At 66.3% G+C, this 111103-nt stretch carries 110 protein-coding genes (2 of these 110 cut by a window edge); 62 read left to right on the top strand and 48 right to left on the bottom strand.

The features are described 5' to 3' along the window. On the bottom strand, positions 1–430 hold the start of the coding sequence (locus ACP15H_RS18740; protein WP_425067669.1) for a 3-hydroxyacyl-CoA dehydrogenase family protein. Its footprint begins 500 nt before the window's first position; the window shows 430 of its 930 coding nt (coding positions 1–430); it begins with the start codon at positions 428–430; the stop codon falls past the left edge of the window. Positions 431–516: 86 nt separating this feature from the next. Here ACP15H_RS18740 and ACP15H_RS18735 point away from each other — a divergent pair, with 86 nt between their 5' ends. The 3 genes from ACP15H_RS18735 (at position 517) to ACP15H_RS18725 (ending at position 2631) form a co-directional block, all read left to right on the top strand. Then, the gene (locus ACP15H_RS18735; RefSeq protein ID WP_425067668.1) at positions 517–1290 is read left to right on the top strand and encodes an enoyl-CoA hydratase/isomerase family protein; all 774 of its coding nucleotides are present in this window, start codon (positions 517–519) and stop codon (positions 1288–1290) included. Positions 1291–1421: 131 nt separating this feature from the next. Continuing rightward, positions 1422–2228, top strand: a complete 807-nt coding sequence (locus ACP15H_RS18730) for an SDR family NAD(P)-dependent oxidoreductase (protein ID WP_425067667.1) — start codon at positions 1422–1424, stop codon at positions 2226–2228. 4 nt (positions 2229–2232) lie between these two features. Next, positions 2233–2631 (top strand): DUF423 domain-containing protein, encoded by a 399-nt coding sequence (locus ACP15H_RS18725; RefSeq protein ID WP_425067666.1) that lies wholly within the window; start codon positions 2233–2235, stop codon positions 2629–2631. Between the two features lie 2 nt (positions 2632–2633). Here the strand turns inward: ACP15H_RS18725 and ACP15H_RS18720 are convergent, their stop codons facing one another. Continuing rightward, the gene (locus ACP15H_RS18720; protein ID WP_425067665.1) at positions 2634–3116 is read right to left on the bottom strand and encodes a CinA family protein; all 483 of its coding nucleotides are present in this window, start codon (positions 3114–3116) and stop codon (positions 2634–2636) included. Between the two features lie 4 nt (positions 3117–3120). After that, entirely contained in the window at positions 3121–3465 is a 345-nt protein-coding gene (locus tag ACP15H_RS18715) for a DOPA 4,5-dioxygenase family protein (RefSeq protein WP_425067664.1), read from the bottom strand. A gap of 87 nt (positions 3466–3552) precedes the next feature. Between ACP15H_RS18715 and ACP15H_RS18710 the strand changes: the two genes are divergently transcribed. Both ACP15H_RS18710 and ACP15H_RS18705 read left to right on the top strand, forming a co-directional pair. Continuing rightward, positions 3553–4677, top strand: coding sequence for an acyl-CoA dehydrogenase family protein (locus ACP15H_RS18710; protein ID WP_425067663.1), 1125 nt, complete (start codon positions 3553–3555; stop codon positions 4675–4677). A gap of 9 nt (positions 4678–4686) precedes the next feature. Continuing rightward, on the top strand, positions 4687–5910 hold the full coding sequence (locus ACP15H_RS18705) for an acyl-CoA dehydrogenase family protein (protein ID WP_425067662.1): 1224 nt from the start codon (positions 4687–4689) through the stop codon (positions 5908–5910). A 158-nt stretch (positions 5911–6068) separates the two neighbouring features. Here ACP15H_RS18705 and ACP15H_RS18700 read toward each other — a convergent pair whose 3' ends face one another. Genes ACP15H_RS18700 through ACP15H_RS18690 form a run of 3 tightly spaced genes read right to left on the bottom strand, consistent with a single transcriptional unit; the run spans position 6069 to position 9018 of the window. Continuing rightward, entirely contained in the window at positions 6069–7034 is a 966-nt protein-coding gene (locus tag ACP15H_RS18700; RefSeq protein WP_425067661.1) for a tripartite tricarboxylate transporter substrate binding protein, read from the bottom strand. A gap of 14 nt (positions 7035–7048) precedes the next feature. Then, positions 7049–8548 (bottom strand): tripartite tricarboxylate transporter permease, encoded by a 1500-nt coding sequence (locus tag ACP15H_RS18695; protein WP_425067660.1) that lies wholly within the window; start codon positions 8546–8548, stop codon positions 7049–7051. Beyond that, entirely contained in the window at positions 8548–9018 is a 471-nt protein-coding gene (locus tag ACP15H_RS18690) for a tripartite tricarboxylate transporter TctB family protein (RefSeq protein WP_425067659.1), read from the bottom strand. The genes ACP15H_RS18695 and ACP15H_RS18690 overlap by 1 nt, the downstream gene beginning before the upstream one ends. Positions 9019–9120: 102 nt before the next feature. On the opposite strand from ACP15H_RS18690, the gene ACP15H_RS18685 reads away from it, so the two are divergent. Then, a complete protein-coding gene (locus ACP15H_RS18685; RefSeq protein WP_425067658.1) occupies positions 9121–9924 on the top strand; it encodes an SDR family NAD(P)-dependent oxidoreductase in 804 nt (267 codons plus the stop codon). Positions 9925–9939: 15 nt separating this feature from the next. Here ACP15H_RS18685 and ACP15H_RS18680 read toward each other — a convergent pair whose 3' ends face one another. Then, entirely contained in the window at positions 9940–10398 is a 459-nt protein-coding gene (locus tag ACP15H_RS18680; RefSeq protein WP_425067657.1) for a flavodoxin family protein, read from the bottom strand. Positions 10399–10423: 25 nt separating this feature from the next. On the opposite strand from ACP15H_RS18680, the gene ACP15H_RS18675 reads away from it, so the two are divergent. Then, the gene (locus ACP15H_RS18675) at positions 10424–13792 is read left to right on the top strand and encodes a carboxyl transferase domain-containing protein (protein ID WP_425067656.1); all 3369 of its coding nucleotides are present in this window, start codon (positions 10424–10426) and stop codon (positions 13790–13792) included. Positions 13793–14046: 254 nt separating this feature from the next. Here the strand turns inward: ACP15H_RS18675 and ACP15H_RS18670 are convergent, their stop codons facing one another. Then, positions 14047–15951: an ABC transporter substrate-binding protein gene (locus tag ACP15H_RS18670; RefSeq protein WP_425067655.1), complete on the bottom strand. Its 1905-nt coding sequence runs from the start codon at positions 15949–15951 to the stop codon at positions 14047–14049. 188 nt (positions 15952–16139) lie between these two features. On the opposite strand from ACP15H_RS18670, the gene ACP15H_RS18665 reads away from it, so the two are divergent. Further along, on the top strand, positions 16140–17234 hold the full coding sequence (locus ACP15H_RS18665) for an alpha-hydroxy acid oxidase (protein WP_425067654.1): 1095 nt from the start codon (positions 16140–16142) through the stop codon (positions 17232–17234). Between the two features lie 97 nt (positions 17235–17331). Here ACP15H_RS18665 and ACP15H_RS18660 read toward each other — a convergent pair whose 3' ends face one another. Further along, on the bottom strand, positions 17332–18084 hold the full coding sequence (locus tag ACP15H_RS18660; protein ID WP_425067653.1) for an SDR family oxidoreductase: 753 nt from the start codon (positions 18082–18084) through the stop codon (positions 17332–17334). 69 nt (positions 18085–18153) lie between these two features. Next, positions 18154–19929 carry an allophanate hydrolase gene (gene atzF, locus ACP15H_RS18655; RefSeq protein WP_425067652.1) on the bottom strand — a complete coding sequence of 592 codons (1776 nt, stop codon included), beginning with the start codon at positions 19927–19929 and terminating at the stop codon, positions 18154–18156. Between the two features lie 267 nt (positions 19930–20196). Between atzF and ACP15H_RS18650 the strand changes: the two genes are divergently transcribed. The 5 genes from ACP15H_RS18650 (at position 20197) to ACP15H_RS18630 (ending at position 23567) form a co-directional block, all read left to right on the top strand. After that, a complete protein-coding gene (locus ACP15H_RS18650) occupies positions 20197–20385 on the top strand; it encodes an AtzG-like protein (RefSeq protein ID WP_425067651.1) in 189 nt (62 codons plus the stop codon). Further along, positions 20382–21764, top strand: a complete 1383-nt coding sequence (locus ACP15H_RS18645; protein WP_425067650.1) for an AtzE family amidohydrolase — start codon at positions 20382–20384, stop codon at positions 21762–21764. Before ACP15H_RS18650 ends, ACP15H_RS18645 begins: the two co-directional genes overlap by 4 nt. Positions 21765–21773: 9 nt before the next feature. Continuing rightward, a complete protein-coding gene (hpxZ, locus tag ACP15H_RS18640; protein WP_425067649.1) occupies positions 21774–22172 on the top strand; it encodes an oxalurate catabolism protein HpxZ in 399 nt (132 codons plus the stop codon). 200 nt (positions 22173–22372) lie between these two features. Beyond that, the gene (locus ACP15H_RS18635) at positions 22373–23353 is read left to right on the top strand and encodes an NAD(P)-dependent oxidoreductase (protein WP_425067648.1); all 981 of its coding nucleotides are present in this window, start codon (positions 22373–22375) and stop codon (positions 23351–23353) included. 31 nt (positions 23354–23384) lie between these two features. Then, the gene (locus ACP15H_RS18630) at positions 23385–23567 is read left to right on the top strand and encodes a hypothetical protein (RefSeq protein ID WP_425067647.1); all 183 of its coding nucleotides are present in this window, start codon (positions 23385–23387) and stop codon (positions 23565–23567) included. Between the two features lie 24 nt (positions 23568–23591). On the opposite strand, the gene ACP15H_RS18625 is transcribed toward ACP15H_RS18630, so the two are convergent. Next, on the bottom strand, positions 23592–24623 hold the full coding sequence (locus ACP15H_RS18625; protein WP_425067646.1) for a C-terminal binding protein: 1032 nt from the start codon (positions 24621–24623) through the stop codon (positions 23592–23594). A gap of 71 nt (positions 24624–24694) precedes the next feature. On the opposite strand from ACP15H_RS18625, the gene pehA reads away from it, so the two are divergent. From pehA to ACP15H_RS18600, 5 genes are all read left to right on the top strand, one after another. After that, complete coding sequence (pehA, locus tag ACP15H_RS18620; protein WP_425067645.1) at positions 24695–26227, top strand: phosphoric/sulfuric ester hydrolase PehA; 1533 nt, start codon at positions 24695–24697, stop codon at positions 26225–26227. A 21-nt stretch (positions 26228–26248) separates the two neighbouring features. Next, positions 26249–26950: a protocatechuate 3,4-dioxygenase subunit beta gene (gene pcaH, locus ACP15H_RS18615; protein WP_425067644.1), complete on the top strand. Its 702-nt coding sequence runs from the start codon at positions 26249–26251 to the stop codon at positions 26948–26950. After that, a complete protein-coding gene (pcaG, locus tag ACP15H_RS18610; protein WP_425067643.1) occupies positions 26947–27510 on the top strand; it encodes a protocatechuate 3,4-dioxygenase subunit alpha in 564 nt (187 codons plus the stop codon). The genes pcaH and pcaG overlap by 4 nt, the downstream gene beginning before the upstream one ends. Before the next feature lie 4 nt (positions 27511–27514). Beyond that, positions 27515–28816 (top strand): 3-carboxy-cis,cis-muconate cycloisomerase, encoded by a 1302-nt coding sequence (gene pcaB, locus ACP15H_RS18605; RefSeq protein WP_425067642.1) that lies wholly within the window; start codon positions 27515–27517, stop codon positions 28814–28816. A gap of 75 nt (positions 28817–28891) precedes the next feature. Beyond that, a complete protein-coding gene (locus ACP15H_RS18600; RefSeq protein ID WP_425067641.1) occupies positions 28892–30475 on the top strand; it encodes an ABC transporter substrate-binding protein in 1584 nt (527 codons plus the stop codon). Positions 30476–30649: 174 nt separating this feature from the next. Here ACP15H_RS18600 and greB read toward each other — a convergent pair whose 3' ends face one another. Then, complete coding sequence (gene greB, locus ACP15H_RS18595; protein WP_425067640.1) at positions 30650–31201, bottom strand: transcription elongation factor GreB; 552 nt, start codon at positions 31199–31201, stop codon at positions 30650–30652. 30 nt (positions 31202–31231) lie between these two features. Here greB and ACP15H_RS18590 point away from each other — a divergent pair, with 30 nt between their 5' ends. From ACP15H_RS18590 to urtE, 13 genes are all read left to right on the top strand, one after another. Continuing rightward, the gene (locus ACP15H_RS18590) at positions 31232–32050 is read left to right on the top strand and encodes an urease accessory protein UreD (protein ID WP_425067639.1); all 819 of its coding nucleotides are present in this window, start codon (positions 31232–31234) and stop codon (positions 32048–32050) included. A 52-nt stretch (positions 32051–32102) separates the two neighbouring features. Beyond that, on the top strand, positions 32103–32405 hold the full coding sequence (locus ACP15H_RS18585) for an urease subunit gamma (RefSeq protein ID WP_425067638.1): 303 nt from the start codon (positions 32103–32105) through the stop codon (positions 32403–32405). Between the two features lie 11 nt (positions 32406–32416). Next, complete coding sequence (ureC, locus tag ACP15H_RS18580; protein WP_425067637.1) at positions 32417–34462, top strand: urease subunit alpha; 2046 nt, start codon at positions 32417–32419, stop codon at positions 34460–34462. Positions 34463–34584: 122 nt separating this feature from the next. Next, positions 34585–35073 carry an urease accessory protein UreE gene (locus tag ACP15H_RS18575; RefSeq protein WP_425067636.1) on the top strand — a complete coding sequence of 163 codons (489 nt, stop codon included), beginning with the start codon at positions 34585–34587 and terminating at the stop codon, positions 35071–35073. Then, positions 35066–35761, top strand: a complete 696-nt coding sequence (locus tag ACP15H_RS18570; protein ID WP_425067635.1) for an urease accessory protein UreF — start codon at positions 35066–35068, stop codon at positions 35759–35761. The genes ACP15H_RS18575 and ACP15H_RS18570 overlap by 8 nt, the downstream gene beginning before the upstream one ends. Before the next feature lie 8 nt (positions 35762–35769). After that, a complete protein-coding gene (locus tag ACP15H_RS18565) occupies positions 35770–36186 on the top strand; it encodes a DUF3995 domain-containing protein (RefSeq protein ID WP_425067634.1) in 417 nt (138 codons plus the stop codon). After that, positions 36183–36806: an urease accessory protein UreG gene (ureG, locus tag ACP15H_RS18560; protein ID WP_425067633.1), complete on the top strand. Its 624-nt coding sequence runs from the start codon at positions 36183–36185 to the stop codon at positions 36804–36806. The genes ACP15H_RS18565 and ureG overlap by 4 nt, the downstream gene beginning before the upstream one ends. A 16-nt stretch (positions 36807–36822) precedes the next feature. After that, positions 36823–37395, top strand: coding sequence for a HupE/UreJ family protein (locus tag ACP15H_RS18555; RefSeq protein ID WP_425067632.1), 573 nt, complete (start codon positions 36823–36825; stop codon positions 37393–37395). 93 nt (positions 37396–37488) lie between these two features. After that, positions 37489–38793, top strand: coding sequence for an urea ABC transporter substrate-binding protein (urtA, locus tag ACP15H_RS18550; protein WP_425067631.1), 1305 nt, complete (start codon positions 37489–37491; stop codon positions 38791–38793). Between the two features lie 78 nt (positions 38794–38871). Beyond that, positions 38872–40485 carry an urea ABC transporter permease subunit UrtB gene (urtB, locus tag ACP15H_RS18545; RefSeq protein ID WP_425067630.1) on the top strand — a complete coding sequence of 538 codons (1614 nt, stop codon included), beginning with the start codon at positions 38872–38874 and terminating at the stop codon, positions 40483–40485. After that, on the top strand, positions 40485–41603 hold the full coding sequence (gene urtC / locus ACP15H_RS18540) for an urea ABC transporter permease subunit UrtC (protein ID WP_425067629.1): 1119 nt from the start codon (positions 40485–40487) through the stop codon (positions 41601–41603). The genes urtB and urtC overlap by 1 nt, the downstream gene beginning before the upstream one ends. Then, entirely contained in the window at positions 41600–42370 is a 771-nt protein-coding gene (urtD, locus tag ACP15H_RS18535) for an urea ABC transporter ATP-binding protein UrtD (RefSeq protein ID WP_425067628.1), read from the top strand. The genes urtC and urtD overlap by 4 nt, the downstream gene beginning before the upstream one ends. A gap of 2 nt (positions 42371–42372) precedes the next feature. Further along, positions 42373–43068: an urea ABC transporter ATP-binding subunit UrtE gene (urtE, locus tag ACP15H_RS18530; protein WP_425069927.1), complete on the top strand. Its 696-nt coding sequence runs from the start codon at positions 42373–42375 to the stop codon at positions 43066–43068. A 670-nt stretch (positions 43069–43738) separates the two neighbouring features. On the opposite strand, the gene ACP15H_RS18525 is transcribed toward urtE, so the two are convergent. After that, a complete protein-coding gene (locus ACP15H_RS18525) occupies positions 43739–45448 on the bottom strand; it encodes an N-acyl-D-amino-acid deacylase family protein (protein ID WP_425067627.1) in 1710 nt (569 codons plus the stop codon). A 79-nt stretch (positions 45449–45527) separates the two neighbouring features. Between ACP15H_RS18525 and ACP15H_RS18520 the strand changes: the two genes are divergently transcribed. The 4 genes from ACP15H_RS18520 to ACP15H_RS18505 are packed head-to-tail and all read left to right on the top strand — an operon-like array spanning position 45528 to position 49608. After that, positions 45528–46649, top strand: a complete 1122-nt coding sequence (locus ACP15H_RS18520) for an NADH:flavin oxidoreductase/NADH oxidase (protein ID WP_425067626.1) — start codon at positions 45528–45530, stop codon at positions 46647–46649. A 30-nt stretch (positions 46650–46679) separates the two neighbouring features. Next, the gene (locus ACP15H_RS18515; protein ID WP_425067625.1) at positions 46680–47894 is read left to right on the top strand and encodes a CoA transferase; all 1215 of its coding nucleotides are present in this window, start codon (positions 46680–46682) and stop codon (positions 47892–47894) included. After that, positions 47881–49059, top strand: coding sequence for a 3-hydroxybenzoate 6-monooxygenase (locus ACP15H_RS18510; protein ID WP_425067624.1), 1179 nt, complete (start codon positions 47881–47883; stop codon positions 49057–49059). Before ACP15H_RS18515 ends, ACP15H_RS18510 begins: the two co-directional genes overlap by 14 nt. A gap of 39 nt (positions 49060–49098) precedes the next feature. After that, positions 49099–49608 carry a DUF1772 domain-containing protein gene (locus tag ACP15H_RS18505; RefSeq protein ID WP_425067623.1) on the top strand — a complete coding sequence of 170 codons (510 nt, stop codon included), beginning with the start codon at positions 49099–49101 and terminating at the stop codon, positions 49606–49608. Between the two features lie 25 nt (positions 49609–49633). Here ACP15H_RS18505 and alsS read toward each other — a convergent pair whose 3' ends face one another. Further along, a complete protein-coding gene (gene alsS / locus ACP15H_RS18500) occupies positions 49634–51292 on the bottom strand; it encodes an acetolactate synthase AlsS (protein ID WP_425067622.1) in 1659 nt (552 codons plus the stop codon). 89 nt (positions 51293–51381) lie between these two features. Here alsS and budA point away from each other — a divergent pair, with 89 nt between their 5' ends. Further along, on the top strand, positions 51382–52218 hold the full coding sequence (budA, locus tag ACP15H_RS18495) for an acetolactate decarboxylase (protein ID WP_425067621.1): 837 nt from the start codon (positions 51382–51384) through the stop codon (positions 52216–52218). Between the two features lie 81 nt (positions 52219–52299). Continuing rightward, the gene (gene panE / locus ACP15H_RS18490; RefSeq protein ID WP_425067620.1) at positions 52300–53232 is read left to right on the top strand and encodes a 2-dehydropantoate 2-reductase; all 933 of its coding nucleotides are present in this window, start codon (positions 52300–52302) and stop codon (positions 53230–53232) included. A 36-nt stretch (positions 53233–53268) separates the two neighbouring features. On the opposite strand, the gene ACP15H_RS18485 is transcribed toward panE, so the two are convergent. Continuing rightward, a complete protein-coding gene (locus ACP15H_RS18485) occupies positions 53269–53631 on the bottom strand; it encodes a hypothetical protein (RefSeq protein ID WP_425067619.1) in 363 nt (120 codons plus the stop codon). Between the two features lie 259 nt (positions 53632–53890). Between ACP15H_RS18485 and ACP15H_RS18480 the strand changes: the two genes are divergently transcribed. Next, the gene (locus ACP15H_RS18480) at positions 53891–54610 is read left to right on the top strand and encodes a retropepsin-like aspartic protease family protein (protein ID WP_425067618.1); all 720 of its coding nucleotides are present in this window, start codon (positions 53891–53893) and stop codon (positions 54608–54610) included. Between the two features lie 19 nt (positions 54611–54629). On the opposite strand, the gene ACP15H_RS18475 is transcribed toward ACP15H_RS18480, so the two are convergent. From ACP15H_RS18475 to ACP15H_RS18455, 5 genes are all read right to left on the bottom strand, one after another. Next, on the bottom strand, positions 54630–55592 hold the full coding sequence (locus ACP15H_RS18475) for a Bug family tripartite tricarboxylate transporter substrate binding protein (protein ID WP_425067617.1): 963 nt from the start codon (positions 55590–55592) through the stop codon (positions 54630–54632). Positions 55593–55708: 116 nt separating this feature from the next. Then, a complete protein-coding gene (locus ACP15H_RS18470) occupies positions 55709–57445 on the bottom strand; it encodes a hydantoinase B/oxoprolinase family protein (protein ID WP_425067616.1) in 1737 nt (578 codons plus the stop codon). Continuing rightward, on the bottom strand, positions 57442–59511 hold the full coding sequence (locus ACP15H_RS18465) for a hydantoinase/oxoprolinase family protein (protein WP_425067615.1): 2070 nt from the start codon (positions 59509–59511) through the stop codon (positions 57442–57444). The genes ACP15H_RS18470 and ACP15H_RS18465 overlap by 4 nt, the downstream gene beginning before the upstream one ends. A gap of 35 nt (positions 59512–59546) precedes the next feature. Further along, on the bottom strand, positions 59547–60686 hold the full coding sequence (locus ACP15H_RS18460) for a CaiB/BaiF CoA transferase family protein (RefSeq protein ID WP_425067614.1): 1140 nt from the start codon (positions 60684–60686) through the stop codon (positions 59547–59549). A gap of 103 nt (positions 60687–60789) precedes the next feature. Further along, on the bottom strand, positions 60790–61560 hold the full coding sequence (locus ACP15H_RS18455; protein WP_425067613.1) for a ferredoxin--NADP reductase: 771 nt from the start codon (positions 61558–61560) through the stop codon (positions 60790–60792). A gap of 252 nt (positions 61561–61812) precedes the next feature. Between ACP15H_RS18455 and ACP15H_RS18450 the strand changes: the two genes are divergently transcribed. Next, a complete protein-coding gene (locus ACP15H_RS18450; protein ID WP_425067612.1) occupies positions 61813–62547 on the top strand; it encodes a DUF1194 domain-containing protein in 735 nt (244 codons plus the stop codon). A gap of 114 nt (positions 62548–62661) precedes the next feature. On the opposite strand, the gene ACP15H_RS18445 is transcribed toward ACP15H_RS18450, so the two are convergent. The 7 genes from ACP15H_RS18445 to psrA all read right to left on the bottom strand — a co-directional run bounded on the left by ACP15H_RS18445 (position 62662) and on the right by psrA (position 70430). Beyond that, on the bottom strand, positions 62662–63612 hold the full coding sequence (locus tag ACP15H_RS18445; RefSeq protein ID WP_425067611.1) for an IS110 family transposase: 951 nt from the start codon (positions 63610–63612) through the stop codon (positions 62662–62664). Positions 63613–63901: 289 nt separating this feature from the next. After that, positions 63902–64903: a Bug family tripartite tricarboxylate transporter substrate binding protein gene (locus tag ACP15H_RS18440; RefSeq protein WP_425067610.1), complete on the bottom strand. Its 1002-nt coding sequence runs from the start codon at positions 64901–64903 to the stop codon at positions 63902–63904. 154 nt (positions 64904–65057) lie between these two features. Beyond that, complete coding sequence (locus tag ACP15H_RS18435) at positions 65058–66650, bottom strand: ABC transporter substrate-binding protein (protein ID WP_425067609.1); 1593 nt, start codon at positions 66648–66650, stop codon at positions 65058–65060. Positions 66651–66737: 87 nt separating this feature from the next. Then, a complete protein-coding gene (gene phnE / locus ACP15H_RS18430; RefSeq protein WP_425067608.1) occupies positions 66738–67532 on the bottom strand; it encodes a phosphonate ABC transporter, permease protein PhnE in 795 nt (264 codons plus the stop codon). Between the two features lie 2 nt (positions 67533–67534). After that, positions 67535–68362 (bottom strand): phosphonate ABC transporter ATP-binding protein, encoded by an 828-nt coding sequence (phnC, locus tag ACP15H_RS18425; protein ID WP_425067607.1) that lies wholly within the window; start codon positions 68360–68362, stop codon positions 67535–67537. A 28-nt stretch (positions 68363–68390) separates the two neighbouring features. Beyond that, on the bottom strand, positions 68391–69281 hold the full coding sequence (gene phnD, locus ACP15H_RS18420; protein WP_425067606.1) for a phosphonate ABC transporter substrate-binding protein: 891 nt from the start codon (positions 69279–69281) through the stop codon (positions 68391–68393). Positions 69282–69317: 36 nt separating this feature from the next. Continuing rightward, positions 69318–70430 (bottom strand): iron-containing alcohol dehydrogenase PsrA, encoded by a 1113-nt coding sequence (gene psrA / locus ACP15H_RS18415; protein WP_425067605.1) that lies wholly within the window; start codon positions 70428–70430, stop codon positions 69318–69320. A gap of 117 nt (positions 70431–70547) precedes the next feature. Here psrA and ACP15H_RS18410 point away from each other — a divergent pair, with 117 nt between their 5' ends. Beyond that, entirely contained in the window at positions 70548–71459 is a 912-nt protein-coding gene (locus ACP15H_RS18410) for a LysR substrate-binding domain-containing protein (protein WP_425067604.1), read from the top strand. Here ACP15H_RS18410 and ACP15H_RS18405 read toward each other — a convergent pair. The 10 genes from ACP15H_RS18405 to ACP15H_RS18360 all read right to left on the bottom strand — a co-directional run bounded on the left by ACP15H_RS18405 (position 71413) and on the right by ACP15H_RS18360 (position 80651). Then, complete coding sequence (locus ACP15H_RS18405; RefSeq protein WP_425067603.1) at positions 71413–72171, bottom strand: SDR family NAD(P)-dependent oxidoreductase; 759 nt, start codon at positions 72169–72171, stop codon at positions 71413–71415. The genes ACP15H_RS18410 and ACP15H_RS18405 overlap by 47 nt on opposite strands. Before the next feature lie 27 nt (positions 72172–72198). Continuing rightward, positions 72199–72999: an SDR family NAD(P)-dependent oxidoreductase gene (locus ACP15H_RS18400; RefSeq protein ID WP_425067602.1), complete on the bottom strand. Its 801-nt coding sequence runs from the start codon at positions 72997–72999 to the stop codon at positions 72199–72201. A 1-nt stretch (position 73000) separates the two neighbouring features. Next, positions 73001–73555 carry a carboxymuconolactone decarboxylase family protein gene (locus ACP15H_RS18395; RefSeq protein ID WP_425067601.1) on the bottom strand — a complete coding sequence of 185 codons (555 nt, stop codon included), beginning with the start codon at positions 73553–73555 and terminating at the stop codon, positions 73001–73003. A gap of 32 nt (positions 73556–73587) precedes the next feature. Further along, positions 73588–74409, bottom strand: coding sequence for an SDR family NAD(P)-dependent oxidoreductase (locus tag ACP15H_RS18390; RefSeq protein WP_425067600.1), 822 nt, complete (start codon positions 74407–74409; stop codon positions 73588–73590). Between the two features lie 9 nt (positions 74410–74418). Next, positions 74419–75258: an SMP-30/gluconolactonase/LRE family protein gene (locus tag ACP15H_RS18385; protein WP_425067599.1), complete on the bottom strand. Its 840-nt coding sequence runs from the start codon at positions 75256–75258 to the stop codon at positions 74419–74421. Between the two features lie 100 nt (positions 75259–75358). Beyond that, entirely contained in the window at positions 75359–76237 is an 879-nt protein-coding gene (locus ACP15H_RS18380; protein WP_425067598.1) for an MBL fold metallo-hydrolase, read from the bottom strand. A 41-nt stretch (positions 76238–76278) separates the two neighbouring features. Beyond that, positions 76279–77391 (bottom strand): S-(hydroxymethyl)glutathione dehydrogenase/class III alcohol dehydrogenase, encoded by a 1113-nt coding sequence (locus tag ACP15H_RS18375; protein ID WP_425067597.1) that lies wholly within the window; start codon positions 77389–77391, stop codon positions 76279–76281. 57 nt (positions 77392–77448) lie between these two features. Further along, positions 77449–78429 (bottom strand): NAD(P)H-dependent flavin oxidoreductase, encoded by a 981-nt coding sequence (locus ACP15H_RS18370; RefSeq protein ID WP_425067596.1) that lies wholly within the window; start codon positions 78427–78429, stop codon positions 77449–77451. A 3-nt stretch (positions 78430–78432) separates the two neighbouring features. Beyond that, a complete protein-coding gene (locus ACP15H_RS18365) occupies positions 78433–79560 on the bottom strand; it encodes a CaiB/BaiF CoA transferase family protein (protein WP_425067595.1) in 1128 nt (375 codons plus the stop codon). Beyond that, entirely contained in the window at positions 79557–80651 is a 1095-nt protein-coding gene (locus ACP15H_RS18360) for a CaiB/BaiF CoA transferase family protein (RefSeq protein ID WP_425067594.1), read from the bottom strand. Before ACP15H_RS18360 ends, ACP15H_RS18365 begins: the two co-directional genes overlap by 4 nt. Before the next feature lie 77 nt (positions 80652–80728). Between ACP15H_RS18360 and ACP15H_RS18355 the strand changes: the two genes are divergently transcribed. Then, on the top strand, positions 80729–81943 hold the full coding sequence (locus tag ACP15H_RS18355; protein ID WP_425067593.1) for an LLM class flavin-dependent oxidoreductase: 1215 nt from the start codon (positions 80729–80731) through the stop codon (positions 81941–81943). Between the two features lie 24 nt (positions 81944–81967). Continuing rightward, positions 81968–82522: a class I SAM-dependent DNA methyltransferase gene (locus ACP15H_RS18350; RefSeq protein WP_425067592.1), complete on the top strand. Its 555-nt coding sequence runs from the start codon at positions 81968–81970 to the stop codon at positions 82520–82522. Here ACP15H_RS18350 and ACP15H_RS18345 read toward each other — a convergent pair. Further along, positions 82519–83331, bottom strand: a complete 813-nt coding sequence (locus ACP15H_RS18345; protein WP_425067591.1) for a metal-dependent hydrolase — start codon at positions 83329–83331, stop codon at positions 82519–82521. The two genes, ACP15H_RS18350 and ACP15H_RS18345, sit on opposite strands and share 4 nt — an antisense overlap. Positions 83332–83460: 129 nt before the next feature. Here ACP15H_RS18345 and ACP15H_RS18340 point away from each other — a divergent pair, with 129 nt between their 5' ends. Together ACP15H_RS18340 and ACP15H_RS18335 are read left to right on the top strand one after the other, a co-directional pair. Then, positions 83461–84633, top strand: a complete 1173-nt coding sequence (locus ACP15H_RS18340) for a thiolase domain-containing protein (protein ID WP_425067590.1) — start codon at positions 83461–83463, stop codon at positions 84631–84633. 3 nt (positions 84634–84636) lie between these two features. Continuing rightward, positions 84637–85032 carry a Zn-ribbon domain-containing OB-fold protein gene (locus ACP15H_RS18335; RefSeq protein ID WP_425067589.1) on the top strand — a complete coding sequence of 132 codons (396 nt, stop codon included), beginning with the start codon at positions 84637–84639 and terminating at the stop codon, positions 85030–85032. A 19-nt stretch (positions 85033–85051) separates the two neighbouring features. Here the strand turns inward: ACP15H_RS18335 and ACP15H_RS18330 are convergent, their stop codons facing one another. Further along, positions 85052–86305 carry an alginate O-acetyltransferase AlgX-related protein gene (locus ACP15H_RS18330; protein WP_425067588.1) on the bottom strand — a complete coding sequence of 418 codons (1254 nt, stop codon included), beginning with the start codon at positions 86303–86305 and terminating at the stop codon, positions 85052–85054. 66 nt (positions 86306–86371) lie between these two features. After that, positions 86372–88708, bottom strand: a complete 2337-nt coding sequence (locus ACP15H_RS18325; protein WP_425067587.1) for a xanthine dehydrogenase family protein molybdopterin-binding subunit — start codon at positions 88706–88708, stop codon at positions 86372–86374. A 79-nt stretch (positions 88709–88787) separates the two neighbouring features. Here ACP15H_RS18325 and ACP15H_RS18320 point away from each other — a divergent pair, with 79 nt between their 5' ends. Genes ACP15H_RS18320 through ACP15H_RS18310 form a run of 3 tightly spaced genes read left to right on the top strand, consistent with a single transcriptional unit; the run spans position 88788 to position 92025 of the window. Next, positions 88788–90485 carry a hydantoinase B/oxoprolinase family protein gene (locus ACP15H_RS18320; RefSeq protein WP_425067586.1) on the top strand — a complete coding sequence of 566 codons (1698 nt, stop codon included), beginning with the start codon at positions 88788–88790 and terminating at the stop codon, positions 90483–90485. After that, positions 90482–91009, top strand: a complete 528-nt coding sequence (locus tag ACP15H_RS18315; RefSeq protein ID WP_425067585.1) for a hypothetical protein — start codon at positions 90482–90484, stop codon at positions 91007–91009. The genes ACP15H_RS18320 and ACP15H_RS18315 overlap by 4 nt, the downstream gene beginning before the upstream one ends. Next, positions 91006–92025, top strand: a complete 1020-nt coding sequence (locus ACP15H_RS18310) for an asparaginase (protein WP_425067584.1) — start codon at positions 91006–91008, stop codon at positions 92023–92025. The genes ACP15H_RS18315 and ACP15H_RS18310 overlap by 4 nt, the downstream gene beginning before the upstream one ends. An 8-nt stretch (positions 92026–92033) precedes the next feature. Here ACP15H_RS18310 and ACP15H_RS18305 read toward each other — a convergent pair whose 3' ends face one another. Further along, entirely contained in the window at positions 92034–92420 is a 387-nt protein-coding gene (locus ACP15H_RS18305) for a DUF983 domain-containing protein (RefSeq protein ID WP_425067583.1), read from the bottom strand. Positions 92421–92494: 74 nt separating this feature from the next. Here ACP15H_RS18305 and ACP15H_RS18300 point away from each other — a divergent pair, with 74 nt between their 5' ends. From ACP15H_RS18300 to cydB, 3 genes are read left to right on the top strand one after another with little or no spacing between them, the layout of a single operon-like run. Beyond that, positions 92495–93868 carry a PLP-dependent aminotransferase family protein gene (locus ACP15H_RS18300; RefSeq protein WP_425067582.1) on the top strand — a complete coding sequence of 458 codons (1374 nt, stop codon included), beginning with the start codon at positions 92495–92497 and terminating at the stop codon, positions 93866–93868. Between the two features lie 10 nt (positions 93869–93878). Then, entirely contained in the window at positions 93879–95312 is a 1434-nt protein-coding gene (locus tag ACP15H_RS18295) for a cytochrome ubiquinol oxidase subunit I (RefSeq protein WP_425067581.1), read from the top strand. Beyond that, complete coding sequence (gene cydB, locus ACP15H_RS18290; protein ID WP_425069926.1) at positions 95309–96316, top strand: cytochrome d ubiquinol oxidase subunit II; 1008 nt, start codon at positions 95309–95311, stop codon at positions 96314–96316. Before ACP15H_RS18295 ends, cydB begins: the two co-directional genes overlap by 4 nt. Positions 96317–96437: 121 nt before the next feature. On the opposite strand, the gene ACP15H_RS18285 is transcribed toward cydB, so the two are convergent. Then, positions 96438–96785: an MliC family protein gene (locus ACP15H_RS18285; RefSeq protein WP_425067580.1), complete on the bottom strand. Its 348-nt coding sequence runs from the start codon at positions 96783–96785 to the stop codon at positions 96438–96440. A gap of 49 nt (positions 96786–96834) precedes the next feature. On the opposite strand from ACP15H_RS18285, the gene ACP15H_RS18280 reads away from it, so the two are divergent. The 4 genes from ACP15H_RS18280 to ACP15H_RS18265 are packed head-to-tail and all read left to right on the top strand — an operon-like array spanning position 96835 to position 99945. Then, positions 96835–97629 carry an alpha/beta fold hydrolase gene (locus tag ACP15H_RS18280; RefSeq protein ID WP_425067579.1) on the top strand — a complete coding sequence of 265 codons (795 nt, stop codon included), beginning with the start codon at positions 96835–96837 and terminating at the stop codon, positions 97627–97629. Between the two features lie 5 nt (positions 97630–97634). Continuing rightward, positions 97635–98810: a M20 aminoacylase family protein gene (locus tag ACP15H_RS18275; protein ID WP_425067578.1), complete on the top strand. Its 1176-nt coding sequence runs from the start codon at positions 97635–97637 to the stop codon at positions 98808–98810. After that, on the top strand, positions 98807–99340 hold the full coding sequence (locus tag ACP15H_RS18270) for a hypothetical protein (protein WP_425067577.1): 534 nt from the start codon (positions 98807–98809) through the stop codon (positions 99338–99340). The genes ACP15H_RS18275 and ACP15H_RS18270 overlap by 4 nt, the downstream gene beginning before the upstream one ends. After that, entirely contained in the window at positions 99337–99945 is a 609-nt protein-coding gene (locus tag ACP15H_RS18265; protein WP_425067576.1) for a DsbA family protein, read from the top strand. Before ACP15H_RS18270 ends, ACP15H_RS18265 begins: the two co-directional genes overlap by 4 nt. Positions 99946–99958: 13 nt before the next feature. On the opposite strand, the gene ACP15H_RS18260 is transcribed toward ACP15H_RS18265, so the two are convergent. The 3 genes from ACP15H_RS18260 to ACP15H_RS18250 form a co-directional block, all read right to left on the bottom strand. Next, positions 99959–100342 carry an HPF/RaiA family ribosome-associated protein gene (locus tag ACP15H_RS18260; RefSeq protein ID WP_425067575.1) on the bottom strand — a complete coding sequence of 128 codons (384 nt, stop codon included), beginning with the start codon at positions 100340–100342 and terminating at the stop codon, positions 99959–99961. A gap of 263 nt (positions 100343–100605) precedes the next feature. Continuing rightward, positions 100606–100740 carry a hypothetical protein gene (locus tag ACP15H_RS18255; RefSeq protein WP_425067574.1) on the bottom strand — a complete coding sequence of 45 codons (135 nt, stop codon included), beginning with the start codon at positions 100738–100740 and terminating at the stop codon, positions 100606–100608. A gap of 23 nt (positions 100741–100763) precedes the next feature. Next, entirely contained in the window at positions 100764–101012 is a 249-nt protein-coding gene (locus ACP15H_RS18250; RefSeq protein ID WP_425067573.1) for a DUF6356 family protein, read from the bottom strand. Between the two features lie 109 nt (positions 101013–101121). Between ACP15H_RS18250 and ACP15H_RS18245 the strand changes: the two genes are divergently transcribed. The 3 genes from ACP15H_RS18245 to ACP15H_RS18235 all read left to right on the top strand — a co-directional run bounded on the left by ACP15H_RS18245 (position 101122) and on the right by ACP15H_RS18235 (position 103715). Next, on the top strand, positions 101122–101583 hold the full coding sequence (locus tag ACP15H_RS18245; RefSeq protein WP_304854349.1) for an Lrp/AsnC family transcriptional regulator: 462 nt from the start codon (positions 101122–101124) through the stop codon (positions 101581–101583). Between the two features lie 75 nt (positions 101584–101658). Continuing rightward, positions 101659–102654 (top strand): hydroxyacid dehydrogenase, encoded by a 996-nt coding sequence (locus tag ACP15H_RS18240; RefSeq protein WP_425067572.1) that lies wholly within the window; start codon positions 101659–101661, stop codon positions 102652–102654. Positions 102655–102734: 80 nt separating this feature from the next. Further along, positions 102735–103715, top strand: coding sequence for an aldo/keto reductase (locus ACP15H_RS18235; protein WP_425067571.1), 981 nt, complete (start codon positions 102735–102737; stop codon positions 103713–103715). Here ACP15H_RS18235 and ACP15H_RS18230 read toward each other — a convergent pair. Then, on the bottom strand, positions 103688–104926 hold the full coding sequence (locus ACP15H_RS18230; protein ID WP_425067570.1) for an MFS transporter: 1239 nt from the start codon (positions 104924–104926) through the stop codon (positions 103688–103690). The genes ACP15H_RS18235 and ACP15H_RS18230 overlap by 28 nt on opposite strands. Before the next feature lie 80 nt (positions 104927–105006). On the opposite strand from ACP15H_RS18230, the gene ACP15H_RS18225 reads away from it, so the two are divergent. The 4 genes from ACP15H_RS18225 to ACP15H_RS18210 are packed head-to-tail and all read left to right on the top strand — an operon-like array spanning position 105007 to position 108319. Next, positions 105007–105765 (top strand): TerC family protein, encoded by a 759-nt coding sequence (locus ACP15H_RS18225; RefSeq protein ID WP_425069925.1) that lies wholly within the window; start codon positions 105007–105009, stop codon positions 105763–105765. A gap of 40 nt (positions 105766–105805) precedes the next feature. Further along, positions 105806–106558, top strand: coding sequence for an SDR family oxidoreductase (locus tag ACP15H_RS18220; protein ID WP_425067569.1), 753 nt, complete (start codon positions 105806–105808; stop codon positions 106556–106558). A gap of 1 nt (position 106559) precedes the next feature. Beyond that, on the top strand, positions 106560–107402 hold the full coding sequence (locus ACP15H_RS18215) for a phytanoyl-CoA dioxygenase family protein (RefSeq protein ID WP_425067568.1): 843 nt from the start codon (positions 106560–106562) through the stop codon (positions 107400–107402). A 2-nt stretch (positions 107403–107404) separates the two neighbouring features. Then, the gene (locus tag ACP15H_RS18210) at positions 107405–108319 is read left to right on the top strand and encodes a polysaccharide deacetylase family protein (protein WP_425067567.1); all 915 of its coding nucleotides are present in this window, start codon (positions 107405–107407) and stop codon (positions 108317–108319) included. 4 nt (positions 108320–108323) lie between these two features. Here ACP15H_RS18210 and ACP15H_RS18205 read toward each other — a convergent pair whose 3' ends face one another. Then, positions 108324–109115 carry a pentapeptide repeat-containing protein gene (locus ACP15H_RS18205; RefSeq protein WP_425067566.1) on the bottom strand — a complete coding sequence of 264 codons (792 nt, stop codon included), beginning with the start codon at positions 109113–109115 and terminating at the stop codon, positions 108324–108326. Positions 109116–109202: 87 nt separating this feature from the next. Here ACP15H_RS18205 and ACP15H_RS18200 point away from each other — a divergent pair, with 87 nt between their 5' ends. Further along, entirely contained in the window at positions 109203–110441 is a 1239-nt protein-coding gene (locus ACP15H_RS18200; protein ID WP_425067565.1) for an adenylate/guanylate cyclase domain-containing protein, read from the top strand. A gap of 88 nt (positions 110442–110529) precedes the next feature. On the opposite strand, the gene ACP15H_RS18195 is transcribed toward ACP15H_RS18200, so the two are convergent. Next, a protein-coding gene (locus tag ACP15H_RS18195; protein WP_425067564.1) for a serine hydrolase domain-containing protein crosses the window boundary here: on the bottom strand, positions 110530–111103 show its end. It continues 590 nt past the right edge of the window; only the last 574 of its 1164 coding nucleotides appear in the window; its start codon lies beyond the right edge, outside the window; the stop codon is at positions 110530–110532.

Raw genomic sequence — 111103 nt, 5'->3', positions numbered from 1 at the left:
GGATCAGGTGCGCAGGCATGAAGAAGTGCAGGCCCATCATGCGGTCCTGACTCGCCAGCCCCTTGCCGATCTCGCTGATCGGGAAGCTCGACGAGTTCGAAGTGAGCGGCACGCCCGGACGCGAAAGCTTCTCCATGTCGGCGAAGATCTTCTGCTTGAGCGCCAGATCCTCGGTCACGGTCTCGACCGCGATGTCGATCTTGGCCCAGGGCGCCTCCTCGAGCGTCGCGTAGGTCGCGAGGCCCGAGACGTCGTCCGGTTTTCCCATGGCCTTGAGCGCGCGGGATGTCGCCGCAGGCAGCCCGTCGCGGGTCGAGGCGGAGCGCGACACGACGTCCACCTTCCAGCCGCCGCCCAGGAACATGGCGATGATTCCCACGCCCATCGTGCCTCCGCCCAGCACCAGGGCGTGTCGTTCGCTTTGCGGCATTCCTCTCCCTCCCGTATCGACGCGTGCCCCCTGCCGGGGCAGTATCCGGCCCAAGTTAACCGGATTTTCAACGCGGGAGAAAACACATGAGCAGCACCTTCAAGGATATCGGGATCAGCACCGACGGCGCGGTCGGAATCGTCGAGATCCAGCGGCCGCCGCACAACTTCTTCGACAATTCGCTGATCAACCAGATCGCCGATGCCTTCGAGGCCTTCGACCGCGACGACAAGATCCGCGCCTACGTCCTGTGCGCCCAGGGCAAGTCGTTCTGCGCCGGTGCCGATTTCGCCAACCGCCCGCAGACCGGCGCGGCCGAGAGCGGCAAGCACCTCTACAAGGAAGCGACCCGCATTTTCCGCGCGAAGAAGCCCAGCGTCGGCGCCGTCCAGGGACCGGCGATCGGCGGTGGACTCGGTCTCGCCCTGGCCACCGATTTCCGTGTGGCCGCCCCGGAAGCGCGCTTCGCCGCGAACTTCACACGGCTGGGCTTCCATCCTGGTTTCTCGCTCACGTTCACGCTGCCGCGCCTGATCGGCCAGCAGAAGGCCAACCTGATGTTCTATACGGGGCGTCGGATTGGCGGCGAGGAGGCGGTGCAATGGGGGCTGGCCGATGTGCTGGCGCCGCTCGCCGACGTGCGCAAGGAGGCGATCAAGCTGGCTCAGGAAATCGCCGAGTCGGCCCCGCTTGCGTTGATGTCGACCCGCGAGACGATGCGCCGTGGCTTCGCCGATGCGGCGGAAGCGGCCACCGAGCGTGAGCTCACCGAGCAGGACTGGACGCGCAAGACCGAGGACTTCAAGGAAGGCGTCAAGTCGTACGCCGAGAAGCGCCCCGGCAACTGGAAGAACCGCTAACACTACGTCTCTGGCTCTCCTCCTCCGCCGCGGCGCCTTTCACAGGCGCCTGAGGGCACCTCCCCCGTCAGACGGGGGAGGCTGGGTGGGGGAGAGCTACAGTGACGCCGTCAGCATCGAGGGAGATTCAGATGGCTCAGGTCTCGGGCAAGGTCGCCATCGTCACGGGCGGTGCTTCCGGCATCGGCGAGGCCTGTGCCGAAACGCTGGCGCGCGAAGGCGCGTCGGTTCTCATCACGGATATCGACGACGCCCTGGGGAAGGGTGTCGTCGAGCGCATCACCAAAGCCGGTGGCAAGGCGCACTATATGCGCCATGACGTGCGCGACGAAGGCGCGTGGCCGGGCATCGTCGCCGACGCCGAGAAGCGCTACGGCCGCCTCGACATCATGGTGGCCAATGCCGGCATCGGCATCATGTCGCCGATCGCGACCATGACGCTGGCCGACTGGCAGCGTCAGCAGGCGATCAACCTCGACGGCGTGTTCCTCTCGATCAAGCATTCGATCCCGGCGATGAAGCGGGTGGGCGGCGGCTCGATCGTGTTGATGTCGTCGGTGGCGGGCCTGCGCGGCGCGCCGGGCCTCGCGGCCTATTCGGCGACCAAGGGCGGCGTGCGCCTGCTGGCCAAGTCGGTGGCGCTCGAACACGCGGCCGACAACATCCGCTGCAATTCGGTGCACCCCGGCATCATCGCCACGCCGATCTGGGAGAAGATCCCGACCGGCGCCGAAGGCAATCGCCGCAATGCGCCGATCGATCCGCGCGAGCGCGCCGCCGCTTCGGTGCCGCTGCCGCGAGTCGGCGAGGCGCAGGACATCGCCAACGGCGTTCTGTTCCTGTGCAGCGACGCGTCGAACTACATCACCGGCCAGGAGCTGGTGATCGACGGCGGCATGACCGCCGGCGGCCGGCCGTCGCGGCCGCAGCAGCAATAATCCGATGGGCGACGCCGCGCGGCTCTGGATCGTCGTTGCCGCGCTGAGCGGCGCGATCTCCGTCATCGTCGGCGCCTTCGCGGCGCATGGTCTGGACCTGCGCACGGAAGCCGGGCTGAAGGCGCGCGACTGGCTGCAGACCGGCAGCCACTATCAGATGTTCCATGCGCTCGCGATGCTGGGCGTATGCGCCCTGGCCGGCACTGAACACCTGAACGTGCGCCTCGCCGTCGTCGCTTTGTGGCTGTTCCTCGCGGGCAGCGTCCTGTTCCCCGGCGCGCTCTATTCCCTGTCGTTCGGTGGCCCGCGATGGTTCGGCGCCGTGGCGCCGATCGGCGGTCTCGCCTTCATCGCGGGCTGGGTATTCCTGGTGATCGCCGCGCTGAAGCGCCCGATCGGCTGATCTCAGGAAAGCTGTTCGTCCAACAGCTTGAGCGCTTCGGCGGCGAAGGCGCGCATGTTGGCGACGCGATCGCCGGAGCCGGTGCGCAGGGTGCGCGCGACGTTCCCATGAGGACCGAAGACGGCCACGCAGGTGTGTCCCGCGGGATCGCCATAGGAATTGCCGGTCGGACCCGAAGCGCCGGTCTCGGCAAGGCCCCACGTCGTCTTCAGGCGAGCGCGGACGTGCTCGGCGGCGAGCAGCGCCCAGGGCTCGGAGGAGGAGCGGACGCCGGCGCGCTTCTCGCGCGGCACGGCGAGGAAGGCATCGCCCGCCGGCCGCGTGTAGACCACGGCGCCACCCATGAAATAGGCCGACGCGCCCGGCACTGCGAGCAGCGCGGCGGAGATCAATCCGCCCGCGGACGATTCGGAAATGCCGACGGTCTCTTTGCGGGCTTTCAGTTTTTCGCCGACGCGCTGGGCGAGCGGGAACAGGGAGTCCATCGGGTCAGTCCTTCCTCGTGAAGATGTCGAGGACCAGCGGCACCTGCTGGCCCATCCAGATCGCGCGGTCGCGATGATCCTCCAGATCGTGCCCGGTGTTGGGATGAATGAACACCGTAAGTTCGCCGCGGTTCAGGGTCAGCCATGACAGGACCGGCTCGAACTGTTCGTTCTTCAGGGCGACCTGATAGCTGAAACGCGGATGCGGCCCGACCGGCTTCTCGTGGAAGCGGCCCATCTCGACGGGGAAGGTCTTCTCGATGCGCTCGCGCAACGCCCACGCCGCATCTCGCGACGCTTCGTCGAAGTAGACGTGTGCGTGCCAGTCCTTGATTTCGTCAGTGTTCATAACGTTCACCATAATGCGCAGCACAACCCGCCTGTCGGAACCCAGAGCCGTTCCCCGAGCGGAGCAGGCTTGCTAGGGTCAGCCATCATGAACTTCGATTTCTCCGACGACCAGAAGCTGCTCAAGGAGCAGGTTCGCAAATTCCTCGCCGACAAGTGCCCCACCAAAGTGGTGCGGCGCGTGCTCGACGGCACCGAAACACATGCGGAAGATGTCTGGAAAGGCCTCGTCGATCTCGGCGTGCCGGCCCTTGGCATTCCCGAAGAGTATGGCGGCATGGGCCTGTCGCCGCTCGAAGTCTGCGTCGTCGCCGAGGAGATCGGCCGCGCCGCGGCGCCGGTGCCGTTCGACAGTTCGGTCGTGCTGGCGACGGAGGCGCTGAAGCTCGCGGGCTCCGACGCGCAGAAGAAGAAGTGGCTGCCCGAACTCGCCTCCGGCAAGGCGATCGGCACGCTGGCGATTGCTGAAGGCGCGCAGCCGCCGAAGCCGCGGAACATCCGCACGACGTTTGGCGGCGGTCGCCTCAACGGCAAGAAGCTGCCGGTGACCGATGGCGAGGCCGCGACCTTCGCCATCGTGCTCGCCAACACGGGCGGCTCCGGAGATCGCGCCGTGTCGCTGGTGCTGGTCGATCTCACGCAAACGGCCGTTGCGAAGAAGCGCATCGAGACGATCGATCCGGCGCGCAAGCACGCCGAACTCACGTTCAACGATGCAAACGCCGAGCTGCTGGGCGGCGAGGGCGAAGGCTGGCGCCTGCTCGAGCGGCTCTACGATGCGGCGGCGGTCTACTTCGCCTTCGTCCAGGTGGGCGGCGCCGAAGCGGCGATGTGGATGGCGCGCGACTATGCGCTGCAGCGCAACGCCTTCGGCCGTGCCATCGGCTCCTACCAGGCGATCAAGCACAAGCTCGCGGACTGTTACGTGAAGCTCGAGCTGGCGCGCTCCAATGCCTACTACGGCGCGATGATGCTGACCGAGGGCGGCGCCGACCTGCCGCTGGCGGCGGCGGCGGCACGCATCGCCGCGACCGACGCCTACGACTTCGCGGCCAAGGAGAACATCCAGACCCATGGCGGCATCGGCTTCACCTGGGAGGCCGACACGCAGTTCCATTATCGCCGCTCGCGTCTGCTGGCCTTGTCGATCGGCGGTCCGATGGCCTGGAAGGACAAGCTGGTGACCCGTCTCGAACAGAAGAACGCGGCCTAGGAGGGAACGATGGATTTCAACGACACACCCCAAGAGGCCGCCTTCCGTCAGGAAGTGCGCGCCTGGCTCGACGCCAACGCCACGCGCAAGAGCGACGACACGCAAAGCAACCGCGCGCGCAACGACGATCCCGAGCTGCTCAAGAAAGCCAAGGAGTGGCAGGACAAGAAGGCCACGGCCGGCTACGCGCGCCTGACCTGGCCCAAGGAATTCGGCGGTCGCGGTGCTTCGCCGATCCTGCAGGTGATCTACCAGCAGGAAGAGGCGAACTACCTGGTGCCGCTGGGCTTCTTCGACATCGGGCTGGGCATGTGCATCCCGACCATGATGGCCTATGCCACGCCCGAGCAGCTCAAGCGCTACGTGAAGCCCGCCCTGCACGGCCAGGAAGTGTGGTGCCAGCTCTTTTCCGAGCCGGCGGCCGGCTCCGACGTGGCGGGTATCCGCACCAAGGCCGAACGCGACGGCGACGACTGGATCATCAACGGCCAGAAGGTCTGGACGTCGGGCGCGCACTATTGCGACTTCGGCATCGTGATCACGCGTACCGACCCGACTGTCCCCAAGCATGCCGGTCTCACCATGTTCTTCCTCGACATGAAGAGCCCCGGCGTCGAGGTCCGTCCGATCAAGCAGATGTCGGGCGGCGCCAACTTCAACGAAGTGTTCTTCACCAACGTCCGCATCCCCGATAGCCAGCGGCTGGGCAAGGTGGGCGAGGGCTGGAAGGCCGCGCTGACCACGCTGATGAACGAGCGTCTCGCCGTCGGCCTGCCGTCGGGCGGCCTCGACATCGACGAGCTGATGGAGCTGGCGCGCGAGACCGAGCTGGAGGATGGCGCGGCGATCCGCAACCAGCAGGTCCGCTCGAAGATCGCCGACTGGTACGTCCAGCAGCAGGGCCTCAAGCTGACGCGCTACCGCACGCTGACGGCGCTCTCCAAGGGCCAGACGCCGGGTCCGGAATCCTCGATCATCAAGATCGTGGCGGCGCCCAAGATGCAGGACATGGGCGCCTTCGCGATGGAGCTGATGGGCCATGCCGGCATCATGAAGGAGGACGTGCCCTTCGCGGCCGGCTTCCAGGCGCAGTGGATCGGCGGGGCGGGCTTCCGCATCGCCGGCGGCACCGACGAGATCCTGCGCAACATCGTAGCCGAGCGCGTGCTGGGACTGCCCGCCGATATTCGTGTCGACAAGGATATCCCGTTCAACAAGCTGACGCGCTCATAGCGCGTTAGCTTGTTGAACGGGGCGAGCGGCAGCGCTTGTCATCAAGCGCGGGAGCTCGCGCGGTTCAGAATGGATAAGAATCTTGATCCTAATCCATTCTGCGCGGTGTGGGCTCTCGCGCCTCAGAAGGCGCTGCCGCCCACCTCACTTAAGCAGAGTTACCTCTGCTTAAGTGCCCATTCCGTATACTTCGTCGCCGCGGCATGTGAGTCGGCGTAGTACTTCGCATACTCCGCACCGACCATCGGCCTGAGGGCGAGGCCCTGCTCGTCCATCTTCCTGATGTGCTCGGGATCGTTGATCGCCTTCAGGAAGGCGGTCTCGAGCACCTTGATCGCGTCGGCGGGCGTGCCCTTCGGCACGGCGATGCCGCGCGTCGAGGAGGAGATCACCGACGGGAATCCCAGCTCCTTGGTGGTCGGCACGTCCGGCAGGAACTTGGAGCGCTGGTCGTCGGTGACGACGAGGGCCCGCAGTTCACCCGACTTCACGCGCTTCACGATGCCGCCGACATTGTCGAAGGCGCAATCGACATGGCCGCCCATGACGCCGGTGAGCTGCTGGGCGGAGCCCTCGAAATGAACGATGCGGAAGTCGACCTTGGCTGCGTCGTCGACCATCAGGATCGCCAGATGGTCGTCGCTCAGGATGCCGGTGGTGCAGGCGCTGATCTTGCCGGGCGCCTTTTTGGCGGCGTCGAGCAGGTCGGCGAAGGTCTTGTAGGGGCTGTCGGCCTTCACCCACACGACGCCGGGGTCGAGCACCTGGTTCACCACGGGCACGAAGCTGTCCATCTTGAACGCCGCCTTGCGCTCGGGATCGAGCACGATGGTGCTGACGCTGGGCAGGTTGATGAAGGTGACGGTGTAGCCGTCCGGCCGGGCGCGGGCGCCCTCGGTGAAGCCGATCTGGCCGCCGGCACCGCCCTTGTTCACGACGGTGATGGGCTGGCCGAGATCCTTCTCCGCGATCGAGGCCAGGATGCGGGCGCCGATGTCGGTGTTCCCGCCGGCCGGGAAGGCGACGATCATCTGCACGGCCTTGCGCGGGAAGTTCTGCGCGAAGGCGGTGGTCGCGAGAGCGGTGGCGCCGGCCGCGGCGATCAGGGTGCGTCTGCGAAGCATGGAAGTCCTCCTTTTCATTCGATGTCTGTTTGTCTCAGGTTGGCGAAGGCGCGGGGGCGCACGACAATGGCGGCCAGCACGATGAGCGGCACGGCGAGCAGCGCGAGCGCGAGCGGCCGGTCGAGGAAGATCGCGAAGCTGCCGCCCGAAATCTCCAGCGTTGTCCGCAGCGACTTCTCCATCATCGGCCCCAGGATCAGCGCCAGGATCGCCGGCGCGATCGGGAAGTCGAGCTTGCGCAGGATGTAGCCCAGCACGCCGAAGCCCAGCATGACCCAGACGTCGAACAGGCTCTGCTTCAGCCCGTAGGCGCCGATGATGCAGAAGATCAGCACGCCGGTGCAGAGATAGGCGAAGGGGATCTTGAGCAGCCGCGCCCACAGCCCGACCAGCGGCAGGTTGAGGATCAGCAGCAGCACGTTGCCGACGAAGAACGAGGCGATGACGGTCCAGACCAGCTCGGGCTTCTCCTGGAACAGGAAGGGTCCCGGCGTCAGCCCATTGACGATGAAGGCGCCCATCAGCACCGCGATGGTGGGCGAACTCGGCACGCCCAGCGCCAGCAGCGGCACCATGGAGCCGTTGGCATAGGCGTTGTTGGCGGTCTCCGCCGAAGCCACGCCCTCGATGGCGCCCTTGCCGAAGCGCTCGGGATTCTTGGAGATGCGCTTCTCCAGCACATAGGCCATGAAGGTCGGGACGATGGCGCCCACGCCCGGAATCAGGCCCAGCACGAAGCCGATCACGGTGCCGCGTCCGATGGCGCCCGACGACCGGCGCCATTCGTCGCGTGTCGGATACCACTTCTTGAGGTCGGCCTGGATCAGGTGGGTCTGGCGCGCTTCCGCCGCCAGCAGCAGCTCGCCGACGCCGAACAGGCCCATCACGACCGGCACGAAGCCGATGCCGTCATAGAGTTCCTCGATGCCGAAGGTGAAACGCGGCGCGCCGCGGACCGGGTCCATGCCGATGAGGGACAGGAGCAGGCCGAGCGCCGTCATGAGCAGCGCCGCCAGGATGTTGCGGCCGGCCAGGCCGACCACGAGGCAGAGGCCCGCGACCATCAGGGCGAAGAACTCGGCCGGTCCGAACTTCAGCGCCAGGCTGGCCAGCGGCGCGGCAACGGCCACCAGCAGGATGGTGGCCACGATGCCGCCGACGAACGAGCCGATGGCGGCGATGGCGAGCGCGGATCCCGCGCGTCCCTGCTTGGCCATCTGGTAGCCGTCGATGCAGGTGACGACCGAGGCGGCTTCACCGGGCACGTTGATCAGCACCGAGGTGATCGTGCCGCCGTACATGGCGCCATAGTAGATGGCGCACAGCATGATGATGGCGCCGGTCGCATCGAGATTGAAGGTCAGCGGGATCAGGATCGCGGTGCCGGCGGCCGGCCCGAGGCCCGGCAGCACCCCGATCAGCGTGCCGAGCACGCAGCCCGCGAAGGCGAACAGGAGGTTGTTGAGCGAGAGGGCCGCGCCGAGGCCCGCCATCAGATATCCGAGCGATTCCATCAGGCAGCCCAGGGTCCGGGCGGCAGCAGCACGTCGAGCCAGCGCGTGAAGACATAGTAGACGCCGAAGCTGCCGGCGATCGCGAACAGGCCGATCGCGTACCAGCGGCGTTCACCCAGCGCGAAGGTGAGCCCGGCGATGAAGGCCAGCATGGCCAGTTCGAAGCCGACCCAGCCCATCAGCAGGGTGGCGCCGGCCACGGTGCCGATGATGATCAGCACGCGGAAGGCGCTTTCGCCACGCGGGAACAGTGTCTCGCCACTCTCGATCACCGGCTTGCGCCACACGTCGAAGATCAGCAGGCCGGCGAACAGGACGCCGAGCAACGAGAGCCAGAAGGAAAAGAAGCCGGGACCGGGGCCGAGCCGGTCGGTCAGCGAGAGAAGCAGCGATTGCCAGATGGCGAAGACGCAGATCGCCATCATCGTCGCCGTCGCGACAAGCCAGCCGCGTCGCGCGTTTCGCGACATGGATAAAGTTCCTCCCGGAGATTGTTGTCGTCGGCGTTGTGCCTTGCGCGGACCATAGCGGCTTTGAGATGGTGGGTAAAACGATCAGGAGGAAGACGTGCAATGAACAGGCTCGATGGCAAGGTGGCGTTCCTGTCCGGTGCCGCGCGCGGCATCGGTGGTGAGGCGGCGAAGCTCATGGCGAGCGTCGGCGCGAAGGTCGCGATCGGCGACGTGCTCGAGGAGCGCGGGCGGCAGACCGTGAAGGAGATCGAGGCTGCGGGCGGCCAGGCGCTGTTCGTGCCGCTCGACGTGACGCAGGAGGCGAGCTGGACCGCCGCCCTCGATGCGACGGTCAAGAAGTTCGGCGGCCTCGACATCCTCGTGAACAATGCCGGCATCTTCGTCGGCAAGGGTGTCGAAGAAGCGTCGATGGACGAGTGGCACAGGCTCGTCGCCGTCAACCTCACGGGCGTGGTGCTGGGCACGAAGATCGCGCTGCCGCACCTCAAGGAACGCGGGGCGAAGAGCGTGCATGGATCGGCGATCGTCAACCTCGCCTCGGTGGCGGGCCTCGTCGGCTCGCAACTCGATCCGCTCTATTCGCTGACCAAGGGCGGCGTGACGCTATTCACCAAGTCGACGGCGCTGGAGTTCGGCCGCAAGGGCTATCGCATCCGCGTGAACTCGATCCATCCCGGCGTCATCGACACCGACATGGGCCAGCAGACCTTCGCGATGCGGGCGCGCGCGCTGGGCACCAACGACACGGAAGCCACGCGCAAGACGTCGCTCACGATGCATCCGATCGGCCGGCTGGGTGTGGCCGAGGACATCGCCAAGGGCATCGTGTTCCTGGCGTCCGACGATGCGGGCTTCATGACCGGCTCGGGCCTCGTCGTCGACGGCGGTTACACGGCCCAGTGACTCAGGGCCAGTAGCTCAGAAGATGCCGGCGGCGAGGCCGGCCGCCATGGCGGCGCCCAGCTCCTCGCACTGGTCGACGAAGGCGGGTTGCCAGGGGCCCTTGCACAGCAGCGGCTCCTGGACGGAACGCCAGCGCAGGCCGGTCAGGATCGTCTCGACACCGCGGCGCGTGCCGGTACCGTCGCTGCCGGCCCGGATGTAGAGGGCGCAGGGCATGCCTTGCGTCTTCTCCAGGCAGGCATTGTAGCTGCGGTCGAAGAAGTCCTTCAGGGCGCCGCTCATGTAGCCCAGGTTCTCGGGCGTGCCGAGGATCACCGCTTGCGCGGCCAGCACGTCCTGCGGGCCGGCCTGCAGCGGGGCGATCACCCGGACGTCGATTCCCGTTTCGCTGCGCGCGCCGCGTTCCACGGCGTCACGCAGGGAAAGCGTGTTCTCCGACGGGGCGTGCGCCACAATGAGCAGCCTTTTCGACATGGAGGGGGTTCTACCCCACGCTGACATGCTCAAGAAACTCCTGATCGCCAACCGCGGCGAGATCGCCATTCGCATCGCCCAGGCCGCCGCCGAACTCGGCATCGCGACCGTGGGCATCCACTCGGAGGACGACGCGACCTCGCTGCACGTCCGCAGGGTGGACGAGGTGCGCCCGCTCAAGGGGCGCGGCGCAGCGGCCTATCTCGACATCGCCGGTGTGATTGCGGCCGCGAAAGACGCGGGCTGCGACGCGGTGCATCCGGGCTACGGGTTCCTGTCGGAGAACGCTTCCTTTGCCACGGCCTGCGCCGAGGCGGGGCTGGTCTTTGTCGGTCCCACGCCGGAGCAGCTCGACCTGTTCGGCGACAAGGCGCGCGCCCGCGCCCATGCCGGCAAGAACGGGGCGCCGGTCCTGTCGGGCACCGACAATGCGGTCGACGCGGCGGGCGTGAAGACGTTTTTCGCCAAGCATCGCAAGGCCGGTATCGTCATCAAGGCGATCGCGGGCGGCGGCGGGCGCGGCATGCGGATCGTCACGCAGGAAGGCGAGATCGACGAGGCTTTCACGCGCGCCTCGGCCGAGGCGCAGGCGGCTTTCGGCAACGGCGCCCTCTATGCCGAGCGGCTGATCGCCCGGGCACGCCACATCGAGGTGCAGATCGTAGGAGATGGCAAGGGCGGCATCGCCTCGCTCGGCGAGCGCGAATGCACGATCCAGCGCCGCAGCCAGAAGATCGTCGAACTGGCGCCCAGCCCGAACCTCGCCGAGGCAATGCGCGGGCAGATCGTCGACTCGGCCGTCACGATGGCGAAGGCGGTGAACTATCGCAGCCTCGGCACCTTCGAATTCCTGGTGGACGATGCGGCGCCGGACTTCTTCTGCTTCATCGAGGCCAATCCGCGCCTCCAGGTCGAGCACACCGTCACCGAGGAAGTGTGGGGCGTCGACCTCGTGAAGACGCAGTTGCGTTTGGCGGGTGGTGCGTCTCTCGAGGAGACCGGCGTTGGGCAGGCGTCGCCGCGCGGCCACGCCATTCAGCTCCGGGTGAACATGGAGACCATGACGGCCGACGGTTCGGCCAAGCCGGGGGGCGGGACGCTCACGGCGTTCGAGCCGCCCTCGGGGCCGGGCATGCGCGTCGACACCTATGGCTATGCGGGTTATCGCACCAATCCCAACTTCGATTCGCTGCTCGCCAAGGTGATCGTGCACGCGGCCGATTTCGAGGGCGCGCTGCAGCGGGCCGAGCGGGCGCTGGCGGCATTCCGGCTCGAAGGCGCGCCTTCGAACATCGCCTTCCTGCGCGCCCTGATCGCCCATCCCGATTTCCGCGCCGACAAGGTCCATACGCGCTTCGTCGACGAGCAGGCTTCGGCTCTGATCGAAACGGCCGGCAAGCTGAGCGGCGGCCTCTATTTCGAGGGCGCGACGCCAGCGGGATCACCCGCATTGTCGCCACGGCAGGCCGGCGCGCGGGTCGACAGCGTCGATCCCTTGGCGGTCCTGGCCTTTGGCAAGGCGAAGGCGGAGACGGCGTCGCGTGCGCCCGAAAGCGACGCGCCGGACGGCACGGTCGCCGTGCCCGCACCGATGCAGGGCACGATCGTGAGCCTCTCGATGAAGGAGGGCGACGCGGTGGCGGCGGGCCAGGCATTGCTGGTCATGGATGCGATGAAGATGCAGCACGAGATCCGCAGCCCCGTGCGGGGCTATGTGAGGCGCATCGCGGTCGAGGCCGGCGAGACGGTCTATGAGGGCCATTCGCTGCTGTTCGTCGAGGAGGCCGAGGTCGAGGTGAAGGGCACGGCGGTCGAGGAGGCGATCGACCTCGACCATATCCGCCCCGACCTCGCGGAGTATTTCGAGCGCCGCGCCCTGACGCTCGACGAGAAGCGGCCGGAGTCGGTGGCGCGCCGGCGCAAGACCAACCAGCGGACCGCGCGCGAGAATCTCGACGACCTCGTCGATCCCAACAGCTTCGTCGAGTACGGTGCCTTTGCCATCGCTAGCCAGCGCACACGGCGGACGATCGAGGACCTGATCGAGAAGACTCCGGCCGACGGGCTGATCACCGGCATCGGCCGGGTCAACGGATCGCTGTTCGGGCCGGAGCGCAGCCGGGTCGCCGTCGCCCACTACGACTACACGGTGCTGGCCGGTACGCAGGGCAAGAACAACCACCACAAGAAGGATCGGCTGTTCGAGATCGTCGAGAAGCAGCGCATCCCGCTCGTCTTCTTCACCGAGGGCGGCGGCGGCCGGCCGGGCGACATCGACGTGCAGTCGGTCGCCGGTCTCAACACCATGGCCTTCCATATCTTCGGACGCCTGAGCGGCGTGGCGCCTCTGGTCGGCATCAACTCGGGCCGCTGCTTCGCCGGCAATGCCGCGATCCTGGGCTGCTGCGACGTCGTGATCGCCACGAAGAACTCGACGATCGGCATGGGCGGGCCTGCGATGATCGAGGGCGGCAACCTCGGCGTCTTCTCGCCCGAGGAAGTCGGGCCCATGAACGTGCAGGTGCCCAACGGCGTGGTCGACATCGCGGTCGAGGACGAGGCGGAAGCCATCGCCGTGGCGAAGAAATACCTCTCCTACTTCCAGGGCGCGCTGCCCGAGTGGCGCGCGGCCGACCAGCGCCTGCTGCGGCGGGCGATCCCGGAGAACCGGCTTCGGGTCTATGACGTGCGCGACGTGATCGCCACGCTGTGCGACGAGGACTCGGTGCTCGAAATACGCCGCGCCTTCGGGCCCGGCATGGTGACGGCGTTCGGCCGCATCGAGGGCAAGCCGCTCGGAATCGTGGCCAACAATCCGGTGCATCTGGCGGGTGCCATCGACAGCGACGGGTCGGACAAGGCCGCGCGCTTCCTGCAGCTCTGCGACGCCTACGACATTCCGATCCTGTTCCTGTGCGACACGCCGGGCATGATGGTCGGGCCCGAGATCGAGAAGACCGCCCTGGTCCGCCACTGTTCGCGCCTGTTCGTGACCGGCGCCAACCTCACCGTGCCGTTCGGCACCATCGTGCTGCGCAAGGCCTACGGGCTGGGCGCGCAGGCGATGGCGGGCGGTTCCTTCCATGCGCCGGTCTTCGCCCTGTCCTGGCCGACCGGCGAGTTCGGCGGCATGGGGTTGGAAGGCGCCGTTAAGCTCGGCTTCCGCAAGGAGCTCGAGGCGGTGAGCGATCCGGCCGAGCGCCGCGCCCTGTTCGAGAAGATGGTCGCAGCTGCCTATGCGCGCGGCAAGGCGCTGAGCACCGCGACCTACTTCGAGGTCGACGAGGTGATCGATCCCGCCGATTCGCGGCGCTGGATCGGCACCGCGCTGCTCGAGGCCAAGCCGCAGCCGCCGCACAGCCACAAGAAGCGGCCGAACATCGACACGTGGTGACGGCTGTTCGCTGTAGGCTCTTCGACCGAGAATTACCGACCGACCTCATCCTGAGGAGCCGCGCATAGAGCGGCGTCTCGAAGGATGGGCAACAAACATGGTGCTCGCGCCCATGCTTCGAGACGGCTGCGCAGTTTACCCCGAGGTATTCGAGGGGCAGCCTCCTCAGCATGAGGTTGTTGGTGAACTTCAGATAACAGACGCCAAAGAAAAAAGGCCCCTCGAACGAGGGGCCTTTCGTCTTCTCGAGGACGTTACTGCGCGATCCAGAACGTGTCCGGCTGGTAGAGGCCGATGTACCCGCCCGGATCCCAGGCGTAGTAGCCTTCCTTCGGGACGTTGCGGACCTTCGGACCGACCACGACCGGCTGGCGGACGCCGTTGACCGTGCCGATCGAGAAGACCTCGTCGGCATTGGTGGCGAGGATCTTGTCCCAGGCCTTGCGCCGTTCTTCCGGCGTGGCACCGGTTTCCCATTCCTTCACATAGTCGAGCAGCTTGCAGGCCGATTCGAGATCGCACTTCTCGCCCTGCTTGCCCTTGGATTCCACGAACATGCCCCAGCGCGACCATTGCAGGCCGCCCAGCATGGTCGGCGCGAACTCCTTGGGGCTGGTGTTGACCGTGGGCACCGCCGTCACCGCGCCGGCGAAGGCCGTCATGACGGCTTCACCCGAGAAGGTGCGCAGCCGGAAATTGTCGCGAGTCTGCGGCTTGGTCAGCATCTTGATGCCGATCTTCTTCCAGTTGTCGGCGATCAGCGCGAGCGCGTCGTTATCCTCGGTCTCCTCGCTGGAATGTTCGACGACGATCGTCGCCGGACGGCCATCGGGCAACAGGCGGAAGCCCTGGCTGTCCTTCTTGGTGAGACCGACCTCGTCCAGCAGCTTGTTGGCCAGCTTGGGATCGTAGTCCGCCCACTTGGTCGCATACTCGGGCTTGAACAGGTCGGAGCGCGGCATGATCGTGTTGTTGGAGGGCTTGGCCAAGCCGATATAGACGACCTGATTGAGCTCCTCGCGGTCGATCGCCAGCGAGAGCGCCCGGCGGAAGCGCACGTCGCGCATCAGCTTGCGCCACTCCTCGTCGTTGGCGGTGAGGTTGGGATAGAGCGCGAGCTGCGAGCCCGAGCCCGCCTCCCACAGGCGCACGTTCACGCCCGACGTCTGGGCGCTCTTCTGCAGGAAGGTATAGTCGCGCATGTTGAGGTAGCGCGGCTGCAGGTCGGCCTCGCCGAGGCCGGCCTTGGCCGGCACCAGGTTGGCGGCCGCCACCGTGAAGATCACCCGGTCGACATAGGGGAGTTGCTGCCCCTTCTCGTCGATGCGGTGATAGTAGGGATTGCGCATGTAGACGAAGCGCTGGGCCGGCGACGGGGTGGTGTTGACCCACGGATTGAGCGACGGCAGATCGATATTGTCGTTGGCGTACATCACGTCGTTTCGCCGGTAGATCGCCACCCAGTTCTGCTGGCCACCCTTGGCGGATTTCAGGATCTCGGCTTCCGGCGTGTACTTGGCGTGGAATTTCTTCAGGTAATGGGCCGGGCGGAACAGGAAGAGCGGGGCGGCGCGCGCCTGGCTCTCGATGAAGTACGGATTGGGCTTGTCCCACGTGTACTTGATGGTGAGCGGGTCGATGATCTCGACCTTGGGCGGTTGGCCGTCGACCATGAGCTCGACATTGGGGCCCCCCGAGGAGAGGTCCTTGTTGTTGGCGACGTCTTCCCAGAAGAAGCGGAAATCCTCGGTGGTGAAGGGCTGGCCGTCGGACCATTTGTGTCCGGCGCGCAGCTTGAACGTGAATTCGCGGCCGTCCTTCTCCTCGTAGCTCTCGAGAATGTCGGGCTTCAGCTTGAACTTGTCGTCGTAGATGATGAGGCGGGTGTAGCTGAAGATCGTCATCAGGCGCGTATCGCGCGCGCTGGCCACCAGCATGTTGAGCTGGCCGCCCTGCTGTCCCGGACCCTCGCCGCCGGCGAAATACTTCACGACCCAGGGCTGCTCGGGAACGCGCTTGTCGACCGGAGGCAGGGCGCCGGATTTCACCTGGTCGGCGAACATCGGCGTTTCCTTGAGCGCGGGCACGGGATCGGCGGCGAAGGCGGGCGCCGCCATCCAACCGAACACCAGTGCTGTCGTCAGAACGCGTCTCTTCATCTCAAGTCCTTCACCGGTTGCTCCCCCCGGAAAGCAGGCCGATCCTGCATGTTCCGCCGAGCGAATGCCCCACATCGATAAAATCGTCCACGGGCGTCATCGTCAATGCCTGCCGCCCGTGACGCCACGTTGACGTGACGTTTGAGACGCGCAAGAAAACCGTCCAGATAGAAAGATTCGAGGGAACGATGGCGAGCGGCCTGGAGAGCGAATTCGTAACGCTACACGAGATCGTAAAAGCGGCGAAAATCCGGCTTAATCCCAATATCTGGGATTATTTGATCGGGGGCACCGAAACCGAAACCACGCTGCGCCGCAACAGGCTGGCGCTCGACACGATCGCCTTCAAGCCGCGCGTGCTGCGCGATGTTTCGAAGATCGATCCGTCCTCCGAAATCCTCGGCAAGAAGATCCGCCTGCCCGTGATGCTGGCGCCCGTCGGATCGCTGGAATCCTTCGAGCCCGGCGGTGGCATCACCGTCGCCAAGGGCGCTGGCGCGAGCAACGTCGGGATGCTGATCAGCTCGGTGACGACCCTCAAGCTTCAGGACATCGTGAAGGGCGGCGCGGGCCCCAAGATCTACCAGCTCTATGTGCGCGGCGACGATGCCTGGGTCGCGGACCGGGTGAAGGAGGCGATGGACGCCGGCTACGATGCCTTCTGCATCACCGTCGATACGCAGGTCTACAGCCGGCGCGAGCGCGACATCGCCAAGCGCTTCGTGAAGTCCTGGCGTGCCGTGGCGACCGGCCAGGATCATCAGGCGGCCTTCTCCTGGAAGAACTTCATCGCCGTCCGCGACAAGTTCCCCGACGTGAAGTTCATGCTGAAAGGGATCGGCACCGGCGAGGACGCCGAGCTCGCCTGCCAGAACGGCGTCTGGGCGGTCTACTGTTCCAACCACGGTGGCCGCCAGCTCGATCACGGCCGCGGCTCGGCCGAAGTGCTGCCCGAGATCGTCGAGGCGGTTGCCGGTCGCGCCAAGGTGGCCGTCGACGGCAGCTTCAGCCGCGGCAGCGACATCGTGAAGGCGATCTGCATGGGCGCCGACTGGGTCGGCCTCGGCCGCCTCTACTGCTACGGCCTCGCCGCCGCCGGCGCCGCCGGCATCGAGCGCGTGATCGAGCTCCTCGAAGAGGAGATGAAGGAGGTGATGGGCCTGCTGGGCGTCACCTCGCTGTCGCAACTCGACAAGAGCTACATCGCCCGGAGCTGGCCCACCAACCTGACCGGCGTGCACAGTGCGTTCCCGCTGCTCAACCTGCAGGACGAGGGCTACTGAGCCCTCGTCGCTCTCTCATTGGAGCGCGCAACTCCAGTTGCGCTCAAGTGCATGAGCGCCACTGGAGTGGCGCGCTCCGTTGAAAAATTCTCGCGACTTAACCTCTTCCTACAAACGGCATCTTCGTGGCCATCACGGTCATGAACTGCACGTTGGCGTCGAGCGGCAGGCTGTCCATGTAGAGGATGGCGTTGGCCACCGCGGAGACGTCCATGCGCGGCTCGGCCATGGTCGTGCCGTTGGGCTGCAGCACGCCCTTGGTCATGCGATCGGTCATCGGCGATACGGCGTTGCCGATGTCGATCTGGCCGCAGGCGATGTCGTAGGCGCGGCCGTCGAGCGACGTCGACTTGGTGAGGCCGGTGATGGCGTGCTTGGTCGACGTGTAGGCCACCGAGAAGGGCCGCGGCGCATGCGCCGAGATCGAGCCGTTGTTGATGATGCGGCCGCCGCGCGGGGTCTGGTCCTTCATGATCTTGATGGCTTCCTGCGTGCACAGGAACGGTCCGGTCAGGTTCGCTGCCAGGACGCTGAGCCAGGTCTCGTAGGGCAGATCCTCCAGCGGCACGGGCGGAGCGCCGCCGCCGGCATTGTTGAACACCAGGTCGAGACGGCCCCAGGTCGCCTTCACCTTGGCGAACAGCGCCACGATGTCGTCGCGCTTGGTGACGTCCGTCGGCACGGCGAGCGCGTTGGGCGCATTGTTCCCGGCCATCGAAGCCGTCTCGTCCAGCGCGTCCTTGCGGCGGCCCGCCAGGGCTACCTTGTAGCCGTTGTTCAGCAGGGCGAGCGCCGAGGCGCGGCCGATGCCGCTGCCTGCGCCGGTGACGACTGCGATTTTTCCACTCATGGGTTCGTTTCCTCTCCTCGAAGGAGCGGACCCTAGCAGACCGCCGCCCCGCAGTTGAAGGGTGGCGCGCTAAGGCAACGTCGCGACGTAGGCCCGCCAGCCGCCCAGCGAGGTGATGTCCTTGGCGCCCTGCGTTGCATGCACCTCGCAGAGGAAGCCGGGAACCTCGGTGCCGTCGGCCAGGCTCACCGTGCCGAGACCGAGCGGGGCGGGGATCCGGCGCAGCAGGTCGCCGATCCGGTCGGCCGGAAGGCTCCAGACCTCCAGTTCGATGGCGCTGCCGCCGTCGGTCACGCGCACCAGGCCCGGCCGATGCGGCGGGCCTCCGGGCAGGGCGTAGAAGCGATACGCCGGTGCGGTCTTGCCGGCGCTCTGCAGACGCCCGCCGAGCTCCAGAAGCTGGCCGTTCAGGGGGAGGCCGCTCATATGCGCGCCGACCACGGCGATCGGCACGCGATCTTCCGTGACGGTGGGATCGTTCTCCGGCTGCGGCAGGCGGCTCATCGTCTTGCCGAGCGGCAAGGGCACCGCGCGTTGCCAGCGGGCGCCGAAGGCCAGCAGGGCGCGCTCGGCATTCGCACGGGAGATCAGGGTGATCCCGAACGGCATGCCGTCGGGGCGGAAGCCGGCCGGCACGGCAAGCGCCGACAGGCCGAAGAAGTTCACGAAGTTGGTGTAGTGGCCGAGATGCGAGTTGTAGAGAACCGGCTCGCGTTCGAGATCGGCCAGCTTGTAGATCGTGCCGGCCGTGGGCACCGCGAGGAAATCCAGCCCCTTCATCTCAGAGAAGGCACGCGCCTTGAGTTCGGCGAGCCGGTACTGGCCTTCGAACGCATCGACGGCGCTGTACTCGAGGCCGCTCAGCACGATCGCCCGTGTCGTCGGCCAGACGCCGGCGGTGTCGTCGGCGCCTTCCATGAAGGCACCGACGGCCGCGGTGCGCTCGGCGACCCAGGGACCGTTGTAGAGAAGCTGGGCGGCGTCGCGGAACGGGGCGTAGTCGATCTCGACCGGTGTGCCGCCCAGTCCCTTCAGCCGCTCGATCGATTGCGCATAGAGCGCGGCATAGGCGGCGTCGCCGAAGAACTCCGCGTCCTTGGTGCCGAGGATGCCGAAGCGGAAGGACCGTCCGATGGCAGGCGTTGCGTGCGGCTCGGCCGCGACGGCGAGCACGGCGTCGGCATCGGCGCAGGACAGGGCGAACACCGACGTGCAGTCGAGCGAGCGACAGGCCGGCACCATGCCTTCGTTGCTGAGCAGGCCGGGCGTGGGCTTCAGGCCCACGATGTTGTTGAAGCCGGCCGGCACGCGGCCCGATCCCGCGGTGTCGGTGCCCAGCGAGAAGCTGACGAGGCCGGACGAGACGGCGACGGCCGATCCCGAACTCGATCCGCCGGGTACATACGAGGCGTCGAATGGATTGCGCGGCACGCCATAGGGCGAGCGCACGCCCACCAGGCCGGTGGCGAACTGGTCGAGGTTCGTCTTGCCGATCACGATCGCGCCGGCTTCGACGAGCCGCCGCACGACTTCGGCGGAGTCCTTGGCCTCATAGGCGAAACCCGGGCAGGCCGCTGTCGTGACCATACCGGCCACGTCGAGATTGTCCTTCACCGCGAAGGGCACGCCATAGAGCGGCAGCCGCCCGATCTCGTCGCGTCGCGCGTCGAGCGAGGCAGCCTGTGCGCGCAGCTCGTCGTCGGAAGCGCGCGAGATCCAGACTTTGTCATCGCCCGCCTTTGCGATGCGCTTCAGCACCTCGTCGATGGTCTGTCGTACGTCGAGCGTACCGGCGCGATAGGCGCCGAGCAGCGCGTGAATCCCGAGGTCGAGAAAAGCTGTCATGTGAAGGTTTTAGACAACCAGTGCGTTGAATGCAGCCTCCAGATTCGCGCAGGCCTTGGCACGTTCCTTGCCTTCATGGCCAAGCGGGAAACACGGAGGCGAGGATGTGCCATGAAGCGTCGCTTGGCTGAAACGTCGGCCGGGCTGGCAATCCTGCGGGTTCTTCGGCAACTTCGGGCGGAACTGGGCGTGAGCTTCCGGCTCATGCGCCGCGATCTCCATGTCCTCTGAAGACCGTCATCCCGGTTGAATGAAAGAAGGAAGCGCATGGCCGAAGAGAAGCGTGACGTGACGCGCATGGTCGAGGAGGGCGCGAAGACCGCAGGCCTCACGATCGCGCCCGAGTATCTCCCCAACGTGATCCTGAACGTCGAGCGTTCGCTGATGATCGCGCGGCCGCTGCTCGAGCTGGACCTCGAGGACGATCTGATGTCGGCTCCGGTGTTCCGGCCATGAGCGATCCCCTGTCGAAGGCCGCGACCGCGACGGAGATCGCGGGCGCCGTGATGAGCGGCAAGGTCAAGGCCGCTGCCGTGATCGACGCCACCCTGAAGCGCATCGAGGCGGCGGAGCCCACGATCAACGCCTTCACCGACGTGGTTGCCGCGCGCGCCCGCCAGCGTGCGGCGGAGATCGACGCCGGCCTGCATCGCGGGCCGCTTCTGGGCGTGCCCTTCGCGGTGAAGAACCTGTTCGACATTGCCGGTCTGCCGACGCGCGCCGGCTCGAAGATCAACGTCGATGGCCCGAAGGCCGAACGCGACGGCGCGCTGGTGCGCAAGCTCGAAGCGGCCGGCGCGATCCTGGTCGGCGGCCTCAACATGGGCGAATACGCCTACGACTTCACCGGCGAGAACGCCCACTACGGACCGTCGCGCAATCCGCACGATCCTACGCGCATGTCGGGAGGATCATCCGGCGGCTCGGGCGCGGCAGTGGCGGCCGGGGAAGTCCCGCTGGCGCTGGGCTCCGACACCAACGGCTCGATCCGGGTTCCGTCCTCGCTCTGCGGCCTGTTCGGCCTGAAGCCCACCTATGGACGGCTGAGCCGTGCCGGGTCCTTCCCCTTCGTGGATTCGTTCGACCATCTCGGTCCGATCGCCCGCTCGGCCGAGGATCTGGCGCTGTCCTTCGATGCCATGCAGGGCTGGGATTCGGACGACCCGGTCTGCACCGACCGGCCGGCCGACCCGAGCCTGCCGCGCCTGATCGAGGGCGTCGAGGGGCTGCGCATCGCCGTTGCCGGCGACTATTTCGCCAAGGGCGGCGAGCCCGAGGCGTTCGAGGCCGTCGCGACCGTGGCCAAGGCGCTGGGGGCCACGAAGACCGTCGTGCTGTCGCAGGCGGCGGCGGCGCGCGCGGCGGCCTATGTCATCACCGCGATCGAAGGCGCGCAGCTCCATCTGCCGCGGCTGCGCACGCGGCCGCATGATTTCGATCCCGACACGCGCGACCGCTTCATGGCGGGTGCCCTGCTGCCCGGCGCCTGGTACGTGAAGGCCCAGCGCTTCCGCCGCCAGTATCGCGCCCACGTGCTGAAGCTGTTCGAACAGGTCGACGTGATCCTGGCCCCCGCCACGCCGTGCACGGCGCCCAGGCTCGGCCAGACCATGATGAAGCTCGACGGCGTCGAGCTGGCGGTGCGCGCCAATCTCGGCCTCTACACCCAGCCGATCTCCTTCATCGGCCTGCCGGTCGCGGTGGTGCCGCTGCAACGTCCCGGTGGCCTCCCCATCGGCGTGCAGCTCATCGCCAAGCCCTACAACGAACAGGCCGCGCTGCGCGTGGCCGCCCATCTGCAGAAGCTCGGCGTCGCCGCCGCGCCGCCCGCGTAAGGAGTTCACATGGAGATCAATATCCCGGAAGTCGTCGCCGAGGTGACGGCCGCGTTCAATCGTTACGAGGCGGCGCTCAACAGCAACGACGTCGAGGTGCTGGACGAACTGTTCTGGAAGAGCCCGCACACGCTGCGCTACGGCGTCGGCGAGCAGCTCTACGGCTACGATCAGATCGCCGCCTTCCGCTCGGGCCGCAACCCGCAGTTCGTGCCGAACCGCGACCTGCTGAAGCTCTGGATCGTCACCTACGGCCGCGACTTCGGCACGGCCAACTGCGAGTTCCAGCGGCACGGCGCGGCCAAGCCCGGCCGGCAGAGCCATACCTGGATGCGCACGCCCGACGGCTGGCGCATCGTCGCCGCGCACGTCTCGCTGCTGGGCGAAGCGACGCCGATGAAGAGCTAGCAGCCCGTTGAAGACGTCGGAGTCGAGGCGATAAACGAAACAAACGAAATAAACGAAACAACTGAAACGAATGTCGCACCCCCCGAATCCCGGGTCGTGGCGGTCGTCGGCGCAATAATATTGCGCGTTGACACTCCTGAAGGGATTATTTCCACCGTCCGCTAGGTTCTTTCTGCCCCCTCCCGGCTTAAGCTCGCGGCATGAACAAGCTTCTCCTGACGCATGCCCCGCTCGCCCGGCGGCAATATTACGGGACCCGCGCCCTCACGCGACTGCAGGAGCTGGTCGAGGTCGTGCTGCATGAAGGCGAGGCGCCGCTCGATGCGCAGGGCGTGATCGGCATGGCGCGCGGCGTCGATTTCATCGTCGCCGATCGCGCGACGGCGATACCGGCGATCGTGTTCGAAAGCCTGCCAGGGCTACGCGCGGTGATGCGCAGCGCCATCGACATTCGCAATATCGACGTCGCGGCGGCCACAAAGGCGGGCGTGCTCGTGACACAGGCGGAGGCGGGCTTCGTTCCGTCGGTGGTGGAACTCACGCTGGGGTTCCTGGTCGATCTGTCGCGCGGCATCACGCGGGCGGCGACGGCCTATCACGAAGGCCGCATGCCGGAGATCAAGGTCGGTCGACAGCTCGGCGGCTCGACGGTCGGGATTATTGGCTACGGCCGCATCTCGCGCGCGCTGGCCCCGGTGCTGGCCCAGCTCGGCATGACCGTGCTGGTGTCCGATCCCTATGCCCAAGTCGACGATCCGCGTTACGTGAAGTTGCCGATGGAGGATCTGTTGGCGAAGGCCGACTACGTAATCTGTCTCGCCATCGCCAACGAAGAGACCGAGAACCTGCTGGACGCGGCAGCCTTCGCGCGCATGAGGCCGGACGCCTTCTTCATCAACATGTCGCGCGGCAACCTGGTCGACGAAGCTGCCCTCGCGGAGGTTCTGCGTGCGGGAGGCATTGCCGGCGTCGCCATGGATGTCGGACGCGCACCCGACCAGATGCCGTCGCCCGAGCTGGCGTGCCTGCCCAACGTCATTGCGACGCCGCATATCGGCGGTCTGACGCCGCCCGCTAGCGAAAGCCAGGCGATGGACACGGTCCGTCAGGTCGAGGCATTGGTGAAGGGGGAGGTGCCGCCGGGCGCGGTCAATCTTGCGCGCTGGACCCGCCGGGGTTGAAAAGCCCTGCCGCCGGGCGCATGTGCAGTGCATGCGCACACCGAAGGATCTGATCGCCGTCCATGTCCCGTCCGAGGATCTGGGCGACTACAATCTCACCCAGACCGGATGGTATGCGATGGACGACGGTGGCCATGTCATCATCGGGCCGTTCGAGAGCCTCGCCCAATGCGACCGGGCGATGCGCGACCGGCTGCAGCAACAGAAATCCTGAGCCGGCGCGGATAATCGTCCCGGCTTAGTTGCCGGGACCGCGCTCCATCGAGAAGGGCTGCCAGCGCTGCAGCTTGGACTTCTCCAGCACCATCGGATTGACGCAGGCACGCGGCCACTTGCCGCCCAGGACCAGGGCGAGTTCGGCGCCGACGCGGCGCTTGCGCGCGGGATCGAAGCGGCTCGAGGCCGAGGCGACGTGGGCGGTGAGGATCACATTGTCCATGCCGAGCAGCGGGTTGTTGTGGCCGACCGGCTCGGTCTCGAGCACGTCGAGGCCGGCGCCGGCGATCCAGCCCTCCTGCAGCGCCTTGATCATCGCCGGCTCGTCGACCGTCGAGCCGCGGCCGGTGTTCACGAACAGCGCCGTCTTCTTCATCTGGCGGAAATGCTGTTCCTTCATCAGGTGATGGGCGTCCTTGGTGCCGGGCGCGTGCATGCTGACGATGTCGGAACGCTGCAGCAGCTCGTCATAGCCGACCGGCTGGACGCCGTAGTCGGACATCACCAGCTCCTCGATATAGGGATCGTAGGCCAGCATCTGGAAGCCGAACGGCGCGGCGCGCTTGGCGACGGCGCGGGCGACGTGGCCGAACGAGATGAAGCCCAGCGTCATGCCCATGAGGCGCGGGAACTGGTAGAGATGCGGCCGGCCCTTGGCCCATTCGCCCTTGCGCACCATCTGGTCCTGCACCACCAGGCGCCGCCAGCTGGCCAGGATCAGGGTCATGGCATGGTCGGCCACTTCCTCGATGAAGGTGTCGGGCACGTTGGTGACCGGGATGCCGAGCTGGGTGGCCGCATCCACATCGACTGAATCGACGCCGACGCTGCCCAGCGACACGACCTTCAGCTTCTTGGCCGCCTCGATCACCTTGGCGGTGATGCGCGGGCGGCCCTTGCCGTAGATGGCGTCGGCATAGGCCACCGCCTTGATGAGCTCGGCCTCGTCGCCCGAAACCTCGACGATTTCCGCGCCGATGGGCCCAAGCGTCTCCATTTCCAGCGAATGATCGGTTTTTCCCGGTCCCGTCGTCACGATCTTGAAACGCGCCACGTGTTGTCTCCTCCGTCGATTTGGCGGCACTCTATCGCAATCCCGCCGCCGTCCAACCTCGGTGAATGAACATGCCTGCGTCCAAGAATGTCCTGTTGATCGTCGTCGACCAGTGGCGCGGGCTGATGCTGCCCAAGCTGGGCGCGGACTATCTGAAGCTGCCCAATCTCGACCGGCTGTGCGCCGAGGGCGTGACGTTCCGCAACCATTTCACCCAGGCCGTACCCTGCGGCCCGGCGCGGGCCAGCCTGCTGACCGGCCAGTACATGATGAACCATCGCGCGGTGCAGAACACGATTCCGCTGTCCTCGCGCTTCACCAACCTGGCGCACGAGCTGCGGCGCGGCGGCTACGATCCCGCGCTCGTGGGCTATACGACGACGACGCCCGATCCGCGCCAGACGGCGCCGAACGACCCGCGCTTCTTCGTGCTGGGCGACATCATGGAAGGCTTCCATTCGGTCGGCGCCTTCGAGAACCGAGACGCCTACTTCGGCTGGATCGCCAGCCAGGGCTTCGAGCTGCCGAAGACCCGCGAGGATATCTGGTTGCCGCAAGGCGCGCCGGGTGCCGGCGCGACGGGCCGGCCGGCGGTCATCCCGAAGGAACTGTCGGACACGGCCTGGTTCACCGAGCGCGGGCTCGATTATCTGCGCGGGCGCGGCGGCAAGCCCTGGTTCCTGCATCTCGGCTACTACCGGCCGCATCCGCCGTTCATCGCGCCAGAGCCCTACAATTCCATGTATCGCCCCGAGGACATGCCGAAGCCGATCCGCGCCTCGTCCGCGGCGGAAGAGGGCAAGCAGAACGCACTGCTCGACTACTATGTGCGCAACATCAAGCAGGCGAGCTTCTTCCAGGACGGGCAGGCGCTCGGTTCGGACATGACCGAGGCCGAAGTGGCGCAGATGCGCGCCACCTATTGTGGCCTGATGAGCGAGATCGACGATCATCTGGGCCGCGTCTTCGACTATCTGAAGGAGACGGGCCAATGGGACGATACGCTGATCGTCTTCACGTGCGACCATGGCGAGCAGGGCGGCGACCATCACCTGCTGGGCAAGATCGGCTACTTCGACGAATCGTATCGCATCCCGATGGTCATCCGCGATCCGCGGGCCGAGGCAAACGGTACCCGTGGCACGATCGTCGACCGCTTCACCGAGACGATCGATACCATGCCGACCCTGCTCGACTGGATGGGGCTGCCGGTGCCGCGCCAGTGCGACGGTCGCTCGCTGCTGCCCTTCTGCGAAGGCACGGTGCCGGCCGACTGGCGCACCGAGGTCCATTACGAATTCGACTTCCGCGACCTTCATTACACCAAGCCTGAATCGGCGCTGGGTGTGCCGATGGACAAATGCTCGCTCGCCGTCGTGCAGGACGAAAAATTCAAGTACGTGCACTTCGCGGCCCTGCCGCCGCTCCTGTTCGACCTCGAAAAGGACCCCGGCCAGTTCGTCAACTGCGCCACCGATCCGGCCTATGCGGCCACGGTCGCCGACTATGCCCGCAAGATGCTGGACTGGCGGCTGGGCTATGCCGAGCGGACCCTCACCGGCTATCGCGCCACACCGCAGGGGTTGGAGGTGCGCGCGGCCTGAGCCGGCGCTAAGCTTGGCGGTATGAAAGAGGAAACGTACCGCCGTCCGGCTGCAGGGCATCACCCGCCCAATCTCTCGCCGGCCTACAAGTCCACGGTCAGCCGCTCGCCTTCGAAGCCGGCGATCGTGCTGCCGCATACTTTGTCCGAGATCACCGGGCCGTTGCTGCGCGAAGAGCGGCTCGATGCCGGCGAGAACGATCTCACGCGCCGGCGTATGGGCGAGCCGCTCGGCGAACGCATCATCGTGCACGGTCGCGTCCTCGACGAGGACGGCAGGCCAGTCCCTGAGGCGGTGGTCGAGATCTGGCAGTGCAACGCGGCCGGTCGCTACCACCATCCCGGCGACCAGCACGACGCGCCGCTCGATCCGAATTTCTACGGCGGCGGGCGTGCCCGCGCCGACGCCGACGGCAACTACAAGTTCATCACCATCAAGCCCGGCGCCTATCCGTGGGGCAACCACCACAATGCCTGGCGGCCGGCGCACATCCATTTCTCGCTGTTCGGGCCGGCCTTCGCCACGCGCCTGATCACGCAGATGTATTTCCAGAACGACCCGCTTCTCGCTTTCGACCCGATCTACAACTCGGTGCCGGAAGGCGCGCGGGAACGGCTGCAGGCCGCCTTCGACATGGACACGACGCAACCCGGATGGGCGCTGGCCTATCGTTTCGACATCGTGCTGCGCGGTCGCCATGCCACGCCGATGGAGAATCCATGAGCCGGGCGCTGACGCCATCGCAGACGATCGGTCCGTTCTACTTCGGCACGGTCACCAATGCCTATCGCCAGGACCTGGCGATGCCCGGTGTCGCCGGGGACAGGATCGAGATCGCGCTGACCCTGCACGACGCCGAGGGCGCAATCGTGCCGGACGGCCTGCTCGAGATCTGGCAGGCCAACAGCCACGGTCGCTACAACCATCCCGAGGATCGCCGCAACCTGCCGCTCGATCCCGGGTTCGAAGGCTTCGGTCGGGCGTCGACCGACACGACGGGATGCGCGCGCTTCGCCACCGTGAAACCCGGCCGCGTGCCGTGGCCGGCCGGCGGCCTGCAGGCGGCGCACATCAACATCTCGGTGTTTGCCCGCGGCGTCCTCAATCGTCTCGCGACGCGCCTCTATTTCGACGGCGATCCGGCGTTGGCCGAGGATCCTGTGCTGAAGCTCGTCGATCCCGCGCGGCGCGCCACCCTGATCGCGACTCGCGACGAGGCGGGCGTCTGGCGGCTGCCCCTTTATCTCGGCGGCCCCAACGAAACCGTCTTCTTCGACTGCTGACCGCATGGCCGGCCGTCTCGTCACTGCATTGGGTTCGTCGTCTGCGACGGCGGAAGCCTTTTCCGACACAGCCACCCTGCGCCACATGCTTCGCTTCGAAGCCGCGCTTGCCGTGGCAACGGCGGCCGCCGGTCTGATTCCGAAGCGCGCGGCCTCCGTGATCGTGACGGCGTGCGATGCCTCGCTCTACGATCCGGCCCCGCTCGGCGAGGCGGCGCGCCGGACGGCGACGCTGACCGTGCCTCTGGTGAAGGCGCTGACCCAGGAAGTCGCCCGGCGCGACGCCAAGGCGGCGGACTATGTCCATTGGGGCGCAACCAGCCAGGATGTCCTCGACACCGCGATGGTGCTGCAGCTCGGCGAGGCGGTGCCGCCGCTCCTGAAGGCGCTCGACGGCATCGTCTCTGCCTTTGCGCGTCTGGCAAAGAAGCATCGTGCAACGCCGATGTTGGGCCGCACCCTGCTGCAGCCGGCGACGCCGCTCGCGCTCGGGCAGAAGATCGCGGGCTGGGCCTCCGACATCGACCGCGCCCGGCGGCGCCTCATCGAGAGTTTCGGCGAAACGCAGATCGTGCAGTTCGGCGGCGCCTCGGGAAGCCTGACGGCGCTGGGACCGGAAGCCGAGCCGGTGATGAAGGTTCTGGCGAAGCAGCTGAAGCTCGCACTGCCGCCGGGACCGTGGTTCACGCAACGGGTCCGGGTCGCGGCCTTCGCGCAGGATTGCGCGCTTGTCGTCGGGGCGCTCGCCAAGGCCTCGCGCGACATCGCGCTGATGATGCAGTTCGAAGTCGGTGAGGCTTCCGAGCCGTCGGGGCCAGGACGCGGCAGCTCCTCCACCATGCCGCACAAGCGCAATCCGGTCGGCGCGGCCCTCGTGCTCTCGGCCGCGGCGCGGGCGCCGATGCTGGCGGCGACCATCGTGTCGGCAATGCCTCAGGAACACGAGCGTGCACTGGGCGGCTGGCAGGCCGAATGGCCGACGCTCGCGTCGCTCGTCGAAGCATTGGGATCGGCGGTCGAGGTGATGGCAGAGGTCGCGTCGGGCCTCACCATCGATACAGCGGCGCTGCAGGACAATATGGACGCCGCCGAGGCCGCCGTCTTGGCCGAGCGCGCGACGTTCCTGCTGGCCCGGAAGATGGGCAAGCGGGAGGCGCATGCGCTGGTCGAGCAGGCGCTGGCCAAGGGCGGATCCTTCGCCCAGGCGCTGGGTCGGCTCGAAGCCGAGCTGGCCGACCGCGCGGCCCTGGTTGGTTATTCGCCGAAGTTCGTCGATCGGCTGCTGGCGGACCTGAAACGGAGGTGATCCGCCGGGCGGCGCTGCCACTCTGGCACGGGAGTCGCATGCCCATGGCAGGCATTTCCCCGTCAGGAGGCGACCATGAAGCTCTCGCGCCGTTCGTTGTTGGCTGGAACGACAGCGCTTTCCCTGCCTCGGGTCGCTTGGGCGCAGGAAAAGATCGTTCGCTACGGCATCCCGATGACCGACATCCCGCTGACGACGGGCCAGCCGGATCGCGGCGCCAATGCCTATCAATATACCGGCCTCACCCTCTACGATCCCTTGATCGCCTGGGAACTCGACGTGTCGGACCGGCCAGGCAAGATGATCCCGGGCCTCGCGACCGAGTGGAAGGTCGGCGACGCGGACAAGACCTTGTGGACGTTCAAGTTGCGCGACGGCGTGAAATTCCATGACGGATCGGCCTTCGACGCCGATGCGGTGATCTGGAACTTCGAGAAGATCTTCAACAAGGATGCGGCGCAGTTCGACCAGCGCCAGGCCGCCCAGGTCCGGCCCCGCCTGCCGAGCATGGTCAGCTATCGCAAGACCGGTCCGATGGAAGTCGAGATCAAGACCAAGTCCGTCGACTCGCTCTTCCCCTATCAATTGCTGTGGTTCCTGGTCTCGAGCCCGGCGCAGTGGGAGAAGGTCGGCCGGGACTGGAACAAGTTTGCCTCCGCGCCCGCCGGCACCGGTCCGTTCAAGCTCGCCCGGCTGGTGCCGCGCGAGCGGGCCGAACTGGTGAAGAACGAGGCGTACTGGAACCCCAAGCGTCTGCCCAAGGTCGATCGCATCGTCCTGATCTGCGCGCCCGAGGATTCCGGTCGCAGTGCCGCGCTGATCTCCGGCGCCTTCGACATGATCGATGCGCCGGGGCCCGACATCATCGATCGTCTGAAGCAGAGCGGAGCGCGCATCAGCACCAACGTCACGCCACATGTCTTCAACTATCATCCCTCGCTGGTCGAGGGCTCGCCCTGGACCGATATCAGGGTGCGCAAGGCCGCCAATCTCGCGATCGACCGCGACGCAATCGTGAAGCTGCTCAACGGGCTGGTGCAGCCTGCCTATGGCGAGGTCGACCGGACCAGCCCCTGGTTCGGCAAGCCCACCTTCGAGATCAAGTACGCGCCGGACGCGGCGCGCAAGCTGATGACCGAGGCCGGCTACGGCAAGGCCAATCCGATGAAGGCCAGGATTTCCATCCAGGCCGGCGGCACCAACCAGATGGTCAACGAGGCCATCCAGGAGATGCTGAAGGAGAGCTTCATCGCCATCGACTTCAAGCCCGTCGAACTCAAGGCGCTGATGACGGGGTGGCGCAGCGGCGCCAAGGCCGAGATGAACAAGGACGTGACGGCGACCAACGTCACCCACGTCACGTCCGATCCGTTCTACGCGGTGAATCGCTTCTTCGCCTCGGACCAGGTGGCGCCGGTCGGCGTGAACTGGAGCAGCTACAAGAATCCCGAGGTCGACCGGCTGGTGGTCGAACTGCAGAACACGTTCGACCCCGACAAGCAGGATGCCCTGGCGGCGCAGATTCACGCCAAGGCCGTCGACGATGCCGTGATGATCTGGATCTATCACGACAGGACACCGCGCGCACTGTCGTCGCGCATCAAGTCCTATACGCAAGCCCAGAGCTGGTTCCAGGATCTGGCGCTGATCGCGACGTGACTATTTCAAAGGCCCGTCATCTCGACCGGAGCGCGCAGCGCGGAGCGGAGAGATCTTCTCTCGACGACTTGCCGGCTTTTGGTGGAGCGAAGGTGTCTCCACTCCGCACCTTCGGTGCTGCGGTCGAGACGACGGGGTTTTCTTGTGACCGGCTCGCTCCAACCGCCGTCGAAACTAAACGTACTCGACCTTCAGGATCTCGATCTCTTCCTCGCCGCCGGGCGTGTTCATGCGCACGGAATCGCCTTCGTTCGCCCGCATGACGGCGCGGGCGATCGGCGAGATCCAGCTGACGTGGCCGCGGGCGGGATCGACCTCGTCGACCCCCACGATCTTGACCGTCCGCTCCTCGTCCTTCGAATTCACGTAGGTGACGGTGGCGCCGAAGAACACCCGGTCGGTTTTGGGTCGCTTGGCCGGATCGACGACCTCGGAGCGTTCCAGCCGCTTGCTGAGGAAGCGGATGCGGCGATCGATCTCGCGCAGGCGCTTCTTGCCGTAGAGGTAGTCGCCATTCTCCGAGCGGTCGCCGTTGGCGGCGGCCCAGGACACGACCTGTACGACCTCGGGCCGCTCCTTGCGCATGAGCGTCATCAGCTCCTCGCGCATGCGCTCGAAGCCCTGCGGGGTCATGTAGTTCTTGGCGCCGGGAGGCAATCCGCCGACATCGTCGGGCAGGTCGTCCTCGTCGCCGTCGTCGCTTTCCTTGGTGAAGGCCTTGCTCATTTCGATCCTTAATCTATCAAGTCGGGGCCGATGACCACCAGTCTCTCCCCCCGCATGCAGCGCTCTTCCGGCGAAAGCCGGGTCACCTTCGACCTGCGGGACGGCAAGACACGCCTGGGCGACCTCTACCAACGCCACCCCTGCCGGGTTTTGTTCCCCAAGCCGGAGGTGGGCGAACCGCCGCAGGCCGTGATGATCACCACGTCGGGCGGCGTGACGGGCGGCGATGCCCTGAAGATGGCGGTCGAGATCGGACCGGGAGCGGAGGCAGTGGCGACCACGCAGGCGGCGGAGAAGATCTACCGCGCCTCGCGGGGTAGCGCTCCCTGCACGATCGAGGTCGATGTGCGGGTCGCCGAGGGCGCGACGCTCGACTGGCTGCCCCAGGAGACGATCGTCTTCGAGGGCGCGCGTTTGAAGCGCCGGACGGTGGCCGAAGTGGTCGAAGGCGGCTCGCTTCTCGCCTGCGAGATGGTGGTCCTTGGGCGCGGCGCTTCGGGCGAACGCTTCACGTCCGGCCTGCTGCTCGACGCCTGGTCGGTGCGCCGTCCCGGTCGTCTGGTCTGGACGGATACGTTGCGCGTCGAAGGCGAGACGCCGGACGGCGCGGGTTTCGGGGCCGCCAATGCTCTGGCGACGGTGATCGGCGTGTGGGATACGCCCCAACCGCATTTCGAGAAGGCCCGCGCCTTGCTCGAAGCTGCAGATGAAGTGCGGGCGGGCGTCACCGTCGTGAACGGTATCCTGGTCGCGCGCCTGCTGGGCGAAGCGACCGCGGTGCGCCATGCGACGATCCGGTTTCTGACCGAATTTCGCGGCCGTCGCTTGCCTCGCGTTTGGCATGTTTGATGCAAACCGGGTCGCGCTATAGTCGGGCCCAACCGGCAGGGGGAAACGGTCGATGAATCTGACGCCGCGTGAGAAAGACAAGCTCCTGGTGGCCATGGCAGCCGTCGTGGCACGCCGCCGCCTGGAACGCGGCGTGAAGCTCAACTATCCCGAGGCCGTGGCGCTGATCACCGATTTCGTCGTCGAGGGCGCGCGCGACGGTCGTTCGGTCGCCGACCTGATGCGCGACGGGGCGCACGTGATTTCGCGGGGCCAGGTGATGGACGGCATCGCCGACATGCTGGCCGAGATCCAGGTCGAGGCGACCTTTCCCGACGGCACCAAGCTCGTCACCGTCCATGCGCCGATTCGCTGAGGAGAGACGCCATGATTCCAGGTGAAATCCTCCCGAGCGCCGGCGAGCTCGAACTCAACAAGGGCCGCAACCCGATCACCATCGAGGTCGCCAATACCGGCGACCGGCCGATCCAGGTTGGGAGCCACTATCATTTCTTCGAGACCAACGACGCCCTGAGGTTCGACCGCAAGCGGACCAAGGGCATGCGGCTCGACATCGCCGCCGGCACCGCCGTGCGCTTCGAGCCGGGCCAGTCGCGCACCGTGCGGCTCACGCCCTACATGGGCGGCCGCGAGAGCCATGGCTTTCAGGGACGGGTCGGCGGCAAACTCGGTCCCATCGCCAAGGTCGGACCCTCCAACGAAGGCCCGACCCGCATCTCGCGCTCGGCCTACGTGCATATGTTCGGTCCCACCGTAGGCGACAAGGTCCGGCTGGCCGATACCGAGCTCTTCATCGAGGTCGAGAAGGATCACACGATCTACGGCGAGGAAGTGAAGTTCGGCGGCGGCAAGGTGATCCGCGACGGCATGGGCCAGAGCCAGCGCACGCGCGCGCAGGGCGCCGTCGACACCGTCATCACCAATGCCCTGATCGTCGATCACTGGGGCATCGTGAAAGCCGATATCGGCCTCAAGGGCGGGGTGATCGTCGCGATCGGCAAGGCCGGCAACCCCGACGTCCAGCCGGGTGTCGACATCATCATCGGTCCCGGCACCGAAGCGATCGCGGCGGAAGGCAAGATCATCACCGCGGGCGGCATCGACTGCCACATCCATTTCATCTGCCCGCAGCAGATCGACGATGCGCTCTACAGCGGCGTGACGACGATGATGGGCGGCGGCACCGGCCCGGCGCATGGCACGCTGGCGACGACCGTGACGCCCGGCCCCTGGCACATGGGGCGCATGCTGCAGGCCGCCGAAGGCCTGCCGATGAATCTCGGCTTCTTCGGCAAGGGCAACACCAGCAAGCCGGCCGGCCTCAAGGAGCAGATCGAGGGCGGCGCCTGCGGCCTCAAGCTGCACGAGGACTGGGGCACGACCCCGGCCGCCATCGACAACTGTCTGAGCGTCGCCGACCGCTACGACGTCCAGGTCGCGATCCACACCGACACGCTGAACGAATCGGGCTTCGTCGAGACGACGCGCGCCGCCTTCAAGGGCCGCACCATCGCGACGTTTCACACGGAAGGGGCGGGCGGGGGCCATGCGCCGGACATCATCCGCCTGGCCGGCGAGAAGAACGTGCTGCCCAGTTCGACCAACCCGACCATGCCCTACACGGTCAACACCGTGGACGAGCATCTAGACATGCTGATGGTCTGCCATCATCTCGATGCCGCCATCCCCGAGGATGTGGCCTTCGCCGAAAGTCGCATCCGCAAGGAGACCATCGCGGCGGAGGACATCCTCCACGACATGGGCGCCTTCTCGATGATGTCGTCCGACAGCCAGGCGATGGGCCGGGTCGGCGAGGTCGTGATCCGCACCTGGCAGACCGCCGACAAGATGAAGAAGCAGCGCGGGCGCCTGAAGGAAGAGAAGGGCGACAACGACAATTTCCGCGTGAAGCGCTACGTCGCCAAGTACACGATCAATCCCGCCATCACTCACGGCATCGCAAAGCATGTCGGCTCGGTCGAAGTCGGCAAGCGCGCCGATCTCGTGATGTGGTCGCCGGCCTTCTTCGGCGCCAAGCCCGACATGGTGCTGATCGGCGGCTCGATCGTTGCTGCGCCGATGGGCGATCCCAACGCCTCGATCCCGACGCCGCAGCCGGTCCACTACCGGCCGATGTTCGGCGCCTTCGGTCGCAGCCTCGTGACGAGCCCCGTCCTGTTCGTCTCCCAGGCCGCCATCACCAAGGGCGTTGCCAAGAAGTGGGGCCTCACCCGCTCGCTGCTGCCGGTGAAGGGCACGCGCAAGATCGGCAAGAAGAACATGATCCACAATTCGACCTGCCCGAAGATCGACGTCGATCCCGAGACCTACGAGGTGCGGGCCGATGGCGAGCTGCTGACGTGCGAGCCGGCGACGTCGCTGCCGATGGCGCAAAGGTATTTTCTGTTCTAGGCACGGCGCATGCGACCCCAAGATTGTCATCCCGAGCGCGGCGAGGGACCCTTCCTGCGGCTTCAAAGGTCCCTCGCTGCGCTCGGGGTGACAATTGGGGCTTGTTGCGCGATGGGAAGCCCATGAAGCGCGCCATAGAGGTCGTGCGCGCCGGCCGCTGGCCGGCCTCCGAGCGAACCGACACCGTCACGCTGCTGTTCGACGATCGCTACCGGCGCCGGCTGCGCATGCTGGGCGACGGTGGTCTCGATTTCCTGCTCGACCTGGTCGAACCCGTGGTGCTGCACACCGGCGACGGGTTGAAACTGGAGGAGGGCGGTTTCGTCGAGGTGAAGGCCGCCGACGAGGATCTCGTCGAGGTGCGCGGCCGTGACGCCGCGGCGTTCGCGCGTCTCGCCTGGCATCTCGGCAATCGCCACCTGCCGACGCAGATCGACAGCGATCGCATCCTGATCCGCGACGATCACGTCATCGTCGACATGCTGAAGGGCCTCGGCGCCGAGGTGCGCAAGGTCCGCGCCCCCTTCGATCCGGAGGGCGGCGCCTACGGCCAGCACAATCACGACACCGGACACCGGCATGGCGAGCTGCACGCGGAGCGCCATGGTTAGCCCGAAGGGAGGCGACCCGCTCTACCGGCTGCTCGCCTGGCTGTCGCCGGCCTATCCGATCGGCGCCTTCAGCTACAGCCACGGCGTGGAGACGGCGGTGGAAGAGGGGCTGATCCGGGACCGCACCTCGCTGGTGGCGTGGCTGGACAGCGTCCTGCGGCTCGGGACCGGCGCGGTCGACGGCGCCCTGTTCGCGGCGGGCTGGCGGGCGGCCGTCGAGGCCGACTGGCCCGCGTTCGACGCCGTTGCCGAGCGCGCCGCTGCCTGGCGCGGCACCTCGGAAATGGCGCTGGAATCGCGCCAGCAGGGCGGCTCGTTCCTCTCCATCACCCGGACGGCCTGGCCGCATGCCGCCCTCGACGAGGCGCACCGGCGCCTCGACGGCGAACTGGCCCTGCCGGTCGCCGTGGCGCTCGCCGCCGCGGTTCACGGCATCGCGCTCGAACAGGCGCTGGCGGCCTATCTCCACGCCTTCACCGCCAATCTGATCTCGGCAGCGCTGCGGGCCGTGCCGCTCGGTCAGACCGACGGCCAGATCGCCCTGGCCTCGCTCGAAGCTTCGGTCAACGAAACGACCCGGGCCGCCATCGCTGTCGACTCCCTGGACGAGGTCGGAACGGCGACGCCGCTGCTCGACTGGTGCTCGCTCCGTCACGAAACCCAATACACGCGGCTTTTCCGTTCATGACAGCCCTGATGGCTCTTCTTCTGACGATCGGCGTCGGCGCCATTGCCGTCATCCACGTGGTGTGGGGGCTGGGCAGCCACTGGCCGGAAGCGAGCGAGGAGGCCCTGGCGCGGAGCGTCGTCGGCGACGGACGCCGCCGCATGCCGCCGGCCTGGCAGTGCTTCCTGGTGGCGCTGGTCCTCGCCGTGATGGCTCTATGGCCTTGGTACGTGCTGGGGCGTATCGACCAACCCGCGGTGCTGGCGGGCACCTACATGATCGCCGGCATCTTTGTCGCGCGCGGGATCGCGGGCTTCAGCCATCGCTGGAAGGCACATTTCACGATCGAACCGTTTGCCACGCGCAACAGACGATACTATTCGCCTTACTGCCTGTTGCTCGGCGTGGGATATATCGCCCTGGTGGCTGGAGAACTGGACAAATGAGCCTGCGTGGTCCGCTCAGAGTGGGGGTCGGCGGCCCTGTCGGATCGGGCAAGACCGCGCTCGTCGAACGCCTGTGCAAGCGCATGCGCGATCTCTACGACATCGCCGTCGTCACCAACGACATCTACACCAAGGAAGACGCCGAGTTCCTGACCCGTGCCGGCGCGCTGGCGCCCGAGCGCATCGTGGGCGTCGAGACGGGCGGTTGCCCGCACACCGCGATCCGCGAGGACGCCTCGATCAATCTCGCCGCCGTCTCCGACATCGTTCGCAAGTGGCCGGATCTCGAGGTCATCTTCGTCGAATCCGGCGGCGACAATCTCGCCGCGACCTTCTCTCCCGAACTGGCCGACCTCACGATCTACGTGATCGACGTCTCTGCCGGCGAGAAGATCCCGCGCAAGGGCGGCCCGGGCATCACGCGGTCGGACCTGCTGGTCATCAACAAGATCGACCTGGCGCCGCTGGTCGGCGCCGACCTTGGCGTCATGGATCGCGACGCCCGCAGAATGCGCGGTCAGCGGCCTTTCATTTTCTCCAATCTCAAGGAGAATAAGGGCCTGGAAGACATCGCGGCCTTCATCGTACGGCAAGGCGGCCTGCCTGCACGGCTGAACTAGAAGATAGGAGCACTCAATGAACATTCGAACGATCCGCCTGGCGGTTCTGCTCGTTATGGTGGCAAGCCCCGTGCTGGCCCACCCGGGGCATGAGACCTCGGGATTCGCTCATCCCTTTACCGGCGTCGATCACCTGCTGGCGATGATCGGTGTTGGCGTATGGGCCTCGCTGCTGGCCGCAAAGCGCCCGGCAGCCGCGTATCTCGTGCCGGCTTCCTTCATCGCGATGATGCTAGTTGGAGCAGCTGCCGGATTCGCGGGCATTAAACTGCCCATGGTAGAGGCGGGTATCGTTGCATCGGTCCTGCTGCTAGGCGCGCTCATCATGGCTGCAGTGCGTATGCCGTCTGCGTTGGCCATGGCCATCGTCGGACTTTTTGCGGTGTTCCACGGCTACGCCCATGCCATCGAAGCGCCGACGAGCGGGACCGGCCTCTACATCTTGGGCTTCGTTGCGGCCACGGCCTTGCTGCATGCTGCGGGCCTGGGACTCGGCTGGGTTGCGCGCCGCGCCGTCGGCGACCTGGGATTGCGCGCCCTGGGCGGCGCCGTGATGGCCGGGGGCGCGCTCGTCCTGATCGCCAACTAATCCTTATCCCAAGGGCATCCGGCGGGTTTGGCACGACTTTCGCATTCCTTGATTTTTGACGGGGAGAGTCCGTCGAAAGACAAGGAGAGCGGGATGAAATTGGGAACACTCATGCGGACGGGCCTCGTTGCCGCCGGCCTCGTGGCCAGCGCGGCGACCAGCGCGTTTGCCCAGGCGGGGGAGACGATCAAGGTCGGTATCCTCCATTCACTGTCGGGCACGATGGCGATCAGCGAGACGACCCTGAAGGACGTCGTGCTGATGATGATCGAGGAGCAGAACAAGAAGGGCGGCCTTCTGGGCAAGAAGCTCGAGGCCGTTGTGGTCGACCCGGCGTCGAACTGGCCGCTGTTCGCCGAGAAGGCGCGCGAGCTGCTGCAGAAGGAGAAGGTCGCGGTGGTGTTCGGCTGCTGGACCTCGGTCAGCCGCAAGTCCGTGCTGCCGGTGTTCGAGGAGCTGAACGGCATCCTCTTCTACCCGGTCCAGTACGAGGGACAGGAGAGCCAGCGTAACGTGTTCTACACCGGCGCCGCGCCGAACCAGCAGGCGATCCCGGCCGTCGACTACCTGATGAGCAAGGACGGCGGCGAAGTGAAGCGCTGGGTCCTGGCCGGTACCGACTACGTCTATCCGCGCACGACCAACAAGATCCTCGAGGCGTACCTGCTCCAGAAGGGCGTCGCGAAGGAAGACATCATGATCAACTACACGCCGTTCGGTCATTCCGACTGGCAGTCGATCGTGGCCGACATCAAGAAGTTCGGCTCGGCCGGCAAGAAGACCGCCGTCGTGTCGACCATCAACGGCGACGCCAACGTTCCCTTCTACAAGGAACTCGGCAACCAGGGCATCAAGGCCAAGGACATCCCGGTCGTGGCCTTCTCGGTCGGCGAAGAAGAGCTGGCCGGCATCGACACCAAGCCGCTGGTCGGCCATCTCGCGGCCTGGAACTACTTCCAGTCGGTCAAGGATCCGACCAACGCTGAGTTCATCAAGACCTGGCAGGCCTTCACCAAGAACCCGAAGCGCGTGACCAACGATCCGATGGAAGCTTCGGTGATCGGCTTCAACATGTGGGTCGAGGCGGTCAAGAAGGCCGGTACGACCGATCCCGACAAGGTGATCGACGCGATCATCGGCATCAAGGTCCCCAACCTGACGGGTGGTGTCTCCGAGATGCTGCCGAACCATCACATCACCAAGCCGGTGCTGATCGGCGAGATCGAGGGCAATGGCCAGTTCGACGTGGTGTGGAAGACTCCCGGCCTCGTCCCGGGCGCCGCGTGGTCGCCGATCCTCGACGACTCCAAGAACCTGAAGGCTGATTGGACGAAGCCCGTGAACTGCGGAAACTTCGACACGGTCGCCAACAAGTGCATCGGCAAGGCGGCCAAGTAGGTCGACGCGCAGGACTCACAGGACGGGGCGACTTTGTTGGTCGCCCCGTTTCCATCTCCCGGGGTTAAGTCACAGCACATGCTTCTTCATCGACCGTTCTCGGTCCTGCTCTCCGTGCTGGCGTCGCTGGCACTGGCCGGAGCGGCCCTCGCGGCCGACCTCACGGTCCTTGTCGGGAATCTCACCTCCGGCGGTTTGAGCGAGCGCGAGGCGGCGATCACTGCGCTGGCGACGTCGGGCGACGAACGCGCCGCGCCGATCCTCGAAGCCCTCGGGGCCGGGCAGCTCTATATCCGAAATTCCGACAAGCTCGTGGTCATCGGCAAGCCCGACGGCAACAAGCTGGCGCTGAGCGAAGCGATCTCCGGCAAGCCGGCCGGCAGTGCCGTCGAGGCCGACCTGGAACGCGTGAGGGTCAACAACCGCCTGCGCGGCACGATCGAAGCCGCTGTCGGTTCGCTCACCCTGATGAGCCCCAACGCCAAGGTCCGGCTCAACGCCGCCGACGCGCTCTTCAAGCGCCGCGATGCCACGGCTCTGGCGGCCCTCGACCAGGCACTGGCCACCGAAAAGGATCCCGGCATCAAGCGCGCTATGAGCGAGGCGCGTGCCGCCATCGTGCTCGCGACCCCTGATTCGCCGGCGGCCCAGAAGCTCGCCGCGATCGGCGTGGTCCGTGATCGTGCCGACCGCGATTCTCTCGGCATTCTCAAGACCGTCGCTGCCACCTCCGACGGCGAGGTCAAGACGGCTGCCACGGCGGCGGCCGATTCGATCGAGCAGACGCTGGCCGCCTGGCAGATGGCGCAGAACGTCTGGTACGGCATCTCTCTCGGCTCCGTGCTGCTGCTGGCCGCCATCGGGCTCGCCATCACCTTCGGCACCATGGGCGTGATCAACATGGCGCATGGCGAGATGGTCATGCTGGGCGCCTACACGACCTTCGTCGTCCAGGAGGTCATCCGCACGTCGGCGCCGCATCTGTTCGACGTCTCGCTGGTGATCGCGCTGCCGCTCGCCTTCCTCGTCTCGGGTGCCATCGGCATCCTGATCGAACGCACCATCATCCGCTTCCTCTATGGCCGTCCGCTCGACACGCTGCTCGCGACCTGGGGACTGTCGCTCGTGCTGCAGCAGGCGGTGCGCTCGATCTTCGGCTCGTCCAACCGGGAGGTCGGGGCGCCGTCGTGGATGTCGGGGGCCTTCCAAATCGGCCAGCTCAACATCACCTATGGGCGACTCTGGATCGTGGTGTTCGCCCTGATCGTGTTCGCCTCGCTGATCCTGTTGCTGCGCAAGACGCCGCTCGGCCTCTACATGCGTGCCGTCACACAGAACCGCCCGATGGCGTCGGCCGTGGGCATCCGCACGCCGCGGGTCGACGCGCTGACCTTCGGTCTCGGCTCCGGCATCGCGGGCCTGGCGGGCGTGGCGTTGAGCCAGATCGACAATGTCAGCCCCAACCTGGGTCAGGGCTACATCATCGACTCCTTCATGGTCGTGGTGTTCGGCGGCGTCGGCAACCTGTTCGGCACCTTGATCGGAGCGTTGACGCTGGGCGTCGTGAACAAGTTCCTCGAACCCTACGCCGGCGCGGTGCTGGGCAAGATCCTGGTGCTGGTGTTCATCATCCTGTTCATCCAGCGCCGGCCGCGCGGGCTGTTCGCGCTGAAGGGACGTTCGGTCGAATAATGGTCACACGGTTCCTCTGGCAGGGCATGACCCGTAACCTGCGCCTCTTCGTCCTGCTGGTTCTGGCGGTCGGCATCCTCGTGCCGCTGTCGAACCTGCTGCTGCCGGTCGACAGCGCCTTTCGCATGCCGTCCTGGGCGGTGCAGCTCGTCGGCAAGTATCTCTGCTATGCCTCGCTGGCGCTGGCCGTCGATCTGGTCTGGGGCTTCTGTGGCATCCTCACGCTCGGCCATGCTGCCTTCTTCGCGCTCGGGGGCTACTGCATGGGCATGTACCTGATGCGCCAGATCGGTACGCGCGGCGTGTATGGCAATCCTCTCCTGCCGGATTTCATGGTGTTCCTGAACTACAAGGAACTGCCCTGGTTCTGGCACGGCTTCGACAGTTTCTGGTTTGCCGCACCGATGATCGTCCTTGTGCCGAGCCTGCTCGCTCTGGCGCTGGGCTGGTTCGCCTTCCGCAGCCGAGTCACCGGCGTCTATCTGTCCATCATCACCCAGGCGATGACCTTCGCCCTGCTGCTGGCCTTCTTCCGCAACGACATGGGGCTGGGCGGCAATAACGGCCTGACCGACTTCAAGGACATCCTCGGCTACTCGGTCCAGTCAGACACGACGCGCGCCGTGCTGTGCTTTGTCTCTGCCCTCGCGCTGGCGATCTTCCTGGTGATCTCGGCCGCCGTTGTCGGCTCGCGCTTCGGCAAGGCTCTGACCGCGGTACGCGATGCCGAAAGCCGGATGCGGTTCCTGGGCTACCGGGTCGAGCGTTACAAACTGTTCGTCTTCGTGCTGTCGGCGGCAATGGCGGGCATCGCCGGCGCGCTCTACGTGCCGCAGGTCGGCATCATCAATCCCGGTGAGTTCTCGCCCGGCAATTCGATCGAGGCGGTGCTGTGGGTCGCGGTCGGCGGGCGGGGCACGCTGATCGGGCCGGTGATCGGCGCCTTCATCGTGAATTTCGGCAAGACCTGGCTCACCGGCGCGCTGCCGGAGGTCTGGCTGTTCGCGCTCGGCGCCCTGTTCATCGTCGTGACGCTGCTGCTGCCCAAGGGCGTCGTCGGCCTGTGGAACCAGTTCCGGAATCGATCGCGCGAGCGGCAGGCGAGGGCTGCGGCATGAAGGCCCCTGGCATCACTCACGCGCGCTCCACGTCGGCGCTTCTCTATCTCAGCGGCGTCAGCGTCTCGTTCGACGGCTTCAAGGCGCTGAACAATCTCTCCCTGCTGATCGAGCCGGGTGAGATGCGGGCGATCATCGGGCCCAATGGCGCCGGCAAGACCACCATGATGGACGTGATCACCGGCAAGACCCGCCCCGATTCGGGCGAGGTGGTGTTCGACGGCAGGGCCGACCTCACCAAGCTCGACGAGGCCAGCATCGCCACCCTCGGCATCGGCCGCAAATTCCAGAAGCCCACCGTGTTCGAGAACCATACGGTGCGCGACAATCTCCTGCTGGCGCTGGCCGGCATGCGGGGCTGGTACCAGTTGCTCATGGCGGCGCCCAGCAAGGCCGAGAACGACCGGCTTGAGGAGATTCTGTCGATCATCCGCATGGGGCCGCAGCAGCACATGCTGGGCGCCCGGTTGAGCCACGGCCAGAAGCAGTGGCTCGAGATCGGCATGCTTCTGGCGCAGAATCCCAAGCTGATGCTGGTCGACGAGCCGGTCGCGGGCATGACCGACGTCGAGACCGAGACCACCGCGCAGGTGCTGCGCGAGGTCAACAAGTCGCATTCGGTCGTCGTGGTCGAGCACGACATGAGCTTCGTGCGCGCGCTGGGCGTCAAGGTGACTGTGCTGCACGAGGGCTCGACCCTGGCCGAGGGTTCGCTCGACCAGGTGAGCGCCGACCCGCGCGTTGTCGAAGTGTACCTCGGACGATGACGATGCTTTCAGCCCAGAACGTCAATCTCTACTACGGCGCCGCCCAGGCGCTGCGCGGCGTGTCGCTGACGGCCACGATCGGTCGCGTCACCTGCCTGCTCGGACGCAACGGCGTCGGCAAGACCAGCCTGCTGCGTGCCATCTCCGGCATGCAGTCCATTGCCTCGGGAACCATCCAGGTCGATGGCCAGGAAGTCTCGAAACTGCCGCCCTACGAACGCGCCCGCCGCGGCGTGGCGCTGGTGCCGCAGGGCCGCGAGATCTTCCCGCTGCTGACGGTGAAGGAGAATCTCGAGACCGGCTTCGCGCCGGTCGGCCGCGAGCACAAGAAGGTGCCGGACGAGGTGTTCGAACTCTTTCCGGTGCTGCAGTCGATGCTGAAGCGCCGCGGCGGCGATCTCTCGGGCGGCCAGCAGCAGCAGCTGGCGATCGGCCGCGCCCTCACCATGCGGCCCAAGCTCCTGCTCCTCGACGAGCCGACCGAAGGCATCCAGCCCTCGGTCATCAAGGATATCGGCCGCGCCATCGTCTACCTGCGCCAGCGCGGCGACATGGCGATCGTGCTGGTCGAACAGTATCTCGACTTCGCCCATGAACTCGCCGACGACTTCGCGGTCATGGATCGCGGCGAGGTCGTTCTCTCGGGCACCCGCGAAACCTTCGACGTCGAGGCCGTGCGCAAGCACATGACTGTTTAGGCACGCCTCCCTTCCGGGTGTCAGGGCATTTTACCGCCACGCACTTGTCGGTAGGTCTCAACCAAGTAGGAATCAGTCATGCCTGATATGAAGTCCGTAATGCTGAGAAGCTTATGCGTGGGCAGCGACGGAAAGAATCTGACGATGTCTGTTTGGACATATCTTCCATATCTCGCAAGGATTGCAATCTTACGGCGTTGAACCCGTCCAAAGTTGATACCTGCGATTGCCCGCCTGTCAGGCTCCAGTTGAATCAGTGGATGGAACTCACTGATCTCCGATCTTTCCAATCGGCCTCTTATTGAGGTCCAGTTCTCTGCGATCAAATCAACCAGATGCAGTTGATTGACTGGGTTGACTATCGAGACTTGGCGTCGAACCCGTCGCGCCCTCGGTACACTAAGAAGTTCGGGGCGTGTAATAAATCGGCGTAGCTCCGCTCTGTCCCATTCTTCTACCAAAGCAGCCGCGTGTTGAGCGTACTGTTGGGTAGAAAATGGAGGTGGTAGCTCTGCCGGGAAGTAGCCTGATGCGATCAGACGCCGTAGCCGAGTCGATCGAGAGCTAATGAGTAAGCCATTCGGTGTTCGCATTCTTGCATTGGTAAATAAATTGCGCGGCCAATGCAACTATAAATAGAAATATTCAGTGGGCCCTTTGACTGACAGACCTAAAAAAGTGGCGTCTGCGCGCCCCGCACCAGCCGGCCGGAACGCTCACCCGTCAGCTCGTCGTTCTGCAGCGTCTCGACGCCGGCATTGAACGTGTGCCGGTAGCCCGAGGCGCGCTGAATGAGGCGGCGGCCGCCGGTCGGCAGGTCGTAGGCAACCTCGGGGCGCTTCAAGGTCAGGGCGTCGAAGTCGATCACGTTGATGTCGGCCTTGTGGCCCGGCGCCAGCAGGCCGCGGTCCATCAGCCCGTAGGCCTCGGCCGTGCCGCGCGTCTGCTTGGCGATCAGGAACTCGAGGTCGAGCTTCGGTCCGCGCGTGCGGTCGCGGCCCCACAGGGTCAGCAGCGAGGTCGGCGAGGAGGCGTCGCAGATGACGCCGACATGGGCGCCGCCGTCGGCGATGCCCAGGACCGATGCGGGATCGGTGATCATCTCGTGCACCACGTCGAGGCTGCCATAGGCATAGTTCTCGAAGGGCAACATCAGCAGGCCCTTGCCGCCGCGTGACATCATCTCCTCGAGCGCCACCGCCTGCGGCGTGCGTCCCGTGCGCTGCGCGATGGCCGCGATCGAATCCTTGGCTTGGGGCTCGTAGTCGGGCCGCTCGCCGATCGGGAACATCCGGTCGAAGGCTTCGGCCATGAAGGCGCGTGGGTTGGGCTCCTGCTGCGTCTCGGTGAGCGCCTTGCGCAGGTCGGCGTCGGTGGCGAGGCGCTGGTAGCGCTCCTCGGGCGACAGCTTGCGCATGTCGAGCCAGGCGCGATGACCCGCGAACGGATGCGCCGTCGTCTCGAGGCCCATGATGACGCCGATCGGCCGGGAGCCGACCTGCGCGTTGGCCATGCGGCCGCTGCGGCGCACGGCGTTGATCTGGTCGAGCGTCTCGCGCCACAGCCTGGGCTGCGCATCGACCTGCACCAGCAGGCAGGAGAGCGGACGGCCGGCCAGCTTCGCGGCCGCGTCCAGCGCTTCGAACTCGCCCGGCCCGAAGTCGGAATTGACCTGCAGCACGCCGCGACCGGCGCGCTTCATGCCCTGGGCAATGCCCAGCAACTCGGCTTCGCGAGCACTCAGCGTGGGCGTGAAGCGGCCGTCACGGGCCTTGTGCTTGGTGGTGCGCGAGGTGGTGAAGCCCATGGCGCCCGCGTGCAGCGCTTCCTCGGTGAGACGGGCCATCTCCTCGATCTCGCGTTCGGTCGGCACCTCGGCATGCTCGGCACCGCGATCGCCCATCACGTAGAAGCGCAGCGCGCCATGCGGCAGCTGTGCGGCCACGTCGACCGCGCGATCCATCGAGGCCAGCGCATCGAGATAATCGGGAAAGGATTCCCAGTTGAACTTCACGCCCTCGCTGAGGACGGTGCCGGGAATGTCCTCGACGCCTTCCATCAGGTTGATGAGGTAACCCGAGGCGCCGGGCCGCACCGGCGCGAAGCCGACGCCGCAATTGCCGAACACCGTCGTCGTGACGCCATGCCAGGAGGACGGCGTGACGAACGGGTCCCACGTCGCCTGTCCATCGTAGTGGGTGTGGATGTCGACGAAGCCTGGGGCGACGATCAGCCCGTCGGCGTCGATCTCGCGCTTGCCCTGTCCCAGCTTGGGACCAACGGCGACGACGCGATCACCTTGCACTGCAACATCGGCGATTCGGCGCGGGGCGCCCGAGCCGTCGATCACGGTTCCGTTTCGGATGACGAGGTCAAACATGGCGGGGAGGATAGGCCCTGAGGGTCGCCCCGGTCTATGTTGGGCTTTCCGTAAGCCATCCCGTCCGGGGGACCGACCTTTGCAGAAACCGCTTCTCTTCACGCCGCTCAAGATGCGCGGCGTCACCGCACCCAATCGCTGCGTCGTTTCCCCCATGGTCCAGTTCCGCGCGACGGACGGGCTGGTGAACGACTTTCACCTCGTCCATCTCGGCAAGTTCGCGCTGGGCAGGTTCGGCACCGTCTTTACCGAGAATTGCGCCGTGGAACCGCGGGGCCGTGTCACGCAGGGCGATCTCGGCCTGTGGGACGACGGACAGATCGCGAGCCACAAGCGACTGACCGATTTCATCCGCGGCGAGGGCGTGCTGTCGGCGACCCAGATCACCCATTCGGGTCGCAAGGGCTCGACGCCGCGCACCTTCGACAAGCGCGGCCAGTTTGGACCGGAAGGCGCCGGCTGGAAGAAATGGGAAGTGGTCGGCCCGACCGAGCTTGCGGCGGCGGAGGGCTGGCTGAAGCCGCGAGCCCTGTCGGTCGCCGAGATCGAGGAGCTGGTGCAGAAGTTCGCGGCTGCGGCGAAGCGGGCCGATGCGGCGGGCTATGACGTGCTCGAGGTGCACGGTGCGCACGGCTACCTGCTGGCGCAGTTCCTCTCGCCGATCAGCAACACGCGCAACGATCAGTATGGTGGCGACCGCGCCGGCCGCATGCGCTTCCCGCTCGACGTGGCGCGCGCCGTGCGCCAGGCATGGCCGGAGAACAAGCCGCTGTTCGTGCGCGTCTCCGCCGTCGATGGCGGTGGCGGCTGGGACGTCGACGACACGGTGGCCTTCGCGCAGGAGCTGAAGGCGATCGGCGTCGACGTGATCGACTGTTCCTCTGGCGGCATTGCCGGCGCCGCAACCGCGGCCGGCGTGAAGCGCGGTCTCGGCTTCCAGGTGCCGTTCGCTTCGGCCGTGAAGAAGCAGGCGGGCATCGCCACGATGGCGGTCGGCCTGATCCTCGACGGGCCGCAGGCCGAGGCGATCCTGCAGGCCGGCGACGCCGACCTGATCGCGATCGGCCGTCAGGCGCTCTACGAGCCGTTCTGGGCGTTGCACGCCGCGCAGGCGCTGGGCTGCGATCCCGACTTCGAGCTGTGGACGCCGGAATATGGCTGGTGGCTTGAGAAGCGCGAGCACACGCTCGGGCGCAAGTAACAAGATAATCAATAGATACGGGAAACGTTCATGACAGGCATTCTTGCGGGCCTTCGCATCGTCGAAGGCTCGGCATTCATCGCTGCGCCGCTGGGCGGCATGACGCTCGCCCAGATGGGCGCCGACGTGATCCGCTTCGACGACATCAAGGGCGGTCTCGACAATGAGCGCTGGCCGGTCACGCAAGAGGGCCGCTCCATCTACTGGGCCGGCCTCAACAAGGGCAAACGCTCGATCGCCGTCGATCTGCGCAATCCACGCGGCCGCGAGCTGCTCACGGCGCTGATCACAGCGCCGGGTGAGGGCGCGGGCATCTTCACCACCAATATGCCGGCGCGCGGCTGGCTCGCCTACGAGGAGCTGGCGAAGAAGCGCGCCGACCTGATTGCGCTGAACATCATCGGTGCGCGCGACGGTTCGGCCCATGTCGATTACACGGTGAACGCCATTACCGGCTTCCCGATGGTCACCGGTACGGTCGGCCATGAAGGACCGGTGAACGCGGTCTGCCCACCCTGGGATCTCGCCGCCGCCTATGCCGGCGCGCTCTCGCTTCTGGCCGCCGAGCGCCATCGCCGCATGACGGGGCAGGGGCAGAAGATCGTGTTGCCGCTGCAGGACATGGCGCTCGCGACCACGTCGGCGCTGGGCTACATCGGCGAAGCGGTCGTGAACGACGTCGACCGGCCGCGCTTCGGCAACGAGATCTTCGGCACGTTCGGCCGCGACTTCCGCACGAAGGACGGCGGCTTCGTGATGATCTGCATCTTCTCGGACCGCCATGTCGACGCATTGGCGGCGGCCGGTGGCTTCACGGATGCCTTCCGGAAGATCGAGGTCGAGACCGGCGTCGATCTCAAGAGCGATGCCGGCCGATGGGACGCGCGCCAGCAGCTCATTGCCGTGATCGAGCCGTGGGTCGCGGCCCACGATGCGGCGGATGTCTCGGCAGCCCTGAAGAAGGCCGGCGCCCTCTGGGCGCCCTACCAGACGTTCCGCGAGCTCGCGGCCGACAAGGTGAACGTGCTCGATAATCCGATGTTCACCATCCTCGATCAGCCCGGCATCGGCCGCTATCCGGTCGCGGCCTCGCCGATGCAGTTCGGCGCCGTGCCGCGCCAGCCGCCGCAGCCGGCGCCGGTCCTCGGCCAGCATACGGACGAGATCCTTTCCGGTATCCTCGGCCTGGCCGGCCACGAGATCGCCCGGTTGCATGATGACAAGGTCATTGGTGGCCCCCGATAGGATTCTCATCGCCGGCGGCGGAATCGGTGGACTGGCGACAGCGCTGGCGCTCGCCCAGAAGGGCATCGCCTCGCTGGTGCTGGAGAAAGCGAGCCGCCTCGGCGAGATCGGAGCCGGCATCCAGCTCGGGCCCAACGCCTTCCACTGTTTCGACCGGCTCGGGGTCGGCGAGGCCGCGCGCGGCATGGCGGTCTATATCGACCAGCTGCGGCTGATGGATGCGCTGGCCGACGGCGAGATCTGCCATATCGATCTCGGCGACAGGTTCCGCGCACGTTTTGGCAATCCCTACGCCGTCGTCCATCGCGGCGATCTTCATGGCGTGCTGCTGAAAGGCTGCCAGGATCATCCGCTGATTGCGCTGCGCACCAGCGCCGAGGTCACCGGATACGATCAGGATGGCAGCTCAGTCGTCGCCCGGCTCCGCAACGGCGAGACGGTCACGGGGCGCGCCCTGATCGGAGCCGATGGGCTGTGGTCGAACGTGCGTGCGCAGGTGACCGATGACGGTCCGCCGCGCGTGTCGGGACACACGACCTACCGTTCGGTGATTCCGACCGATCAGATGCCCGAGGATCTGCGCTGGAACGCCGCCACCCTTTGGGCGGGCCCGAAGTGCCACATCGTCCACTATCCGCTGTCGGGCTGGAAGCTGTTCAACCTGGTCGTGACCTATCACAACCATGCCCCCGAGCCGGTCGCCGGCAAGCCGGCGGACACGGAAGAGGTGCGCGAGGGCTTCCTGCATGTCTGCGAACGGGCGCAGACCATCATACGTCGTGGCCAGAACTGGCACCTGTGGGTTCTCTGTGACCGTGACCCGGTCGACCGCTGGGTCGACGGGCGGGTGGCGCTGCTGGGCGACGCTGCACACCCCATGCTGCAGTACATGTCACAGGGAGGCTGCATGGCGATGGAGGATGCCGTGTGCCTCGCGGATTCGCTGTCCCGCAGCGATTCCGTCGAGACCGGTCTCGTCACCTATCGTGACCGCCGTGTCCTGCGCACCGCAAGAACACAGCTGATGTCCCGCGAGATGGGCGATCATGTCTATCATCCGGCCGGCCCGCATGCGGCCTTGCGCAACGCCATCATGGGCGCACGGACCCAGGACCAGTGGCTCGACACGCTCGAGTGGCTTTACGGCGGCAACGGCCTCGGCTAGGGCTGCAGCTTCGTAGGGTGGGTCAGCGGAGTTTCAGGGATGCGCCACGTCTTCTTCGTCCTCGCCTTGCTGTGCACCGCGCTGAGCGCGGGCATCTTCTATTCCTTCTCGACCATCATCATGCCGGGCCTCGATCTCGGCGGTGCCGCCTCGGCCGTCAACGCCATGCACGGCATGAACACCACCGTGCGCGGCCCGATCTTCGCCATCGTCTTCTTCGGTGCTCTGATCCTGCCGCTGCTGGCCGCGCTGGGCGCCCGCTCGGCCGGTCATCGCAGCGCCGCGCGCCTCGCGGGCCTCGCCGCACTGATCCATGCCGCCGCGGTGATCGGTGTCACCTTGCAGGTCAATGTGCCGCTGAACGAGACGCTCGCCACCGTGGCCGGCGCCGACGCCAATGCCGCGAGCTACTGGAAGGACTTCTCCGTGCCGTGGGCGCTGTGGAACCACATCCGCACTCTCGGCGCGATCCTGGCCTTCCTCTGCCTGCTCGGTGCCTGGGCGGTCGACCTGACGTCGGCCGGCCGCCGGTCGTACGGTCTGCGCTGATCGCGGATCGTGAGCGACGAGGACGTCAGATGATGACGTCCTCGTGCATCGCGGCCATCAGGCTCGGATTGTCGCGATAGTCGACGTGCACGCCGACCAGCACGGGGCCTTCCATCGCCATTGCCTTCCGGAGCGTCGGGCCGACATCGTCGGCGTCCTTGATCATCAGGCCCTGCGCGCCCATCGCCTCGGCGAACTTCACCAGGTCCACGGGGCCGAAATGCACGCCTGAATCGCGACCGTAGGCGGCGACCTGCTGGATGCCGACCATGTTGTAGCTGCCGTCGATCCAGACGACGTGCACGAAGTTGCACTTGAGGCGGACCGCCGTCTCGAGCTCGACGGCTGAAAACAGGAAGCCGCCGTCGCCGGAGATGGAGATCACCTTTCGACCGGGCTCCGCCAGGCAGGCGGCGATGCCCCAGGGGAGGGCGACCCCCAGGGTCTGCTGGCCGTTGCTGATCATGATCTGCCGCGGCCGGTGGCTGATGAGATGCCGGGCCATCCAGATATGGAAGGAGCCCATGTCGGAGCAGAGCGTCACATCCTCGTCGATCAGCTTCTGCAGCTCATACACCAGCCGCAGCGGGTGGACCGGGGCGCCGGTACGCTTGGCCGCCTCGGCGGCCACCGTGGCGCGCTCTCGCTGGATCTCCGCCAGCAGCGCCGTCTGCGTCGGTCGATCCTTCGGCGGCAACAGCGCGGACAGGGCACGCAGGGTGGCGGCGCTGTCGCCCATCAGTTCGATGTCCGGGCGGTAGTGCTGGTCGTAGTCCGCCGGGATGAAGTCGATATGGATCAGCTTGCGCTTGCGGCCGGCGTTCCAGAGCGCGGGGTCGTATTCCACCGGATCGAAGCCCACGGTGATGACGACGTCCGCCTCGTCGAGCAGGCGGTCGGCGGGCTGGTTGTGGAACAGCCCGACCCGTCCGCCGAAACAGTCGAGCCGGTCGCGCGGCACCACGCCCGCGGCCTGATAGGTGCCGGCCACGGCCAGCCGCGTGCGCGAGAGCAGCGCCCGCACCGCCTCGGAGACGGCCCCCTGGCTCGCCAGCATGCCGAGCAGCATCACCGGCCGTTCTGCCGCGTCGATCATGGCCGCGGCGGCGGCGATCGCTTGGGTGTTGGCCGCGCCGAGCGCCGGGTTGGTCGCGGGGGTGAGCACGGGGCCGGGAGCGGGCGCCTTCATGACGTCCTTGGGCAGGCCGAGAAAGGCCGTGCCCGGCCGGCCTGATTCGGCGGCGCGAAAGGCGGCGGCGGTCGCTTCGGAGATCGCCGAGGGCGAATCGATCTCGGCCGCATACTTGGTGATGGGGCGCAGCAGTGCGACCGTGTCCATGCTCTGATGTGACTGCTTCAACCGGTCGGCGATCGGCACGGCACCGCCCAGCGCCACGACGGGGTCGCCTTCGGTATTGGCGGTGGCCAGACCGGTGGCCAGGTTGGAAACGCCGGGACCCGAGGTCACGAGCACGACGCCGGCCTTGCCGGTCAGGCGGCCCAGCCCGCCCGCGATGAAGGTCGCGTTCTGCTCGTGCCGGCAGACGACGAGCTTGATCTTCGAGTCGACCAGGGCATCGAAAACCGGGTCGATCTTGGCGCCGGGGATGCCGAATATGTATTCAACGCCCTGGGCCTCCAGATTACGCACCAGCAGGTGTGCGCCGTTCTTCGGGTCGCTCATCGTGTTGCTCCGCTCTCGATTCCTGGCCGTGTCCGGGCGATCATGCCTGTCCGGGCAGTCCTTGTCGCCCGCGATGGAAGGATGGCGCAATGCCGAGGCTGACGACCGAAGTGTATCAATCGCTCATGGATGCGCTTGTGGCGCACTGCGAGAAGACCGGTGAACCGTTGCGCCATTTCGTGTCCCGGGCGCTGTCCGAAGCGCTGGGCCTCGATCACGCGACCCTGTTCCAGGTCTCGACCACCGGGGCGCTGGTCCAGGGCGTCTACAACAAGGCCGTCACCGTGGGCGGTCTCAGGCCGCACGGAGACTTCGGCCTCGGCACCTTCGAGGGGCTGGATGGCGAGATGGTCGTCCTCGACGGCAATTTCTATCAGGCCCACGCCGACGGCCGCATCACCTTGCCGTCGGACAACGCGTCCGTGCCGTTCGCGACGCTCACGAACTTCCATCCGCAGCATCGCGGCAAGATCGAGAATATCGAGTCCATGTCGTCGCTCATCGCCGCGCTCGACGGATTGCGACGGTCGGACAACCTCTTCTTCGCGGTGCGCCTCGATGGCCATTTCGACGAGGTCTACTGGCGTGTCGCCTGCAAGGTCGAAGCGGGGGTGCATCTCGACAAGGCGACCGATGCCCAGGCCGAGTTCCGCCAGAAGGACGTCAGGGGCACGATGCTGGGCTTCTGGACGCCCGCCTACTCGCGAACGATCGGCGTGGCGGGATGGCATCTGCATTTCCTCACCGACGATCGCAAGAGCGGCGGTCACGTGCTGGGTGCGAAGGCCGCGTCGCTCGACGTCCAGGTCCACGACCTCGACAATCTGCACCTCGCGATTCCCGAGACACGGGAATTCCTGCACGCCGACCTGACGCAGGATCCGGCGGCCGCGCTGGAAAAGGCCGAGATGGCAAAAGATCGCTAGGCCAACACCAAGGAATCGTCGCGCGAAGCCCGATCCCGCCTTCACTAAGGTCAGGCGCATCGAAGCCTGAGGAATCTGGACATGCGTATTCTGGTGGTTGGCGCCGGCGCGATCGGCGGCTATTTCGGCGCCCGGCTGCTGGCGGCGGGGCGCGACGTCACCTTTCTGGTGCGGCCGGGCCGGGCGGCACAGCTCGCCAGGACCGGCCTGGTGGTGAAGAGCAAGCTGGGCGATCTCGATCTTCCGGCGCCGCCAACACTTACGGCCGACAGGTTGGCCGGGCCCTACGACCTCATCCTGCTGAGCTGCAAGGCCTTCGATCTCGACAATGCGATGGATTCGTTTGCGCCGGCCGTCGGACCGGACACGGCGATCCTGCCGCTGCTGAACGGGATGAGCCATCTCGATTCGCTGGTGGGTCGCTTCGGTAAGCATGCCGTGCTGGGCGGTCAGTGCGCGATCTCGCTGGTTCTCGATCCCGAGGGGCGGGTGCTGCACCTGAACGATGGCGGCACGATCTCCTTCGGCGAGCGCTTCGGTCCGCGGACCGCGCGCATCGATGCGATCGCGGAGGCGTTCGCCGCCGCCCAGGTCCACGGAGGCGCGAGCGAGACCATCCTTCAGGAGATGTGGGAGAAGTGGGTGTTCATTTCCACGGCCGCGGGCATCACCTGCCTGATGCGCGCCGCGGTAGGGGACATCGTGGCGGCGGGAGCGGCTGATCGCACGCTGGCCCTGTTCGATGAGATTTCGTCGATCGCCGCGTCACAGGGCTTCGCGCCACGGCCGGCTTCCGTACAGCGCGGCAAAGCCATGCTCACGACAGCGGGCTCGCCGTTCACCGCGTCGATGCTGCGCGACGTCGAAGGCGGCCGGCCGATCGAAGCGGATCACATGTTGGGCGACCTGCTGAAGCGCAGCGGCACGGGCGACGGTTTCCCCGTGCTGCGGCTCGCCTACGCCCACCTCAAGGCCTATGAGGCTCGCCGCGCGCGAATGCAAAGCAAGTCATAAAAGCGACGCCGGTCCGCGAGACCGGCGCCTTTCCGGTCAGGTCTTCGGCGTCGGCGGGTTGGCCAGGATCTCGGCGCAGGCGCGCGCCACGTCGGAATCGGCATCCTTTGCGCCCGGCATCGTGGCGAAACCGCTCTTGGCGATCACGTTACCGCGGTCCCAGGTGCTGGCCTTGCTGAGTTCGGTGATCTTCGTCGCGGCGTCGTCCTGTCGCTTGAAGCGGTCGACGCAGATCGGCGCGAGGGCGATGACAACAGCGTCGTGGGCCGCCGCCGCGGAGTCCTTGCGCGCCGTTCCGCCGGTGACCCAACCGCCCCAGGTGAAGCCGACGACCGCGCAGAGCACGGCGCCGCCGACGGCAGTCCAGAACAGGGTGGAGATGTTCTTTGGCATTTCCATGGGAAGTCTTTCCGGGGCCATGCAGCCCCCGCCAGCCGGCGCGCGCGGAATTGCGCAGCCGGCGATCGACAGAACGAGGAAACTCATGAACGGGGGCGGCAACTCGGGCCGGCCCAGATGCGCGTCGCCTCGGTAGGGGCGGGAGCACACGCATCTCTCAGCCATCGCAGGCCGACCGTTTGGTGGGCGATGGTATAGACTTCGTACAGGTTGCGCGCGGGAGTGTCCAACCGGCTGCAACAGTGATCGGGCGGAAAAGATGAGACAGACACTCTTCCTGGCGATGCTTGCCGCGATGCTCCTTTTCGAAGTCCGGGCACCGCAGGCGCAGCCACAGGAGGCGGCGCAGTTCATCGCGCAATGGCAGAAGAGCAATGCCGCCTGCCGCGCACCGGCCACGCCGGCGCTGGAAGCGATCGCCGCCTGCGAGCAACGCGACACCTATTCGAAGCTGCTGTCGGCTTCCAACTACTGCTACGGCCCCGGTGAGGGAGGAGCTCCAGCGGGCTGGACGCCGTGCGGCGGCGATCCGGGAGCCGGCAAGCCCAGTGAGAAAGCGCTCAAGGACGCGGCGCTCGCGCGGGCGACGCAACAGTTCCAGAGGATGGGCGGCGTCTTTGTCCTGCCGGCGACGGTTAATGGCAACTCGACGGCCTATTTCATCGTCGATTCGGGAGCTTCCAACGTCCAGATTTCGGAGGAGCTCGCCGAGGAGCTGAAGCGTAGTGGCTCGCTCACCGAGGCCGATTCGCTGGGCCAGCGGCGTTTCATCCTTGCCGATGGCAGCGGTCGTCAGCAACGCATCGTGCGGCTGCGCTCGATCAAGATCGGCGAGCGCACGATGGAGAATGTCATGGCGTCCGTCAGCCCCGGACGCGGCCACGGGCTGCTGGGGCAGAGCTTCCTGCGCCGCCTCAGCTCATGGAAGATCGATAACGTGAAGAACTCGATCGAGTTCGAGTTCACCGGATCTTTCTAGACCGGAAAGGGCCTGCGACTCAGGTCGGCGCCGGAATATTCGCGTCCTTGATCACCTTGCGCCAGCGCACGGTCTCGTCGGCCAGGCGCTTGGCGTAGGCCTCGGGCGTGCCGCCGGTCGGGATGAAGCCGAGCGACATCAGCCTCTCGCGCACCGCCTCAACCTTCAGCGCGGCATTCACGGCCGCGTTGAGTTGCTGGATAGTCTCCGGCGGCGTGCCCGCTGTCGTCGCGACGCCGAAATAGACCGCGGCCTCGAGTTCCGGCGCGCCCAGCTCGCTTGCGACCGGCACGTCCGGGATGTTGGCGACGCGGCTCTTGGCGCCGCAGATCAGGCCGCGCATCGTGCCGGCGCGGATCTGCGCGTCGACCGGCGTGGTCACGTCGACGAAGGCCGGGACGTGGCCCGCGACCGTGTCACGCAGCGCCTCGGCCGCGGCCTTGTACGGGATGTGCTGGAGCTTGCCGTTGGTGCGCGTGGCGATCACCTCGCCCCAGAGATGCGGCAGGCCGCCCGAGCTCGAGGTCGAATAGTGGACGGGGCCGGGCTGCGCTTTCACCCATTCGATGAACTCGGCAAAGGTCTTGGCCGGGTTGTTGGCGTTGACCGCGAGCACGCAGGGAATGTCGGCGAGCTGCGCCACCATCGCGAGGTCCTTCTGCGGGTCGATCGGCATGGGAATGTCGAAGGCCGGCTGCAGCGCCGCCGTGGTCGTCAGGATCATGAGGCTGGTGCCGTCCGGCTTGCTCTTGGCGACGTTCACCATGCCGATCATCGTGCCGCCACCGGGCCGGTTCTCGACCACGATCGTCTTGCCGGTGTCGGCCGACATGCGTTCGGCCAGCACACGGCCGGCCGTGTCCGTCGAGCCACCGGGCCCATACGGCACGACGAGGCGCATCTGCCCGCCCTGCCCGAAGGCGATCGACGGCAGGGTGAGGGCGGCGGCTGTGCCGGCCACGAAACTGCGACGGTGGATCATATGAAGTCCTTCCCGGTTTGCTTCTTGTTTTCGGGGAGGAAACTAGGTCGGGAGTTCGCGTCGCGGCAAGACGGGTGCAAACCCTCCGACCGCCAGCCGAACGGCAGATGGCGGATTCAGGGCAGAGGCTTGCGCAACTCCGCCGTGCGTGCCGCATCGACGCTTCGTCCGGTCGCGGCGAATGCGACACCGTAGTCCTTTTCCGCACTCTCGACGCTCACGATACCGTCGCGCACGTCGCGCAACACACGTTCCGGATCGCGCGTCCTGGGATCGCCGTAGCCGCCGCCGCCCGGCGACAGCGCACGATAGGCGCCGGGGCCGTGGCGTTCGACGCCGTATTTTGGCGCCTGGATACGCGTGCCGTCGGCCAGGGTGAGGACGACTTCGCCTCCGGCGCCGGCCCGGCCGCCCGCGACGCCGAAGCTCGAGGGTGCGCCGACGCCCTCGCCGCGAAAGGCATAGTCGGCCGGGGTGAAGATCTCGACCTCGTAATCGCAGCCGGCGCCGCCGCGGAAGCGGCCGGCACCCGCGGTGTCGCAGCGCAGCTCCTGTCGGCGGAAACGGACGGGGTAGAGCTGCTCATAGGTCTCGAGGTTGGGCAGGGTGAGTCCGCCCAGCGTGATGAGATGGCCGATCAGGTGGAAGCCGTCGCGACCCTCGACTCCACCGCCGGCCGGGGCGCCGGCCCACTGGTACATGACGTAGCGGCCGCCATCCTCGCGGAGGCCTGCCGTGACGGCATGAACGGCCTTGGACCAGCCGGCCGAGGCGCGCTCGGGCAGGGCCTGGGCCAGCGCCTTCCACATCGCGTGGATGATCTCGTGCGCCACGAACACGGTGTTCATGGTCATCGGGGCCGGCATGCGCGCGTTCACCATTGTGCCTTCGGGCAGCCGGATCTCGACGCTGCGGAAGGCGCCCTCGTTCTTCGGCAGGTCGGGCTCGAAGAACGAGGCCAGAGACATGAAGACTGCTGAGGTCGAGTTGGCGATCGAGCTGTTCTTGAAGCCGCGCACCTGGGGCGAGGTGCCGGCGAAATCCACGACCAGCTTTCGGTCCTTCACCGTGATCGCGACGGCGATCTTCGCATCGATCGGCTCGAAGCAGTCGTTGTCGACCGGTTCTTCGCCTTTCCACACACCTTGCGCGAGACGATCGATGCAGGTCTGGAAACGCCGGTCGGCATGGTCGAGCACGCCTTCGAAGAACTCGTCGGCGCGATCGACGCCGAGTTCCTCGACCAGCAGGGCCAGCCGCTCCGCGCCGATGCGGGTCGAGCCGATCATGGCGCGCAGGTCGCCATCGAGCGCCTCGGGCAGGCGCGTGTTCAGCATCAGCAGACGCCACAGGTCGTCGCGCACCTTGCCCGCTTCGATCAGCTTCAGGACCGGCAGGCGGATGCCTTCGTGGAAGATCTCGGTCGCCGCCGAATTGTAGGTACCGGCCGCGCCGCCGCCGATATCGGCCTGGTGGGCGCGGTTGCAGGCGAAGGCCACCAGCTTGGCTCCGACGAACACCGGCCGCGTGATCACCCAGTCGGGCAGGTGGTTGCCGCCTGCCGTATAGGGATCGTTCAGCAGGAACACGTCCTCGGGCGCAATGGCGTCCTTGAAATCGCGCAGGATGGCGCGCACCGCGAAGCCGCCGCCGCCGGTATGGATCGGGATGCCGTCGGCCTGGCTGATCAGGGTGCCGCGCGCGTCGGCGATGAAGCACGAGAAATCGTGACTCTGGCTGAAGATCGGCGAACGCGCGGTACGCGTCATCACCCAGCCCATCTGGTGCGAGATATGGTCGAGCCGGTTCTGCACCAGCGCGAGGGTGACGGGATCGAGGGTGGCGGTGCTCATGCGGCAGCTCCGACATGCACGAGGAAATCGTCGCGTTCGTCGACTTCGAGGAGGTCGTCGGGTCCGACGAAGGCCGTCGTCGTGCGCTCCTCGACCAGCAGCGGGCCGTTGAGGCGGCAGCCAGGGCGCAGGTCGGCGCCGTCGTAGATCGGCACGTCGAGCCAGCCGGTCGCCGGATCGATCCAGACCCTGCGGGTCTCGCGCGGCTTGGGCGTGTCGGTCTGGGCCGAGCGCGCCGCGGGGGGCGTCCAGTCGAGACGGCCTCGGCCCACGACTCTCAGCGCGGTGATGTCGATGCGTCCGCCCGGCTGGATATGGCCGAACAGGCGCTGGTGCTCGGCCTCGAAGGCCTTGCGCGCCGCGGCGGCATCGAAGCCCGCGGTGGAGAGCGGCGCGCGCACCGGCCATTGCTGGCCGTCGTAGCGCAGGTCGAGCTGTCGCTCGATCACGATCTCGGCCTCGCCGAAGCCATCGAGCGCCAGCGCCTCGCGGGCGCGCGCTTCGATCTGGGCGAAGCCTGACTCGAGTGTCGCTTTCTCGACCTTGTCGAGATCGGCCAGGAAGACCTGCAGGTAGTCCTGACGCACGTCGGACTGCAGCATGCCCATGGCGCAGAACGCTCCGGCGGCGCGTGGCAGCAGGGCGCGGCGGCTGCCCAGGGCGCGAGCGACGGCTGTGCCGTGCATCGGTCCGGCGCCGCCCGCGGCGACGAGGGTAAAGGTCGCGGGATTGTGGCCACGCTCGATGCTGAGTCGTTCGACGGCATGCAGCAGGTTCTGCTCCAGCAGACGGATGACGCCGGCCGCCGCGTCTTCGACCGAGAGGCCGAGCGGTTTGGCGAGCTTGGTCTCGATGGCCTTGCGGGCAAGTTCTGCGTCGAGCGTGACGGCGCCGCCCGCCAGCGGGCCGGGACGCAGGCGCCCCAGGACGAGCTGCGCATCGGTAACGGTCGGGTTTTCGCCACCCAGCCCGTAGGCCGCGGGACCTGGGCGGGCGCCGGCGCCCTGTGGGCCGGCGTGGAGAAGGCCCGCATCGTCGACCCAGGCGATCGTGCCGCCGCCGGCGCCGACCGTGTGGATCTCCACCGAAGGCGTTGTGAGATGATAGCCGTCGATGGTGAGTTCGTCGGTGACCGGAACGTCGCCGCCCGCCATCACCATGACGTCGCAACTGGTGCCACCGATCTCCATCGAGATCAGGTTGGCTTTTTCGCCCGGCGCTGCGCAGCCCTTGAGGGCGCCGACGCCGGCCGCGGGGCCGGACAGAACCAGCATCACCGGCCGCGCCGCCACCTGGTCGACGGAAACGGCGCCGCCATTGCTCTGCAGCAGCAGCAGGGAGCGCGGCAGACCGAACTGGCGCAATTGTTCGTCGAGGGCGCGCAGGTAGCTCGTCACCTTGGGCGCCACATAGGCGTTCACGACGGCGGTCGAGCCGCGCTCGTATTCGCCCATGGTCGGCATGACCTCGCTCGACAGCGAGACCCATTTGCCGCTCCAGCTCTTGGCGAGCTGGCCACCGACGGCGCGTTCGTGCGCGCCATCGAGGAAGGAGTTGAACAGGCAGACGGCGACCGACTCGACGCCTTCTTCGGCGAAGATCCTGGCCGCGGTGTCGACGTCTTCAGGCTTCAGCGGCGCCAGCTCCGTGCCGTCGGCGGCGATGCGGCCGCGCACCGGGAGCCGCAGGTAGCGCGGCACCAGCACCTGCGGGAAGGGCGCGCGATGATCCCACTGATTCTCGCGGATGCCGCGACGGATCTCCAGCGAATCGCGGAAGCCCTCGGTCGTCAGCATCCCGACTTTGGCGCCCTTCTTTTCGAGGATCGTGTTGGTCGCCACCGTCGAGCCGTGCACGAACAGCGCGCAGTCGCGCAGCAGGGCGGTCAGCGTAATGTCGAGTTGCTTGGCCGCCAGCCGCAGCACGCCCAGCACGCCTTCGCTGGGATCCGCGGGAACCGAGGGCGACTTGAAGATGCGCACGGCGCCAGCCGCGTCGCGCAACACCATGTCGGTGAAGGTGCCGCCCACGTCGACGCCGATGCGCCAGGGGGCGACGAGGCCCATACCGGAAGCTGGGGCGGAGGACGGGGCGGTGCCGGTCACTTGGGCAGGCTTCCCAGAACTTCGTCCGTGTGCTCGCCCAGGGTCGGCGCCGAGCGCGGCGAATGCGGCCGCACATGATCGAAGGAGATCGGAAGGCCGACCACCTTCGGTCCGCCGGGCAGTTGCTGGATGAGCTTCGATGCTTCCATCTGCTCGGTGCGCGCCAACTCGCCGATATCGTTCACGGCGGCACAGGGTACGCCGGCCTTCTCCATCGCTTCCAGCCATTCGGCGCGCGGCCTGGCCTTCAGCGCCTCGGCGATCATCGGCAGCAGCTCGGCTTTGTGCGCGACCCGCTGCGCGCTCTTCGCGAACTTCGGGTCGGTCGCCCATTCGTCACGGCCCAGCACCTTGGCGCAGCGCGCCCACAGCCGGTCGTTGCCGGGCGCCAGGCAGATCGGATGGTCGGCCGTGTCGAAGGTCTGGTAGGGCACGATCACCGGACTGCCGGTGCCGTGCCGCTGGGAGACGGTGCCGTTGGCGATGTAGCCGTTCACCTGGCCCTCGACCCAATGCACCGCCGAGTCGAACAGGGAGGTGTCGACCAGGCAGCCCTTGCCGGTCTTGTCGCGCAGACGAAGCGCCGCCAGGGCGCCAATGGTGCAGAACATGCCGGTCGCCTTGTCGTTGATCGAGGCGCCGCAGAAGGTCGGCGGATCCTCCGGCCGGCCGGTCACGCTCATCATGCCGCCATAGGCCTGCAGCAGCGGATCGAAGGCCGGCTTCATGCGCAACGGTCCCTGATAGCCGAAGGCCCAGATCGAGCAGTAGATCAGGCGCGGATGGCGCGCGAGCATGGTCTCCGGCCCGATGCCGACCTCGTCGACCACGCCGGGCCGCAGGTTCTGGATCAGGATGTCGGCCGTCTCGCAAAGCTTGTGGAGCTTGTCGACGTCTCCGGCGAGCTTTAGGTCGAGCACGACCGAGCGCTTGTTGCGGTTCTGCGAGTAAAAGTAGAGCGAGGTCTTGCCGTCGGGACCGAACGGAGGGCCCCAGATGCGGGCATCGTCACCGCCATCCGGCTTCTCGATCTTGATCACGTCGGCGCCCATGTCGGCCAGGATCACCCCGGCCAGCGGACCGGCCAGCGCCTGGCCCACTTCGATGACGCGAACTCCCTCGAGCGGTAGTGTCACTTGCAATCCTCTTCCCGAGCCTGACGGCCTGCGTTTGTCGCCGGCATCCTAGCCGCCGGCGACCGTCGCACGCTACTTGAAGAGGCTCGCGAAGCGGAACCGCCTACTCGACGAAGGCCTTTTCGACGACGAACTCGCCCGGGGTGGTGGTGCTGCCCTCGGTGAGGCCCATGCCTTCGAGCAGGGCGCGGATATCGGCCAGCATCTGCATGCTGCCGCAGAGCATGAACCGGTCGTTCTCGCGCGACATCGGCGGCAGGCCGACATCCTTCGCCAGAGTGCCGTTCTCGATCAGGTGCGAGATGCGGCCGCGATACTTGAAGGGCTCACGGGTCACGGTCGGGTAGTAGACCAGCTTGTCGCGGACCAGGTCGCCCAGGATCTCGTCGGCCGGCAATTCGTCGGCCAGGGCGGAGCGGTAGGCGAGGTCGCGGACATGGCGGCAGCCATGGACCAGGATGACTTTTTCGAAGCGCTCGTAGACTTCCGGGTCGCGCACGATCGACAGGAAGGGGGCGAGGCCGGTGCCGGTGCCCAGCAGGTAGAGATTGCGGCCGGGGGTGAGGCTGTCGAGCAGCAGGGTGCCGACGGCCTTGGCGCCGACCAGCACGGGATCGCCCGGCATCAGGTTCTTGAGGTGCGAGGTCAGCTTGCCGTCGGGCACCTTGATCGAGAAGAACTCCAGCTCGTCCACATAATGGGGGCTGGCGATCGAGTAGGCCCGTAGCACCGGCTTACCCTCGACCTTGAGGCCGATCATGGTGAACTGGCCGCTGGCGAAGCGGAAGCCCTTGTCGCGGGTAGTCCGGAAGCTGAACAACTCGTCGGTCCAGTGATGCACCGACAAAACGGTCTCGTTCCTCAACGCGCTCACGCTAAACGCTCCTACGCAACGGGGCCGGCCAGGCGCCGGACGCGACTGGATATAGTGCAGTGCAGCAAAAATAGCCAGATGCGCGAGTAATTCGCAATAGCATAATTTCGCGTGCCTCTGTCCGCCGCCGGAAGGATTTTCCTGCCGGGCCCGCCGCTTTTGGAAGGCTATTGTCGAAGGCCACCGGATCGGCTCGCGGATGGGTGCGGCCGCCCTATACTCGGACGAAACGGGTAAGCGAGGTCGCGTGCGATGAAGCGGATTGTTGCGCTGCTGGCTACGGCGCTGCTGCTCTTCTCCCCATCGGTCCGGGCGGCGGAGCCCGTCGACATGCTGCTGGTGCTGGCCGCAGACGTCTCGCGAAGCGTGACCGACCCAAAATTCAGGCTTCAGCGCGAAGGCGCCGCCGCCGCCATCACCCATCCCGACGTCGTACGGGCCATCACGTCGGGGCCCAACCGGCGCATCGCGGTCTGCTTCGTCGAATGGGCGTCGGCCAACATGCAGAACGTCGTGATCGACTGGATGGTGATCGGTGACGGCGCCTCCGCGCGCACTTTCGGCGACAAGCTGATCGAGACGCCGCGTTCCTTCGCCGGCAGCACCTCGATCAGCGCCGCGATCGATTTTGCGGTGGGACAGTTCGAGCGGGCGCCCTTCGCCTCGGATCGCCGCGTGATCGACGTGTCGGGTGACGGCAACAACATCGCCGGCCGCCTGGTCACCGATGCGCGCGACGATGCCGTGGCGAAGAACGTCACGATCAACGCGCTGGTGATCCTGACACCGATCGAGGAGGCCTTCCGGCCCGAGCACACCAATCCGCCGGGCGGCCTTGAGAAGTACTTCCAGGACAATGTCATCGGCGGCCCCGGCGCCTTCACGATCGTCGCCGAGAGCCACGGAGCCTTCGGCCGCTCGATGACGAAGAAGCTGATCCAGGAGATCGCAGGCTCGCCGCGCCACAAGCTGGCGGCTGCTGACTGAGGCCGACTGGGCCAAAGAAAATCGAATCCAAAGAAATCCGTCGTCTCGACCGGAGCACCGAAGGTGCGGAGTGGAGCAACTGTATTGTTGAGAGATGAATGAATCGACCAGGCGCTATGCGAGAGCGTGCCTGGTTGGATCCCATTTCTCGCCGCGCTGTAGCATGGTGTTGAGGATGCAGATGAGCTTGCGCATGCAGGCGACCAGGGCAACCTTGTGTTCCTTGCCCTTTGCGGTGAGGCGCCGGTAGCAGGCCTGCAGGACGGGATTGTGCTGTGTCGCAGCCCCGAGAACAGGGGTGAACAGCATGCATCGCAGCTTGCGCCGTCCGCCCTGGATGTGGCGGTGCCCGCGTCGTTTGCCGCTGTCGTCGTCGAAGGGAGCGACGCCCAGCAAGGCTGACGCGGCCTGCCGGTCGACCTGGCCGAGTTCGGGCAGGAAGGCGAGGAGAGCCGCCGCGCTGTTGCCGGCGAGGCCCGGCACGCTCTGGATGATTTCGGCGCGCTCGGCGAAGTGCTCGGTCTTTTCGATCCTGTCGGCAATGAGAGCCTCCAGCCGGGCCTGTTGTCGGTCGACCTCCCGGAGCAGCGCCTGATAGGCCTTCTGCACGGCCCTGGGCTGCTCGTGTTCGCCCCAGTTGTCGATCTTGTCCTTCAGCCGCGAAAGGCCGCGGCGCGCCGTGACCAGCTGGTCGAGTTCCTCGCGCGCGGCGTCTTCGGGCTTGCCGCGATGCTCAAAGGCCTCGCCGAACCAGGCGATCATGCGGGCGTCGATCGGATCGTTCTTGGCCAGCTGCCCCGCCGACTTGGCGAAGTGGCGGACCCGCTTGGGGTCGACGATCACTACCTCGACGCCGGCTTTGCGCAGCAGCTGGGTCCAGGTCTTCTCGTAACCTCCGCTGGCCTCCATCACCGCCTTACCGACGGCATGAGCCTTCAGCCAGGCCAGCAGCTGGCGACGTCTCTGCGGATCGTTAGCGAAGCAGCCTTCGGCACCCCGCCGGATCGCCACGTCGACCTTCTCCTTGGCGACATCGATACCGACAACGACTTGTTCTTGTGCCATCCTCGTGTCCCTTCCTTGCTCGTACGGGCTCAACGGCCCTTGCAACTGTTCGGGTTCAGGAAGACACCGGACCTGTCCCTCGCTCCACTACAGGCTCAAGCCTTGGAGACCTACGGGCTCAGATCTGGCGACGGGCGGTTGTTGGACGCAGCCGCCCGTTCGCACATCATGGCACCAGCGCCGCACACAAGAGACCTTCTCTCAACAAAAAGCCGGCAAATCGTCGAGAGAAGGTCTCTCCACTTCGCGCTGCGCGCTCCGGTCGAGATGACGGAACGAGGGGGCCTCTCTACTCCGCCGTCGCGCCCGACGCCTTGATGATGGGCAGCCACAGCGCCTGGTCGTCTTCGATCAGCTTGCGGGCCTGGGCCGGCGTGTCGGGCGGCAGCACCTCGAAGCCCTGCACCAGCAGCTTCTCCTTCACCTGCGGCATCTGGGCGATGCGGCCGATCTCGGCATTGAGGCGGGCCACGATTGGCGCCGGCGTGCCGGTCGGCACGGCGAAACCCAGCCAGGTGGCCACGACGAAGTCGGGCAGGCCGGCCTCCATCATGGTCGGTACGTCGGGCAGGATCTTCGAGCGGTCTTTCGTCGTCACGGCCAGCGCCTTCAGCTTGCCGGCCTTGATCTGGCCCACCACGGTCGGTGCGTTGAAGAAGCCCATCGTCACTTCGCCGTTGACCACGGCGAGGACGGCGGCCGGCGCGCCGCGATAGGGTACGTGCTGAAGCTTCACGCCGGTGCGCTGTTCGGTGATCACGCCCGACATGTGCAGGCTGCTGCCGACGCCGCTCGACCCGTAGGTGAGCTCGCCCGGCTTGGCGCGCGCCTGCGCGATCACGTCGGCGACGGTGTTGGCCGGGTTGGCGGTCGAGACGACCATGACGTTGGTGAGGATGCCCGTCGTCGAGATCGGGATGAGATCCTTCAGCGGGTCGTAGCCCGTCGATTTGTAGAGACCCATGTTGAAGACCGTCGCACCCTGCGAGGTGAGCAGAAGCGTGTAGCCGTCGGCCGGCGCCCGCGCGCCCTCGGCTGTGCCGAGAAGTCCGCCGGCGCCGCCCTTGTTGTCGATGACGACCGGTTGGCCCAGCGCCTTGGCCAGTTCCTCGCCGAAGGTGCGCCCGACGATGTCGGCACCGGCGCCCGCCGCGAACGGGATGATCATGCGGATCGGCCGCTCCGGCCACTCTGCCGCCGTCGCCTTGCCCGTTGCGAGCATTGTCGAGCCGAGGAGCAGCGTGCCCGTCAGGGTGTGCCGACGCGTCAGAACCTGGCGTGATGATTTCATGATGTCCCTCCCGGGAATTTATGGGGCGGCGTTGCTCGCACCCTCTGTTGGTTTCAACAGTACCCTCAAGGCCGCGGGACTGTCAGGTCCCCTTGCACGAAAGCCGCGCAATGGGGCGCGGCTTTCGACAGATTTGCGGCTTTCGCTTCGTCGGTTACTTGTCGAGCCAGACGTCCTCGAAGCGCGAGCCGTTGTAGAGGCTGTTCACCATCGGACGGTAGCCCTTCACGTGGGGATGCCAGCAGGTTCCCGAGGCATTCCACATGATGATCGGGCGGAAGCCTTCCTCGAGGATCTGCTTGTCGATCTCCCAGACCAGCTTCTTGCGCTTCTCGATGTCGCGCTCGGCCGACTGGATGGGGAACAGCTTCTCGATCTCGGGATTGCAGTAGCCGACATAGTTGCGCTCCGACTTGCAAGCATAGTGCTCGAAGTAGGTCTGGTCGGGATCGTCGACGCCGTTGCCGGTCGTATTGAGGCCGACCGAGTAGTCCTTGCGTGCGACCTTGGCGAACCACAAGGCGGTGTCGACGAGGTCGAGTTCGCCGTCGATGTAGATCTCCTTGAGCTGGTCGATCAGGATCACCGCCGGGTCGCGATAGAGCAGGTGATTGCGGGTCGAGACCTTGAGCTTCAGCCTGTTGTCGGGGCCGTAACCCGCCTTCTTCATCAGGGCCTGCGCTTCGGCGCGGTTCTTGGCGACGTCGGGCCCATATCCTTGGACCGTGTCGAACATCTCCTTCGGCATGCCCCAGACACCGCCGGGCGCTGGCTCCATGACACCGCCGGCTTCGCCCGCGCCCTGGGCGAGGATCTCGATGAACGCCTTGCGGTCGATGGTGAGAAGCATCGCGCGACGGATGTCGGCATTGTTGAACGGCGGCGCTTCGCTATTCACGATCAGGTTGGTGCTGTTGTTCATCGGCGCGACCTCGCAGACGGCGGTGGAAGCCTGCGCCTTGATGTCCTTGAGCAGCGGGATGGTGACGGCGTAGGGCGACGTCATGTCGTAGCGGCCCGAGACGAAGCCCAGCATGGCCGTGCCGCGCGCCGGAACGATCGGCATCTCGATGCCGTCGAGATAGGGCTTGCCCTTCTTGAAGTAGTCCGGGTTACGGACGAGCTTGACGATTTCCTTCTGCTTGAATTCGCCCAGCTTGAACGGACCGGTGCCGATCGGCTTGGTGCGCATCTGCGCCGTCGGCACGTGGCAGGAGTAGACGGGGCTGTAGCCCGATGCGAGCAGGATCAGCAGCGAAGGCTGCGGCTGGCCGAGATGGAAGGTCACCTCGCGGTCGCCGTTGGTCGTGACCTCCTGGAGGTTCCAGTACCAGGAAACGCGCGGATTCTTGCGCAGCTTCTGGGTCTCGCTCTTGCCCGTGAGCATGTCCCAGGTGCACTTCACGTCGGCGGAGGTGAAGGGCTTGCCGTCATGCCACTTGGCATTGCCCACCAGCTTGAAGGTCAGCTTCTTGCCGTCCTCGCTCCACGCCCAGCTTTCGGCAAGATCGGGACGGATCGACTCGAGGCTGTTCTGCGGGATCTGCTGATCGAAGACGACGAGGTTGTTGTAGAGCCCCATGAAGGGAACGACTGTGGAGGTCGTCGCTTCCTCGTGGATCGAGGTGCTGGGCGGATTGTCCGCGATATACATCTTGAGGGTGCCGCCGCTCTTCTGCGCGAGCGCAGGCGCGGCCGACAGGCCAAGCGCCGCCACGACACCGAGAAATCCGACCGATAAACGCATGAACCCAGTCCTCCCAAACCCAATTGCAGAGAGGATGACGTGATGAAGGTCCGGCGTCGAGAGCGCCCGTCCGGCTGGCGAATTGTTCTATCGGATCATGGCACGCAGTTTCGACGACATCAGGTCGGCGGCGAGTACGAGGATCAGGATGACGATGACGCAGGCCGCCGTATCCTCGTAGGCGAACAGCTTCATCGAGCTGATCAGTTCGAAGCCGATGCCGCCCGCGCCCACCATGCCCAGCACCGTCGAGACACGGATGTTGGTCTCGAAGCGATAGAGCACGACGCCGATCCAGGCCGGCAGGACCTGCGGCAGCACGCCGAACACGATGCGCTGCAGGGTCCCTGCGCCGGCGGCACGCAGCGCGTCGAGCGGGCCTTCGTCGATCTCTTCGATCGCCTCGGCGAAGAACTTGCCCAGCATGCCGGCGCCGTGCAGTGCAATGGCGAGCACGCCCGCGAAGGGGCCGAGGCCCACGGCGGCAACGAAGATCAGCGCCAGGATGATCTCGTTGATACCGCGCATCACGTTCAACACCTGACGCAGCCCGTGGAACACCCAGGCATAGGGCGAGAGATTGCGTGCGGCGAAGAAGCATACCGGCAGGGCCAGCACGATGCCGAGCAGCGTGCCCCACAGCGCGATCTGCACGGTCTCGATGGCGGGCTGCACCAGCTTCTGCATGAAGGCGAAGTTGGGCGGCAGCATGCGGCCGATGAAGTCGCCGATCCACGGCAGCCCGTCGATGAAGCCGCCTATGCTGAGACGGGTACCGACGGCCGACCACCAGAGGGTGGCGACGGTCGCGCCCAGGATCGGGACCATGATCCACCAGCCGAGCGGACCGCGCGGCTTGTTGACGACGAATTGCAGGGACATTTTCAGGCCCTCCCTTCGAGAGCGAGGACGGCTTCGGCTTCCGCTGCGGCGCGGCGGCGTTCGGTGAGGCGCTGGGCGGCGTCGAGCACATTGGGATCGTCGAGGCCGGGATAGATGCTGCGGATGACGTCGCCGCTCACACCGGCGGGCGCACCGTCATAGACGACGCGACCGCCGGAGAGGCCCACGACCCTTTCGGCGAACTCGAGCGCGTAGTCGATCTGATGAAGATTGCAGAGGACCGCGATGTTGGACTCCTTGCAGCTCTTCTTCAGGTAGGTGAGCACGGTGCGCGAGGTCTTGGGATCGAGGCTCGCCACCGGTTCGTCGGCCAGCATGAACTTGGGCTGCTGCGCCAGCGCGCGGGCGATACCGACCCGCTGCTGCTCGCCACCCGACAGCGCATCGGCTCGATTGCGGGCCTTGTGGGACATCGCGACCTGCTCGAGACAATGCAGGGCGATCTTCACGTCGGCCTCGGGGAACAGCTGCAGGCTGCTCAGGATCGGCGAGAGGTCGGCCATGCGACCGACCAGCACGTTCTTCAGCACGCTGAGGCGCTTCACCAGATTGTGCTGCTGGAAGATCATGGCGACGTTGCGCCGGAGCAGGCGCAGGTCGCGGCGGTTGGATGACAGCGGCGTGCCGTCGACCACGATGTCGCCGGCGGTCGGCTCGATCAGCCGGTTGATACAGCGCAGCAAGGTCGATTTGCCGGCGCCCGACGGTCCCAGCACGACGACGAACTCGCCGGGCCGGATCGAGAGGCTGACATCGTGCAGCGCCTGGTGGTCGCCATAGGATTTGGCGAGGCCGCGGATTTCGATCATCGCTCGATCTCCCTGGTGTTGGCCTGGGCTACTTCTGCTTCTTGAGATCGATGTTCGCGAGCTTGGCGGTCTCGCGGACGATGTCGTAGGCCTGGTCGTTGGTTTCCTTGAAGCCGTTCAGCTTGCCCTGGTCGGACCAGTTGAGGTCCTTGATCGACAGGAAGGCGGCCTTCACCTTGGCCTTCGTCTCGGGCGACAGGTCCTTGCGCCACACCATCGGCGATTCCGGGATCGGGGGCGATTCCCACACGACCTGGATCTGGTCGGCCTTGATGTGCCCCTTGGCGATGGCGGCATCGAGGATGCGGTCGGCGATGGTCGCGGCATCGACCTTGCCGTTGGCGACAGCCAGCGCATTGGCGTCATGCGCGCCGGTGAACAGCACGGTCTTGAAGTCGCGCTTGGGCTCGATGCCGGCCTTGAGCAGGCCCGCGAGCGGAAAGGCATAGCCCGAGGTCGAGGCGGGATCGACGAAGGCGAAGTTCTTGCCCTTGAGATCGTCGAGAGTTTTGATGCCACTCGACTTCAGAGCGATGATCTTGGAGTGATAGTAGGTGCGACCAGCCTTGGCGGTCTCGGCGATCGCGAAGGCCTCGACCGGCGTCACGGTGGTGGCCAGCACGTACGAGAAGGGCCCGAGATAGGCGATGTCGAGATGCTTGGCGCGCAGCGCCTCGATGACGCCGTTATAGTCGGTGGCGACGAAGCCCTGGACCTTCATCCCGGAATTCTTCTCGACCGCGTCGAGGATGTCCTTGCTCTGGGCCAGCATCGCCCGCGAGTCCTCGGAGGGGATCAGGCCGACCTTGAGGATCTGCTGAGCCTGGGCGTGAGCCGCGCCCCAGGTGCCGAGTGTCCCACCGGCCAGCAGCGAGCCGGCGGTCAAGAGCCCGAAATCGCGACGCGTCATCCTGGTCATTTTTGTTTCCTCCGTGGTTTTCTTTTCTTTGACTGACTAAGCGGCCATTTCGGCCAACAGCGCCTCCCGGCGTCCGATGAAGTTGCGCCCGCGGTCGCCTGCCAGAGCGTCGTCGACGAGGCGTGCCCAGTCGCGGGCGGCGATCCCGTGTGCGGTGGCGTCGGGCGAGATGCCGAGTTTCTTCAGGAAGGTTTCGAGGCGTGCGGCGCCCGCCGGCAGGTCGTTGCCGAAGATGCGCCGCAGCGAGGCATCGCAGGCGGCGTCACAGCCCGCGACGGCGCGCATCACCATGGGCAGGCTGAATGAGCAGGCGATGCCGTGCGGGACGCCGTGGTGCAGGGTGAGGTGATAGGACAGCGAATGGGCGAGCGCGGTGCGCGTGTTGGAGAAGGCGAGTCCGGCGAACAGGCTGGCGCGGGCCAGTCGCGTCCGCAGCGCCTCGTTGCGCAGATCGTCAGCCAGCAGCGGCAGGGCCTCGATCACCTCGCGCGCGGCGACTTCGGCCAGCGAACTCGACACCGGATTGGCATTGACGTTCCAGATGCTCTCCAGCGCGTGGCTGAGCGCATCGAGGCCCGTGCTGATCGTGATGGCGCGCGGCAGGCCGAGCGTCAGCAGCGGATCGACCAGCGCCACCTCGGGATAGAGGGTCTCGCGCGCCAGCGAGTACTTCTTCAGGGCGCCGGTATCCCAGACCGTGGCCCAGGAAGTGACCTCGCTGCCGGTGCCCGCCGTCGTCGGGATGGCGATGATCGGCGTGCGCCCCAGCGCCTCGCCGTCCTTGCCGCTCACAAGGTGCCGCCGCACCGTCTCGAAATCGCCCGACGCGGCCGCCAGGACCTTGGCGGCATCCATCACCGAGCCGCCGCCCAGCGCCACGATGGCTTCGACGGGCCTTGGGGCCGTCGCATAGGTGCGGCAGGACTCGGTCAGGCCCACGAAATCGGGGTTGGGGCCGATGTTGCTCACCGTTACCGTCGGCGCGCCGGTCTGGGCGACGACCCGACGGGCGAGGTCGGCAAAGACACCGCCGCCATTGGCATCGTCGTAGGTTACGAGACAGTAGGGCCTGCCCGCCAGCACCTTGCCCAGCGTCTCGAAGACGCCGGCGCCGAACTTCACGTCGACCGGATTCCGGTAGCGCCACATCCGCGCGTTACTCCCATGGCTCATTGGCTTGGACTTGTCGTCCTTTTGACAATCTTCCGGCCGGCTCCCACATTTAGCCAATTCAAACATTCTCGAAGTGGCATTGAGAAAATCAATATGAGGCACACGCAGCTTCGCTCCTTCCACGCGGTGGCGCAACGGCTGAGCTTCACCGCCGCCGCGCGCGAACTGGGCGTGAGCCAGCCCACCATCACCACCCAGGTGAAGTCGCTGGAGCAGGAATTCGGCGTCGAGCTGTTCGTGCGCCGCGGCCGGCGCATCGAACTCACCGAGACCGGCGGTGGCCTTCTCGACATCACGCGCCGGCTCTTTGCCGATGAGAAGGAAGCGGCCGACTATCTCAACGAGACGCGAGGCCTCAAGACCGGCCATCTGCGCGTCGGCGCGGTTGGCCCTTATCACGTCACGGACATGCTGGCGGCTTTCAACGCGCGCCATCCCGGCCTCTACGTTTCAGTGACGGTCGGTAACTCGCGCGACACGCTACGAGACCTTCTGGACTACCGGACAGACGTGGCGGTGCTGGCCCATGTCGATCCCGATCCGCGGCTGGTCGCCATTCCCTATCGCCGCCACCGGGTGATCGCCTTTTGTCCCATCGATCATCCTTTCGCGCAGCGCCGCAGCATCCGCGTGCGCGACATGGAGGGGCAGCGGCTGATCGTGCGCGAGGCGGGATCGACGACGCGCCGGGCCTTCGACCAGGCGATGCGTGAAGCCAACGTGCGGCCCCGGGTCGTAATGGAGATCGGCAGCCGCGAATCGATCCGCGAGGCAGTGGCCAAGGGGATCGGCATGGGCGTGGTGTCGGAGGCGGAGTTCATTCCCGATCCACGCATCCGGAAGCTGCCGATCGCGGATGCCGAGATCTATACCTACGCCCACGTCGTGCATCTGAAGGAACGTCAGAAGGCGCGCCTCGTGCACGCCTTCCTTCAGGTGCTCGCCGGCCTGCTGCCGGTCAGTTCGCCATCCAGCCGCCGTCGACCATCAAATTCTCGCCGGTGATGAAGGTCGCCTCGTCGGAGGCGAGGAAAAGGGCCGCATTGGCCACATCCTCGGAACGGCCGAGGCGCGGCAGCGGCGTGCGGGCGTGGCTGTAATCGATCCAACGCGGTTCGATCGCACGGCCGGTCTTGCCGGTCAGGATTTTTCCCGGCGCGACGGCGTTGCAGATGATGCTGTCGCGGCCGTAGTCGGAGGCGATCTGGCGCGTGATGTAGACCACCGCCGATTTCGAGACACCGTAGGAGAAGTCCTCGGGCGAGGAGATCATGCCGTGCTGGGAGGAGATGTTGACGATGCGCCCGCGCGCCTCGTTGCGGATTTCCTGCGTCAGCATTCGCCGCACGGCGGCCCGACACATCAGGAAGACGCCGGTGACGTTGACCTCCATCACCCGGTTCCATTCCTCGAGGCTCGTGTCGGTGAGCTTCTTCGCCGAACGGATGGCGGCGTCGTTGACCACGATGTCGAGCCGGCCGGTCGGCAGCGCCGCCCGGCGCACCGCCTCCTCGACGTCCGCCTCTTTCGAGACGTCGCCCTGGAAGAAGGGCACGTTCAGGATCCTGTGGGTCGGCTCGCCGCCTTCGACGACCTCCTCCGTGATGTCCATCAACAGGAGGGTCGCCCCTTCCGCCTGGAACTTCTTGGCGATGGCGCGGCCGATGCCCGAGGAGGCACCGGTGATGAGGGCAGTCTTGCCGGCAAGTCGGTTCATGGGCCCAACCGACGCAAGGATCGTGCCCTAACCGCGCCGCACGCTGGCGCCGCCATCGACCGGCAACGTCACGCCGGTGATGAAGCTCGCCTCGTCCGACGCAAGGAAGAGGGCGGCATTGGCGACGTCCCAGCCGGTGCCCATCTTCTTGCGCAGCGGCACCTTGGAATCGCGCTCGGCCTCGACCTCGGCGCGGCTCTTCTTGAACGTGCGCGCCCGCGTGTCGACGGCCATCGGCGTGTTCATCAAACCGGGCAGGATCACGTTGGCGCGAATGCCGTATTGCGCATTCTGGTAGGCCAACTGCTCGGTGAAGGACACCATCGCCGACTTGGTCGCCTTGTAGGCGACATAGGGATAGGTGGTGATCACTGCCATCGACGAGATGTTGATGATCACGCCGCTCTGCTGCTCGCGCATGATCGGCAGCACGTACTTGGCGGCGAAGATGCAGCTCTTGAGGTTGATCGCGATGCAGCGGTCGAAGGCTTCCTCGGTGATGTCGAGAAGCTCCGCATCGCCGCCCGACAGCGAGACGCCGACATTGTTGTGCAGGATGTCGATGCGACCCCAGCGGGCGTGCGCGTCGTCGACCATCGCCTTGAGGTCGGCGTTGCTGGTCACGTCCGCCTTGAAGGCCGCGGCGGTGCCCTGGTTGACTCCGATCATCTCGACGGTTTCCTTCGCCGAGTCGAGATTGTGATCGACGCAGAGGACCTTGGCGCCCTCGCGCGCAAAGGTGAGCGCGGTGGCGCGGCCATTGCCCATGCCTTCGCCGGGGCTCTGCCCGGCGCCGACGACGATGGCGACACGATCTTTCAGGCGCATGTCACTTCACTCCCGGGATGGGGTATTGCTTGAGCACTTCCTTGTATTGCGGCTCGTTGTCGATCTGCATGGTGGCGAGCACGCGGACGACGGCGCAGTAGAAGGCGATGGTGAGCACGAGATCGGTCATGTGCTCGTCGGACAGCTCCTTCTTGATCTCCGCAAAGGTCGTGTCGGACATGGCGAGGTCCTTCACCATCTCGCGCGCGCCCCGAAGGATCGCTTTGGCGAGCGGTTCGAGCTGGGAGGGCTTGCCCTCGGTTTCGGCCATCAAGCCGTTTATGTCCTCGTCGGTGACGCCGAATTCCTTGCCGATCTTCACGTGATGGGTGAACTCGTATTCCGACTTCTCCAGCCACCCAACCTGCAGGATGGCCAGCTCGCGCAGGCGCGGATCGAGCTTGCTCTTGAAGCGGATGTAGCCGCCCAACCCGCTGAAGGCCCGCGCCATGTCGGGCGAGTTGACCAGAAGCTTGTGCAGGTTGGTGTTGCGCTTGAGCATGTCGCGATACTCGGGCGCGACCTGGTCGGGCTCGAGATAGGGCAGGCGGGCCATCTTGGTTGTTTCTCCCTTATTGGTTGGTTGCTTCAGTGATCCTGTGAATCGCGCTCCGGCCCCTGCAGGGTCACGCCGCCATCGACGACGAGGACCTGGCCGGTGATGTAGCGGGCATGATTGCTCAGCAGGAAACGCACGGCGTGGCCGACGTCCCAGCCCGTGCCCTCGGTCTTGAGGACGGAGGCCCTGGCGCGCTGGGCGCGCGCGGCCTCGCTCATGCCGTTGCCGCGGGCATAGACCATCGGTGTGTAGACCGGGCCGGGGCAGATGCAGTTCACACGGATATTGTCGCGGCCGTGGTCGACCGCCATCGCCTGGCTGAGGCCGATCACGGCGGCCTTCGAGGTCGTGTAGGTCGTGAGGCCGCGCGGGCGCAGCGCGGAGATCGACGAGATGTTCACGATCGAGCCGCCCTTGGCCGTCTTGATCATCGCCGGGATCGCATGCTTGGAGAGCAGGAACATCGTCTCGACGTTCACCTGCATCACGCGGCGATAGTCCTCGGGCTTTTCCTCGACGACCGAGCCGCGGCTGCCGATGCCGATATTGTTGTCGAGGAAATCGAGCCGGCCCCAGCGGTCGACTGCCGCGTCGACCAGCCGCTTGCACTCCGCTTCCTGCGTCATGTCCCCGGCATGGGCCGCGGCATGAAGGCCGCCCTCGGCCTTGATCATCTCGACCGTGCGCTCCGCGAGCTTCAGGTCGCGGTCGGCCACCAGCACATGGGTGCCGGCACGCGCCAGCAGGATCGCCGCGGCGCGACCATTGCCGATGCCGTCGCCCGCCGCCCCGCCACCGGAAATGATCGCCACCTTGCCGGCCAAGCCGGCATCGTCCTCTGGACCTTTCATGAATCCCTCCTAGGGCAGGCCGGCGCCCGGCACGTCGACGCGCATCGTCTCGATGCGGCCGTCCTTCTTGTCGGCGATCGCCGGTCCGCTGCCGCTGTTCGTGATGACAAAAAGCGTGCGGCGATCCTTCCCGCCAAGCATGCAGGCATAGGCCGCGCGCTCCCCGAGATCGAGATCGTGAGTGACCTTGCCGCCTTCGAGCACGCGGATCATGTGATGGGTGAAAGCGCCAGTGACCCAGATGCCGCCCTCGGCATCGAGGCAGATCCCGTCGGGATTGCAGGTCGGCGTCTCCGCCCAGACGCGCCGGTTCGACAGGGTGCCGTTTTCGGCGAGGTCGAAGGCCGTGAGACGCTTGGCGAAGGTTTCAGCGACGATCATCGTCTTCCCGTCGGGCGTGATCACGCTGCCATTGGGGAACATAAGCTCGTACGCCGCCGCATGAACGGAACCGTCGGGATCGACGCGGGCCAGTACGGCCGGGCGGGGAGCTTCGCCGGCATGCCGATCGAAGCCGAAGTTGCCGACGTAGGCGCGGCCCTTTGCATCGACGATCATGTCGTTGCACAGGCCGGTCGCGATGCCGCCCAGCTCCGCCTCGACGGTGAGTTTGCCGCCGGTGAAGCGCATCAGCCGGCGGTCGGTCATGCTGACGATCAGCATCGTGCCGTCGGGGCGCCAGCCCAGCCCGGAGGGTTGTCCGGGCACCTCGACGACCGTCTCGGTCCTCCCGCTTTCATCGACGGTCCGAACCTGATGGACATAGAAGTCGGAGAAATAGAGCCGGTCGTCCCGCCAGCGCGGGCCTTCACCGAAGGAGAGTCCGTCGAGCAGCGGTTCGAGCTTCATGATGCGTCCTGCTGCGCGCGCGTGTCGCCAGTCGCGCGTCTTTGCTGGTTCCAGAGATGACCGCGCCCCTGGAGTGGCGCGCCCCCAGCCAAGCGTCGGGTCATCGGTCCCACTCGATCTTGAAGGAATTGCCCTCGGGTTTGACGTAGCCGGCATTGGCGCCGGGAAAATGGGCGGGGCAGAGCAGCGCGTTGCTCTCCACGCAGTCTTCCAGAAGCTTGCGACGCGAGACGGCCGACATCGCCTGGTCCCAGCAGAACTGGCTCGACCAGTCGGGATGATAGACCTGGATCGGGTGATGCATGATGTCGCCCGAGAAACAGGCCTGTTTTCCCTGGTCCTTCAGATTGATCGCGATCGAGCCCGGCGTGTGCCCGGGATAGTCCTTGATGGTGAGCAGCGAGTCGGGCTGGTGGTCGCTCTCGATCATCACGGCCTTACCGGCCTCGACGATCGGCAGCACCGAATCGTCGAACGAGCCGTCGTTCACCTTGCCTTCACCTTGCGCTTTGCGTTCACTTTCCCAGTGCGCGTATTCGCGCTTGGCGAACAGATACTTCGCATTGGGGAAGGTCGGCACCCAGCGCCCGTTCTCGAGCTTCGTATTCCAGCCGACATGATCGACATGCAGGTGGGTGCACATCACGAAGTCGACCGATTCCGGAGGGCAGCCGCAGGACTTGAGCCGGTCGAGGAACGGCGTGTCGAGGCCATTCCAGCCGGGATTGTGGCGCTGCTTGTGATTGCCGAGGCAGGTGTCGATCAGGATCGTGTGCTTCGGTGTCTTGACGACCCAGGTATGGACCGAGCCGATCAGCCGGTCGCTGCCTTCCTGCACGTGCTCGGGCACCATCCAGCCCTTCTGGGCATCGAAGGCTTCCTGGTCGAACCTGGGAAACATGCGGCCGGGCTTGAAACCCGGACCGCAGATCTCCTCGACCTTCTCGATGGTGGCTCCGCCCAGCTTTCGCACGGTCATGGCGTGGCTTCCTCCGGAACGCGGCAGCTGGAAGGGAAAGATCAGAACGTGACGACGCTGCGGATCGACTCGCCCTTGTGCATCAGATCGAACGCGTCGTTGATCTTCTCGACCGGCATCGTGTGGGTGATCAGCGAATCGATGTCGATCTTCCCGTCCATGTACCAGTCGACGATCTTGGGCACGTCGCGCCGGCCCTTGGCGCCGCCGAAGGCGGTGCCCATCCAGGTGCGGCCGGTGACCAGCTGGAACGGACGCGTGGCGATCTCCTGGCCCGCACCGGCGACGCCGATGATGACCGACTTGCCCCAGCCGCGATGGCAGCATTCCAGCGCCTGGCGCATCAGCTTGGTGCTGCCCACGCATTCGAAGCTGTAATCCGCGCCGCCGTCCGTCAGCTCGAGGAGATGGGCGACCAGGTCCTTGTCGCCCAGATCCTTCGGATTGACGAAGTGGGTCATGCCAAACTGACGGCCCAGCGCCTCGCGGGCCGGGTTGAGATCGACGCCGACGATCATGTTGGCGCCCACCATGCGCGCGCCCTGCAGCACGTTGAGGCCGATGCCGCCCAGGCCGAACACCACGACGTTGGCGCCGGCCTCGACCTTGGCGGTGTTGATGACGGCGCCGATGCCGGTCGTGACGCCACAGCCGATGTAGCAGACCTTGTCGAACGGCGCGTCAGGGCGAATTTTCGCCAGCGCGATCTCCGGCAGCACCGTGTAGTTCGAGAAGGTCGAGCAGCCCATATAGTGATGGATCTTCTTGCCCTTGATCGAAAAGCGCGAGGTGCCGTCGGGCATCACGCCCTGGCCCTGGGTGGCGCGGATCGAGGTGCAGAGGTTGGTCTTGCCCGAGACGCAGGATTTGCACTGGCGGCATTCCGGTGTGTAGAGCGGGATCACGTGATCGCCCTTCTTCAGCGACACGATTCCGGGTCCGACATCGACCACGACGCCCGCACCCTCATGGCCGAATATCACCGGGAACAGGCCCTCGGGATCGCCGCCGGACCGGGTGAACTCGTCGGTGTGACAGACGCCCGACGCCTTGATCTCGACCAGGACCTCGCCGAACTTCGGCCCTTCGAGATCGACGGTCTCGATCTCGAGATTCTTGCCGGCCTCGAAACAGACGGCTGCCTTTGTCTTCACGCGGATACCCCCTCGAAACTCTGGAGCCGAAACCTAGAGCAGGGGGGCGCCCACCGTCTACGCTGCGACGCGGCCGGCCAGCGCGCGTGCCATTTCAGACTTCGCCTCGCGATACTGGGCAATCAGGCGCCGGACGAGATCGGCGGCAGCCGGCACGTCGTCGATGTTCCCGACGCCGTGGCCCGCCGTATAAATGTCCTTCCAGCGCTTCTTGTTCTCTTGCGCGCCGACGATCTTGCCGGGCAGGGTCGTGCGCAGCACGTCGAGGTCGATGCCGGCGGCCAGCAGGCTGGGCGTCAGCCAATTTGCAGGCGCGCCGTCGACCGAGGCGGTGAGGAACACGTCCGTGGCGCGTGTGGCGAGGATCATGTCCTTGTGGGCCTGCGCCGCCATCGCCTCCCGGGTCGCGATGAAACGCGTGCCGATATAGGCGAGGTCGGCGCCCATCGCCTCGGCCGCCAGCACGTCGCGGCCCGTCGTCTGGCCGCCGGCCAGCACCACAGCGAAGCTGTCGCCCAGCTGCCGCACCTCGTTCATCAGCGCGAAAGGGTTGATGGTGCCGGTATGGCCGCCGGCGCCGCCCGCCACGGCGATCACGCCATCGACGCCCGCCTCAAGCGCCTTCTCGGCATGGCGCCGGTTGGCGATGTCGTGAAGGGCGACGGCGCCCCAGCCATGGATGCGCTTGATGGCATCGCCCGGCGCGCCCTTCGAGGTGAGCACGACCGGCACCTTGTACTTCTCGACCAGTTCGAGGTCGCCCTGATAGCGCGGGTTCGAGGCATGGACGACGAGATTCACCGCCCAGGGCGCCGGCTTCTTGCCGGCGTCTTCCAGCCGCTTCATGCCTTCGACCATCTCGTCGAGCCAGCCCTGGAACTCCTCGCGGCTGCGCGTGCCATGGGCGGGGAAGCTGCCCATCAGACCCTCGCCGCAGCACGCCAGCGTCAGCGCGGGATTCGAAACCAGGAACATCGGGGCGGCAATAGCGGGGATCGCCAGACGCTCCATCAACTTGTGCACTTCGGCGCGCGGCATGGCTCAAACCTCTCCGATGGTGGGCGTGGTCGAGGTCACGCCGCTGTCGTTCAATTGCTTCAGGCGGGCATCGTCGTAGCCCAGGAGTTCGCGCAGCACCTCCTCGGTGTGCTGGCCGAGATTTGGCGCCGGCCGCTCGATAGCGAGGCCTTCACCGTCGAGACGGTAGGGGAGTCCCTTCACGAGGCCGCCCTGCTCATCGCGCACCAGCGTGACGCCCTGCAGTGCGGTGTCGCGCAGCAGGTCGTTGCCGTCGAGGCAGGGCGCTGCGGCAATGCCCTTGGCCAGCAGTGCCTTCAGGGCAACGTCACGATCCTTGCCGGCGCAGAAGGTCCCGATTGATGGATCGGGTGCGTCGAGGGTCACGGCCAGCCATTTGCCGTCGCCGCATTGATAGGAGTCCTGCTGTGCCACGCCCGCTTCGGCATTGCCGCGTGGCGCCAGCCGATGGTTCGGATCGGCCGAGGCGGCGAGGATCTCCTCGCCCAGGGTGAACGAGGCGACCTCACGCTGGGAAAAATCCAGGAAGGCGCCCTGGCCGGTTCGCCGCGCTTCGGTGACGGCGGCGATGACGATGCCGGTGGCGAACAGCGAGACGATCTGGTCGGGATAGTTCACGTCCATGCCGGAGATGCGCGGCTCCTCGTCCTCGTATCCGGTCAGCGAGGCGATGCCCGACGTGGCGTCGAGCGTGCTGCCGAACGACACGTTCATGCGCTCGGGGCCGGTATCGCCCTGGCTGGAGATGGCGGCGAACACCAGACGCGGATTGAGGGCGCTCAGCTCCTTGTAGCCCAGGCCGGCGCGGTCGAGCACGCCGCGGCGGAAGTTCTCGACCACGACGTCGCAGTGCGCGGCGAGTTCGCGGATGACGTGCTGGCCTTCGGAATCCTTCAGGTTCAACGCCAGCCCGCGCTTGTTGCGGTTGGTGAAGCGGAACTGCGGCGAGCGGTTCCACCAGCCCTCGTCGCTATCGATTTTGCCGACGACCCGGAACGGATCGAGATAGGCGCCGGACTCGATCTTGATCACGTCGGCGCCGAGATCGGCCAGCATGGCCGATGTGTTCGCTCCGGCCGTCAGCAGGCCGAAATCGAGGACGCGGATGCCGGCGAGGGGACGCTCGCTCATGGCACGAGCTCCGGCGCGGGCCGCGGCGCGAAGGAGCGGCCGTTCCATTGCACGGGAAGTTGCGGCAGGCGCAGCCGGCCTTCCGTCGGATGCGCGATGCCTGCGAGGAAGTCGCGCGCCACGTATTGCTCCGTCTGCAGCAGCTCGGCCGGCGAGAAGATCGGACCGAACGGCACGCCCTTCCCTTGTGCGACCTTCTGGATTTCTTCGCGCGTCTTGTCGGCGAACCACGGCGCGAGCGCGGCATAGAGTTCGGCGATGTTCTGGCGTCGCCCGACACGCGTCGCGAACTTCGGATGGTCGAGGCGTGGATCGCCGACAAGGGCCCGTGTCGCAGGCCACTGGGTGACCGTGTAGACGACCGCGACATGTCCGTCGCGGCAGGGCAGGACCTGGAACTCCGAGTTCCGGCCTTCGCGGCCGGGTGAGGTGCCTGACGCGGCGGCGCCGGATGCGGCCTTCCAGTTCACCCATTGCATGACTTCCGCGAGCGACACGCGCACCGAGGGCGCCCGGCGCCCGGTATCGCGCGCCGCCAGCGCCGCCATGAGTCCGGTGAAGGCCGTGAGGCCGGCGGCATAGGAGGCCTGATGGCCCCCGAGCTTCAGCGGCTTGCGCTCCGGTTCACCGATCATGTGCATCAACCCACCCAAGGCCTGGATCGCGAGTTCGCTGACCGGTCGCTGGGCGGCATCCATCTCGATGGGGAAGGCGGCGATCTCGACCGGTGTCGCCTTGCCTGCTCGCAGCAATGCCGCGACCGAAACCGGCTCCTCGAACAGAACGACATCGGCCTTGTCGACCAGACCGGCGAGCGCGGTGCGGCCCGACTCACTCGAGAGGTCGAGCGCCAGGGAGCGCTTCGACGTGTTGAGGAACTGAAACAGCGCGCTTCCGCCCTGCGGCAGCATTGGCGGCGCACGACGCACCGGATCGCCCTCAGGCGGCTCGATCTTCAGCACGTCGGCGCCGAGATCGGCCGCGATCTTCGCGGCAAGCGACGTCGCAAGACGCAGGCAGAGCGGCACTTTTGCGTCGTTGACCTCGACGATCGTGAAGCGCGCGAGAGGTAGGGGGGGTGCCTCGGACATTGCGCGATGATCTGCGCAAGCCGGTGCTGCGGTCAACGTCGCGTGCATGCTACCGTCGCGGGTGACGGAGGACTTCAATGGCACAGACCGGTAATCACAAGGGACTTACGTTCGGCATCTTCCTGGCGCCGTTCCATCGCGTTGGCGAGAATCCCACTCTCGCGATGGCGCGCGACATGGAGCTGATCGAGTGGATCGACGAGCTGGGTTACGACGAGGCCTGGATCGGCGAGCATCATTCCGCCGGCTGGGAGACCATCGCGTCGCCGGAAGTGTTCATCGGCGCCGCCATCGAGCGCACGCGCTACATCCGCCTCGGCTCGGGCGTCACCAGCCTGCCCTATCACCACCCCCTGATGGTCGCGAACCGCTTCGTTCAGCTCGACCACATGTCGCGCGGCCGCACGATGCTGGGCTGCGGTCCCGGCGCGCTGCCGTCGGACGCCTACATGATGGGCATCGATCCCTCGACCCAGCGGCCGCGCATGGAGGAGGCGCTCGAAGCGATCATGCGCCTGCTCGAATGCAAGGAGCCGGTCACGATGAAGACCGACTGGTTCGAGCTCAAGGAGGCGCGGCTGCATCTCGCGCCCTACAGCTATCCGCACTTCCCCATCGCCTGCGCCAGCACCATCACGCCCTCGGGCATGATCGCCGCCGGCAAGCACGGGCTGGGGGTGCTGTCGATCGGCGCCGGCATCCCCGGCGGGCCGGAGATGCTCGGCAAGCAGTGGGGCATCTACGAGGAGACCGCCGCCAAGCACGGCAAGACCGCCGACCGTTCCAAGTGGCGCGTGGTGGTGAACTGTCATGTCACGGAGGACGACGAGCAGGCGCTGCGCGAGGTCCATGCCGGCGAGCGCCGCGAGACGGTGACCTATTTCGAGGACACGCTGGGCCGCCCGCCCGGCCGCGCCGACGATCCGCTGCGCGACGGGGTGAAGATGGGCACGACCCTCGTCGGCAGCCCCGACACGGTGGCCAAGGGCATCGAACGGCTCCTGGGCTTTTCCAACGGCGGCTTCGGCGGCGTCCTGTTCCGCGCCCACGAATGGGCGACGCGCGAGCAGACGATGCGCTCCTACGAGCTGTTCGCGCGCTACGTGATGCCGCGCTTCCAGGGCTCGCTCGACACGATCGTCAACTCGAACCAGTGGGCCAAGGACAACCGCAAGGGCATCTTCGGACCGAACGTCGCCGCGGTCAAAAAGGCCTTCACGGACGCCGGTCGCGAAGCCCCCGAAGAATTCCGCGCCCGCACACCCGGCGCGCGCGACGTGGCGGGCGACTGACTCTTGGCGGGTGATCCATGGCTGGTGCGCTGGCTGCCGCTCATTGCCCAGAAAGTACGGGGGCGGCCGGTGCTGGAGCTGGGCTGCGGTGGTGGACGCGACACCGCCACTCTCATCGAGGCTGGCCATCACGTTATCGGCGTGGAGTTATCACGAGAGGCCGCCGACCGTGCCCGTGGGCGCGTCCCGTCGGCCGATATCCATTGCCAGGACATCCGTGACCCGTTTCCGGTCGTGAGTCCTGTCGGCGTGGTCGTCGCCAGCCTGTCGCTGCATTATTTCGACTGGTCGGAAACTCGCGCCCTAGCCGATCGCGTGCATACCGCACTACGGCCTGACGGCCTGCTGCTGTGCCGGCTCAATTCGACCAACGATCACCATTTCGGTGCCAGCGGCCACCCGCAAATCGAAAAGGATTTCTATCTCGTCGACGGCGCGCCCAAGCGCTTCTTCGATCAGGAAGCCGTCGATCGTCTGTTTGCGCATGGCTGGCGGGTGCTCGCCATCGAGGAGAAGGTGATCGACCGGTATGATCACCCCAAGACCGTCTGGGAAGTCGTCCTTGAGCGGACCGACTAGAACGTCTTCTTCGTGCCCGGCTCGGCGTCAATCACCTCGATCGGCGATTGGCCCATCGCCGCCTTGAATTCGGCGGGCGTGCCCCGGAGGAACGGGTTGCTGGCATAGTGCATCGGCCAGGCCATCTTGGGCTTGATCAGCTCCTTGGTGGCATAGGCGGCGGCCTTGGGATCCATCACGTAGTGGCCGCCGATCGGGATCAGCACCAGGTCGGGCTTGTAGTATTCGCCGATCAGCTTCATGTCGCCGAACAGGCCGGTGTCGCCCATGTGGTAGATCTTGAAGCCGTTCTCGAGCTCGATGATGAAACCGCAGGGCTCTCCGGCGGCGAAACTCGTGTCCTTGCCGGTTGCCGGGTCCTTCAGGATCATCTCCGAGGAATGATCGGCATGGACCATGGTGATCTTCACGCCGGGAAAGGGCTCGATGGTGCCGCCCTTGCTCATGCGCGGCACGAGGTTCGCCGGCATCAGGCCCAGCGTCGCCAGGGTCTGGTTGAGGCCGGCCGGCGCCCAGATCGGCGCATTGTTCTTCTTCGAGATTTCAAGGGCGTCGCCGAGATGGTCGCCGTGGCCGTGCGTGACCAGGATCAGGTCGACCTTGCCGATCTTGTCGAGATCCTTCAGCTCCGGCGGGATCCGGGTGGCGCCCATGATCCAGGGGTCGATCATGATGACCTTGCCGCTCTGGGTCGTGAGCTTGAAGGCGGCCTGGCTGTACCAGAGAAGCTCGGCCTTGCCCTGGGCCTGTGCGGCGCCCGCAACGGCAAAGACCGCCGCCAGGGTTGCGAAAAGAAGACGGCAGATCATGTGACGTTTGCTCCCCGGTCGTTTCGCAGAGCCTAGCATCGTTCTTCGCTGCGAAAGTGCGCACTTTCCTGTGAGGCTCCGATCCCCCACCATGTGCGCTGCACAATTGACCAGGGGGATGGCTCGCCGATGAGCATCAAGGGCAAGGCCTATATTGCCGGAATTTACGAGCATCCGACGCGGCTCGCGAAGGATATCTCGCTCGCGCAGATCCACGCGCAGTGTGCCAAGGGCGCGCTGGAGGATGCGGGTCTCACCAAGGACGATGTCGACGGCTATTTCTGCGCCGGCGACGCACCGGGCCTCGGCCCGATGTCCATGGTCGAGTACATGGGGCTCAAGGTCCGTCACGTCGATTCGACCGACACCGGCGGCTCGTCCTACGTGCTGCATGTCGGTCACGCCGCCGAGGCGATCGCTTCGGGCAAGTGCAAGGTGGCGCTGATCACCCTGGCCGGCCGGCCCCGTGCCGAAGGCATGGCGACCGGCACCGTGCCGCGCAGCCGCGGCGGCACGCCGACGCCCGACGATCCGTTCGAGTTCCCCTACGGACCGACCGTCGTGAACATGTACGCCAACTGCGCCATGCGTCACATGTACGAGTTCGGCACGACCTCCGAGCAGCTCGCCTGGATCAAGGTCGCGGCCTCGCATCATGCGCAATACAATCCGCATGCGCTGCTGAAGGACGTGGTCACGGTCGAGGAGGTCGTGAACTCGCCGATGATCTCCGATCCGCTGCATCGCCTCGACTGCTGCGTCATCACCGACGGCGGCGGCGCCATCGTCGTCGTGGCGCCGGAGATCGCGGCCAAGCTCAAGCGGCCGAAGGTCAAGCTGCTGGGATCGTCGGAGTTCATCAAGACGCAGATGGGCGGCAAGGTCGATCTCACCTACTCGGGCGCGCGCTTCACCGGCGCGGCGGCCTTCGCCGAAGCCGGCGTCAAGCCTTCCGACATGAAGTACGCCTCGATCTACGACAGCTTCACCATCACGGTGCTGATGCAGCTCGAGGATCTCGGCTTCTGCGAGAAGGGCAAGGGAGGCGCCTTCGTGGCCGACGGCAACCTGATCTCGGGCGTCGGCAAGCTGCCGTTCAACACCGATGGCGGCGGCCTGTGCAACAACCATCCCGCCAACCGCGGCGGCCTCACCAAGGTGCTGGAGGCCGTGCGTCAGTTGCGCGGCGAGGCGCATCCGAAGGTGCAGGTGAAGAACTGCGATCTGGCGATCGCGCACGGCACGGGCGGCTCGCTCGGCCTGCGCCACGGCAGCGCGACCGTCATTCTGGAGAGAGAGTAGACCATGGCCGAGACCAAGGAACGCAAGCTGCCGCCGCCTGCCACCAGCGAAGAGACGCAGGCCTACTGGGACGCCGCCGGCAAAGGCAAGCTGCTGGTGCGCAAGTGCACGAGCTGCGGTCAGGCGCACCACTATCCGCGCACGATCTGCCCGTTCTGCTTCAGCGACAAGACCGAGTGGGTCGAGGCGTCGGGCAAGGGCACGATCTATTCCTACAGCGTGATGCGCCGCGCGCCGGTGCCCTACGCGATCGGCTACGTCACCCTGGCCGAAGGTCCGCGCATGCTGACCAACATCGTCGACTGCGACTTCGACAAGCTGAAGTGCGAACAGGCGGTGACCGTGGTCTTCAAGCCGACCGACGGCGGCCCGCCGCTGCCGATGTTCACGCCAGCCTGACGCCGTTCAACGGGAGGCTCTAGCGAGCCTCCCGCATCTTCGCGAGCGCGGCCGCCAGGCGCTTGGCCGCGATCTCGGTGCCGAGCTCGGTCCAATGGCCGTCCGAGACCCGGTAGGTGTTCGCCACACCCCTGAAATCGTCTTCCAGGTCGACGACCTTTATGCCCTGCGCTTCCAGCTCCGCACGCAACTTGCGATGCATGAGCTCGCGCTGCCTGGGAAAACTCATGTATCGCGGCCAGGGACTCCAGAATTCGGCATAACTCGGATCGACCACCCCTACGGGGGCCAGGGCGACAACGAATTCGATGCCGCGTTCGCGGGCGAGGTCGCGGGCACCCAGGAGCCAGGTCACGGTCGCGGCGAGCGCATTCTTGTCCAGGGACTGTTCGAGCTCCGCCGGTGTCAGCGGCACCGTCCAGTTGGCGGTCTCCCAGTCGACCATGCTGGCGAGCCACCAGGCCTGGATATACTCCTCGTCGCGGTCGCGCGGTTCGAGCCGGTCCCAGAACTTGTCGCCGCCGCGCGACAGGATCTCCCGAATGACCTTCTCATCCTTGTCGGGGTAGTAGTAGGTCTTGACCAGCCGGACCATCGCATCGAGGCGTTCGGCACGCGGCAGCTTGATGATCTTCTGCGCCTCGTCCGGCGGCGCCTTGTTGCCGCGACCAAACTCCGACAGACCAAGCCTGTTCACGAGCAACCAGGTGAGACGGGGAGCGACGGCGCCGAGCCATGAAGGTTGCGGCCGTTCGGCGATCGGCGGCGGGATGCGCCACGGCGAAAGCGCATCGGACACGAAGTCGTTGCCCGAGAAGAACATGAGGACCAGCGCATCGGGCTGCAGCGACAAAGCGATGTTGCGGATGCGGTAGTAATACTGGGGCGGCCCCGTCGCGGAGATGCCCAGCGTGGCCACCTCCCAGTTGTCGTGGCCTTGCGATCGCCACAGCTTCTCGAGCTTCATGCCGACCGATTCCTCGACGAAGGCGCCTTCGAGGAAACTGTCGCCGACCAGGACGGTGCGGAAGGTGCCGGCTGGCTTCTGCAGCGGATGCTCGCGATCGCGCATGCCCCAGCTGTTGTACATCGGGACCGGCTGCGAGCCGGTGAGCGTGCTCGCGACGGACGCGTTGGAAACCTCGATCGGCCGCAACTCACGCGCCGGCCAGGCCGGCACGACGAATGAACTCAGCAGTTCGAGGCCGGCCAAAGTGACCGCCACGAGCAGGGCCGCGAAGATGCCCGAAAACAAGAGACGCTTATGCTTCATCGGGCCTGCTCATAGCCGATCAGCGGCGTCTCTCCAACGGGCGGTAATCTTTCCCGGCGGCGCCCGTCAGCCGTTGAGGGCCGCCCACACCCGTTCCGGCGTCGCCGGCATGTTGATGTGCTTGCCGCCCAGCGCGTCGGAAATGGCGTTCATCACCGAGGGCAGGGAACCCGCGCAGCCGGCCTCGCCGCAGCCCTTGGCGCCCAGCACGTTGGTCTTCGCCGGCACCGAGTGGTAGTCGATCTTGAAGGACGGGGCGTCGCCCGCCCGCGGGATCGCATAGTCGGTGAAGCTGCCGGTGAGCGGCTGGCCTTCCTCGCTGTAGACGACATGCTCGAAGATTGCCTGGCTGATACCCTGGACCACGCCGCCATGGCTCTGGCCCTCGACCAGCAGCGGATTGATCACCGTGCCGAAGTCGCCGACCATCGTGTACTTCACGACCTCGACATGGCCGGTGTCGGGATCGATCTCGACCTCCGCCACATGGGCGCCGTTGGGATAGGCCGAGGGCGCCGCCTCGTGGACATGGCTGACGTCGAGCGTGGTGGGCACGCCGTCGGGCAGGCTCATGCCGCTGCGCAGTTTGCTGGCCAGTTCGAGGATGCCGATGCCGCGGTCGGTGCCGACGATCTCGAAACGGCCGAGCTTGAACTCGATGTCGGCGGCGGAGGCTTCGAGCGCGACGCCCGCGATCTCCTTGCCCTTCTCGATCACCTTGTCGGAGGCCTCCATGATGGCCGCGCCCGACGCCATGATCGACTTGGAGCCGCCGGTGCCGCCGCCGGCGATCAGCAGGTCGCTGTCGCCCTGCTTCAGCTTGATCCGGTGGAACGGGATGCCGAGCTTGGTGGTGAGCACCTGGGCGAACGCCGACCAGTGGCCCTGACCGTAGTCCAGCGTGCCGGTGATGATGGTGACGTCGCCATTCTCCTCGAAGCGCAGGCCGCCCATCTCGTTCATGGGCGGTGCCGTCACTTCGAGATAATCGCCGATGCCCAGCCCACGCAGCTTGCCGCGGCTGGCGCTCTCCTGCTTGCGGGCGGCGAAGCCCGACACGTCGGCCAGCTCCAGCGCCTTGTCGAGCAGCACGGTGAACTCGCCGCTGTCGTAGGTCGTGCCCGACGCGGTCTTGTAGGGCATTTCCTCGGGCTTGATGTGATTACGCCGGCGCATCTCCACTTGGTCGATGCCCATCTCGCGGGCCGCGGTGGTGATCAGGCGTTCCATGAAATAGTTGGCCTCGGGCCGGCCGGCGCCGCGATAGGCGCCGATCGGCGAGGTGTGGGTGAAGGCCACCTTGGTCTGCACCTCGATCAGCGGCGTGCGGTACACGGCGGCGAGATTGCGCGAGACGCCGAGCGCGCCCATGGCCGCGCCGACATTCGACAGATAGGCGCCGAGGTTGGCGTAACCCTTGAGGCGCACCGCGAGAAAGGTGCCGTCCTTGTCGAGGGCCAGTTCGGCATCGAAATCGTGGTCGCGGCCGTGCTGGTCGCTGAGGAAGCTGCCCGAGCGGTCGTCGGTCCACTTCACCGGACGGCCGAGGAGCTTCGAGGCGTGGAAGAGGCCGGCATATTCGGGATAGGGCGAGCCCTTCATGCCGAACGAGCCGCCGACGTTGCCGGTGACGACGCGCATCTGGGCGGGCTTGATGCCCAGCAGCGCGGCCATCTGGTTTTTCAGGCCGAACACGCCCTGGCAGCCGGCATAGAGCGTCGAGCGGTCGGTCTCCTTGTCGTAGTGGCCGATCGCCGTGCGCGGCTCCATCGCGCAGACGACGATGCGGTTGCTGACGATGTGGAGCTTCGTCACGTGCGCGGCGTTCGCGAAGGCCTCGGCAACCTTCGCACTGTCGCCGAACTGGAAGTCGGCGCAGACATTGTCCGGCACGTCGTCGAACACGGTCGGCGCGCCGGGCTGGGCAGCGGCGCGTGCTTCGGTGACGGCGGGCAGCGCCTCGATGTCGACCATGACCGCTTCCGCGGCGTCGCGCGCCTGGGCCTGGGTCTCGGCGACGACGAAGGCCACCGGATCGCCCACGAAGCGCACCTTGTCGGTGGCCAGCGAATAGCGGGTCGGCGTCTTCATCTGCGAGCCGTCGCGGTTGGGCACCATCATCACCGTCTTCAGCGCGCCGTAGCCGGCGGCGTTGAGATCCGCCCCGGTCCAGATGCCCAGGACGCCCGGCATGCCGCGCGCTTCCTCGGCGTCGATGCCCTTCAGGATACCGTGTGCCACCTGGCTGCGGACCATCACCGCATAGGCCTGGCCGGGGAGGTTGATGTCGTCGGTGTAGCGGCCCTGGCCCTTCAGCAGGGTGGGGTCCTCCTGGCGCGGCACCGGCTGGCCGACGCCGAATTTCATCAAATCGAGATTGTCCGCATCGAGGGGCGCGTTCATGGGGATTCCGCTTCGAAAAGTGGGGGATTTGAACGGCATCATAGCGCAGGGAGGCATGGGCTGTGCTAGTGATTCGGACATGTCGAACCTCGATCCCGTCACCTTGACAGTCATCCAGAACGGCCTGGTCCAGGTCTGCAACGAGATGGACCTGGCTTTCGTGCGTGCGGCCTTCTCCCCGGTGATCTCCGAAGGCATGGACCGCTCCGACGGGATCTACGACACCGTCGACGGCTCGCTGATCGCCCAGGGGGAGCTCGGCCTGCCCGTATTCGTCGGGACCATGCAGTTTTCCACCCGCGCCGTGATCGAGCGAGTGAAGACGCACTATGCCGGCAAGGTCGATCCGGGCGACGTGTTCATCGTCAACGATCCCTATCTTGGCGGCACCCATTTGATGGACGTGCGGTTCGTGAAGCCGTTCTTCTACAAGGGCGAGCTGTTCGCCTGGCTGGCCAACACCGGCCACTGGCCGGATGTCGGCGGCATGGTGCCCGGCGGCTTCTCCGCCAGCGCGACCGAGGTGGAGCAGGAGGGGCTGCGTCTGCCGCCCGTGAAATTCTTCAAGAAGGGCGAGATGGACCAGGAGATCCTGTCCATCATCATGTCCAACATCCGCATCGCCGATCAGCGCATCGGCGACATCAAGGCCCAGGCCGCCGCGCTCGCCACGGGCGAGGTGCGGCTCACCGAGCTGATCGACCGCTACGGCGCCGACGTGGTGCGGGCGGCGATCACGGAGATGCGCCACCGGGCCGAACGGCAGATGCGCGCCAAGATCGCCGACATTCCCGACGGCGTCTATGAAGGCACCTCGCAGGTCGACAGTGACGGCGTCGTCGACGAGCCGCTGACCATCCGCATGAAAATCACGAAGAAGGGTAACGAGCTCACCTTCGACATGACCGGGTCGAGCCCGCCCTGCCGCGGCCCGATGAACAGCGTGATCGCCACGACCAAGTCCGCGATCTATCTCGCGGTGAAGCACGTCTTTCCCGACGTGCCGATCAACGCCGGTACCTTCGAGCCGCTGCGGATCATCGAGCCCGAGGGCACATTCCTGTATGCGAAGTATCCCCGGCCGGTATCGGGCTGCGCGGCCGAGGTGAGCCAGCGCATCGCCGAGGCGGTGTTCGCGGCGCTGACCAAAGCCATTCCCGATCTGCTGTTCGCGGCGCCCGCCGGAACCTCCGGCAACCTCGGCATCGGCGGCTACGATCCCGAGCGCCAGCGCAACTACATCATGTATCTGTTCACCGGTGGCGGCTATGGCGGTTTCCAGGGCGGCGATGGCTTGAGCAACGGCTGTTCGACCATCGGCATTTCCAAGATGCCCCCGGTCGAGGTGCTGGAGCAGTTCTATCCCGTGCTGTTCGAGGAATTCTCCCTGCGCGAAGGCTCGGGCGGCGCCGGCGAGTTCCGCGGCGGCTTCGGCATCAACTACGCCATCAAGCTGCGGCGTGGCGAGGCCCGCGTCTCGATGGTGATGGATCATGGCCGCACCGGCCCGCAGGGTGTGCTGGGCGGCAGCGCCGGCGGTACTAACACGGTGCAGGTCGACCAGGGCGGCAAGGCCTATCACCCGCCGCATATTTCCAAGGATCAGGACATCGAGATCGGTGTCGGCGACGTGGTGCGCGTGTCGACGCCGGGCGGCGGTGGCTTCGGCGACCCTGCCCGGCGTAGCGCCGCGGCGGTCGCCCGCGACGTGGTGCGCGGCTACTACACGGCGGCGGAAGCCCGCGAGAAATTCGGCCCGGCACAGGCTGCCGAATGACGCGCTACAGACGGTCTTTCCTTGCGCTGCCGGTGGTCCTGCTGGCGGCCGACGCGGCGGCCCAATCAATCTCGTGGTTTCCGGTCGAGGGCGCGGACAAGTCGTTCTTCGTCGAGATGCCGGGTGCACCGGTCTACAAGGTGCTCGATACGGTCTCGCCGGGCGGTACGCCGTTCGTCTATCACTCCTACAGTCTCGAATATCGCCGGCTCTCCTTTGTGGCGCAGAGCGCGCTCTATCCCGCCGACGTCGACGTGCGGCAGCCGAAGCTCAATCTTCAATCGGCGCTCGACGATCGCGCGCAGCGTCTGGCCGGCGGCAAATGGACCAGCGTCGACTGGAAGACGATCCAGGGCGCGCCGGCCGTCGAATCGGTCGGTCCGCTTGCCGGCGGCACGGCGCTGCGGCAGCTCGTCGTGCTGAAAGGCAACCGCTACGTCTCGCTGGGCTACCTCGCGCCGGCCGATGCGATGCGCGCGCCGGAGGCCGAACGTTTCTTTCGTTCCCTGAGGCTTTTGTCATGACTCTTCCGCGTATCCAGATCCTGGCCCTCGGCGGCACCATTGCGACGGCACCGGATGCCTCGGGCGCGATGCAGATGGGGTTGGGTGCCGACGATCTCGTCGCCGCCGTGCCGCTGCTGGCCAAGCTCGCGGACATTCGTGCCGAGACGGTGTCGCGGGTCGGCAGCCACTCGCTGTCCTTCGACCAGATCCATGCGCTGGCGAAGAAGATCATGAGTCTCGACGTCGACGGCGTGGTCGTCACCCAGGGGACGGACACTCTCGAAGAGACGAGCTTCTTGCTCGACCTGCTGGTCGAGCGCGAGATTCCGGTGATCGTGACGGCGGCGATGCGCAATCCCGCGCTCACTTCGCCGGATGGTCCGGGCAATCTGCTGGCGGCCGTGCGTGTGGCCTGCGATTCCTGGGTGAAGGCACACGCCAAGGCGCTGGGCGTGATCGTCGTGATGCTGGACGAGATCTACGCCGCGTCCGACGTGCTGAAGATCCACCCGAGTCGGCTCAATGCCTTCGCGTCGCCGCAGACCGGCCCGCTGGCAGCGCTGGTCGAGGAGAGGGTCGTGCCGCTATCACTGCCGGTGCGCGCGCCGGTCGAAGGCGCCCGCAAGCGATTGGGCGCCGCGGCGGAGGGCAGGGAGCAGCCGGTGGCGCTGCTGTGGCTGGGGCTCGACGAGCCCGGCTACATTCTCGAGTCGATGGTCGATCATCGCGATCAGCTGGGCTATCGCGGCGTTGTGCTGGCTGCGATGGGCGGCGGGCATGTGCCCGAGCGTGTGGCCGCACTCGTGGGACAACTCGCCGAGATCATCCCGACGGTGGTCGCGCCGCGGGCCGGTGGCGGCCCGCTGCTGCATCAGACCTATGGCGGCCCGAGTTCGGAGATCGCGCTCCGCAAGGCTGGCCTCATCTGGGGCGGCCGCCTCAATCCGCTGAAGGCGCGCGTCCTGCTCCAAACCTGCCTGCGCGCCGGGCTCGACAAGGCCGCGATCGCCGAGGTCTTCGAGGCTTTCGGTTAAGCGGGCGGCTAACAGGGCTCGGCACGCGCCTGCTTCGCCGCGGCGAAGCCGTGCATGCCCATGTGCCACTGCAGCGCGACGATCACGCCCTTGATCGGCTGAAGCAGGCCGATCGAGAGAAGGATCACCATGGGCGCCCATAGGAACGTATGGAGCCAGTAGGACGGCTGGTAGACGATCTCGACGTACATCGCGATCGGCACGACCAGATGGCCCACCAGGAAGATCGTCAGATAGGCCGGGAAATCGTCGGCGCGATGGTGGTGCAGGTCCTCGCCGCAGGCCGGGCAGCGATCGGCGACCTTCACGAAGGCGCGGAACAGCTTGCCCTCGCCACAGGCCGGGCAGCGTCCCAACATGCCCCGCAGAAGATAAAGACCGCCTTTTCCAGCCATGAAGTCCTCCATCGATTGTCAGCTTGTATATCCATACGGATGGCCATACATTCAAGGACAAGGAGAGATATTGTATGGATTGGAGCCCTACACTCGAGGCCGCCGGGCCGGTCTACGAGAGTATCGTGGCGGCGCTCGAGCGCGATATCGCCTCGGGCCGCCTGCATCGCGGCCAGCGTCTGCCGACCCATCGGGCCCTGGCGAGGAGCTTGAATGTCGACCTGACGACGGTCACTCGTGCCTACAATGAGGCCCGCCGCCGGGGCCTGACCGATGCAAAGGTGGGGCAGGGCACGTTCGTCGCTGAAAACCGGACGCGTCCGGCCAGCCGGGTCGCGGCCGGCATCGCCGTCGATCTGTCGATGAATCTCCCGCCGTCACCCATCGAGGCCGATCTCGAAGGCCGCATCGTGCGGGGACTGGCGGCCCTGCAGCGTGATCACGGATTCTCCGATCTCATGAGCTACCAGCAGGCGGGTGGCAGCCTGATGGACCGCGGCATTGCCGCCGACTGGCTGCGGCGGCGCGTTCCCACGGTCGAGGCGGACCGGCTCGTCATCTCCTCCGGCACGCAGAGCGCGCTGATGGCGCTGCTGCTGTCGATGACCCGGCCCGGAGATGTGGTGCTCACCGACCGGCTCACCTATCCCGGCTTCCGGTCGGCGGCCGCGTCGCTCGGCGTGCGTCTCGTGGGCGTGGCCTCGGATGGCGAGGGCATGAATCCCGAGGCACTCGCTGAAGCCTGTCGTCTGCACGCGCCGAAGGCGGTCTATCTCCTGCCGACGATTCACAATCCCACGACGGCGACGATCGGGTCACAACGTCGCGAAGCGCTTGCGGCGGCCATTCGTCGTCACGATCTGATGCTGATCGAGGACGACGCCTATGGAAGTTTCGAGCCGAACCCTCTTCCGATTGCGACGCTCATTCCCGAGCGCAGCTATCTCGCCATGACATTGTCGAAGTGCATGGCGCCGGGCTTGCGCGTGGCCCATGTGCTGACGCCCGATCGTGCGGCCGCGTCCGGCATTGCCAATGCCTTGCGCACCGTGTCGCAGATGCCGGCGCCGCTGATGGTCGCGCTGGTCTCGCGCTGGTTCGCCGACGGAAGTGCCGACGCCATCGTTTCGGCCGTTGCGGCCGAGGCCGCGGCCAGACAAGGGTTGGCGATCAAGGCGCTTTCCGGCCAGAGTTACGCGGCTCACCCGAAGGGGCTTCACGTGTGGCTGAGATTGCCCGGGACGTGGACCCGCGCCGAATTCGCAGCGCACGTTCAGCGACAGGGGCTTGCGGTGGTCACGAGCGACAGTTTCAGCGTCGGTGGAGAGCCGGAGCACGCGATCCGTATCGCGCTGGGCGCGGCGCGCAGTCGCTCGGACCTCGTGGCGGCGCTGGATGTGCTGGTCGTCGCACTGAAGTCGCCCGCATACGCGTCGCGCATCGTTTAGGGAGAACGTGATGTTCGAGGGACTGGACGCCATCTTCCTCGCGAGACTGCAATTCGCCTTCACCGTCTCGTTCCACTTCATCTTCCCGTCCTTCTCGATCGGCCTGGCCAGCTACCTCGCCGTGCTCGAGGGGCTGTGGCTGTGGACCGGACGACAGGTCTATCTCGACCTCTTCAAGTACTGGCTGAAGATCTTCGCCCTGGCCTTCGGCATGGGCGTCGTCTCGGGCATCGTGATGTCCTACCAGTTCGGCACCAACTGGTCGGTCTTCTCCGACAAGGCAGGGCCGATCGTCGGCCCGCTGATGGCCTATGAGGTGCTGACCGCGTTCTTCCTCGAGGCGGGGTTCCTGGGCGTCATGCTGTTCGGCATGAACCGTGTGGGCAAGGGGCTGCATTTCGCGGCGACCCTCGCCGTTGCGGTCGGCACCTTCTTCTCGGCCTTCTGGATCCTGAGCGCCAACAGCTGGATGCAGACGCCGGCCGGCTACGCGATCAATGCGGGCGGTCAGTTCGTGCCGGCCGACTGGTGGGCGATCGTCTTCAACCCGTCCTTTCCCTACCGGCTCGTGCATACGGTCTTCGGCGCCTATCTGACGACGGCGCTGGTCGTCGGCGCGGTGGGCGCATGGCATCTGCTGCGCGCCAAACCTGCCGAAAAGGGGGCGAACGAGGGCGCGCGCGTCATGTTCTCGATGGCGATGGGCATGATCACCGTGGTGGCGCCGCTTCAGATCCTGGCCGGCGACCAGCACGGGCTGAACACGCTGGAGCACCAGCCGGTCAAGGTCATGGCCATGGAAGGCCACTTCGAGAGCCATCCCCACGGCGCGCCGCTGGTTCTGTTCGGCTGGCCGGACGAAGCCGCGGGCAAGAACCTGTTCGCCGTCGAAATTCCCAAGGCCTCGTCGCTGATTCTGAAGCATTCGTGGGACGCGCCGCTGAAGGGGCTCGACACGGTCGACCGCAAGGACTGGCCGCCGGTCCCCGTCGTGTTCTGGTCCTTCCGGATCATGGTCGGCATGGGGATGCTGATGCTGACCCTCGCGGCCTTCAGCCTGCTCGCGCGCGTGCGCAAGCGCCTCTACGACTGGCCGCTGCTGCACCGGTTCGCGCTGGCGATGGGACCGGCCGGATTTATCGCGGTCATCGCCGGATGGGTGACGACGGAAGTCGGTCGCCAGCCCTATACGGTGTATGGCCTGCTGCGCACGTTCGATTCCGCGTCCGCGCTCGACGCGCCTGCCGTCGGTGCGTCGCTGCTGGCCTTCGTCGTCGTCTACTTCTTCGCCTTCGGCGCCGGCACCTATTACATCCTGAAGCTCATGTCCCATCCGCCGCATTTCGGCGAAGAGGGGCCGCGGCGCGACCAGCCGGTGCGGGCCGCGGGCATCACGCCCGCCCCGGCGGTGGCCGAATCGCTCGCGACCGGCAAGGAGGCCTGATCATGCCGTTCGACCTGCCGATGTTCTTCGCCTTCATCATCGCCTTCGCCATCCTGGCCTATGTCGTCATGGACGGGTTCGATCTCGGGGTCGGTATCCTGTTCCCCTTCCTGCCGGTCGGTCGCGAGCGCGACAGCGCGATCAATTCGGTGGCGCCGGTGTGGGACGGCAACGAGACATGGCTGGTGATGGGCGGCGGCGGCCTGCTGGCGGCCTTCCCGCTGGCCTACGGCATGATCCTTTCGGCGCTCTATGCGCCCATCATCGCGATGCTGCTGGCGCTGGTCTTCCGCGGCGTGGCCTTCGAGTTCCGCTGGCGCGATCCGCGTCATCGCCCGCTGTGGGACGTGGCGTTCACCGGCGGCTCGATCGTGGCGGCGCTGGCTCAGGGCATCACGCTGGGCGCCCTGCTGCAGGGCATTGCCGTCCAGAACCGCACCTATGCCGGCGGCTGGTTCGACTGGCTGACCCCGTTCAGTCTCCTCGTCGGCGTCAGCCTCGTCTGTGGCTATGCGTTGCTGGGCTCGACCTGGCTGGTGATGAAGAGCGAAGGCTCGCTTCAGGAGCGTTGCCACCGGCTCGCTTTCCGACTCGGTATCGCGACGATCGTGGCGATGGCGGCGGTGAGTGCCGCGACGCCCTTCCTGCGCGACGCCTACTGGATGCGCTGGTTCGCCTGGCCGCAGGTTCTGTTCACGGCCCAGGTGCCGGTTCTGGTGGCAATCGTCACGTTTGTCCTGTTCTGGAGCCTGCGTCGCGGGCACCACTATACGCCGTTCCTGATGGCGCTGGCGCTGTTCGGCCTCGGTCTGGCGGGCCTCGGCGTCAGCCTCTATCCGTACGTTGTGCCGCCGTCGGTCTCGATCTGGGATGCCGCCGCACCGCATGACAGCCTGGCCTTCATGCTGCCCGGCGTGCTGATCATGGTGCCGATCATCCTAGCCTATACCGGCTATTCCTACTGGGTGTTCCGCGGCAAGACCGGCCATGAGGGCTATCACTGATGGGCGGTCGGTGATGCCCGGGCCACGTCAGTGGCTGTGGTTCGTTGGCCTGTGGGCCGCCGGCGTCGGGGTCACGGCGCTGGTCGGCTACGCCATCAAGCTCTGGCTGAGATAGATCGCCTCACGTCGTGCGGCGGGTCGGACGACAGTTGAAGGCGAGGGGATTGCCGGCGGTTTCCCGCAGCGTGGCGAGATCGTCGCGGCCGGTCCATTCGGTGCTCGCGCTGGCGTAGCGGAAGCCCGGCGCGCTGCCCTGGTATTCGAGGCGCCACGTCCGATCGCCCATCGTCACCGAGGCGCGATTCTTGGCGTAGACCACCGACACTTCCTTGCGGCCGTCGCAGAGGTAGGCGATCCCGGTCGGCGTCGCTTCGTCGGGCGATGGCCGCGGAATCATGTTGGTCAACGGCTGCTCCTTCGGAGTGCAGCCGCCAATCAGGATCAATGCAAGAATCGACAGGCGCTTCATGGTGCGCTTACCTCCAGGGGCGAACATAGCAAATCGCCGAGGAGACGGAATGGCCCTGTTCAAGCTGCGCGACGGCGCCGAACTCTACTATGAGGTCCACGGTAGCGGTCCTGCATTGTTTTTGGTCGCTGGCCTCGGCGGCGATGGCCGCTGGTGGGGCGACAACGTGTCCGGGCTGGCAAAGAATTTCACCGTCGTCGTGCACGATCATCGTGGCACCGCGCGCAGCAGCCTGTCGAGGATCGACTATAGCGTCGAGCAGATGGCCGACGATGCGCTGCAGCTCATCGAGGGCCTAGGCTACGACAAGGTTCACTGGTGCGGGCATTCGACCGGCGGGGCGATGGGGCAGATCCTCGCGATCGAGCATCCTGCCCGGATCGACCGCCTGGTACTGAGCGCCACCTGGGCGAAGACCGACGCCTTCTTCCGTCGACTGTTCGAGGTACGCGCGTTGATGCTGCGCGAGCTGGGGCCGGCTGCCTACCTCAAATCGAGCGCGCTGGCGCTGAACTCACCGTCTTGGGTGCGCGACCATGATGCCGATCTCATTGCTGCCGAAGCGAAGGGGCTCGATACGATCCCGGTTCCCGAGATCGTTCTGTCGCGCATCGCGGCCATCGTGGCGCACGACCGGCGCGAGCAGCTGCAGAAGGTGACGGCGCCCACCCTGGCGGTCTGCGCCCGCGACGACACGGTGACGCCGCTCTACTTCACCGAGGAGCTGGTGCGCCTGATCCCGGGCGCGCGCGCCTATGTGCTGCCCGACGGCGGCCATGCATATCCGAACGTGCACGGCGCGGAATTTCGTCGTGTAATGACCGCCTTCCTGCTGGAGTCCTGACCGCCATGAAAATCGAACCGCTGATCGCCGCCGCCGCCGCCGAATTGACCGCCCTCCGGCGCGACATCCATGCGCATCCGGAACTGGGCTTCGAGGAGGAGCGCACCAGCACCATCGTGGCCCAGAAGCTGAAGGAGTGGGGCTGCGAGGTCACGACGGGCATCGGCAAGACCGGCGTCGTCGGCACCATCCGTGTCGGCAACAATCCGCGCGCCATCGGCCTGCGCGCCGACATGGATGCGCTGCCGATGGACGAACTCAACACGTTCGACCACCGCAGCCAGCACAAGGGCCGCATGCATGCCTGCGGCCATGACGGCCATACCGCGATGCTGCTGGGCGCCGCCAAGTATCTCTCCGCGACGCGCAACTTCGACGGCACGGTGCATCTCATCTTCCAGCCGGCCGAGGAAGGCCGCGGTGGCGCCGAGGCAATGGTCAAGGACGGGCTGTTCCAGAAGTTCCCGTGCGAGATCATCTTCGGCATGCACAACAGGCCGAAGCTCGACGTCGGCAAGTTCGCCATCCGCTCGGGTCCGCAGATGGCCGGCGGCGGCCTGTTCGACATCCACATCACCGGCAAGGGCGCCCACGGCGCGCGGCCGGAATCGGGCATCGATCCGGTCATCATTGCGACGCAGATCATCTCGGCGCTGCAGAGCGTCGTGTCGCGCAACGTGGCGGCGCTCGATTCGGCGGTGATCTCCGTGACGCAGATGCATTCGGGCGACGCCTACAACGTGATCCCGCAGGAAGCCGTGCTGCGCGGCACGATTCGCGCCTTCAAGAAGGAGACGATGGCGCTGATCAAGGAGCGCATCGAGACCATCTCCAGCGGTATCGCGCAGACGTTGGGCGGCAGCGCCAAGGCCGATGTGCGCATCGCCTTCCCGCCGCTCGTCAACGACAAGGACGCGGTGAAGTTCATCGCCGACGTGGCGGAAGAGATCGTGGGGGCTGAGAACATGAACCGCGAGGGCCCGTTCGTGATGGCCTCCGAGGATTTCTCCTACATGCTGGAGCAGGTGCCGGGCGCCTTCATCAACATCGGCAATGGCGGCGGCGAAGGCGGCTGCGAGGTTCACAATCCCAGCTACGACTTCAACGACGAGGCGCTCGCCCTGGGCTCGACCCTGTGGGCGCGCGTGGTCGAGAAGCGGCTGGCGAAGGACCCGCGTTGAGCACCGCCGGCGACGGCGCCAGCCGGCACTGGCTGCTGCGGGAACTCCCGTATGTGGCCATGCTGGCGCTGGCGGTCGGCGGCGTCATCCTGACCGGGTTTCGCGGGCCCACGACCTACGCCTACTGGATGGTGCTGGCACCGATCTATGGCCTCGCCTGTGTGATGTCGGGATGGCGGGAAGTCGACAAGACGGCCGATCACCTGCGGCTCATCGTGACGCAGGCGCTCCACTGGCTCGCCTTCCTGGCGGCGATGTGGCTGATGTTCCTGCCTGAGGTGCGCGGCGTCGTGAACGACAATGCGACCAGCCTCGCACTGTTGATCCTGCTCGCGCTCGGCACCTTCGTGGCAGGCGTTCACGCGCGGGTCTGGCGCATCTGCCTCGTCGGCCTGTTCCTCGCTGTGTCGGTGCCGGCCGTGGCGTGGATCCAGGACTCTGCCATATTGCTCCTGGTCGGCACGTTGATGGTCGTCGCGGTCGGCGGCGCCTTCTGGTGGCTGTGGCGGCGGGAGACGCGCTCACCGTGACGGAGCGCGCGACGGTCATCCTCTGGAGCGACTATGTCAGCCCCTACGCCTTCGTGGCCAAGGCGTGGGCTTACGAGTTGGAGGCCGACTACGAGATCGACCTCGACTGGCGGCCCTACACGCTCGACATCGCCTCGTTCCAGGGCTCGGTCGAGCAGCGCGATCCGCATCACTGGCGTCGCGTGCGCTATGCCTACATGGACGCAAGGCGATTCGCCAACAAGCAGGGCCTGACCCTGATGGGACCGAAGAAGATCTATGATGCCCGCGCGATCAACGCCGGCATGCTATATGCGCAGCAGTACGGCGTCTTCCGCGCCTATAACGATCTCGCCTTTGCTCGTTTCTGGCGGCGCGATCTCGATCCGGAAGATATCGGGGCCGTCAGTTCGGCACTCGAACAGGCTGGGGCGCCGCCTGGCTTCGCGGCCTTTCTCGAAGGCGAAGGCGGTGCCCGCCACGATGCTCTGCGCACCGAGGCAGAAGCGTCGGGAATTTTCGGGGTCCCGAGCTTCGTCCTCGACGGCGAGATTTTCTGGGGCGGCGATCGAGTCTTCCTGTTGCGCGAAAGACTCGACGAAAAGGGCGTGCCGCGCCGGCGCTAGATCTCCGAGCGAGCTAGCCTTCTGCGCGATCCAGCGTGCGATCGATGCGCTCGTGGAGGTTCTTCACCTCGCCGCGCTGCTTGCGCGCCCGTTCCTTGATCTGGCGCTTGGCGCGCCGGAACGCATCGTTCACCGCGAAGGTCGGATCGGCAAGCCGCTCGTCGTCATGCGAGGTGTGATCGATGTTGACGTCGATATGGCCCGGCAGCGCGATGTGGATGTTGACGCTGAAGAGGTTGCTGCTCCGGTGATGGCGATCGGGAACCTGCACGATCACCTGGCAGGACGTGAGACGGCCATGAAGCTTCTCGAGTGTGTCGATATGTTCGGAAATAAGCGTATTCAACGCTTCGCTCGGTGTGCCGCCCTGGTAGCTGATCCGTACCGGTGTTTCCATTACAGCCTCCGCTTATGGTCGCTCCCCCGCTTGGAAAACGTAACATGTCGGGAAGGGGTTGCGGACTCTATTGACGGCGTCCCGGCAGCCGCCTTTCCTCAACGTAGGTCTCCATCGTGGTATTCAAAGGGCCGGCGCGGGGTTTATCTCGTGGCGATGAGGCCAGGCGGAGGCGCATGTTCACGGAACACGCCATCTGTCGGCGGCTGCCTTGAACGCGGCAAAATTCGCGCGCACGGGAGGCACCGAATCGAACGCCGCGCTCAAGCAGGTTCCGGTCGGTCGACGTCGGCGACGAAATCGATCGACGCGGTGACCGTCGCCGGGACGCGGTCCTGTGCTTCAGCCGGAGACGCGGCGAAAGCAATCGTCGCGAGGAAGAACGTCGCGACGGGCAAACCAACGAAGCTGGAGAGCGGGGCTAGTCGCCCGCCGCGACGACGGTGGCGTCGTCCTTGGCCGGACGTACCACGCGATGGCTCACCATGCGGTGATGGAGCGTACGGACCGTGTCGCTGCCGCGGGTCAGGCACAGCCACGGAAAGAAGCCGTGAACGAAACAGGCAAGCGAGCCGATCAGCATCCTGGATCCGAACCCGAAGGCCATGCCCATATGCTGGAAGTAGGTCTCGTTGACCGATGCGGGATGTTCTGTGAAGCGACGGATCATGGGAGGAATTGTAGCGGCGGGGGCCGGAAACAGCTTGCTACCTTTGCGCCTGTACCGCCAATGTTGAGAATGTCATTCCTCGGGAAGGTCGATGGCCGGAAAATTCACACTGGATTCCTTTGACAAGAAGATTCTGGATTGCCTCCAGGACAATGCCGACATGCCGCTGGCCGAGGTGGCAAAGCGCGTCGGCCTGTCGACCACACCATGCTGGCGCCGCATCAACCGGTTGCAGGAGGAGGGCATCGTGCGCTCGCGCGTGGCCCTGCTCGACCGCAAGGCCGTCAATGCCGGCGTCACGGTCTTCGTGGCGGTGCGTACGGCCCAGCATAGCGCCCAGTGGCTGACCCGCTTCGCTAAGGCGATTGCCTCGTTCCCCGAGGTCATGGATTGCTATCGCATGAGTGGTGAAATCGACTACCTGATCCGCCTCGCGCTGCCCGACATCGAGGCCTACGACGCCTTCTACAAGCGCCTCATCGCCAAGATAGAGCTGTCCGACGTGACCTCGATGTTCGCGATGGAGGAGATCAAGTCGACGACCCGGTTGCCCCTGAACTACCTGCCCTAGGTACGGGCTCTGGCCTCCTGCGCCGGCCGGCCTTAGGATCGCGCCCGTTTGCATGACAAGATCGCAGGGGAAACGATGAATACGGGTCCGAATACAGGCAAGAACCGCAAGAAGGTGCTGATCGTCGGCCGCATGCCGGAGGCGGGAATTGCCGTCCTCAAGGCGCGTGACGATGTCGACTACGAGATCCTGAAGGATGACCGGGTCCCGTCGCTGCACCCGAAGCTCGCGGACGCCAATGCCGTGACCTTGGGCGCCACGCCGTTCCGCCAGGCCGAGCTCGACGCAGCGCCCGGCATGATGGTGGTGGCCCGCCTCGGCGTCGGCTTCGATGCCGTCGAGATCCCGGCGCTGAACAAGCGCAAGATCCCGCTGATGACGACCGGCATCGCCAACTCGGTGTCGGTGGCCGAGCACGCGATGTACATGATGCTCGCCGCGTCGCGCCTCACCAAGAAGTCCGACCGCTGGGTGCGCACCGGCGCCTGGGCCGAACGGCTGAGCGACCTGCCGTCCGACGTCGCGGGCAAAAAGGTGCTGGTCGTCGGCATGGGCCGCATCGGCTCGCGCACGGTCAAGCGCTGCGTTGCGTTCGAGATGGAGACTTATGTGCTCGATCCCAACATATCGCAGGCCGACATCGAGAAGGCCGGCGCCACCAAGGTCACCGATCTCAAGGCGATCCTGCCGCAGGTCGACTATGTGTCGATCCACTGTCCGAAGGGGCCGGAGACGATCGACATGTTCAACACAGTGACGCTGGGGCTGATGAAGCCGACGGCGTTTCTGGTGAACACGGCGCGCGGCGGCATCGTGAACGAGGATGCGCTCTACGAGGCGCTGAACACAGGCAAGCTGCGCGGTGCCGGCCTCGACGTGCTCGACAAGGAGCCGCCGGATCCGGCCAACAAGCTGTTCACCCTGGAGAACGTGTTCTTCAGCCCGCACATGGCCGGCGTCACCCAGGAAGCGAGCGACCGCATGGCCGTCACCGCCATCGAGAACATCCTGAGCGTGTTCGACGGCAGGCCCAATGCGGCGAACTGCGTGAACAAGGAAGTGCTGGGCTAGGAGCCCGCACGAAGGCGGAGTTTGGATATGCGGCATCGGTCGGAAGCGACCGGTGCCGCAGCTTTTTGGAGGGGGTATCGATGAAGTATGGACCGCTCGGCCGCTCGGGCCTGATCGTCAGCCGGATCTGTCTCGGCGGAAATTCGTGGGGCGCCAAGGGCCGGCGGGGCTGGGGCAAGTTCGACGAGTCGGAAGCACCGGCCTATTTCAAGCGGGCGCTCGACGTCGGCATCACCTTCTTCGATACCGCCGACACCTACAATTTCGGCCGCTCCGAGGAGATCATGGGCGCCACGCTCATGAAGATGGCCCGGCGCGAGGACTTCGTGCTGTCGACCAAGGTCGGCATCCGCATGAGCGAGAACCAGAACGATGTCGGCACCGGCCGCAAGCATCTGATGGCCTCGGTCGACGCCCAGCTCAAGCGCCTGCAGACCGACTATATCGACGTCTACCAGGTCCATCGCCTCGACCCGCACACGCCGATCGAGGAGACCATGTACTCGCTCGACCAGATCGTGCGCTCGGGCAAGGTCCGCTACATCGGCGGCTCGACCATGCCGGCCTACAAGTTCGCGCAGATGCTCATGATCGCCGACTGGAAGGGCTACGCCCGGCCGATTGCCATGCAGAACCTCTACAACCTGATTCAGCGCGAGGAGGAGCCTGAGATGAACCGGCTCTGTCACGAGCAGGGCGTCGGCCTCATCCCCTATTCACCTCTGGCGCGCGGCTTCCTTGCCGGCAACCGCAACAAGGACGGTGGCGGCACCACCGAACGGGCGAAGAACGATACAGTCGTCAAGGACGGCACCTATCGCGACTGCGACTGGGAGATCGTCGAGAGGTTGAAGAAGATCGCGAACGGGAAGGGCTGCACGCCGGCCCAGGCGGCGCTCGCCTGGCTGCTGCACAAGCCCTACATGGGCTCGCCGATCATCGGTGCCACCGATCTCGACCAGCTGACGTCGGCCGCCAAGTCGACCGAAATCGCGCTCACGCCTGAGGAGTGCAAGGAGCTCGAGGCGCCCTATCAGTTCCGGGTTTCGCCGGTCAACTGAGCCCGCCGGCCGATTGCGGCGGAGAACCAGAAGGCCAGCAGCGGCAGCACGATGGCGGCCGCCCAGAAGACGGGCGGCGCTCCCCAGCGGTCGACGATCGGGGCGGCGATGGGCACGCCGATCGCCTGGCCCACGAACAGGCACAGCGCGAACAACGCCATGCCGGCGCCGCGGGCCTCCGGCGCCATCTGGGTGCCGTTGGTCTGCAGCGTGTTGTGGAACATGTAGAACGACACGCCCGACAGGACGATGGCGGCGAACTCGACCTCGGCGGTCGGCGCCAGCGCCATGGCGGCGAAGGCGATGCCGAGGCCCGTTCCGCCCCAGGTGCAGAGGCCGCGCTCGCCCAGGATGCGCACGAGATGGTGCGCCATCATGACATAGAGAAAGCCGCCGGCGCCGAAGGCGGCAACGGCGAGCCCGATGGCGGCGAAGCCCAGGTCGAAGCGCTGGTGCAGGTCGGCGCCGACGAAGGTGAAGGCGCCCCAGAAGACGCCGCCTTCCAGCGCCACGACGAGGATCACGGTCATCGCCCAAGGCCGCTTGAGGACGCGGATCATCTGGCCGATCATGGAGCCTGCCGCCCGCTCGCCCGGGCGGGCGATGTCGGGCCGGGCGCGCATGACGGCGAACAGCGCGCCGCCGGCCAGGATGTAGATCGCGGCCAGGACCCAGAAGACCGAACGCCAGCCGAGCCAGTCGCCGATGGCGCCGCCCAGGGCCGATCCGGTCATCAGGCCGAGCGTCTGGCCGGTGAGGAAGCGGGCCAGGGTCGCCTGGCGCTTCTCGTAACTCACATTGTCGCCGACCCAGGCGATGGCCAGCGGGATGATCGCCGAGCCGGTCACGCCCGTCAGGAAGCGCGCCAGGGTGAGCATTCCGAGCGACGCCGAGACGGCGCTCAGCATGCAGCACAAGGCGGCGCCGATGCACGCAATGGCGACGACGGGCATCTTGCCGTAGCGGTCGCCGAACGGGCCGTGCACCAGCACGAAGACGCCATTGGCAAACAGGAAGGCGGTGGCCGCGATCGAGGCCGCGCCGACGGTGACGCCGAAGGCGGCAGAGAGCTGCACCAGAAGCGGGTCGATCACGCGCATGTTGGCGGCCGACGCGAAGGCGGCAACCGACAGCAGCACGATGGCGATCGTCGGGGCAGCAGGCGGGAGGCTGGCGGGGGAGGGCCGCAGCGGGGCGGCGGGGGAAGGCATCGGTTGCGGGCTTAGCGGCTCGGTCGTGCAAAATAAAGGTCTCTCGGCGGGACCCAGCAATGACCTATGGTGGTGGGATGATGGAAGAGCTCCTCGTTCTCGCCCGCGACCCGAATGCCTGGGCCGCGCTCGCGACCCTCATTGTCATGGAAGTCGTGCTGGGCATCGACAACCTGATCTTCATCTCCATCCTGACCAACAAGCTGCCGGAGGAGAAGCGGTCCAGGACCCGGCGCATCGGCATCGGGCTGGCGGTGTTCCTCCGCCTTGGCCTGCTGGGCAGCGTTGCCTTCATCGTCCAACTCACCTCGCCGCTCTTTTCACTGTTCGGGCATGGGTTTTCCTGGCGGGACCTCATCCTGATCGGCGGCGGCCTGTTCCTGATCTACAAGGCGACCAGCGAGATCAGAGACCATGTCGCGGCAGAGCATGAGGACGAGGAGGTTTCGGTCGGCTCCGCCGTGCGCGTCACCGTGGCGGGCGTAATCGGCCAGATCCTGATTCTCGACCTGGTCTTTTCACTCGACAGCATCATCACTGCCGTCGGCATGACCGACGATATTCCGGTCATGGTGATCGCCGTCGTCGTGGCGGTCGGCCTCATGCTGGCCGCGGCCGACGGACTGGCGCGATTCATCGGCAACAATCCGACCATCGTGATGCTGGCGCTGGGCTTCCTGCTGATGATCGGCATGACTCTGATCGCCGATGGCATGGGCGTGCACGTGCCCAAGGGCTACATCTACGCCGCGATGGCGTTCTCCGGGCTGGTCGAGGGGCTGAACATGCTGGCGCGTCGCGCGCAGAGCAAACGTCCATTGCGCAAGCGCCCACGCTGACGCACTGACAAGGGACGGGGGCGCGGGCTAAGCTTCCGTCATGAAGCTCAAGGATCAGGTGGCCATCGTCACCGGCGCGGCAAGCGGCATCGGCGCCGCGACCGCGCGGCTGTTCGCAACCGAAGGCGCGAAGGTGGCGCTGGTCGATCTCGACGAGGCGGGGTTGGCGAAAGTCGCCAGCGAGATCGGCGGCGAGACTCTCGTCATCCCGGCCGACGTCAGCAACAACGACCAGGCGCGTGCCGGCGTGGCAAAGGTCCTCGACAAATGGGGCCGCGTTGACGTGCTGGTCACAGCGGCCGGCGCCTCGTTCGGCGGCACCGTCGACAAGGTTGACGAGGCGACCTGGGATCGCACCTTCGCGATCAATGTGAAGGGCACCTTTCTCTGGGTCCATCACGCCATCCAGCCGATGCTCGCGGCAAAATCGGGCGCCATCGTCACCCTGGGCTCGCAGCTGGCGCAGTCGAGCCTTGGCACCAACGTGGCCTACATCGCCTCCAAGGGCGCGATCGTCTCCTTCACCAAGACCGTCGCCGTCGATCATGCGGCACAGGGCATTCGCATCAATGCGCTGATGCCGGGAGTCATCGACACGCCGATGCCGGCGCGCTCGCTGAAGCGGCAGCCCGATCCCGAAGCTGCCCGCGCCTTCTGGAAGGTGCGTCATCCCATGGGCCGCATCGGACAGCCGGAGGAAGTCGCCAAGGCCGCGCTCTTCCTCGCTTCGTCCGATTCATCCTTCACCACGGGATCGCTGCTGTTCGTCGATGGCGGCTGGACGGCCCACTGACATGCCGAAGAAGCTCACCCCCGAACAGGTCGAAGCCTATGAGCGTGACGGCTATGTCTGTCCGGTCGACGCGTTCTCGACCGAGCGTACGCGGGCATGGCGCGACAGACTCGAGGACTTCGAGCGCGCCCAGGGCCAGAAGCTGACGCGCGGCCACAATTTCAAGCCGCATCTTCTCTTTCCCTGGGTCGACGAGATCGTGCATTCCCCCGAGGTGCTCGATGCGGTCGAGGATCTGATCGGTCCCGACATCCGCCTGTTCCATCTCAGCGTCTGGCCCAAGGACGCGGGCTCCGGCGCCTATGTCAGCTGGCATCAGGACGCGACCTACTTCGCGCTGGAACCCGCCTGCCACGTCACCGCCTGGGTGGCCCTCTCCGACGCGCCGGTCGAGGCGGGCTGCATGGAGGTCGTGCCGGGATCGCACAAGCTCGGCCAGCTGCCGCACGCGGAGATGCAGGACCCCGAGAACCTTCTGTCGCGCGGGCAGGAACTGGCGGGCGACTTCGATCGCAGCCGGACGGCGTTCATGCCGGTGAAGGCCGGCCAGTTCTCGCTGCACCACACGCATCTCGTGCACAATTCGCGGCCCAACCGCTCGAACGACCGGCGGATCGGGCTCGGCATCAGCTACATCCCGACCTCGGCGCGTTGCACGTCGTCGACGCGGGTCAGCGCCATGCTGGTGCGTGGCGAGGACAGATATGGGCATTTCGACGATGAGCGGCGGCCGCTGCAGGAAGCCGGACCCGAGGAGCGGGCCTTCCATGCCGAGGCGGTCGACCGGTTCCGGCGAATGAACACCGAGCAGACCGACAACAAGATTGCGGTCGTCAAGAGGTAGGAATGCACACGATCAAGCTGCCGTATCACGACCGCTATCCCTATTCGCCGATCACCGAGCGCAAGGACTATTCGTGGCCCGAGGGCAAGCGGCTCGCGGTCTATCTCGGCCTCAACATCGAGCACTTCGCGTTCGGCGCGGGCGAGGGGCATCTCCTCACCGTCGCCAATCCACCGCCTGATCCGCGCACCTTCGCGTGGCGCGACTATGGAAACCGGGTCGGCGTGTGGCGCCTGCTGGAAATGTTCGACGAACTCAACCTGCCCGCCGCGCACCTGATCAACACGACGGTGTTCGACTATGCGCCGCAGATCGTCGACGCGCTGAAGGCCCGCGGCGACGAGTTCATTGGCCATGGCCGCACCAATGCCGAGCGCCATGGCGGCATGTGGGAGGCCGACGAGAAGCGCTTCCTGCAGGAGATCAGCGATTCGATTGAGAAGGCCTCGGGCAAGCGGCCGCGCGGTTGGATGGCGCCGTGGATGGCTTCGACGCGCGTTACGCCCGATCTGCTCAAGGAGACCGGTTACGACTTCCTGATGGACTGGCCCAACGACGACCAGCCGATCTGGATGAAGACCCGCTCGGGTCCGCTGATGAGCGTGCCTTATCCGATCGAGGTCAACGACAGCCCGCAGGTCCTTGTGCGCCATCACAGCGGCGAGGAGTTCCGCGACATGATCATCGGCCAGTTCGAGGAGCTGCTGCGGCAGTCGGCGAAGCAGCCGCTGGTCTGCGGCATCGCGCTCCATACGATGATCGTGGGCCAGCCCTACCGGCTGCGGGCGCTGCGCGAGGCGCTGCAGCACATCGTGAACCATCCGCAGAAGGACAAGGTCTGGTTCACGCGGCCGAGCGACATCTACGATCATTGCGCCGCGCTCCCGAAGGGCACGATGGTACTGCCACCGGCCTAGGCTTCTAGTCGGGGTGCACCGAGACGCCGAGCCGTTCGAGAAGCTCCGTCTGCTGGCTTTCGCCGATCATCAGCCCCGAGTAGCCGGACAACACGGCCAGGTTCAGCCCGGAAATCGTCGAGCCGCGAAAGTCCGCGCGGGCCAGATTGGCCCGCTCCCACTCGGCCTTGTCGAGAGTGCAGTCGCGCATGATTGCGTCGGTGAGATTGACGTCGAAGAAGGCCGTGTCGAGGAACTTGCAGGTCAGGAACTCGCAGCTTTCGAGCGACACACCTGAGAAGTCGGTGAAGGTGAAGTTGCAGGCCTCGAAACGCCCCCGGGTGACGATCACCCTCTTCGAGATTGCTTTGGCGAAGGTGGAGGCGTGGAAGCGCACGCCCCGGAAGCTGCATTCCCGAGCCCGGAAATCATGCATGTCGCAGCGTTCGAAGGTGCTGACCGAGAAATTGCACTTTTCCGACTCGACGTCCCGCAGATCGCAGAAGGCGAAGGTGCTTCCCTTCTTCCGGTCGGCGTCAAAGAAGTTGGTGCCCTGAAATCGGGCGCCAGGGAACTTGCAGCTTGCGAACCGACCCGGCGAAAAGCGGCAGCCCTTGAACTGCGCTCCGGAGAAATCGGCGCCACGGACGGCCGGCAGATCGAAGAGGCAATCGGTGAACAGGCATTCCGTCAGGTCGATGTCGTCGAGCGTGACGGCGGAGGTGAAGGCCTCGGTCTCGAAGGAGCGGCCCGTCTTCAGCCGCGCGTTCAGGTCGTCCTGGCAAAGGGGCTTCTGCGTGGGATCGGTGTTCGCCATAGGCGTGCCCTTGCTTCGAGGTCTATCCTTGCCACGGGAGTGGCTACCCACGGACCACCGATGTACCGATGCCCGGAGACCCTGTCGATGAAATCTGCCCCCCTCGCCGGATGGCTGGCCCAGGCAGGTCTGCGCAACATGCCGCTGGAGGAGCTGGTCGACGGCTTCGGCCGACGTCTCAACGAGGCCGGCCTTGAGGTTCAACGGATGTTCGTCGGTATGAACACGCTGCATCCCCTGATCCGGGCGCGCAGCCTGATCTGGGATGCGGCGGAGGGCGTCAACCAGCATTTCGAAATCGCTCATTCCGAGATCGACTCGATGCAAGTCCGCAACAGCCCGTTCGCGGTGATGCTGCGCGACGGTATCGCCGAACGACGCTGTCGTTTCGACACGAATCAAGCGTTGCCGGACGTCCCGGTGTTCGAGGAATTGCGCACCACCGGCATGACCGAATGGATCGGCTGGGTGCAGCCGTTCGGCGAATTGTCGCCGCAGGTCGGCAGCCCGACCGAGGTCGAGCACGCCGAGCGCCTGTGGCTCGTCTTCTCCGCCTCGACGAATCGGTCCGGCGGCTTTCGTGACGAGGATGTTGCTTGTCTGCGCGAGGTGCTGCCGGTTTTCGCCGTCGCGGTGAAGGCCACGAGTCTGCGCGGGATCGGTCATGGCCTGCTGGCGGCCTATCTCGGCAACGACCCGGCGAGCCGCGTGCTCTCCGGCACCGTGCTGCGCGGCGAGGCACAGAGTGTCGAGGCCGTGGTGCTCCTCACCGACCTCAGGGGCTTCACGGCGCTCGCCGACACGATGCCCGGCCGTGAGCTGATCGCGCTGCTCGACGACTACTTCAGCTGCATGGTTCGGCCGGTGGTCACACGCGACGGCGAGGTCCTGAAGTTCATGGGGGACGGGATGCTGGCGGCCTTCGGCGTGATCCTCCACGATCGCGCCGAGGTCTGCGCCGCGGCGCTCGCGGCGGCGGAAGAGGTGCTGGCCCGCGTCGATGCGCTGAACGTGGAGCGGCGAGCCGCCGGCCAACCCGCGACGGCGCTCGACATCTCCCTGCATATCGGCCGCGTGCTCTACGGCAATGTCGGCTCCGACACGCGGCTCGATTTCACGGTGATCGGGCCCGCGGTCAACGAGGCCTCGCGCATCGAGGCGCTGTGCGAGCCGCTGGGCCAGGCGCTGCTGATGTCGCAAGCCTTCGCCGAAGCGGCGGCCGCAAGCCGGGATCGGCTCGTCTCACTGGGCCGCCATCGCCTGCGCGGCGTCCGCGAGGACACGGAGCTGTTCGGCCTCGCCGGCACGCCACCAATGTCATCCTGAGCGCAGCGAAGGATCTCGCGCCGGCCACGCAGTCCTTTGGTCGATTCGCCAGGTCCTTCGCTGCGCTTAGGACGACAGGGTGTTTGGCTCAGCGGCCGTAAACCGCGCTCTCGAAGGCGTGGAAGAGCGGCAGCGACTTCACGTCGGCGAAGGGCAGGATCTGGGTCATGTAGACGCCGCCCAGGCGCTTCTTGCGGTCGATCCAATAGTAGGTGTTCGGCAGGCCGGCCCAGGAGAGGCTGCCGGCCGAGCGGCCGGTCGGGGCTTCTTCGTTGTTGATCATGAAGCTCAGGCCCCATTGCTTGGGGAGACCGGGGAAGAACTCGGCATCGTTCGACAGGGCCGGCATCACGGTCTTGAGCAAGGAGACCGTCGAGTCGCCCATCGCGTTGGCCGCCATCGCATCGACCGTCTCGGGCTTCATCACGACGTCGCCACGCGCCGACCTGCCGTCGTTCAGCACCATGCGCACGAACTTCAGGTAGTCGTTGGCCGTCGAGTAGAGCCCGCCGCCGCCCGCCTCGAATTCGGGATCCTGCGGGACTTCGCGTTTCAGGTCGGCGACCAGGCTGCCGTCGGCCTTGCGGTGATGGACGCGGGCCAGGCGGGCGCGCATCGCCGGGGTGAGGCGGAAGCCGGTGCTGTCCATGCCCAGGGGGCCG

Source organism: Reyranella sp. (genome assembly GCF_965249915.1).
GTDB lineage: Bacteria > Pseudomonadota > Alphaproteobacteria > Reyranellales > Reyranellaceae > Reyranella.
The sequence above is the reverse complement of the archived record's forward strand: the minus strand, read 5'-3'. Positions and strand labels throughout refer to the sequence as shown.

What these genes read in the sequence shown, in the direction of transcription:
- ACP15H_RS18735 (WP_425067668.1), top strand. Translation starts at nt 517, where the DNA reads ATGAGCAGCACCTTCAAGGATATCGGGATCAGCACCGACGGCGCGGTC.
- ACP15H_RS18730 (WP_425067667.1), top strand. Translation starts at nt 1,422, where the DNA reads ATGGCTCAGGTCTCGGGCAAGGTCGCCATCGTCACGGGCGGTGCTTCC.
- ACP15H_RS18725 (WP_425067666.1), top strand. Translation starts at nt 2,233, where the DNA reads ATGGGCGACGCCGCGCGGCTCTGGATCGTCGTTGCCGCGCTGAGCGGC.
- ACP15H_RS18720 (WP_425067665.1), bottom strand. Translation starts at nt 3,116, where the DNA reads ATGGACTCCCTGTTCCCGCTCGCCCAGCGCGTCGGCGAAAAACTGAAA.
- ACP15H_RS18715 (WP_425067664.1), bottom strand. Translation starts at nt 3,465, where the DNA reads ATGAACACTGACGAAATCAAGGACTGGCACGCACACGTCTACTTCGAC.
- ACP15H_RS18710 (WP_425067663.1), top strand. Translation starts at nt 3,553, where the DNA reads ATGAACTTCGATTTCTCCGACGACCAGAAGCTGCTCAAGGAGCAGGTT.
- ACP15H_RS18705 (WP_425067662.1), top strand. Translation starts at nt 4,687, where the DNA reads ATGGATTTCAACGACACACCCCAAGAGGCCGCCTTCCGTCAGGAAGTG.
- ACP15H_RS18700 (WP_425067661.1), bottom strand. Translation starts at nt 7,034, where the DNA reads ATGCTTCGCAGACGCACCCTGATCGCCGCGGCCGGCGCCACCGCTCTC.
- ACP15H_RS18695 (WP_425067660.1), bottom strand. Translation starts at nt 8,548, where the DNA reads ATGGAATCGCTCGGATATCTGATGGCGGGCCTCGGCGCGGCCCTCTCG.
- ACP15H_RS18690 (WP_425067659.1), bottom strand. Translation starts at nt 9,018, where the DNA reads ATGTCGCGAAACGCGCGACGCGGCTGGCTTGTCGCGACGGCGACGATG.
- ACP15H_RS18685 (WP_425067658.1), top strand. Translation starts at nt 9,121, where the DNA reads ATGAACAGGCTCGATGGCAAGGTGGCGTTCCTGTCCGGTGCCGCGCGC.
- ACP15H_RS18680 (WP_425067657.1), bottom strand. Translation starts at nt 10,398, where the DNA reads ATGTCGAAAAGGCTGCTCATTGTGGCGCACGCCCCGTCGGAGAACACG.
- ACP15H_RS18675 (WP_425067656.1), top strand. Translation starts at nt 10,424, where the DNA reads ATGCTCAAGAAACTCCTGATCGCCAACCGCGGCGAGATCGCCATTCGC.
- ACP15H_RS18670 (WP_425067655.1), bottom strand. Translation starts at nt 15,951, where the DNA reads ATGAAGAGACGCGTTCTGACGACAGCACTGGTGTTCGGTTGGATGGCG.
- ACP15H_RS18665 (WP_425067654.1), top strand. Translation starts at nt 16,140, where the DNA reads ATGGCGAGCGGCCTGGAGAGCGAATTCGTAACGCTACACGAGATCGTA.
- ACP15H_RS18660 (WP_425067653.1), bottom strand. Translation starts at nt 18,084, where the DNA reads ATGAGTGGAAAAATCGCAGTCGTCACCGGCGCAGGCAGCGGCATCGGC.
- atzF (WP_425067652.1), bottom strand. Translation starts at nt 19,929, where the DNA reads ATGACAGCTTTTCTCGACCTCGGGATTCACGCGCTGCTCGGCGCCTAT.
- ACP15H_RS18650 (WP_425067651.1), top strand. Translation starts at nt 20,197, where the DNA reads ATGGCCGAAGAGAAGCGTGACGTGACGCGCATGGTCGAGGAGGGCGCG.
- ACP15H_RS18645 (WP_425067650.1), top strand. Translation starts at nt 20,382, where the DNA reads ATGAGCGATCCCCTGTCGAAGGCCGCGACCGCGACGGAGATCGCGGGC.
- hpxZ (WP_425067649.1), top strand. Translation starts at nt 21,774, where the DNA reads ATGGAGATCAATATCCCGGAAGTCGTCGCCGAGGTGACGGCCGCGTTC.
- ACP15H_RS18635 (WP_425067648.1), top strand. Translation starts at nt 22,373, where the DNA reads ATGAACAAGCTTCTCCTGACGCATGCCCCGCTCGCCCGGCGGCAATAT.
- ACP15H_RS18630 (WP_425067647.1), top strand. Translation starts at nt 23,385, where the DNA reads ATGCGCACACCGAAGGATCTGATCGCCGTCCATGTCCCGTCCGAGGAT.
- pehA (WP_425067645.1), top strand. Translation starts at nt 24,695, where the DNA reads ATGCCTGCGTCCAAGAATGTCCTGTTGATCGTCGTCGACCAGTGGCGC.
- pcaH (WP_425067644.1), top strand. Translation starts at nt 26,249, where the DNA reads ATGAAAGAGGAAACGTACCGCCGTCCGGCTGCAGGGCATCACCCGCCC.
- pcaG (WP_425067643.1), top strand. Translation starts at nt 26,947, where the DNA reads ATGAGCCGGGCGCTGACGCCATCGCAGACGATCGGTCCGTTCTACTTC.
- pcaB (WP_425067642.1), top strand. Translation starts at nt 27,515, where the DNA reads ATGGCCGGCCGTCTCGTCACTGCATTGGGTTCGTCGTCTGCGACGGCG.
- ACP15H_RS18600 (WP_425067641.1), top strand. Translation starts at nt 28,892, where the DNA reads ATGAAGCTCTCGCGCCGTTCGTTGTTGGCTGGAACGACAGCGCTTTCC.
- greB (WP_425067640.1), bottom strand. Translation starts at nt 31,201, where the DNA reads ATGAGCAAGGCCTTCACCAAGGAAAGCGACGACGGCGACGAGGACGAC.
- ACP15H_RS18590 (WP_425067639.1), top strand. Translation starts at nt 31,232, where the DNA reads ATGACCACCAGTCTCTCCCCCCGCATGCAGCGCTCTTCCGGCGAAAGC.
- ACP15H_RS18585 (WP_425067638.1), top strand. Translation starts at nt 32,103, where the DNA reads ATGAATCTGACGCCGCGTGAGAAAGACAAGCTCCTGGTGGCCATGGCA.
- ureC (WP_425067637.1), top strand. Translation starts at nt 32,417, where the DNA reads ATGATTCCAGGTGAAATCCTCCCGAGCGCCGGCGAGCTCGAACTCAAC.
- ACP15H_RS18575 (WP_425067636.1), top strand. Translation starts at nt 34,585, where the DNA reads ATGAAGCGCGCCATAGAGGTCGTGCGCGCCGGCCGCTGGCCGGCCTCC.
- ACP15H_RS18570 (WP_425067635.1), top strand. Translation starts at nt 35,066, where the DNA reads ATGGTTAGCCCGAAGGGAGGCGACCCGCTCTACCGGCTGCTCGCCTGG.
- ACP15H_RS18565 (WP_425067634.1), top strand. Translation starts at nt 35,770, where the DNA reads ATGGCTCTTCTTCTGACGATCGGCGTCGGCGCCATTGCCGTCATCCAC.
- ureG (WP_425067633.1), top strand. Translation starts at nt 36,183, where the DNA reads ATGAGCCTGCGTGGTCCGCTCAGAGTGGGGGTCGGCGGCCCTGTCGGA.
- ACP15H_RS18555 (WP_425067632.1), top strand. Translation starts at nt 36,823, where the DNA reads ATGAACATTCGAACGATCCGCCTGGCGGTTCTGCTCGTTATGGTGGCA.
- urtA (WP_425067631.1), top strand. Translation starts at nt 37,489, where the DNA reads ATGAAATTGGGAACACTCATGCGGACGGGCCTCGTTGCCGCCGGCCTC.
- urtB (WP_425067630.1), top strand. Translation starts at nt 38,872, where the DNA reads ATGCTTCTTCATCGACCGTTCTCGGTCCTGCTCTCCGTGCTGGCGTCG.
- urtC (WP_425067629.1), top strand. Translation starts at nt 40,485, where the DNA reads ATGGTCACACGGTTCCTCTGGCAGGGCATGACCCGTAACCTGCGCCTC.
- urtD (WP_425067628.1), top strand. Translation starts at nt 41,600, where the DNA reads ATGAAGGCCCCTGGCATCACTCACGCGCGCTCCACGTCGGCGCTTCTC.
- urtE (WP_425069927.1), top strand. Translation starts at nt 42,373, where the DNA reads ATGCTTTCAGCCCAGAACGTCAATCTCTACTACGGCGCCGCCCAGGCG.
- ACP15H_RS18525 (WP_425067627.1), bottom strand. Translation starts at nt 45,448, where the DNA reads ATGTTTGACCTCGTCATCCGAAACGGAACCGTGATCGACGGCTCGGGC.
- ACP15H_RS18515 (WP_425067625.1), top strand. Translation starts at nt 46,680, where the DNA reads ATGACAGGCATTCTTGCGGGCCTTCGCATCGTCGAAGGCTCGGCATTC.
- ACP15H_RS18505 (WP_425067623.1), top strand. Translation starts at nt 49,099, where the DNA reads ATGCGCCACGTCTTCTTCGTCCTCGCCTTGCTGTGCACCGCGCTGAGC.
- alsS (WP_425067622.1), bottom strand. Translation starts at nt 51,292, where the DNA reads ATGAGCGACCCGAAGAACGGCGCACACCTGCTGGTGCGTAATCTGGAG.
- budA (WP_425067621.1), top strand. Translation starts at nt 51,382, where the DNA reads ATGCCGAGGCTGACGACCGAAGTGTATCAATCGCTCATGGATGCGCTT.
- panE (WP_425067620.1), top strand. Translation starts at nt 52,300, where the DNA reads ATGCGTATTCTGGTGGTTGGCGCCGGCGCGATCGGCGGCTATTTCGGC.
- ACP15H_RS18485 (WP_425067619.1), bottom strand. Translation starts at nt 53,631, where the DNA reads ATGGAAATGCCAAAGAACATCTCCACCCTGTTCTGGACTGCCGTCGGC.
- ACP15H_RS18480 (WP_425067618.1), top strand. Translation starts at nt 53,891, where the DNA reads ATGAGACAGACACTCTTCCTGGCGATGCTTGCCGCGATGCTCCTTTTC.
- ACP15H_RS18475 (WP_425067617.1), bottom strand. Translation starts at nt 55,592, where the DNA reads ATGATCCACCGTCGCAGTTTCGTGGCCGGCACAGCCGCCGCCCTCACC.
- ACP15H_RS18470 (WP_425067616.1), bottom strand. Translation starts at nt 57,445, where the DNA reads ATGAGCACCGCCACCCTCGATCCCGTCACCCTCGCGCTGGTGCAGAAC.
- ACP15H_RS18465 (WP_425067615.1), bottom strand. Translation starts at nt 59,511, where the DNA reads ATGGGCCTCGTCGCCCCCTGGCGCATCGGCGTCGACGTGGGCGGCACC.
- ACP15H_RS18450 (WP_425067612.1), top strand. Translation starts at nt 61,813, where the DNA reads ATGAAGCGGATTGTTGCGCTGCTGGCTACGGCGCTGCTGCTCTTCTCC.
- ACP15H_RS18445 (WP_425067611.1), bottom strand. Translation starts at nt 63,612, where the DNA reads ATGGCACAAGAACAAGTCGTTGTCGGTATCGATGTCGCCAAGGAGAAG.
- ACP15H_RS18440 (WP_425067610.1), bottom strand. Translation starts at nt 64,903, where the DNA reads ATGAAATCATCACGCCAGGTTCTGACGCGTCGGCACACCCTGACGGGC.
- ACP15H_RS18435 (WP_425067609.1), bottom strand. Translation starts at nt 66,650, where the DNA reads ATGCGTTTATCGGTCGGATTTCTCGGTGTCGTGGCGGCGCTTGGCCTG.
- phnE (WP_425067608.1), bottom strand. Translation starts at nt 67,532, where the DNA reads ATGTCCCTGCAATTCGTCGTCAACAAGCCGCGCGGTCCGCTCGGCTGG.
- phnC (WP_425067607.1), bottom strand. Translation starts at nt 68,362, where the DNA reads ATGATCGAAATCCGCGGCCTCGCCAAATCCTATGGCGACCACCAGGCG.
- phnD (WP_425067606.1), bottom strand. Translation starts at nt 69,281, where the DNA reads ATGACCAGGATGACGCGTCGCGATTTCGGGCTCTTGACCGCCGGCTCG.
- psrA (WP_425067605.1), bottom strand. Translation starts at nt 70,430, where the DNA reads ATGTGGCGCTACCGGAATCCGGTCGACGTGAAGTTCGGCGCCGGCGTC.
- ACP15H_RS18410 (WP_425067604.1), top strand. Translation starts at nt 70,548, where the DNA reads ATGAGGCACACGCAGCTTCGCTCCTTCCACGCGGTGGCGCAACGGCTG.
- ACP15H_RS18405 (WP_425067603.1), bottom strand. Translation starts at nt 72,171, where the DNA reads ATGAACCGACTTGCCGGCAAGACTGCCCTCATCACCGGTGCCTCCTCG.
- ACP15H_RS18400 (WP_425067602.1), bottom strand. Translation starts at nt 72,999, where the DNA reads ATGCGCCTGAAAGATCGTGTCGCCATCGTCGTCGGCGCCGGGCAGAGC.
- ACP15H_RS18395 (WP_425067601.1), bottom strand. Translation starts at nt 73,555, where the DNA reads ATGGCCCGCCTGCCCTATCTCGAGCCCGACCAGGTCGCGCCCGAGTAT.
- ACP15H_RS18390 (WP_425067600.1), bottom strand. Translation starts at nt 74,409, where the DNA reads ATGAAAGGTCCAGAGGACGATGCCGGCTTGGCCGGCAAGGTGGCGATC.
- ACP15H_RS18385 (WP_425067599.1), bottom strand. Translation starts at nt 75,258, where the DNA reads ATGAAGCTCGAACCGCTGCTCGACGGACTCTCCTTCGGTGAAGGCCCG.
- ACP15H_RS18380 (WP_425067598.1), bottom strand. Translation starts at nt 76,237, where the DNA reads ATGACCGTGCGAAAGCTGGGCGGAGCCACCATCGAGAAGGTCGAGGAG.
- ACP15H_RS18370 (WP_425067596.1), bottom strand. Translation starts at nt 78,429, where the DNA reads ATGCCGCGCGCCGAAGTGCACAAGTTGATGGAGCGTCTGGCGATCCCC.
- ACP15H_RS18365 (WP_425067595.1), bottom strand. Translation starts at nt 79,560, where the DNA reads ATGAGCGAGCGTCCCCTCGCCGGCATCCGCGTCCTCGATTTCGGCCTG.
- ACP15H_RS18360 (WP_425067594.1), bottom strand. Translation starts at nt 80,651, where the DNA reads ATGTCCGAGGCACCCCCCCTACCTCTCGCGCGCTTCACGATCGTCGAG.
- ACP15H_RS18355 (WP_425067593.1), top strand. Translation starts at nt 80,729, where the DNA reads ATGGCACAGACCGGTAATCACAAGGGACTTACGTTCGGCATCTTCCTG.
- ACP15H_RS18345 (WP_425067591.1), bottom strand. Translation starts at nt 83,331, where the DNA reads ATGATCTGCCGTCTTCTTTTCGCAACCCTGGCGGCGGTCTTTGCCGTT.
- ACP15H_RS18340 (WP_425067590.1), top strand. Translation starts at nt 83,461, where the DNA reads ATGAGCATCAAGGGCAAGGCCTATATTGCCGGAATTTACGAGCATCCG.
- ACP15H_RS18335 (WP_425067589.1), top strand. Translation starts at nt 84,637, where the DNA reads ATGGCCGAGACCAAGGAACGCAAGCTGCCGCCGCCTGCCACCAGCGAA.
- ACP15H_RS18330 (WP_425067588.1), bottom strand. Translation starts at nt 86,305, where the DNA reads ATGAAGCATAAGCGTCTCTTGTTTTCGGGCATCTTCGCGGCCCTGCTC.
- ACP15H_RS18325 (WP_425067587.1), bottom strand. Translation starts at nt 88,708, where the DNA reads ATGAACGCGCCCCTCGATGCGGACAATCTCGATTTGATGAAATTCGGC.
- ACP15H_RS18320 (WP_425067586.1), top strand. Translation starts at nt 88,788, where the DNA reads ATGTCGAACCTCGATCCCGTCACCTTGACAGTCATCCAGAACGGCCTG.
- ACP15H_RS18315 (WP_425067585.1), top strand. Translation starts at nt 90,482, where the DNA reads ATGACGCGCTACAGACGGTCTTTCCTTGCGCTGCCGGTGGTCCTGCTG.
- ACP15H_RS18310 (WP_425067584.1), top strand. Translation starts at nt 91,006, where the DNA reads ATGACTCTTCCGCGTATCCAGATCCTGGCCCTCGGCGGCACCATTGCG.
- ACP15H_RS18305 (WP_425067583.1), bottom strand. Translation starts at nt 92,420, where the DNA reads ATGGCTGGAAAAGGCGGTCTTTATCTTCTGCGGGGCATGTTGGGACGC.
- ACP15H_RS18300 (WP_425067582.1), top strand. Translation starts at nt 92,495, where the DNA reads ATGGATTGGAGCCCTACACTCGAGGCCGCCGGGCCGGTCTACGAGAGT.
- ACP15H_RS18295 (WP_425067581.1), top strand. Translation starts at nt 93,879, where the DNA reads ATGTTCGAGGGACTGGACGCCATCTTCCTCGCGAGACTGCAATTCGCC.
- ACP15H_RS18285 (WP_425067580.1), bottom strand. Translation starts at nt 96,785, where the DNA reads ATGAAGCGCCTGTCGATTCTTGCATTGATCCTGATTGGCGGCTGCACT.
- ACP15H_RS18280 (WP_425067579.1), top strand. Translation starts at nt 96,835, where the DNA reads ATGGCCCTGTTCAAGCTGCGCGACGGCGCCGAACTCTACTATGAGGTC.
- ACP15H_RS18275 (WP_425067578.1), top strand. Translation starts at nt 97,635, where the DNA reads ATGAAAATCGAACCGCTGATCGCCGCCGCCGCCGCCGAATTGACCGCC.
- ACP15H_RS18260 (WP_425067575.1), bottom strand. Translation starts at nt 100,342, where the DNA reads ATGGAAACACCGGTACGGATCAGCTACCAGGGCGGCACACCGAGCGAA.
- ACP15H_RS18250 (WP_425067573.1), bottom strand. Translation starts at nt 101,012, where the DNA reads ATGATCCGTCGCTTCACAGAACATCCCGCATCGGTCAACGAGACCTAC.
- ACP15H_RS18240 (WP_425067572.1), top strand. Translation starts at nt 101,659, where the DNA reads ATGAATACGGGTCCGAATACAGGCAAGAACCGCAAGAAGGTGCTGATC.
- ACP15H_RS18235 (WP_425067571.1), top strand. Translation starts at nt 102,735, where the DNA reads ATGAAGTATGGACCGCTCGGCCGCTCGGGCCTGATCGTCAGCCGGATC.
- ACP15H_RS18230 (WP_425067570.1), bottom strand. Translation starts at nt 104,926, where the DNA reads ATGCCTTCCCCCGCCGCCCCGCTGCGGCCCTCCCCCGCCAGCCTCCCG.
- ACP15H_RS18225 (WP_425069925.1), top strand. Translation starts at nt 105,007, where the DNA reads ATGGAAGAGCTCCTCGTTCTCGCCCGCGACCCGAATGCCTGGGCCGCG.
- ACP15H_RS18220 (WP_425067569.1), top strand. Translation starts at nt 105,806, where the DNA reads ATGAAGCTCAAGGATCAGGTGGCCATCGTCACCGGCGCGGCAAGCGGC.
- ACP15H_RS18215 (WP_425067568.1), top strand. Translation starts at nt 106,560, where the DNA reads ATGCCGAAGAAGCTCACCCCCGAACAGGTCGAAGCCTATGAGCGTGAC.
- ACP15H_RS18210 (WP_425067567.1), top strand. Translation starts at nt 107,405, where the DNA reads ATGCACACGATCAAGCTGCCGTATCACGACCGCTATCCCTATTCGCCG.
- ACP15H_RS18205 (WP_425067566.1), bottom strand. Translation starts at nt 109,115, where the DNA reads ATGGCGAACACCGATCCCACGCAGAAGCCCCTTTGCCAGGACGACCTG.
- ACP15H_RS18200 (WP_425067565.1), top strand. Translation starts at nt 109,203, where the DNA reads ATGAAATCTGCCCCCCTCGCCGGATGGCTGGCCCAGGCAGGTCTGCGC.